Origin of the sequence: Pseudoalteromonas sp. L1, from assembly GCF_021728095.1 — a bacterium.
Lineage (GTDB): Bacteria > Pseudomonadota > Gammaproteobacteria > Enterobacterales > Alteromonadaceae > Pseudoalteromonas.
The window spans coordinates 692,058-807,400 of the sequence record NZ_JAKKCT010000001.1; the positions used below are offsets into that span (position 1 = coordinate 692,058).

The window sequence follows — 115,343 nt, forward strand, 5'->3', positions numbered from 1 at the left end:
TTTTAAGTAGTTATATTCTCTTTTTGTTAAGTTGTGATCAATGATGTCTATTTCATCGCCTGTGTTGGTAAAATCAAATTTTTTGTTTAAAAGGTTAGGTCGCTCTTTCGCCACTTCTGCTAAGATGCGCTTAGTTTCAGATACCATGTCACTAGCATATTTTTGTTGTTCCTTTTCAATAGAGACCAAGTCTATAAGCCCTTCTTTTAATTCAACTATTGTGGGCTTAGTTACTTTCTTAATTGTTGCTGTATTTTGGTGTGGTGATGTTGCTATTGTGTCGTTTGAGGTACCAGCACCGTACTGTTTTTTTGGTGAACTTACTTCCATGCTATTAATTTTTTGCGCTTGTGCAGGCGATGAAGTAAGTATTGATGTTGAAATAATAGCTTTCACGTTCTATTCCCTTTAAACGTTATTTATAAACTAGGTATAACAAGCTATCGGCTATTTTTCTGTTAACTTAAGTTATTTTGAGTGGAAAAAGCGAGCATTGAGGTGTCGATTTTAAAGATACTATGTTAACGGCGAATAGTTACTGCAAACTTTTTTGTACTTTATATGCGTCACAGATAAGTAATTACACTTTAGCGTTAAAGCTAACATTTATGTTACATACTATGTCAAGTACATTAAGGTAGACTTCCTTCCTGAACATTGCTCTTTCATCGTAAGGTTTCATAACAAGGTTTTCTTCAGTTATTTTGATTCTCTCGGCTGACCTTTTTTCAGCTTGTTCGATAATTTCTCTAATGTGAATTCGGCCTACAATATCTTCTTTGCTGTATTTTGTATTACTTCTTGATGTAGAGCTTTTTGAATCAGCTACAGCAGTGTTTAGAAAATCAGTGGCTTGAACTAGTTTATCACTGGCGTTGAGCTTGGCTCTTAAATAGTTATATTCTCTTTTTGTTAAATCATAATTAATAATTTCTATTTCATCGCCTGTGTTGGTAAAGTCAAATTTTTTGTTTAGTATGTTAGGTTGTTCTTTTGCCACCTCTTCAAAGATTCGCTGGGTTTCAGAAACCATATCATTAGCGGAGCTTTTCTTTTTTTTATCAAAATCAGAAAGCCATTTGAGACTTTTTTGTAAGGCTACAGTTTCATCAGCTGAAAGCTGATTTGTTACTATTTTAATTGTTGTCTTATTTTGTTGTGGTGATGTTGTTATTGTGTCGTTTGAAGTACCAGCACTGTCCTGTTTTTTTGGTAAACTTACTTTCATGCTATTAATTTTTTGCGCTTGTGCAGGCGATGAAGTAAGTATTGATGTTGAAATAATAGCTTTCACGTTCGATTCCCTTTAAACGTTATTTATTAACTAGGTATAACAAGCTATCGGCTATTTTTCTGTTAACTTAAGTTATTTGGGTGGAGAAAGTGAGCAGTTATTGCAAGTAACATATTAGCGGAGAATAGTGTTCGTGAATGTTTTATGGCAAATGTGGGTGTATTGTAATTCTCTTTTATCTTGCATCTCTCGAGCTCGCTGAAAAGACTTTACAGATGTGGTAAACAGAATCGTTTTTGTGAAGGTAATCTATACGCTATTTTAGCTAATTCTTTCGCCGCATACATGGGTGAATCAACCAATCCTTGAGGTCTTGGAACAAAGTTCATGGCCTTAGTGCATTTTTTTGATGATGATTGCATTACCCATACTAATTCGATTACTTTGTCATTAATATCAATTTGATTAGCCATTCCTTTGCTAAAAAACTCTAAGATTTTTTTACCTCTTTGTTATTAACATCTTCATATTTGTTAGACATCGTTCATTCCTTTGTTAAACATTATTTTTATCAGTAAATTTTTACTTCCATTAGTTCCAATCCCTATAAACTCATTAGGGTTACCTTTTTTAATGTAAGAAATATAATTTTTATAAGCTGAATCTTTTACTTCTAAATCAAAAAAATAAACCCCATGCTCATCATAGGTGATACCACTATAAGCTGACTTTAAAATGTTCTTTTTCTGAGCTTCTATATATTTGTTCTCAGGTTTACTTTGAGGTGTATATATAGATAAAAATAGCTCTTGCACAGTTAGTTTTTTACCTTTAACTAAGAAATGTTCTTCATGGGTAAAACTTCTATCTTCATATGAGATATCAATATACGCGCTATTTTTTATTAATTTGTAGCCAACTATATCTCCTTTATCATCAACGGTTTTTTGACAATTTTCAAAAGGGAATATTGGTGCTAATAGCTGACTGATTGAACGATCCTCACCCTTAAAATCACAATCTAAAATAGTTGCGTGTGATTGAAGTGAGAATAGAGCTAGAAAAGGGAGGTAAATTATTTTCACTCAGATCCTTTAAACTAAAAATATGTTCCTATTTTTAACTTTATCTGCTTTTTTTATATGCAGCAATACCTTATCAGTGTTTATAGATGCGCAGCTAATGAAGTACTTTTTAGGGTTTTGAATCAGTAAAATTCAACGATTATCTTTTACTGTAACGCTTGCGTGGGTACCTTTATCTTGTCCGATAAATTTCGTGGAAATTAGCGTAAATCTATCAATATGAAACTTAATTAACCTTAAGTTTTGTTTGCTGTCGATGTATGTAGCAAAATGTGACAATTGACCTGCGACATTAGTTTGATTTTAAGGAATTAAACTGAATACGCTTCAATGTATTTAATGAAGAAAACACTTTTAAATCAATTGTTTGTTTGTTTTTATTTCAATGGCATAGTCTTTGCCATCCCTTATGTTCGAAGTACACTTCATAAGGGAAACATAATAATGAAATTAAATAAAATAGCAGTAGCAACGTCGTTGAGTTTAGCCTGTTTTAGCGCTATGAGTGCGGAAAATTGGCTAGACAGAATTGAATTATCTGGTGGCATTATGCAAAGTTGGCAAACTGGAATGGAGGTTGAGGGGGCAGCAGCAGATCCAGGCAATGCTAAAACTGACTCAGGGTTTCATCGTTTACGATTTGGCCTCAATATTAATGCACAAGTCACGGATCAACTTTCTATTTTTGCAGAGCTTGCTGAAGAGCCGAATGATTGGAATGATGGCAGCGCGAGTATTAGTCAAGATTTAGCGTGGATCCAATACCAGATTAATCAAGATGTAGGTGTGAGGCTTGGTAATGTTGTTTCGACCACACAAAACTTTTTGCGTTATTCCGATGGCGCATCAGTGCAAACTAATCCGTTTGTGGGAAATAGCCTTGTTGATATGATCACTGCCGAAGAAGGTATCTGGTTTTATGGTGTACATGCATTAAATAATGGCAGTACAGTAACTTGGGATGGGACTATTTCAGTACCTGATTTTTTTGCGGATTTTTCAGATAATCGGGGGTACAACCTTGGCTTACGTGGTACTTATAATTTAACTAATGGCCTATCGTTTGGCGCAGGTGTTTTCTCCACCAATCACGAAATAAGTGCAGTTACAGGCAAATCTGCGGGGTCGTTAATTGCGGTTGGCGACGGCGATAATTATCAGTTTGCCAGCACAGCGCCTAATGCACGAGCTACACACCCTCTCATTGTCCCTGGGGTGGATGCGTTTATATGGCAAGCTGACATTCAATACATGACTGACACTATTTTACTGCATGCTTTGTATGGTCGAGCCGAGGACGATGTTAGTTGGGCTAATGGGCAGGGGAGTTTTCAGACTAGTTACATTGAGCAAGAGTCAGAAATGCAATTTTGGTCTATTGAGGGGCGATATACTTTTAACAAGCATTTTTATCTAGCCGCTCGCTATGCTGAGTCTGACAACGAAAGTGGCAATATCAACAATAATAATACCGCGACTCGACTCCAAGTTGGAGGGGGCTGGTGGATGAATGATTCCACCTTATTCAAATTAGAGTATGTCAGACAGGAAGAAGAACAATTTTCAGGGGGAGGAACGGCGTTATTTGGGGTTGGCGACGGCACAGAGTGGGATGGTGTTATTGTTGAAGCATCAGTTAGCTTTTAAGCTTAACTGGATGGCTTAAATGATTCAGTATTAGCCGCAACATGTGTTGCGGCTTTATTTTTTGATAAATTAATTTAGATTAGTTCTGCATATACACGACGTGCGTTTGCGTAAATTCATACAAACCGTGTTTGCCATCAGCGCCACCAATTCCTGATTTTCTGGTGCCTGCGTGAAAGCCTTGTATAGCTTCAAAGTTTTCTCTATTTATATAGGTTTCACCATAATTGAGTAATTCTATGGCACGCATAGCTTGGCTAAGACTTTGAGTATAGACAGAAGAAGTGAGTCCGTATTCTAATGAGTTCGCAAGTTCAATGGCTTCTTCTAAACTGCTAACGATTTGAATGGGCAGTACAGGACCAAAAATCTCTTTGCGCATAATTTCCATATCGGCATGGCAGTTAACCAACACAGTGGGTTGGTAATGGTAGCCACTGTCGGTGTCGGCTACCTTTGCGCCAGTTGCCACTTTTGCACCCTCTGCAATAGCTTGTTCAACCATACTAGCTACTTTATTTAAGCAAGATTTATTAACCAGCGGGCCCATTTCGATATCAGGGTCTAGTTGTGGGTCACCATAACGTGTTGATGCCATGGCATCGGATATTTTTCTAATAAACTCATCAGCAACCTTAGCGTGTACATAGACAAGCTCGGCGCAATTACATACTTGTCCTGTGTTGGTTATACGTGATGCTTTGATGGCACTTACTGCAAGATCTATATCAGCATCATCAAGCACAATTGCGGGTGCTTTCCCTCCAAGCTCTAAGTTTACTTTGGTGATATTTTTTGCTGCGGCAGACATAATAACAGAGCCTGTTTCTACACTCCCTGTAAAGCTAATCATGTTTATATCTTCGCTAGAAGAAAGGGCTTGGCCAACATTTCGTCCTGATCCGCATACCACATTAAACACACCTTTAGGTAAACCAACTTCATCGAGGAGTTGGGTGAATTCAAAGCAGTTATTGGGGGTTTCTTCACTCGGTTTGATGACAATGGTATTACCGGTAACTAAAGCGGGGGCCATCTTTCTTGCAATGAGGAAAAAGGGGAAATTCCAAGGTAAGATACCGGCAACAACACCTAGCGGTTTTCTGAATAGAAAAATATTTTCTCCTTTTCTATCACTGGTAATGATCTCGCCTTCGATATGTCTAGCCCAACTCGCCATATAATCGAGGTAGTCGGCAGTGAAGTTAACTTCTACCTTGGCTAAGCTCAACACTTTCCCCTGTTCTTGCGTTATCACAAGTGCGAACCGGTCAATGTTTTGCCGTATTTTCTCAGCAATTTTATGAAGGTATTGCGCACGCTCGATTGCGGGTCTACTTGCCCACTCTGGTTGTGCTTGTTTTGCTGCATGGATGGCTTGTTCTACTTCAACCTTGTCTGCGCTGGGAACTTTAGATAATACGTCTCCGTTAGCAGGGTTCATTACTTCGATATAGTTGGCTGAATGCTGCACAAACTGGCCATTGATATAATTTTGATATACTGGAATATTAGACATAGGTCATTCTCTTAAATTAGATAAAAAAGCTTCTGACACATGGATTTAGCTAAAACAGTTGTGTCGTTGCAAAGGGCATTCAGCAATCTGCGCACCATGTTTAACTATTTTTTGTTGGAGACTTCAACCATATGATTTTTAGAACTTTTTATAATAAACTGGTGAGGGCTTCACCGATTCACAAAGGTATACCTTGCAGCATGTGTAGCACTGCACATGTAGCATTTGTTTCACATTACCTTTGGAAAAATACACAAGGAGCGCAGCCCTAAACATGTACTTCAGGTGCTAAGGTTACATTTGTGCCGAAATTTCCTTTAATAAAATAATTCCATGCATTATTGACTATCCTAGGTATAATGCGCGCACTTCGGCAATTCAGCTGATTTTTTGAATTTGAGAGACACTATGAGTTTTGATGGCTTAGGATTATCACAGTCTTTAGTTAATGCGGTTTTAGAAAAAGGCTATGAAACACCTACGCCTATTCAAACACAGGCAATTCCTGCAATTATTGCTGGCCGTGATGTTATGGCGGCAGCGCAAACAGGAACAGGTAAAACGGCAGGTTTTACATTGCCACTCATTGAGTTATTAGCAAAGGGTAAAAAAGCAGGTGCAAACCGTGCGCGTGCACTTGTTCTGGCTCCAACGCGAGAGCTTGCTTTACAAGTGAGCGAAAACGTCGAGCAATATGCTAAGCATTCAAATGTAAGCTCATTTGTTGTTTACGGTGGTGTTAAAATTAATCCGCAAATGATGCGTCTACGCAAAGGCGTTGATATTCTTGTCGCCACACCTGGTCGCTTGTTGGATTTACATAACCAAAATGCTATTAAATTTGATGATTTAGAAGTGCTTATCCTCGACGAAGCAGACCGTATGCTTGATATGGGGTTTATTCATGATATTAAGCGCATCATTGCTAAATTACCTGCTAAGCGTCAAAACCTGATGTTTTCTGCGACCTTCTCTGATGAAATCCGTGAACTGGCAAAGGGCTTAATTAACGATCCGGTAGAAATTTCAGTTGCAGCAAAAAATACCACTGCAAAAACAGTGACGCAATCAGTTTATGCTGTTGATAAGTCAAGAAAAACAGCTTTGCTAAGCCATTTGATTCGCGTCAATGATTGGCAACAGGTATTGGTGTTTAGTCGCACGAAACACGGTGCTAATCGTTTGGTTAAGCAGCTAGAGCGCGATGATATCAGTGGTGCAGCTATACATGGTAATAAGTCGCAAGGGGCGCGTGTCAAAGCACTTGAAGGTTTCAAAAATGGTGATGTAAGAGTATTAGTTGCCACTGATATAGTGGCACGAGGCTTAGATATTGTTGAGCTACCGCATGTAGTTAATTATGACTTACCAAATGTATATGAAGATTATGTTCATCGTATTGGTCGAACGGGTAGAGCTGGCGCGTCGGGACATGCAATTTCATTTGTAACCGCTGATGATGCAGATGACCTTTATGGGATTGAACGTTTTATTGGGCAATTAATTCCGCGTGCTACAGAGTCAGGTTTTGAGCCAACTAAGCCAGTTGCAGAAAAGCCACTTGATACACGACCAATAAAGCCTAAAAAACCAAAGAAACCAAAAAAGCCGAAAAGTCCAGATCAAGAGCAAACACAAAAGCCAAAACCTAAAACGGCAAAGCGGCCACAGCAAAATAAAGGGCAACAAGGCACAAATAAACCAGCAGGTGGAAAGTCATCTTCGGTTAAAACTCAAAGTAAAAAACCTTTTAACAAGCGAACACGCGTGTCAGGCACTGCACATTCTCGTAAAAAGTCGACTGGCGAGTAATATGACGATGAACCTTGAAGTGAACTTCAACTCACTTCAAGGTATTAATTCAAGCTATTAAAAGGGTTATTAAATTACTTTAATCACCGTATTTTTATCTAATCGTGATTTTGGTAATGCCGCGTTGTAATCTTGTTCAGGTTCATGGTAGCCGATAGCAAGGGCTACTTCACAAATATACCCTTCTAACTCATCAGCGAATAACTCACTCAGCAGTTCTTTATCAACACCTTCCATCGGCGTTGAATCAATACCTAAACGCGCCACTGTGTGCATAGTATTACCCAAAGCGATGTAAGTTTGTGACTTGGTCCATGCAGCATTATTGCCTTGTTCATCGGTATTTAAATCGACAAAGGCAAACGCCCCAAAGGCTTGCTCTTTATTTTCAGCTTTAGTTCGGCCGTTAGCGATATCAGCATCAATTACTTTTTCATAATCTTCACGTTTATAGCTTGGATTATAGGCAAATAAAATGGTGTGTGATGCCGCTTTAGCATGCACCTGATTAAATTGAAACTTGTTAGCAAAACTATCGTGAAGGCGTTGCTTTGCTTGCTCAGACTCAATGACAACAAATTTCCAAGGTTGAGAATTTATTGATGAAGGCGATAAACGTAACGCTTCTAAAATAATGTTTAAATCTTCTTGGCTAACGTGTTTTGATGCATCGTAGCGTTTACTTGTATAACGGCGTTGTAAGTCAGAAATAATAGGGTGTGTCATGTAATTGCTCCCGCATGTATAACATTAGGTGCAGTGTACGCCTTGCATACTTTACGATAAAGCGCATAATCAAATAAACATTATCAAAAAATTTTAGTTAATATGCAGGTTGAAGATCTCAAATTAGTCCTTAAGGTGGCGGAGTTTCGTAGTATAACCCAAGCTTCGGCTAAGTTAGATATGCGCGCTGCGACCGCGAGTGCTGCAATAAAGCGAGTAGAGGCAGCCCTTGGCGCAGAGCTTTTTGTTCGTACCACTCGTCACTTAAGATTATCAACTGCGGGAGAGCGTTTTTTACCGCAATGCCAACAAGCATTAGCGACACTTGAGCAGGCAACACTTGCGCTAAAAGGCGAGCATGATGAAATAGAAGGAGAGCTAAGGGTTGCACTTTCTTCAGATTTGGGGCGCAATATTATTATCCCTTGGTTAGATGAGCTTTTGGATGAGTATCCCAAACTCAGCATGCGACCGCATATCAGTGATAGTAATGTCGACTTTTACCGAGACTCAGTTGATTTTGCACTACGTTATGGCTCGCCATCCGACTCAAACCTATATGGATTTAAAATATGTAATGTGCCAAGGCTGCTATGTGCAACACCAGAGTATATTGCTGAATATGGCGCGCCGACACATCCCGATGAATTAAATCAGCATCAAGGCCTATTTTATCAACTGCAAGATATCATCAATAATGTCTGGGAATTTACCAATGGAGCCGAGCGTTTTAAGGTGAAAATGCAAGGCCGCCGTGCGTCTAATGATGGTGACCTAGTAAGGCGTTGGTGCGTGGCCGGTAAAGGCCTTGCTGTGAAATCATGCATAGATATCAGTGATGATTTATTAACAGGGCGGGTCGTACCTGTTATGCAAAATTACCCGTACCTTTGTGCAGAGCTTTGGTTAATTTGCCCAAGCAGGCAGTCAATCACACCTGCTGTTCGTTTAGTGAGAGATATATGTCGAGAAAAAACGAAGGCGATTCTCAATCAACTGATTGAAAAAGGCATTTTAGATAAGCGAGTACTCGATAACTAATTATTTTAGGTATAGAATGACTGAGCTTATTCGTCTTTATGATTAAGCAACATTCTCAGGGCGGGGTGAAATTCCCCACCGGCGGTATACTTATCGATGTTAAGTGAGCCCGCGAGCGCTTTAACTTTGGTTAAAGGTCAGCAGATCTGGTGAGAGGCCAGAGCCGAGGTCTTATACCCAAACCACCTCAATATTCGAGGTTCAGTTGGAATTAAAAGCGATTTAGGCAAGGCATTGATTGCAAAGAATGGCTATTCCCTTGTTAAAATCAATAACGCTGAATAAATCGCTTTTAAACCAACCCGAAGGGCGCTTCTCAGGAACTTACTCTCTGTGTTGTTACTTTTTAAAAGGGAGTGCCATTCCTACAAAGTAACGCCTTGACATTAAGCCCCTGAGAAACGCTGAATTCTGAATATTGAGGTAGTTTGGGTATATTTGGATGAAAGAGAATATAGTTAATCTATAAAACAGTAATTGGCTGCCCTCGGGCGGTCTTTTTTGCTGTGCCTTTCAATGTCCTGAATCTTTTCATATTTAATTTAATAGGTATTAAAAATGATGATTCAGTCTTCTTTACTAAGCCAGTTTGGCGAACCACTTGAACGCGTTGAGCGTGCTATTGCTGCATTGCAGCAAGGTGAGGGCGTGCTTGTGGTAGATGACGAAAACCGTGAAAACGAAGGTGATTTTGTGTATTCAGCACAGCACCTAACAACCGAACAAATGGCCATGATGATCCGTGAAGGCAGCGGTATTGTGTGTCTTTGCATGGGCGATGAGCGTGTTAAACAACTCGACTTACCGCAAATGGTTGAGCATAACACCAGTCAGAACAAAACTGCGTATACTGTCACTATTGAAGCTAAAACGGGTGTAACAACAGGCGTTTCAGCGGCTGATCGCGTCACCACAATTAAAGCAGCCACAGCAGAAAAAGCAAAACCAGAAGATTTATCTCGCCCTGGCCATGTGTTTGGTTTACGTGCGCAAACAGGCGGGGTGCTTGTTCGTAGAGGTCATACTGAAGCGTCAGTTGATTTAATGCAGTTAGCGGGACTAGCGCCTTTTGGAGTTATTTGTGAATTAACAAACCCAGATGGCTCAATGGCTCGCTTACCAGAGGTAAGCACGTTCGCCATTGAGCACGCTATGCCTGTCGTCTCGATTGAAGACTTAGTAGCCTATATCGAGCTTAATCAAAAACAGGCGTGCTAAAATTAAAAGAAGCCACTTACGGTGGCTTCGTCTTTATTGAAGTTGCTTAATAGCGTTTTTTGCACTTTCACTTTCAGGATCTAACTCAAGGGCTCTTTTATAACTGATGAGTGCTTTTTGCTTTTCCCCAACTGCTAAATAGGCTTCACCTAGGCTGTCATGGGTATTGGCAGAGTCGGGATAATGCTGACTATTGAGTTCAAATACTGCCACCGCTGCATTTAATTTATTCATTTGCATTAATTCATAGCCAAAGTAATTAATCGTTCGTTCACGAGGCGTTTTATGATGAGTGACGAGCTCTGCATATTTTTCTTTTAGTGCAGCAATACCGCCAACCTTAAGTGCTTTGTATAGTATGCTATCAGCATGCTCAGTAGCTACTTCATAAGGCTTTTCGTAATAAATATTGAGAAGCCCATTAGTCATGGGGGTTAATGGTGCACCACCTGTGTTATTTAAAATAACGATTAGGAGTTTATCTTCAATAACTCGGCTAATGAATGCATTAAAGCCATTAATACCACCGCCATGCTGTATTTGAGTCAAAGCTTTACCATATTGATCTTTATCTAACTTTTTAACCTCCCAGCCGAGCGCATAATCTCGTTGGTTAGATACTTGGTACATTTGCTTTTTATATTCAGCAGTCAACAGTTGGTTAGAGTAAAGAGCTTGATCCCATTTTAATAAATCACGTGCGGTTGAGTACATTGCACCTGCAGCATAAGGAATGGACATATCTAGATAGTCAGTGTTGCTATAACCTGCTAGGTTATTAGCATAACCCGATGCACGGTACTTTATTATTTTACTGTGAGAATCGTAGCCTGTATTAGCCATTTTAAGTGGTGTTAGAATATTTTCCTGCAAGACATCTTGGTAGCGTTTTCCTGTTATTTTTTCGATTACTGCCCCTAAAATAAAATAGCCTGAGTTGCTATAGCGAAATTGTGTGCCAGGCTCAAATAATAAATCATCACTACATAACAGGCGGATAAACTGATCAACACTATATGGGTTTCTGCTGTATTTCTCGCCAAAGTCTTTTGTTTGTGTGTAATTACCAAGACCTGATGTATGGTTAAGTATTTGGCGAATAGTTATTTTCTTCGCGGAATCTTGCCTATAATCGGGTAGGTAGGTTGCTAATGGTTCGTCAAGCTTGAGTTTGCCTTGTTGAGCTAGTTGTAGAATTAGCATCGCTGTGAATTGCTTTGTAATTGAGCCAATCCTAAACTTACTATTTTTGCTATGTTTTATATCCCATTCGAAGTTGGCATAACCATAACTTTTTTCAAAAAGTATTTTGCCCTCTTTAGCAACTAAGACGTTACCATTAAACTGTTTATAATTATGAAACTCTTGAATAAAGTCAGCCATTTGCTGTGCTTTTTCTTTACTAAAAGCAAGGTTTGCAAAGAGTAATACAGATATCAGCATTAATGGCTTTAAATAGTTCTCTAATGTTTTCATTTTTTTCCCTTGTTGTGATTATTGTTCTATTTTATTTTTTAGGTTTAACTCCTTGTTTTTCATCTATTGAAAGTGTTTTTTACTATACGATTGATTAACTTTTATACCGTACCTGAGTTTTGGTGCTATGTCGCATTTATTTCTCTTTATATGACAAAACGCTTGGCAAGAAACTTACCAAGCGTTTTAGGTTGGGATGAGATAGATTAGTGACTGCTTGTATGTAACTCAGCTTCAGGAGCAGCCTTTTTACCTTTTAGCTTGCTAATTAAGCGTTTAAAGTCTTCTAGTGCTACGTACTGACATGGAATTAAGATAAGTGTGATCACCGTGGCGAACAGCACACCAAAAGCGAGTGAAACCGCCATAGGGATGACAATTTTCGCTTGTAAGCTTGTTTCCATTATAATCGGTAAGACACCGATAAATGTGGTAATTGAAGTAAGTAGTATTGCTCTAAAACGACGAGCACCTGCTTGCATGACAGCTTCTTTTATCGCAACTCCTTCGGCGCGCGCTTTATTAACAAAATCAACCATAACCAGCGAGTCATTCACCACCACACCAGCAACAGCGATGATACCGAATACCGATAGGCTACTCATGGTCATACCTAAAATCATATGACCGAACATGGCACCTATCACACCAAATGGAATAACCGACATAATAATGAACGGCTGTGAATATGAACGCAGTGGAATGGCTAACAATGCAAAGATAATCAGCATAGATAAAGCAAAATCACGTATTTGCTCTGCCACACTGTCCATTTCTTCTTGAATGCGACCGGCTACATTACTTTCAACTCCAGGGTAGCTTTTCAGTAGGCTAGGTAAGTATTCATCGCGAATTTCTTTCGCAATGGCAAATGGTTCTGCTTGGTCTGTGTTAACTGCAGCCCAAACGTTTACAGTACGTTTTGCATTTTCACGACGAATACGGTTTACACCATCAACAATATTTACTTTTGCGACCTCTGCAAGGGGAACTTCTACACCGGTTGGTGTAATGATCCGTGCATCTGTGATGTCACTTACCGCGTTACGAGATTCACGAGGGTAGCGGATCATCACTTTAATCTCTTCACCGTCACGTAAGATACGTTGTGCTTCAAGACCGTAGTAGCTAAAGCTGACTTGTGATGCAACGTCTGATAATGTTAAACCAAGGCTGTAAGCAAGCGGTTTAAGCTCAAGTTGTACTTCATCGGTAGCTGATTGCAGTGAGTCATTAACATCACCCACACCTTGCATACCATTAAGCTTTTCTTTTAGTTTAGCGGCCACTTCTTTGAGCTTATTGATGTCTTTACCTTCTAAGCGGAAGCTAACATCGCCATCATCACGACCACCGTTCATGATACTGTCTTCAATGTTTAGTGTTTTCACGCCAGGCAGAGGCGGCATTTGCTCACGCCACATTGCACTTAATTGGAAGGTATCAATAGGGCGTAAGTCCGGTTCAACTAAAATAGCCATAATGCGTGCACTTGTACGACCGCGCAGGCTAACCGATAAGTCGCGGATCATCGCTTGTCCATATTGCTCTTCAAGTTGCTTATCAACATCTAAAATTAGTTTTTCAATAGTTTGAGCTGTTTCGAGTGTAGCTTGTTCAGAAGATGACAAGTTCATTTCTATAGAAATACGTGGAAAATCATGTGGGATCTTAGGATTCGCCACAAATTTTACTAATCCACCTGCAAACATGCCGCCGCTGACAATCAATACACATATAAAGCCTACGATCACGGTATAACGGTAGTGTATGCAGTGACCAATAAATGGTGTGTAGTAATTATCAATAAAACTTTTTAAGCCATTATCCATTCCTAAGCGTAAGCGATGTAACGGATTTTTGGGATTCGCTGGTTTATTTTTCATTGCTGCTAAGTGAGCAGGCAGGATCAGTTTTGATTCAATCAAAGAGAAGATTAAGCAAAGGATAATCACACCACCAATAGCTTTAGAGAAGGCTGAGCCTGGGCCAGATGCCAGCGTTTGTGGTAAGAAGGCTGCAATTGTGGTTAACACACCAAAGGTGGCAGGAATGGCAACGCGTTTTACGCCGCGTACTACGTTATCAAGGCTATGGCCGTGTTTTTCAATTTCAGCACTGGCCGATTCACCGACTACAATGGCATCATCAACCACAATCCCCAACACCAGTATGAATGCAAATAAGGAGGCTAAGTTGATGGTGATATCTAAAAAGCCCAAAGGCATCATTAAAAATGCGCCAAGGAATGAAACAGGCAGGCCCATCATGACCCAAAATGCTAAGCGTAATGGTAAGAATAGAGCAAGTACTACCATAACTAAAATACCACCCCAAACCATGTTGTCGATCATCATGTTTAGACGACCTTCAAGGTAGTAAGTTAAATCTACAATAGGCGATAGTTTTACACCTGCAGGTAATTGAGGGGCTTTATCTGCAAGGTATTTTTTAAGAACAGCGGCAACTTTGGTTATATCTTGATCTTTTGATGCATTGACTTCGAACGTCAGTGAGTTTTTGCCATTGTATTTAGAGTACTGTAAACCCTCTTCAAAGCCATCATTAATCGTTGCCACGTCGCCTAGTAATACTTGTGCACCATCTGGTAAGTGTAATAAAGGCAGATTTTCGAACTCTTTACCACGATACGCTTGGTTTTCAACTCGCATCGAAATATAACCATTTTCAGAGCGAATTTGACCAGCTGACATATTTGCAGAGAAGCTGCGAACGGCTGTAGCAATATCACGGAAAGTTAAACCATATTCACGCAGTTTATCTGGGCTAATTTCAATGCCAATTTCGTAGTTTAAACCACTATAAAAGTTGACCAAGTTGATTTGCGGTAAAGCTTGTAACTCGTCTTTTATGTCGTTACCAAGTTCTTTGAGTTGGTAGTTGCTCATATCGCCATACAGCGCAAGGATCATAACTTCTTGTTCAAACTTGTCGCGGCGAACAATAGGGCGTTCCATCTCGGCAGGGAAGGTGTTTATTGAATCCACCTGCATCTTGATTTCATCAAGTACTTCTTGCGGGTCGTATTTTTCTTCTATTTCGACCCATGCTTGTGAAAAGCCACGATTTGAATAAGTGATTAAACGCTTTATGCCTTCGAGCCCTTCTAAAGACTCCTCGACCTTAATGGTAATTCCTTCTTCAACCTCTTGTGGCGCAGCACCTGGGTAAATTGCTTGAATGCTGATCCAATTACTTTCGAATTGTGGAAACATTTGTTTTCGAACTGACATTGCAGTAAGCAAGCCGCCCACTAAGATGAAAATCATCAGCAGGTTTGCCGCAACAGGGTTACGAGCAAACCACGCTATCAGGCCTTTTTCTCTATGTGTGGTCATGGCTTTATTCCTCTTTCAGTGCTAATTGTGTTGTAGGTACACTCAATTCAGCGTTATCGAGTTTTACAGCCATACCTTCTGTGGGATACTCAAGTGCAGAGGTAATTAACTTTTCACCATTAGCCAAGCCATTATCAGCGATCACCATGCCATTTTGCTCACGCACGATATTCAGCGTTTTGAATGTCAGTGTTTCGCCATCTTGTAATACAGCGACTTTTTTATCTTTAACTAAGTGGTGCGGTACGACAATAGCATTATCGAGGGCACGGCCTTCAATCGTCGCATTAATATATGAGCCAAAGCGTAAAGGTTGTTTTTGCTCATAAGGCGTTGCGACTTGAGCAACCAAGTAGTTCATACGGCTACGTTGGTCAACAACGCCTTCGCTGCGAACAATAGTTGCTTGCCATGTTGTTTGTTTACCTGCAAATTCAGCACTGATTGACACATTTGCACCAATGCCCTGGTTGTTTAGGTATTGCAAGTCTTTATCAGCAACTGGAAGACGAACCTCTGCTATAGAGGTTGAGCTTAAGCTACCAAAGCTACTGCCAGGGTTTACCACACTGCCTAAGCTAATTAATCGCTCGTCGATAATGGCATCATATGGTGCTTTAATGTAAGTGCGCTCTAAATTACGTTTTGCACGTTTTACACTCGCTTGTGCAGCGCGGTAGCTTGCTAATTTTTCAGCAAGCTGAGGTTTGCGTAAATATAACTTTGACGGAATAACTTGGTTTGAGTCACCTTTGATGCGATCCCATTCAGCTTGCGCTACAGATACCTGCGCACGTTCAATTTCAAGAGCCGAACTGGCTTGAGCAAGGCCTGCTTCTGCTTCGATTAATGCTGCTTCGTAATCATTTGGATCAATACGTGCTAGAATGTCGCCTTGCTTAACAAATCCACCTTGTACAAATTGCTCAGACAGTGACACAACTTGGCCACTGACTTGTGCGACTAACTCCGTGTGGTTTTTTGGCTTCACGATTCCATGTGATTTTACATCGAGCGTAATAGCATCAAAGTTCAATGGTTTTATTGATACAAGCGGACGGTTGTCTTGTTCTGGTTTTTCGACCGGCGCTTGTTTCATTGAAGCAAACGCAAAAGCCATTCCTAGGCCACCGAGTAATACGGCGATAGGAAGAATGATTTGTTTTTTACTAGCCACGGGATAGTCCCTCACGGTTGACGGTAATTAAAATAAACTTGATAGGCTAAGCATACGCAATAAAGTGTTTACAAGGCGTTTGAAGATGTAACAAAGCATTGCACATATTACAAAGACGCTACAAAGGTTCTATAAGAGGTACCCAATGACAGATAAAATGGCATGTAGATTAGGCTGTGGCGCCTGTTGTATTGCACCTAGTATTAGCTCACCTATTCCAGGGATGCCAAACGGGAAAGCAGCGGGAGAGCGCTGTATTCAACTTGACGATAATAACCTATGTAAATTATTTGGTGATGAATCAAGGCCTAAGGTGTGTAGCGACTTTTCTGCCACTATTGATGTGTGTGGCACCACTAACGAACAAGCACTGTATTTAATTACTGAACTTGAGCAGATGACTTAAAAAAGATTAAACCTTTAACATTTTTTAACGGTTAGTGGGATCAGTTGTGTTTTTTATAACCAAAGTTTTATTTATGGCATTTAATATAATTTTGGTTATGGTTCGTTAGATATCTTAGACGGTAACGCGATAGGAAAATGCCAGTCAAATTGACTGGCATTGTTGTTTTTGCTTACCACGTATAAGTAGCGCTAAGAGTATATTGCTCGCCGCGACCAGGGGTACCTGGAACTTCTTCAAATGATTCATCCCAAATGTTGTCAGCAGCAAAAGTGATAAACACATTCTCAAGCTGAGCTGGCGTGAATTTTAGCGTTAATTGAGTAAAGAAGGCTTCATCGTCAGAGCTACGTAGGCGGTTACTATGTTGCTTACGCCATTCGTTATCAATGCGCAGTTCAAGTACATCCATAGGCTGCCATACTGCACCTAGTGTTACACGGTGGTCAGGGTAGTTAAGCGCATAAAAGCTGGCATCAATATCAGCCGTGCCATAGTCTTCTGACTTTTCTAAATAGGTGTAACTGGCAATTAGCTCTGTGTTTTCAAACGATTTATTCGCTAAAAACTCAACGCCTAAGGTGTCTATGTCAACTGGGTTTGCAAAACGTGCTGAGGTTGCATCAAAGCGATATGTCCAATCCGTTAGGTTTTTATCTTTTCGGAAGAAAATAGCTGAATCTAAACGCCAAGATGACTCTTCAATCAATAAACCTAGCTCAAGGTTATCGGTCGTTTCGCGCTCGAGGTTGTAATTACTTCTAAATAATCCGCCCGTTTCACTACCACCAATAGCGGTGTAACCAGGTACTTGAGAGGCTTCTGCGTATGATGCATACCAAGTATGTTCACTGCCATTTTGATTAATCACTTTCAGGCTCGCATCGGCAATAAAAGAGGTATCTGAGCTATCACGGTTAGTATCGTCAAATGCAGTGCCAACACGAACAGTAAGCTCTTTGTTAGATGCAAGGGCTGTCTTGTACTCAGGCAAGATACTTAGTTTAGTGTAATTGCGTGAGGTAAAGTTGTTTTCAAGAGATGTTGATTCAATTGAATCAGCAATAAACTGTCCTGAGTAGTTAACTGCAAAGCTGTTATTGAGCGAATGACGACCCGACAAACCCAATGATTTAACCGTGGTTTCATGAAACGCTTCAAACATAGCTGGGTTTTCACGAGATAATATGTAATGGTCGTTATGTTTACGATAATAACCTGTTACTTCAAAACTATTGTTCTCACCATACATTTGTTTGTGGTTTAGCATCAATAGCTTGGTTTCAAGATCTTCGGTTTCGTTAAAATTAAATGGTGTGTAAAGGTTCGGCCAACCAAAAAATTTCTCTTGGCGTCCGAACATTAAATCAGTTTGTGATGAGTCACTGGCAAGTTGAATGCGCGCTGAGGCACGTTCAAAGTCGTGATCGCCATTATCAATTGAGCCATCACTTTGCGAGTTTGAGTATTCACCCTCAAACCCTAATCGCCAATCGGGCATACTTTCAAGCTTTTGGCTGTGGGCAGCATGAATGCTTAATAAGTTAAAGTCATTTGTGCCAGTGCCAAGTGAAACACTTCCAGTGCTTGTGATAGGGCGCCAGCTAAATGAAACTGTACCAACAGAGCTGTTCATGCCATACAGTGCGTTATCAGCACCTGTTAAAATGGCAGGGCCGGTAAGCATTTGTGGCGCAATAGGAATTTCAGCGAAGTAGTGCCCCGATTGTGGGTCGAATAAGGTACTACTGCCAACACGAAAGCCGGTATTTTCGAAAATACCTCCACGAATGGTTACATCAGCTTGTGCTTCAGCCATATTACGTGACTGCAAATCTACACGGGGGTCATATTCTAAATTTGATACAGGCGCATCAAAAGTGCCGACAGGCTCCTTATTTGCGGTTGCTGAGACTTCAACGGTGATTTGTTCAATATTGTTTGCGTCTTCTGCTAGCACTGAGCAAATGACGAATAAAGCGGGAAGTGTAAGCTGTACTGCGCGTACCATCTAAAACTCTCTTGAATGTATTTGATTTACCTAGGGCAGTGAACACTATAAGAGCTCACTGCAAAATTGCGGCTATTGTATCTGAATCATCCAGTTATACCACTCCAACCAGATTTCAATAGGTAATAAAAAACCGCTAAGGCGCGGTTGTGCAATTAGAGCAGTGTCTACTTTTTATTTAAAATCTGTTTTTTGTTTCGGTTTGAATTTTTATTGTTTAACCGCGTCATATTTACCAAAGAAAGTGATGATGAGTGCAATAAAAATGCCTATAAAACCAATGATCGAAAAAGCTAGGCTATATTCAGTTTTAATATTAAAAATATTGAGTAAGCTAGTTATTAACAATAAAGAAATACCAACGATTTTTAAAATCGTCTGTGTTTTATTTAAGCAAAACCATGCTTGACAAGAGGGACATTGATTTTCAATAAAGAGGTTGTTTTTGTTAACCTTTTTTATATCTTTAGTCGCTATTTTAGTTTTACAGTTTGGCAAGTTAATTTCATTTTATTCCTTTTTGGATCTTTCTCTAAGACCCCGAATTCCATTTAGAGTTACTTTCGGCATCATAGCAAACTTTAATCATCACAAACAAAAAAGCTCACAATTTGTGAGCTTTTAAACGATGTGTTAACACTTTACTGCTGAGGTTTAGGTGGGAAGTTACTTAGAATATTAGCAACTGTTTCTTTAATTATCTCAGTGCGTTTTTCAGGTGTTTGGTTCTTTTGCAAACGACCTTCTTTTGCACCACGCCAAACTAGTTGGTTAGAAGCGCGGTCTACCACGTCTAAAATCAGTGTGCCTACTTCATATTCGCGAGTAGTTGTTTGCGTGTTGTAACCCATGCCCCAATAGTTCCAGCGTGCGCCGTAACCGACATTAAAGGTATCAACGTCGATTTTTTTATCAACCGATGCATGGTAGTTAATAAGTACATCTGCTTGTGCCATATCAACAAGTTTCATACCGCTTTTTTCAAGCTCAGCATTAACGGCTTCACGTACACGTTTTTCCATTAACGGGCTAATTTGGTAGTTTGCAACATTCTTAGTTAGGCTCGCGTTAGGAACCCAAGAGAAAGTTTGATAGTTGCTAAAGTCTGCTGATTTGTCGTAATCCCAATCAGGGGTTTTGGCACAAGCCGCTAAAAGTAATACAGCCGTGGCGATTAATAAGTTTTTCATACTGTTTGCTCCTTGGCAAAATTTCCACTACTTATTTGATAACATAACACAAAAATAATTCAACTGAATGATTATTTATTTACTATGGCACATTTCAAAAAAAGTACTGTAATTGATTGTAAATACAGTCATCCATGACATGTTGTATTAAGTACTGTGTTCTACTTCGATCCAGTCTTTTTCGTCTACCCAGTTTTGCGCGCCATCTTTTACTGTACGAATAGGTACAATGTAGTCGCAACTTACTTGTGGTTTTACAGAAGCAAAAATCGGCACAAAACCAAAGCTCAGAGCCGTTTCGATAATTGCTTTTTGGTTTTGTGGGTCGATATCCGCTGCTTCATCAATATAAATAGGAATACGATACAGGTTTTGTTCTTGATCACTTAATAGATAGCGAATGAATAGCATGCCGCATAATAGTTTAATAGTGATACGTGTTCCGTTAGAACCTGCTGAATCGATTTTTTCGAAGTGCTCAGTGTCACCCGCACGATTCACCACTTCAAAACGAATATCGAATAAGTCGGTCAGTGTTAGACCGGCTTTTTCTGAAGCAAGCTTAATTAAATGATCTTTTGCTTCGTTTACCGCAGATTCGCTATAAGGCTCTTGGCTTAATAAATCGAGGGTATCGCCTTGCTCAAACTGATTTGAGGTACTGATAATGGTATCAATACTATCAACCAGCATCTTGCGCGGAATAACATTAATTTTGAATGCTTGAAGGTTAGAGATTCGGTGCTGGCTAATCCCTTTATTAAAGCTATTCATTTCGCGGCGTAGGCGGTCTAAGTCTTCGCGCAAGCCTTTAATGGTGGCGGCGACTTCGGTTAACGCAACGCGGCCTTGACGCTCAACGGCATCGCGCTCGTTATCAATGTTATGAAACGCGCTAATCAGCTTTTCGTATTTAGTAAACTCATCGTTTTCGTTATCAAATTTAGTAATACCCGCATTGTAAATATGCATGTAGGTGTTACGTACGTTGATATCAAAGTTTCGTAGCTCTTGGCAGTCCTTGTTAAAGTGATGGATGAGATCGCTTAAGTTATCAAAATCAATACTGATTTCAATCATGTATGGAGTCACTTTGCCAGAGTAAAAATCAAGGGTGTGATCAATACGTTCAGATTTAACTTGACGTAAGCGGTCAGCTTGGCGCGCAAGCAAATCTTTTTTCGATTTGATAATTGAACGATGGTCGCTAATTGAGCCACTGTTCTTTTGAATGTCTTGCAGGTAGTCGTCAACTTGTTCGCGCTCTGCATTTAATTGCTCTTTTAGCAGGGTTTGTGCATCGACAGATTGCTGCATCACTTCAAATTGTTCAAAGCGTTTTAATGCTTCTTCTGAGGCCATTAGCTCATCATATAAGGCATCTTTTTCTTTTTGCTTTTCGGCGACATTAGCTGCGACTTCGCGCTGTTGTTTAAACTCTTTTAGTGAGTTTTCAAGGGCTGCGAGTTGCGCGGTTAATTGCTCTTTATTTTCACCCGTTTGCATTTGCACTGGACTTAGCTTTTTAAGTTTAATCGTCGCACCAGGCAGAGTTAGTACACTGCCTTTCACGTTAGCCGATAACTGCTCTAAGAACTCACCAAAGGCATCTTCGTCTGTGATCTCAACATCACCATTGCTGGTGGTGGCAAACGATAAGATATCTGGGTTCAGAATACGCGAAATCTCTTCAACTTCTTTTAAAGATAAATCTTCACGCATACGGGTGAATAAATTGAACTCAAGGTTCTTCAGCTGTAGTTTTAAGCTCTTAATTTGCTTTTGTGTTTCGCTAATACGGTAATCTAGCGTGTGCAAGCTTTGACCTTGAGCACTGCTTAACGAATGCGATAGCGATTCATAATCTTGCTTAAGCTGCGTAAGGCTTACTTTTAAAGTGGCCTTGTTAACTAGTTCAAACTCAGATTTAAGCGCTCGATAGTCTAAAAACCATTGTTCAATTTGAGTTTGTTTACGCTCAATATCACGCGATTGCTGAATATACAGTTGTTGCTTTTGGTCAAACTCATGCTTTTCGTGCTCGATATCTTCAAGGGCAATATTTAGCTCAGTGAGTTGCTCTTGTTGATAGGTTTCAAAGTCAATCAGTGCTTGGTCAATTTTTGGCGCATAGGCTGCAAGCTTGCCTTTTAAAACCGTTTGGTTTTCAAGCATAGATTCAAGGGCTGCGATTGGCTCTTGCATTGACTCAAGGGCTTTTAGTTCACGTTTGGCGCGATTCACTTTATCAAATGAGCGACGCCACACTTCATAAAAGTCGACCCGTGAGTTTGACATATGACGTTCAAAAACACGTAGCATAAAGCGTTTAACATCACTGGCACCTAACTTATGCAAGTTAAGGATACGGCGAAAAATTTCTTTATAAATCGCTGAATCTTGCACGTTGTTAAGCGGGATCATCTTTAAATTGATATCGCCATCAAACGGGGTCGCGCCACCAGTGAGTAAGGCGTTTAGCTCTTGCGCTTTTAATTCAATTGGATTGAAACCTTGCTCTTTTAAGTGATTAAAAAGCTTGGTGAATTTTACAATGGTTTTGCCTTGGGTGTAGTGCTCAAGGTCTAATTTACCTTGATAGCAAAAAAACTGATGTGCATAACCGGCAATTTTACCAAGGCCAGCAACACCAATCACCACTGGGCCGTTTGGTAAATCGGCTTCGAGTAAAATATAGGATTGATCTGACGAAAAGTAGAATTTTCGGGTTTCGTCTAAATCGTGGCCATCCCATTCTGTTAGGCGTAGATCATTAATCAGTGGAAATTGCAGGGCATTAATCACCGAGCTTTTACCAGTATTGTTGGGTGCACAAATTGAGCTGCTTTTATCCAGAGGGATCACGCATTTTGCATAGCCAGCGGTATTTAAAAGTGCAAGTTTGCTGAGTCCGTAAAGGCTTTGGCTTTGCATTATTCGTCCTCTCCTAGGTAGGTTTCTTCGTTTACTTCCATTAATGCATCGATATAACGATAAATGGGTGCTTGCAGCATAAAGCCGTTTTCTACTTCGCGAGCAAGGCCTAAACGCACCATACGAAGGTACACGTCTTTGCGTAAATCTGAGCCTGAGAAGATTTCTAATTGATCAAACAAGTGCTTGTTGATTTGCACTAAGGTTTGCATGAGTTCAAGGTCGTTTACCTCGTCAAACAAGGCACGCATTGGATCTTTACCGGTATTGGCATAGTGCTCAATCAAGATGTAGATAGTCAGTGCGATAGCACGCGAAATTTTCCCCATGTTTGGGGTGCTTTCATCGCTGCCAAAATAGTAAAAGCCACGGCTATCGTGTTGTAAGTCATGGCCAAGGGCATTAAATAACGCGCGGTAAGCATCAATGTGTTGATCAAGCTCTTGCCACATCAGCGTGTCTTGTTCGCTAATGTGGTAGCCTGATGTGAGCTTTTTATTAATAGCTTGCAGATGCGTTAAATCATCTAAATTAATATCTGTCATGGTTATTGCTCTGTTGCTTTTTGATCGTCAGCAATCGATGAGTTAAATGGATAAAGAGAGAAGTGTTGCTGGGCAATTTTTATTTTTACTTTCTCTTGGCTTTGGCTAATTTCAAGGTCGCCATCGCTAATGAGTTTTTGATACAAGAACAGCATTTCGTCAGCTTCTAAGTCTGGGTAGCTTTCATCTAAGAAACTAAGCAGCGGCTGAGCTTTTTTGCTGGCTTTTTTAAAGCGCTTTTTAAATTGTGTTTTAACATCGTTGTAATCAGGAATATGTGGGCTTTGATAGGCAGGCACATCATCATGTTCTGGTAGTTGATATTCATCGTGCTCAAAGTCAACTAAGCCTGCCATATAGGCCACGATATGACGTTGCTGACCAAGTGAAAAACGCTGTGCGTCTGAGACAAAGTTAGGCTGTACAGCACTTAACATGTTATCGACGCCATTTTTACGCACTAAACCAAGCACTTTGGCCGCTTGGCGAGTAATTAGGTTGTTGCGGCGCAATTCTTCTCGCAGTGGCATCAACATATCGGCGCTTTTGCGTAAACTTTCACGGCCAACTAAATGCATTTCTAAAATACGGGTACGTAATTGCTCTAGCATGCGCTTGTCTTGATATGACTTACCAAGACGGTCAATTTGCTCGATTTGCGCGCTAATTTGCGCTTCGATGGTGTTAAAGCACGCGTGGAAGTCACCACGAATATCAACCATTTCAAGCATAGGTTCTATGTATTCATCAAACGCTTCAATCACTGCTTGATAACGTTTTTGCAAAGATTGCACGGCGTTGTCTGCTTTCGCTTGCTCAACAATGTTTAATATCGCGTTTTCATTGTGGGCAAACAATTTCATTATTTTGCGTACCCGATCATCCATAATCCGGCTGAAACGGCGAAGCTCGTCGTAATCTTCAATTTCACCCGCTTTGGCAAGGCGGTTGCCTAGGCGCGCTAAGTCATCAACTAATACGCTGATTTCTTGGGCAAGACCTAGGTGTTCTTCTTGCAATAAAAAGGTCGCAAAATCAGCGATAGCACGGTTGATTTCTAATTGTGACGACTTCGCAAGAGGAATAATGATATCTTGATTCAATAAACGATTTGTTTCTTTATAAATACGTTCATTTGACCAGCTTGGCTGTTTTTGTTTTATCGCATTTTGTACGTCTTTTAAGCTGAAATCAGCCATCTTAAAACGTTTAAATAATAGTTCTAACACCCCCCAATGCTCTGTAAGGGTATTTAATAACTTTTTAGCTGGGATCATATGGCTCCAGTAAATCAAAATTTTGGTGTTAGCGTTTAGTAGTAATTTATCTAATTGAGAATAGTTTTATGACTTAGATACTGCTAGAATCCGCGCCGAAACACTCGAATTACAATTTTTACATTATTATAAAGGTTGTTCAAACACCATGGTAACCCCACTTATCCTAACCCTGATAGCGGTGGCATTTTTGCTTATCGTTATAGAGGATATTATCCATGTAAACAAGGCCAAAACGACGCTTTTTTTTGGCACTTTATGCTGGATTATCTTGTTTATCTCTCCAATTCATGGGCAAACCCCAGAAACTATCCAACATCAACTTGATCATAATATTTTAGAAATAGCGACGTTGTGGTTATTTCTTATGGCTGCAATGACCTTTGTCGCTTATTTAAACTCGAAAGGGTTTATTCAAAATATTGTTCATAAAATTATGCCAAATCAAATCAGTGAACGGAAGCTGATGTTTTTGATTGGTGGTTTTGCGTTTTTATTTTCATCGATTTCAGACAATATAACCGCGACTTTGATCTCGCTTGCGGTGGTGATGTCACTGAAATTAGACCCTAAAAAATTAATAAAATACGCAACCTTAATTGTATTTAGTGTGAACTCGGGTGGGGTATCGCTTATTACAGGTGATGTAACGACCTTAATGATTTTCCTCGATGAAAAAGTCACTATTGGTAACTTGTTATTACTTATTGTGCCTTCGCTTGCAAGCGTTGCGTTACTGGCTGTGATGTTATCAGCAGGAATGTCGGGTAATGTGGTATTTGAAAAGCAAATGGCTCGTCGTATTGAAAAAACCGACATTACCATTGCGGTTATCTTTTTCTCGACCATTATTGCCACGTTAACTTTGAGCGTGCTTTATAGTGTGCCGCCGTTATTAACCTTTTTATTTGGTTTATCACTGATGTTTTTGGTTGCGCAATTCTTGATGCGCAAAAAAGACGTAAACAAAAAAATCATCGATTATATTCGTGAGATTGAATACGACACACTGTTGTTCTTCGTTGGGGTGTTACTGTTAGTTGGTGCACTGAAAGAAGTGGGTGTGTTATCTCAATTTACACATTTATATGAGCTTATGGCTCCTGAGTATGCGAACTACTTGATGGGCTTGTTGTCGGCTGCGGTTGATAACGTGCCACTAACAGCTGCATTACTGAAAGCTGACATTATTATGAGCCCTCAGCAGTGGTTGTCATTTACCTATGCAACAGGAGTTGGTGGTTCAATGCTCATTATTGGCTCTGCCGCGGGTATTATTGCCATGAGTAAAGTCAAAGCATTAACGTTTATGAGTTACTTAAAAATGTCGCTGTATTTATTAATAGCCTACACAGCGGGTTATTATGGCTCACACCTAGCGGGAAGTTTTATTTAACACTTGACAGCTAGACGTCTAAACGATAACTTTCAAAGCCTGCTTTTAACAGCAGGCTTTGTTATTTTAACCAAGTGTTAACTTAACATTCAGAAGAGGTGCGATACTTAGGTAATTAATGTGAGGTGACGAACGCCAATGACCATTAATGAGGGAAGTACTCGCCGAGAAAAATAGCTGGACGTCACGGTTATTTTTCGGTTTATGGGGCTGAATCCTCAAAACTGTCACCAAACTAGGTGGAGAGCTTCTGGCATGGACTACTCTTTATTTTCAAAGCACCCCCTTGCCGAGTTCTTCTTGAATTACTGTGGATAGTTTTCCACAAAAGGAGACGACATGAATACCCAATTAGCCGCCAACACAAAATCAGATTACGTTGTTGCAAAATTTGGTGGCACCAGTGTAGCTAATTTTGATGCTATGAGTCGCTGTGCGGAAATTGTATGCGCAGATAACCAAGTACGTATTGTTGCTGTGAGTGCCAGTGCGGGCGTTACTAACCATTTAGTTGCATTGTGTAAACGTGATTTGAGCGCTGCTGAGCGCGATGAACACATCACGGGTGTTATTGCTATTCAAGAGAGTATTTTAGCTGAGCTATCGCTTGATGCCGATTTAGCTCATGGCTTTAATGAGACTTTAAGAGCATTTCAGGTGCTTGCGACTGAAGGGGTTAAATCAGCGGCAGAGCAAGACGAGCTGCTCAGTTTTGGTGAGCGCTTATCATCGTATTTATTTACGCAAGTGTTGCGTGGCCAGGGTTTAGATGCTGTGCGATTTGATGTGCGTAAAGTATTAAAAACAGATAGCCAATTCGCTAAAGCCACACCAAACATTGCTGCAACAGCTGCTGCTGCAAAAAAACATTTAGTGCCATTGTTAGCTGAGCAAGTTGTAGTAACACAAGGGTTTATTGGCAGTGATGAATATAACCAAACAACGACTTTAGGCCGTGGCGGCTCAGATTACAGTGCGGCATTACTAGCAGAAGCAATCAACGCAAAGAGTGTGCATATTTGGACGGATGTGGTGGGTATTTTCAGTACTGATCCGCGTTTATGTGTAAAAGCTACACCTATTGCAAGGCTAAGCTTTGATGAAGCTGCTGAAATGGCTACCTTTGGGGCAAAAGTGCTTCACCCAGCTACTATTTTACCAGCAAGCCGTAGTCATATTAGTGTGTTTGTTGGTTCGAGCCGTGAGCCACAATTAGGCGGCACATGGATTGAAAAAGAAAAGTCAGAGCAGCCAGGTATTCGAGCAGTCACACAGCGTAAGAACCAAATTCTTTTAACGGTTAAAAGTCCAGAAATGCTTCTTGCGAGCGGTTTCTTAGCGCGTGTATTTACTATCTTAAGTGAATTTAATATTTCGGTTGATTTGGTTACTACCTCAGAGATCAGTGTGGCAATCACGTTAGATAACGCACCGAATGCATCACGTCCTGAGCTGGATCAAGCCTGTTTAGATAAGCTTTCTGAGTTTTGTCATGTGTCGGTTGAGAATAACTTAACGCTGGTGGCTCTAATTGGTTCTGAGATTCAACTACGACAACAAGAGACCAACTTGATGCAAGTATTGAGTGATTTTAATATTCGTTTAATTTGTCATGGTGCAAGTAAACATAACCTGTGCTTTTTGGTGGAGCAGGGCGAGTCTGACCTTGTTGTTCAAGCTATTCATAGTCGATTATTAGAAAGCCAAGTCGCGGCATAGGTCGTTAAAGTTAATAAAAGAGCACTGCCAGTCAGTGCTTTTTTGTGCCACCACGCTTATGTCAAAATCATTCAGTGTGTTACTTGAGGCCGTGAGGTTATGTTTTTCGATTTCAGTAAACACATTTGGGCTCAAAAGTTTAGCGATAGGTTGTGATGTTGCTTTGGCAAGTGCTTCTTTCAGTGTCCAAATCCTAAAAAAGCATCCAGCTTGCTCATTTATATCGCAAAAGCTACTTATTAAATTAACTTCATTGTGATCGTAAAAATGTTTGGCGAGCTTCACAAAAGGGCGTGTTTTCGAACAGTGTTCTATATCAAAACCAAATTGATTTTGCTCAGGGTTTAGTGCTGCACCAATAAAACCACGGGAATGTGATAAGCAGGCCCAAATTGGTTCACTTACAGGAAAGTGAAGCTTCAATTTGTTGTCTACGTCATCAAATTGGCTCGAAATTGCGCAAAGTGGTGTATTTTTGAGTAAAGGAATGCTGCGTTTTAGTAAATACTTAAGTACTAAGCGCGTGGCAATATACTCTTGCTTAGCGGCTGGCATTTTGCGTTTTGTAAGTACACTGAGTTCGAATTCACTGAGTAACTTTTCAACGGGCAAGGTGCTGATATCGATACGTGAAGCATCCATAAGTACAACTTGTTTATCAGTTGAACTTAGCGCCGAATCAATTTTTAAGGTGTTAGAAAAATAGTGACTGCTCATGGTTTGTGGCTTTTACGAAACCCTACAATTAGATTTGTTTATTTTTACAGCAAATGCTCTTGTATGGGCACGAACAAACGCAAATTGTTTACGCAGTTGACTGTAATTATGGTTTAATGAGGAAAAATAATAACAGAAATGTAGATGTATGGCACAAGTTCGTGATGGCTTCCAAAGTCGTATTGGTTTTGTACTTGCCGCTTCTGGTGCGGCAGTAGGTTTAGGTAATATTTGGGGGTTCCCAACGCAGGCGGCAAACCATGGCGGCGGTGCATTTTTACTTGTTTATTTTATCGTTATTTTCTTGTTAGCACTTCCTGCTTTATATACTGAGCTGTTTTTAGGCCACCAAGCGCAGGCTAACCCAGTTAAAGCGCTATCAAGTGCATGGCAAGACACCGCACCCAAAGTGGGAGCAGCAGCCGGCTACATAGGCCTGTTTGGTGCTGTTGTGATGCTGAGCTTTTATTCAATCGTTGCAGGTTGGATGCTCGCGTACGCACTTGAACCAATTGCCAATTTTTTTGGTCTGACTGAGTTAAGTCATTTTTTACATAGTGATTCAATGGCACGCAACTTTGTGTTTACGCCATTGATGCTTATTCTAACCGCAAGCATTATTTTAAAAGGGGTTAAATCAGGTATCGAAACCTGGTCACGCCGCTTAATGCCATTATTGTTAGTATTGCTAGTGGCTTTAATTGGCTACATAGGCACCCTAGATGGTGCAATGGATGGTTTTGCTGCTTATTTAGTGCCTGACTTTAGCCAAATTCTCGATGCGAACTTAATTATTGCAGCAATGGGGCAGGCGTTCTTTTCATTGTCGTTAGGCGTCGGCTGTATGATGGTTTACGGCTCATATTTAAAGCCTGATGCGAACTTACCAAAACTAACTGGCACCGTTGCATTACTTGACACGGGTGTGGCATTTTTAGCAGGTTTATTGATTATTCCGGCTATTTTTGTTGCCCAGCATAACGGCGTAGAAGTGTTTAGCGGCGGTAAGTTGGTAGGCGAAGGACAGTTAATTTTTGCTATTTTACCTGAGCTATTTAGCACTATGGGGCAAGTAGGCTTAGTGGTTGGTTTATTATTTTTTGTGTTGATGTCGATTGCATCGGTGACCTCAACCATTTCATCAACCGAAATTCCAGTCGCATTTTTAGTTGAAAACCACAGTATTGAGCGTAAACAAGCAACTTTATTTGTTACCTTAGTGGTGTTTATTGCTTCATCGCTGATCATCCTTAACTTTGATTGGTTATTTGGCTTAGTGATTATGGTGCTCACGCAGTACCAATTACCCTTGATGGGACTGTTCTATTTCATTACTGTTGGCTGGTTATGGCAGCGTGGTAATAAATTGCATCAAGTATCGAGTGGCCCACATTATTGGTTTGCTCAGTACATTCGCTTTGTCTGCCCGTTATTGATGACGGCGGTATTTGTGAACGTGGCGTTGTTGCAGTAAAAATTAATACTTACTGTAAGTTATAAGATTATTTTAGTAGAGTCCTTCGCTAGTTACAGAAGAGGATGGCAGTTATTCATACAATCACACACACTTTATAGATGCACTTAAAGAGTTATCGCAAAAACAATAACGCATTATTTGCTAAAAGGGATATAAATTAAAGGAGCTGATAAGGGAGGATAAGCTTTGCAAACATTAATGAGAAAAAGGAAGAGAGTGAGCTTCAAACTGCTAAACAGCCTCCTATATAGGCTATTATTTGGTGGTATGTTTGCTTACTATTTGGCAGAGTTTGCGGAAAAGCCATTTGTGATGCAACTCGGCTTTATCGTTGTGTGTTGTATAATTTCTATGATTGTAGATTATTGGATGCTAAAGCCTAAGAGCTCTGGTGAGGTGGCAATCGATGATGGTGAATTACTGTTATTAGGCGTTAAATTAAACATATCTGAAGTGACAGAAATTCTCTACTCTCAAACCAAAAGGTTCGAACATACGGTAAGGTTTAGTTTTAAAAATCACACTTACCAAGACTTCGAGCTTGCTTCTTCTGATCTAATTGACGATTTGCGTTTCTATGATTTCTTGGTTAAACACCAATTACCAGTAAAAATGCTCGATAATAGCGAAAGACTAAACGAACAATAATTAGTAACAAGGTCTAGTAGTAAACAGCTAGGCCTTTTTTATTTTTAAAACTTAACTCTTTACTTAAAGAACCTCATTCGTTAATGGTAAACCTTGGCTAAGTTCGTTGGCACTTTGTAATGTTGTGCAAGCAATTTCGCTAAGCGCTTCTTGAGTGAAAAAACCTTGATGCCCAGTAACAAGCACGTTTGGAAAACTAACCAAGCGAGAAAAAATGTCATCCTGCATGATTTCTTCGCGGTGATCTTTAAAGAAAAGCTCTGACTCTTGCTCATAAACATCAAGTCCTAAGTGACCGAGTTTTTTGGACTTAAGTGCTTGAATACATGCTTGTGTATCGAGCAGTGCACCACGAGAGGTGTTAATCAGCATGACACCGTCTTTCATTTTTTCAAATGCCTTGGCATCAATTAAGTGATGAGTATGTTCGTTTAGTGGGCAATGCAAGGAGATGACATCACTTTGCGTGAGCAGTGTGTCTAAGTCGCAAAGTGTGTAATCGCCTTTTTTAGCGACAGGATCGCACACTAACACTTTTGCACCGAAACCATTTAAAATATTCACTAATGCTAAGCCGATTTTACCGCAACCTATAATACCGATGGTTTTTTGAAACAGGTTAAAACCCAGCAGGCCATTTAAATCAAAATTTCCTTCGCGTACTCGGTTAAAGGCTTTATGGGTTTTTCGGTTGAGTGTTAGCATAAGTGCTACACAATGCTCAGCAACGGCCTCAGGGCTATAAGCTGGGACACGACAAACCTTGATGTTGTGCTCTTTGGCGGCTGCTAAATCAACATTATTAAAACCCGCACAACGTAATAATATGGCTTTAATACCTAAAGTGGCCATATTGGCTATGACATCTTTATCGACAGTGTCGTTTACAAATACGCACACTGCATCAAAACCATGGCATAGAGGTGTTGTGGCACTGTTGAGAGATTGCTCAAAATAACTGAGCGAAACTGACTCAGCGTATTCCGTTAGATTCCTTTCAAAAAACGGTTGTTCATACTTTTGCGCACTGAATAAGGCCAGTTTCATCATTTAAATTACTCTCTATCACCATTTTGAGGGCTTCAGGTTTAGTGCGCGGGGCATATCGCGCAACAAGTTGACCCTCTGAGTTTATAAGAAATTTGGTGAAATTCCATTTAATTGCGCGGTTTTGCGCAATTCCGCGGGTATGGCATTTTAAATAATTAAATAACGGATGCGCCTCAGGCCCATTGACTAATACTTTATTAAAAATAGGAAAGCTAACATCAAAATGCTGTTGGTAGAAAGTCTGTAGCTCCTGCCCATCTAACGGCTCGTTATGACCAAACTGATTACAGGCGAAAGCAAGCACTGTAAATCCGCGTCCTTGATACTCATTATAGAGTTTTTCAAGGCTGGCCATTTGCATTGAAAAGTTACATTTACTGGCGGTATTTACGATAAGTGCTGTTCTTCCTTTTAACGATTCAAGGCTGAAATTTTCACCGGATGTAAGCTGGGCATTGAAACGATATATACTATCCATGTTTTACCTGTGTGTTTTTAAACGGTTTAAATGAACTTTTTTTCATTCGCTTTTTAGTTATTCGATTGAGATAATGAAATTGTTACTAATTTATCACTCAAATAGGTCAGTTTTATGTCAATGAAAGTCGCCTTCATCGGATTAGGTGTAATGGGTTACCCTATGGCAGGTCACCTTGCCAACGCAGGTCACAACGTGACTGTTTACAACCGCACTACAGCAAAAGCGCAAAAGTGGGCTTCAGAGTATCAAGGTCAATATGCTCAAACACCTAGTGAAGCTGCAAAAGGCGCTGAAATTGTATTTATGTGTGTGGGTAATGATGATGACCTACGGTCAGTTGTTTATGGCGACAAGGGTGTGCTTGCGGGCATGGAGTCTGGGAGCTATTTAGTTGACCATACAACGACTTCGGCCGAGGTAGCCCGCGAAGTGGCGACTCAAGCGAAACTACAAGGTGTTGCATTTTTAGATGCGCCAGTTTCTGGCGGCCAAGCGGGAGCAGAGAATGGTGTATTAACCGTGATGGTCGGTGGCGACGAGACTGATTTTAATGTTGTTCAGCCTGTTATGGCTGCCTTTAGCCGCTTTAGCCAATTATTAGGCGAAGTAGGCTCTGGTCAGCTTTGCAAAATGGTTAATCAAATTTGTATCGCAGGTGTGGTACAAGGTTTAGCGGAAGGTTTGCACTTTGCTAAACAAGCGGGTCTTGATGGTGAAAAAGTGATCGAAACTATTTCAAAAGGTGCTGCAGGCTCATGGCAGATGGAAAACCGCTACAAAACTATGTGGGCGGGTGAGTACGAGTTTGGGTTTGCTGTTGATTGGATGCGTAAAGATTTAGGCATTGCGCTTGATGAGGCAAAGGCAAACGGCGCAACCTTGCCGATGACAGCCACGGTTGATCAATACTATGCTGATGTACAAGCGTTAGGTGGCGGCCGCTACGACACCTCAAGCTTGTTGGCACGTATTGAAGCGTTACATAAAAAGTAACGTGATATTGTTTATAAAAAACGCGACAAAATGTCGCGTTTTTTATTACATGCTTTGTGCGTAATTGTACAACGCTTTTAAAATATGTAGATTTTTTTCGTTATCATCATTTTCATGAGCTAGGTTTTCAAGGGTGATCATGAAATCTTGCGCACTAATTGATGGGCTATCTTCACCGTGCATTAGCTTGTTTTGACAATATTGACGCCATGTAGCCAGCTCATCTTGGCTAAGAGTTTGTGGCCAGTTTCGAGCGCGATATCTAAATAGTAAGGTGGCAAACTTTTTGTCATCGAAATCAAGTTGCATCGAGGCTAGTTGCTCAGGGCTTGCATCGCGAATAATGGCAAACTTGGCTTTATCTGCATTGCTTGTAAAGCCATCATAAAGTTGGTAGTCAGGGTTTTGGTTTTCACTAAAATCACGCTGCCCATTAAAGACCTCGGTTACTTTGTCGCGAAGTTCAGTATTCGCTTTTAAGATAGCCAAGTTTTGTAGGCACTTTTCGCGGTCAATGCCTAAACGCGCTGCGTTTTCAGGTAACAAGGTTTTTGCTGGCGCAAGAATAGGGCATTTATTTAGGTGTACGAGCTTTAAGCCCACCGGTGCTTCGTCTTCACCAAGATCACTGTGTTTGGTATAAAGCCGAGTGCGTAACTCCTCGACCGACAAATCTAATAACACCTGTGGATCTTCAGTTAAGTTAAAGCAAATAATGGCGTTTTTGTTCACCGGATGAAAGCTCATAGGTGCAATCCAGCTAGTGCAGCCTTGGCTTGCAGGAATGCGTGATGAGGTATGCACAAGTGGTGTCATGTTAAATACGTCGACTAAATCAGCGAGCGCTTTTTTAGAACGTAAGCTGAAGAAAAACTGATAAAGCTTAGGCTGTTTTTCTTTTATAAGTTTCGCAAGCGCAATCGTTGCTGTTACATCACTCAATGCATCGTGAGCTGCGGCATGTTCTATGCCATTGGCAACCGTTAGATGTTCAAGTTTAAAACTAGGCGTGCCGTCTTCTTTAAGTGGCCATTCAATACCTTCAGGGCGCAGTGCGTAACATGCACGTACTAAATCAATAATATCCCAGCGGCTGTTATTATTTTTGTACTCTCGCTCGTAAGGGTCATAAAAGTTACGGTATAGACTATAACGTGTTACTTCATCATCAAAGCGAATACTGTTATAACCAGCTACACAGGTATTAGGTTGGCTAAACTCGGTATGAATTTTTGCCATAAACTCAGCTTCGACTAAGCCTTTTTGCATTGCAATTTGTGGCGTGATACCTGTGATCAAACAGGCTTCTGGATGCGGTAAGTAATCGGCAGCAGGCTTGCAATACTCAATTAACGGTTCACCAATAATATTTAAATCTAGATCAGTGCGGATACCTGCAAACTGACTTGGGCGATCTTTTTGTGGGCTAGCCCCAAAAGTCTCGTAGTCGTGCCAGTAGATTGTTGGTTGGTTTTCGTAGTATTTTGGTTCACTCATTCTGTCTCTTAGCCCTTTAAAATCATAGGTTTTGGCTGTTTTGTTCTTTTTTGTTATCTATTCGAATACGTTGCAATATCTACATGGTGTGTATAAATTTTTTGCTAAGTGTGTATAAAGTATTAAATGGCAATCAGCGACACTAAATTAAGAAAGCTGCTATATAAAAACCAAACACCACAAGTATTATCGCATAGAGATAGTTTGAGTGTAAGGGTATCAGCTAAAGGTGTAATTACTTGGCAGTATCGTTGCCGAGTTGATGGAAAACAACTAATTATATCGTTAGGTCGATATCTTGGGCTGAACCTTAAAGAAGCGCAAAAATACATACCTTTATTTCAGAACTGGCTAAGTAAAAAGAAAGCGCTCTGTTTAGCGCTTAAATTAACTTTTAATATTAGTTTGAAGCCATAAGTTAAGCGTCCTTAACTTATGGTGCAGAAATATTTTGTATTTCGTGCATAGCCGCTAACTGTAAAAAGTTTGAGCGACTCTTATAGTGTGGATGTGCTTTTACTAAATCATCAATTTGTTTAGTAAGTAGATTCGGTAGTGTGACATTAATTTTACCAGCCTTGCCTAAGTAAGGTTCAAGATCAATATCAACCAATGCCCACACCCAGCCTGCAAACTCAGGATTATTGATGTGATCATCAATATTACTGGCTTGTGGTGGTAAAATACCGTCTTCGGCTAGAAGCTCTAAATGAGTGTCGAGCGCTTCTTTGGCATTTAGTAATGCTTGCTCAAAAGAATCACCCGCACTATAACAGCCTTGAACGTCTGGAAACACTACGCCAAATGCTTCTGTACTTGTGCCTTTCTCAATTGCGACTGGATATAACATCGCTATTCTCCTAGTGTTACGTCTATCTACAGTGATAAGGAAATAGGATTAAAGCCCTGCATCTTTTAGTATTTTTGCTACTAACCCTTTGCCTAAATCTTTCTTTGGGTGAGGTACAGTGAGCAGGTTGCTATAGTTTGGATGTCTAAAGTGATGATGACTACCTTTCACTCTAACTTCCTGCCAACCCGCTTGTTCTAGCTTTTTGATTAAATCCTTGCTATTCACAGTAGCTCGCTATACGTTTGCAAAGTAGGGTTACTGTAACCCTAGCTGACGATAGTGTCAATTTTTATAACTCCAATAACCCTGTTTGTTTTTTAGATGTATTAAACCAATTAACTTTAAGTGCTGTTCATGAGGTAATTTTTGGGTTGGGTTTGGGAGTGCTTAAATGGCTGTGTAGATTTATTCAACCTAAATTACTTGATTGTATTCTTGTACCCTAAATGGCACTGCTACTATTGGTGAAGGGTTAGGACGGACTGATATTATAGAGTTACTCAGAGATATCGGTGACGAACTCCAAAGTGGTGACTTCCCAATTCATGAAGAATTATCAAATATGATACCAGGATAATAAAATGAATAGCTTTGATAAAGTTTATGCTGTAAGTGTTAACGCAGGCGAATACTTACTATTACAGGAAACAATGCTTGAGCAATCAATGCAGCTTACTAACAATGATATATATACCTTTAACGGTGAAGCTAAAGACAGCGGTTGGCGCCCAGTTGATGTTGATTGGTTAATAGTTGAGGGTGAGACGCCAACTAACAAACCAGATATTGCTGGCTGGGGAGCAATGGCTTTTGCAATACCTGCCTCTCTTAAAGATGAGTTTGAAACTACACTCAAAGAATGCTGTGAGTTTTTACCTTTAAACCTCAATGGTGAAAAATGGTTTGCTTTAAATATTTTAGGTCAACAAGAGGCGATAAATGAAGAGCACACTGAGTACAATATGAAAAATGGGCGCATAAACCGAGTAAGACGCTTTAAAAAGCTAACCTTAAGTAAAGATAAAATTATACAAGGTGGTTTATTCAAAGTGAAAGGAGCTGGTATATATACTTTTTGTACTGATCAAGAAGGTAGTTTGTACGACTTGGTTAAACGCAATAACCTCGAAGGATTAAAGTTTACTGAAGTTGATGCGTTCTAGATGCCTTATTACAGCTATTCAAACTTGTCCTGTTAATCTAAAAATGTTCAAAAATAAACCTCAAGCTTTTTAAAAATTAAGCCGATAAAGGGGAGTGTTCAATTTTAAACGGACTTTTTATGAAAATTAACACCAATTCACCTCCTATACAATTAGAAAGAAAAGTAACCCTTTTTGAAAACATTAATGGCGAAAAACAAGAAGCGCTTTCCTCAGAAGTAAAACAAAATAGCTTAGATGGCAAAGAGATAAGTCTGCAAGATCCTAAAGTTAAAGATGAAAAAGAAACTAAGCCTTTTGACTCATCGTTGAATAAGAGCAGTGCATATGAAGAAATCTTTAAATTAAAAGAGTTAGACTTTTCTAATATGAGTATAAAAGAGCTTTATAACATCGTTAAAAATGTAAATGAGGTAGAAAAAAAATATGCAAGAACATATGGTGATGACGAACCTGTTAGACTTGGTAAATCAGGAAACCCCATAATATCTAGGCATACAGAGGATATGAATAGCTTGGAGGCTAAGCTAAGCATACTTTCCTATGGTAAAGGAAACATAGATCCAGATAAAAAAATTAATGTTATGGAGTACTTTTCTAGTAGTTCAGAGGAGTTAGACAGTCTTACGAAGGAATTTCCTGACAACCCGAATTATCAAGTTAGAGCCTCTTTTATGAAAGAAATTATTAATACATTTGATAAATTTATATCAGATGATTCTTTGGATTTGTATCAAGAAAAAGCGACTTTGTTGTTAGCAGATAAAATTGAAGAAGTAGATATTTTCGTTTAAAAAGGCACACATTGAAAATATTGAAGAATTGGATTGCTAAGCATTAAAATTTAATGCGTGCATGTAAATTAGCTGAACAGTCCATATGTTTTCACAATTAGAGCTTAGATTAATAAAAAGCACACTTAAAGATAGAGCTGAAAAAGAAACAGTGGAGCTTAAACATCTTGATGAAGATAGTGATGAATATATGGAAAAGGCTAATGATTTAATGGTGCTTGATACATTAATTTCTAAAATTGAAAAATCGCAAAATTAAAGTGAATAAGTCTTAACTTGATCTGTCAGGTTTGATTGTTAGAACACAGTCAAATCTGACAGTTGCACTTGTGCTATTTTAGGGCGTTCGGCTTTTACTCTTCTTTGCCCTAAAAAGAGTTAGCCTAATTGCTCAAACGGTCTTCTTTGAACAAATAGTGGACATTGAAAATTTTCTTTTGATACAGTTTTTATATTTAAAATTTACAACTTTCCCCTATATTCAGGAAAATGAGCAATTTGCGCATTCTTGTCATAAGACCACTTTACCAATTTAAATTATTTTGTTAACTAGCAAAAGGTTAGCTAATTTGATAAAAACGTAGTAATCAGAAAAGTGAGCAGTTACGTGGCAGAAATATGCGCGATTTGCGCACTATTAAATTGTTAGGTGTTTCGTGAGAGTCGAGGCGATAAATCAATTCGTTGGATGTATTGAACGTCTGCTAAATGGAGAACAAATAGATCTCTACGGTGAAAGTGTGTCTTCATCATTTGAATACATTGCTGCAGAAATATTAACGGAACAGCTCATAGAAGGGATTTGGTACGATGGTGTATCAAACATGGTCGCTAATGTCGAAAATTCAAATAGAGTTGTGTTTTCTGGCTACATGTATGTTTGCCTAAATCAGGAAAAATTCTGGCAAGAGCCATTCAAAGCCGTTGTTAAAGATGAGAGAGTCTCACACAACGGGGTAAGGGTTTACGTGAAAATAGGAGAGTTAGAAGGTGAAAAGGAACTACTATCAATGGAATGGCACTATAGAAACACCTAACAAACCGCTGTAGACGCACGTGGAGCGTGCTGGGACAAAAACACGTGGGCTGTCCTCGCTTCGCTCGATATTATAGCCCACGTATTTTTGCCCCTAAGCGGGGTGTTAGGTAACCGAGGGGAATATAGGTGCATATTGTCATAACTGAGAAGGAAGTGGTTCTTACTAAACTGGATTACCAATCGTTCCGAGAAATTCAAAACGACTTCTTTGATTACGTCACCTCACTTGGCCCTTGGTCATCGGAGGAAATAGTAGATTACCTTGAAATTGAGTATCCAAACATTACACCTCCTGCTAAAGAACAAGTAGATGCACTTATGAAATCAGAGCATTTTGAAGTTGCCTTAAAAGGGCTTGGTGAATAAGGTTACCTAACAAGTTACTCAAAAGGACGCAAAACGCTTGGCTTGCGCTCCTTCGTCGCTAATTTTAGCCAAGCATTTATGCGCCCATTAGTAAGGCGTTAAATGACAATGTACTATTTAGTATCGCTTAACTAGGATGAGCTATGACAAAATTTAAATGCATACAATTAATTTCATTGCTATTTTTCAGTTCTACTGTCTTTTCTAGCAATATCCATGTAGAGAAAATATCCGATCAAGTTCATATTTTGAGTGGAAAGGAGTACGGAACTAATATTGGATTAATAACTACAGAGAATGGTTTGACCTTAATCGATCCCATGCCAGGGGGTGGGCATTTACTAGAGTTAGATAATATAGTTAAGTCAATTTCCGATAAGTCTATAATTTATATCTTGAATACTCACACACATTCAGATCATACGGGTGGTAATGAGTTTTTCATAGAGCAAGGCGCAAAGCTTGTCGAGAGTATTACTACTTCAGATGATCTTGTTCATATTAAAGTGAAGTCACACTCTTCGAATGACAATATTTATTACCACAAAATTAGCAATACTATCTTTGTTGGTGATGTTTTCGATACCAGTTGGCACCCAACATTTTATGCAGGTGGATTTCAAGGTTTTAATGATGCGATTGATGCAATTATGAAGCTAGGTGACGAAGAGTCTCTCATAGTGCCCGGCCATGGCGCACCAGCAAGAAAGTTGTCTTTACTAGAATTCAGAAAAAATACTTCAGAATGGATAATGAGAGTCCGAGAGCTACACCAAAAAGGGTGGGATGAAGACCGAATAATGAATGATGCTCAAGCTAAGAGTATTGTGGAAAAATTCAATTTAGGCGGTAGGTCACCGTTCCTTTCCCAAGAAGCATTCAAAAGATTTGTAGAAAGAACAATTTCGGTGATAGAAAAAGAGAAAGGCATGTAATAAGGGGTTTAAGGCGGATTCGTAACAGTTGGTTCGATTCCGCTTTGCTTCACAAATTTAGCCCACTTTTACTCTCCGCTTAATGCGTTACCAATGTCTAGCCATTGTACAGATCCGTCTGTCGATTCTAACTCATAAATGTCCAAAAACGTGTTAGAACGAACTTCCGCTGATCGCTCACAACCGCCTGTCAGATGAAATTTAAACCTATTCATTAAAACTGTAAGATAATCAGATATGCGGACTTCCCCTAAACAACTAGACATCTAGGACTCTTGTTAATTTATTTTCATTAAGCAAAATCACAAGGAACTTGATTATGCATCACCAATCCAATTTTATATCACTTTGCTTTTTTAGACTTGGCCGAAAAACAAAAGCTAAGTTTGACTATACTCACACTACACTTATCTTAAATGTCAGAATTATGGCGCTGAGCTTTAAGGGCTAATAGATAAAAGGCTGACCTTCGGATAAAAGGGTAGGTGGAGTGAGTGTTTTTGTTCTCAATAAGCTTGTAAAGCAACCTGTAGGTTACTTTTTATGCTTATATAGGTAGCTGAGCGAATAGTTTTTATTCAAAACTATGTAATGGCTCAAAATTTGCTAGTAAATCGCATCTTTATTTATACCTAAATATGAAGGAACAAAAAAATGACTTTATCTACTTTATTACTATCTACTTTATCTTCAACTGCTTTACCTGCACAGTCTTTTGATACAACTAAACTTCAAGGTACTGGTGGGATCGTAATAATTAGAAAGAAAAAGCAAGAATACCAATTAAATGGTACAGGTGGTATTGTTATCATTAGAAAAAATAAGAAAGAAAATTAAAATAAATAAACCAGCAATTTGCTGGTTTTTTTCTTCATTTCATTTTACCCTTTGAATTCGTTTAGAGGGTGAAAAATGCTTGAATCTATTCAAAATTTGTACAATAACTTGTTAGTTGCAACCGAGGATCATCGAGTTATTTCGCTCCAAGCTATTATAGCGACTATGTATGTCTTAGCACTGGCCTCTTCATTGTATCGAGCACTTAAAAATAGAGAACACTTTAGTGACTTTTTATCAATAGCATCTGTAGTTGTAAAATATGCACTAACTTCACTTTTGATGGAGTACGTTCTAATTTTTATAGCAGAAAATAAAAGTATAGGAAATACGCAACATATTTACCTCGTAGCATCTTTAATTAATGTGCTTAGTATTTATTTTTTGTATTACTTACATACAAAACTCAGTTATAAGTTTGGAAACTTGTTCTTTTGTGTCATTAAGCTAACAACTCTTCTATCCTTTGCTCATCTTATTTTATGGTTCAAACTGGTTGTTTTAAATATACAAGCTGAGCATGCCTATGTTCACTACATTTACAGCTTTATCGTATTATATGTAAGTATCGCACTTGCAATTGTGATGCTTTTTCCTCGTTTGCTTAAAACTAAGCTAAAGGTTTTAGTCAGTCCGAGCTGGCCCTGATAGATAAATATGTATAAATGATAACTTTGTTATATATCAGCTTTCTAGTTTCATTTATAATGCTTTTTACTGATATGTTGAAAGCTAACTTTGGGTGTATAGTAACATTCAGTTTACCGAGGGACCGTAATGCTTGAACTTATATACATAGCCATTGTCGTTTTAGCCATCATGCTGGTTGCCAGTATTTGGTTAATTTCGCGTAAGGGCATTTTTGAAGATCAGATAAGAACAAAGTCTGTTGAAGCTGTTTGGTGTACCATTCAAGCTGAAAATGAAACAGACCTAAACCGTGCTATTAAACTTTTTAATAAAGCTGAGCAACTCAAAGGCGAAATTGCGGGGCTGATTGGTCAGTCGCCAGACTTAGAGCAATTGTCATTGGCGGATAGCTGCTGCAATTTGGCAGATAAAGAGCTGAAAGACATGTCGTTAGGCGAGTTACAACGATATTATGATCAGCAAAATAACATCGCTAATATCTATAACGAGTTATACAAAGGTAGAAATTAAAAGCCAGATTATTTGATCTGGCTTTGTATTTTGATTTCGTTTTCTATTTGCTTAACTTGAATTTTTGCTAATTGGTTAAGCGCTTCTTGTGTTTGATTATCACCTTTTATCAACCCCGCGGTTGATAACTTTTTAATGCTTTTAATAATGCCATTATTAACCGCTTGTAATAAATCACCATCCAGCGTCATCGTATTTTGGTTATGACCATTTAATACAAAATCAAAACTTGTGTCTGTCATTTTACATGCGGTATCAATGACTTCGTAGGGTGGAGTTGCACTGTCAATACAGTGCTCGCAAAACCCAGATTTTAATGATAAGTAGTTTTCCAATTCAGTATTATTTTTCACTTCACATAGCTTACATAAGCGTTGAAAAATCTCACTTATGCGCTGCTGCTCAGTGTTGAGTTTATAATTGAACATGGCAGCTCCTTGCTTATTTTTGCCTATCTTAAACGACTTTTGACTAAATCGCATTGATAAAGCGATGATTGAGCTTACTTTTTTACGAAATAAACAATGCCATTTGATGGTATAACCCTATTCCGACTAGTACATTAAACGGAAACGTAACCCCTAAAGAACTGAGCATTGCTAAGCCGATATCAGCATCTGGGATCGCTGCTTTTATTGCTGCTGGCGCTGCTATGTAAGAAGCACTCGCGACCAGGCTACCTAATATAACAATGGATCCTAGCTCTAACTGCAAAGCGGTGCCGACAAACACACCTATGGCACCTAGTAAGTTAGGGGTTATGATAGCGAATAGCGCTAATCGCCATTGATGCCAAGGGATTGGGCGTAAAGTTTGCGCTGCCATTAACCCCATTTCAAGTAAGAATAGTGCCAGCACTACTTTGAAGCTGTTAGTTAATAAGCTTGTAACTTGGCTTCCTTCTTGGGTGCCGTACATCATACCAATGATCACGCCGCCAACGAGCAATATCACGCTTTTGTTGGTGAGAGTTTCATGCCATAGGGCTTTAAGTGATAAGTTTTGCCCAGAGCCATTACCTAAGCGGCGATAAAGTAATAAACCAACGATGATGGCGGGTAACTCAAGCATCACTAAATAGAGTGTTACTTCTGCACCTACATTTAACGAATTAGACTCGACATAGGCCAATGCAACAGCGAATGTTCCGGCACTCACTGAGCCGTAATGCGCAGCAATACTTGCGCTATTTGCGATTGATAAATTAAGTGCATATTTTAAAACAGGGAAAAGTAGTAACGGAATACAAGCGCCAAGCAGTAGTACAGAGCCCATTTCAGGTAGCAATTGCCAATGTAAATTGCCATGTAATACCATTCCACCTTTTAGGCCTATAGTAAGCATGAGTAATAAACTCAATGTTTCGTAGGTTGCTTGGGGAATTTTTAAATCCGACCTTAATAAGCCAGCGGTGACACCTAAAACAAAAAACATTACAACAATATCAGGCACTTTGTTCTCCTCTTAGTTAAAGCGCCGCTATTCTAGATAAAAATTAATATAGAAAATAATTAAATAGTTGATATCATTATATAGGTAATTATCTATAGGTGATGTATGGATCTAAGGCATATCTCTTTTCGTTTATTAGAAGTGTTTATGTGTGTTGTTAAAACACGCTCGATTAGTGAAACGGCGAGGCAATTATACTTAACGCAACCTACGGTATCGCAGCAAATAAAACGCTTACAAGAAACAGTCAATGAGCCATTAATTGTTGTTAACCAACAGCGTATACATGTGACAGAAGCGGGCTTTGCACTTTTTCAGACATGCCAGCAAGTGTTTGGGCACTTTGATGATTACCGAGACTACTTAGCCGAGCTCAGAGGGGGGGAGCGTGGTCAATGCAAGATTGCTATTGTGAATACTGCGCAATATATTCTACCTAAGCTCTTGGGCCCTTATAGTAATTTACATCCGCACGTTGAATTACCGCTTGAAATTGGTAATCGTGCTGAGGTGTTAGCTCGTTTTGAAAGAGGGGAAGATGATATTTATGTTTTCAGTCATCCACCTTCGTTGGAACACGCAAAAGCTGCGCGTTTTTTACAAAATCCATTGGTTTTTATTGCGCCAAAAAACCATCACCTTGCTTTGCAAAAAAATGTAAATCTGAAAGCATTAGTAACGGAGCGTTTTTTATTACGAGAACCTGGCTCTGCTACGCGTATGTTATTTGAAAGTGAACTACAAAGTAGGGGCTTTGTATTAAGTAACACTGTGCAAATGGCAAGTAATGAAGCTATTCGTGTATCGGTTGGCTCGGGTATGGGGTTGGGGGTTGTTTCTCGGCATGTTTTACCTGCGCATGACACTTCGTTTTGCATCCTCAATGTGGCCGATGTTCAGATTGCAAGTCATTGGTATTTTGTTATTAGAACTGACCGACATTTATCGCACGCTGCAAGGAGCTTTTTAAAGTTTGCAGAGTTAAATCTAGAACAATGCTTAGATAAAGCCTGGATAACAAATGAATTAAGTACGCTCAACGACAGCCTTGGTTATTAATAAAGCTAAAAGGCCATCATGACTACTTGGTTGCGACCATTACTTTTGGCTTTATAAAGCCCTTTGTCTGCTTGGGCGAGTAATTCGTTAATGTTATTGCTGCCAGATTTGTGTGTAATTATTCCAACACTAATCGATAGCTTTATTTCGTGCTGCTGATGTATAAACGTTTCACTATTAATCGCTACTCGTATGCGCTCAGACAGTATTTGGCCTTTTTGTAAACTGGTGTTAGTGAGCAGTACGGCAAATTCTTCGCCTCCAATTCGTGCGATAAGATCGCCTTCCCTAAGTTGCGATTTAATTTTATTGGCGACCCACTTTAATGCTTCATCGCCAGTATCATGACCATATTGGTCGTTCACTTTTTTAAAAAAGTCGATATCGATCATCAGTGCACAGAGTTCGGTTAAGTTATTGTTGGCTTGTTCTAAATAGTTATTGCTAATAGTTAAAAACGCGCGTCTGTTTAGTAAGCCTGTTAGTGGGTCTCTATTGGCCAAGTCACTTAAAATTTGCTCAGACTCTAAAAACATTAATAATGGCCAAATCATTGCCGTTAGTGTGGTTATCACAATGTGACTCAGTAAGATGATGGCGAGTATTTGTGAGAAATCGAAAGTAAATATATTAAGCCCATCTATCACTAATAGCCCTAGCTGTAAGAGCATAATGCAAGCATGCAATACAAAACATAGCTGTAACAGGACCAAGTGAATAATGTGTTCGACATTGAGCTTTCTTAGTGCATAAGCCGCATAACTAAAACATGCAGCAATCACTGCTGTTGTTATAAGTTGATTAATTGAGTTGCTATACAAAGGTAATAATATGATTGCACTAGCGCCCAATAAATAAGCGCACAACTTTAACTTTTGTTTTTCGGATTGCGTATACGCATGTATACCCAAAATAGCTGCTAAGGGAGCTGAAATTATGAGTAAGTCTGCTATGTAATGGGTGATAAATGGCAGGTTTATAAAGAGCCTTAAAGAGGCTGTAATTTGCGCTAACACAAAAATTAGGCACGAGCTCCCCCAGTACAAATAGCTAGACTGCTTTCTTAAAAAATACAAAGACAGTAAAAAAGCACCAATTATCAGATTCAATAAAATTGAGATACTAATAATGGTGGGTAGGTGCACCATATATAATCCTAAACTCACACATCTGTGTTCACATATTAATTATTATGTATTAATAGCGTTATGGCAATACGCATTTAGTTCTTACAATTTTAGACTTTCCAGTGCTGGTTTAAGGGTTGGATAATGAAAACGGTAATTATGTGCGAGCACTTTTTTGGGCAGTACGAATTGCCCATGTAGTAGTAGGTCTGACATTTCACCCATCATCAGCTTTAATACCCAACCAGGCATTCTAAGCATCGCTGGTCGCGACAGTACACTGCCTAAGGTTTGGCTAAACACATTATTACTCACAGGGTCGGGAGCGGTTGCGTTAATAGGGCCATGAATGTCTTCGTGTGTGAGTATAAATAAAATAAGTTGGATCATGTCATCAATGTGTATCCACGACATACCTTGTTGCCCATGACCGAGTGGCCCACCTAAGCCAAACTTGAATGCGGGTAGCATTTTTGACAAGGCACCGCCTTGTTTAGCAAGCACGATGCCGGTTCTTAACAGGCATACTCGTGTTTTTTCTGATTCTGCTTTTGTAGCTGCATGCTCCCAATCACGGCACAGCACATGACTAAACTCAGGGTAGATATCATTAAATTCTTCATCAATATGATTATCATTTTGACGGCCGTAAAAACCAATTGCACTACCAGATATAAAAGTATGAGGAGGTGACTCACAGCGATTAATAGCTTTGCTAATTTGCTGTGTTAGATTGACTCGACTCTCAAAAAGTGTGCGCTTTTGTGATTCACTCCAGCGTTTATTTACAATAGGCTCACCCGCTAAATTTATCACCGCATCTATGTCTTCAAAGTCGACTTCATCGAGTGTCTGTACAGCATGTACCTGATGTGTAAGCAGCACATTTGCTTGAATTGGATTACGACTAAGTACAGTTACTTTATGATGATTAAGTAAAAAAGGGCACAAGTGTTTACCAATCAATCCCGTTCCACCGGTTAACAAAATATGCATAGCGATACCCTTTTTATAAATATGCGTGTATGTTTTTTATACATAGCACGTCTGTTTTTTGCAAATTTATACGTAAAAAGACATATTTACGTTCAGTTTTCATCATTAGATTGGTAGAAAAAATAGGTTTTATTAGCTGTTGTTTTTGCCTTGTACATTGCGGTGTCAGCATTTTTTATTAATTGTAGTGCATCACAACTATGATCTGGAGCGATTGATACTCCAATACTCAAAGAAACTTCAATACGCTGATTTGCGACTTCAAATGGTAATTTAAATTGCGCAATTAAATGAGCGATCATCGCTTCAACATAGGATGTTTTGGCTGTGTTATGCATAATAACGATAAATTCATCTCCGCCGTAGCGGTATATATCATCGTCTGCACGGGTTGATGAACTGATCCGCTTTGCCGTTTCTTTTAAAATATCATCACCCACTGCATGACCGTAATGATCGTTTAATTCTTTAAACTTATTTATATCAATAAAAATAACAGCAACTTTACTATCTTCAGTACATAAATTGATAGCATCAATGAGTTGTGACTCTAATTCTGTTCGATTAAGTAGCCCCGTTAAATGATCGTGATTAGCCTGAAAGGTGAGTTTTGCCGTTTTTTTATGAATGATCTTGCTCATTCGGTAAAACCGCTTAAGTAAATGGCCAATTTCATCATGGGCAGTGTAATGTGTGGTATCTGGTTTTTCTCCTCGCTCTAGCTTCTCAGTATTGGTAATTAATAGATTAAGCGGTTTAAACAACTTATTTCTGATATACACAGCACACAAAACAGAAAGCAAAATAAATAGCGGGATCTGGATAGACACTATAAAGGTGATTACTTTTCTGTTATGTCTAAACTCTTTTCGTTCGATATCGAGGCGCTGTCTTTCGTCATCTTGAAAAGTGCTTATTTTTTCACTTATTTGATCCATTATTATTTTTCCCTGATCACTTTGAACGACGGATATTGCTTTTTTGATTGAGGCATCGGTATTTTGTTGCGCAAGCTCTATTGTTAGTGCAAGTTCAGCGAATTTTTGTTCAACAAGTAAGCGAATATCACTTAGTTGCTGTTGTTGTTTTTTATTACTTACAGTGAGGTTATTAAGTTCAGATAGTCGAGATTGGCTTTCTTTTATTCCAGAATAATAGGGAGCAAGGTAACTTGCATCATGGGTGAGTAAATAGCCTCGCTGGCCTGTCTCAGCACTAATTACATCATTATACAGTAGCTCCGATTCATCAATAATTAAGTGGGTGCGAGTAACAGCGTAAAGTTTTGAGCGGCCTTCTTGATCGAGATAAAACACGATGGAAGTATTTAGTAATAACACTAAAAACAGTGATGTGAGTAACAGAGTTAGCTTTAGTTTTAGTGACATCAATAAGCCATAATAAGATGAAATGAGCTTAGTTAATGATAAAGTATTGATGATGGTAGGGAATAACGCCAATAAAAGTTTAGCTGAAGGATAAAAAGGCACCTAGGTGATGAACAAAAAGAGATTTAGTGACTTTTAATTATAAAAACTAAGTATTTTTGATTGATTTGATGTGTGTTTTTCTATTTATTGGTATGCTGTTATCAAAATAAATCCAGAATTATTACCTAAGGAGTTAGGTTGAACTTTTTACGTCGATTTCATGATATTGTTTCTGATCAGACTCTTTGTTTTGAAGATAAAGTTCAGCACATCTTACGGTTTGGTTTAGATGTTTTTGCCCTCGATTTTGCTATTGTGAGTGAAGTCCGTGAACAGGTTTATACTGTATTACATGTGGTGTCTCCCAATAATGAAATTGCAGTGGGTACTCAATTTGATTTAGAAAATACATACTGCTTACATACACTTAAGGCTAATAAAGCGTTATCATTTTATCATGCGTCAAAAACACATATCGCAGCGCACCCTTGTTATATTAATTTTCAATTAGAGTCTTATATTGGTGCACCTATTTATGTGGGAAGTCAGGTTGTGGGTACGGTTAATTTTTCTGCTCCCCAGCCATCAGCACCTTTTACAAATGAAGCGCATGACTATGTTGAACTTTTTGCTCAATGGCTGGGTAGTGAATTTGCGCGAAATAATAATGCTCAAAAGCTTATCAAAAAGAATTACATGCTGGCTCAAGTTGAAGATGTTGCCAAAATCGGCTCTTGGGAATTTGATTTAACAACCAATCGTATTTATTGGAGTAAACAAACACGCATAATTCATGAAGTAGCAGAAGATTATACGCCAAACATAGAGACAGCGATTAATTTTTATAAGCAAGGTGAAAGCCGACGCGCGATTGAAAAAGCTGTGTCAGATGCGATAGAGCATGGCATTGATTGGCAAAACGAAGTTGAACTTGTAACAGCGAAAGGTAAAACAATTTGGGTGTCGACCTTTGGTGAAGCTGAGTTTAATAATGGGCAATGTATTCGCCTAATTGGTACATTCCAAGATATCACTAAGGAAGTGCTACTACGCGAAGAGCTAAAACAGCAAAAGGCCGACGCTGAACGTACATTAAAAGACCGCAGTATCCTGCTTGCAAAAATAAGTCATGAATTAAGAACCCCTCTTAATGGTATTACAGGGATGCTGACAACCTTACTCTATGAAAAGTCAGAACAAAAGCGTGAAGAAAAGTTAAAAGTAGCATTGCGCAGTGCTGATATTTTATTGAATATTATTAATGAAGTACTGGATTTCACAAAAATAAATCATGGCGAGTTACAGTTAGAGCCAAGTCACTTCTTACTGAAAACCATTTTTATTGATTTAGTGTCGTTATATACCCCGTTGTTTGAACAAAAACAGCTTCGGTTTGATACAGATATTAATATTGATGATGAATGCTGGACGTTTTGCGACAACACGCGAATAACTCAAATAGTTTCAAATCTATTGAGTAACGCACTTAAGTTTACCGATGACGGTCATATTAGCATTAAAGCTACCACAACCTCAGAGCAAGATACTGTTGTACTTCACTTACAGGTAAGTGATACAGGGGTTGGTATGACAGAAACCTTTATGAAATCACTGTTTTCCCCGTTCACTCAGGAAGTAAATAAAGAGCGTAAAAAAGGAGGAACAGGACTTGGGCTTGCTATTATAAAAGAGTTGATTGATTACATGGGTGGCACAATTAATGTGTCGAGTGAATATCAAAAAGGGAGCTGTTTTGATATTCGATTACCTTTGCAAAAAGGCACGCCACAAAATCAAAGTAACCATAGTGGCAGTGACGTTGATTTATCGTCATTAGCTTTATCGATACTGGTTGTTGATGATAACCAAATCAACCGTTTCGTGCTTTCGGCCTTTCTAGAAAAAATGGGTTTATCCGCTGATTTTGCCTGTGACGGCGTCGATGCAATTAATAAATGTAAGCAAAAACACTATAACTTAATTTTTATGGACTGTGTTATGCCATTGTTGGATGGCCTTGAAGCAACGCGCCAATTAAGAAAACTTGCTATATGTCCTACGGATAAAACCTATATTGTAGCCTTAACGGCAAATACCTCTGCTGATGATAAAGCAGCATGTAAACAAGCGGGTATGGACATGTTTATTTCTAAACCCGTTAAAAACATATTCATTGAACAGGCAATACTTGCTGCTAAAGAAAAGTTTGATTTATAAGTAAGTTACAGAATCTTGCTTTTAGGCTTATAAAATTCCACTTTCCTAATTATTTTATCTAACCTATACTGTGTTTATGTACAGTATTTGTGGTTGTGTATGTTTGTTATTCCTATCTATATTGAAGCAGGTATTACGGGTTTTGAGTCGCCTGCGGCAGAGTACAAAGAACTTGGCTTGTCGCTTGATGAGCTGCTTATTAAACATCCCCATGCAACCTTTATAGGTTTAGCATCAGGTCACTCAATGGTAGATGCAAAAATCTTTGATAAAGACTTATTAATCGTTGATAGGAGCGTGGCTATCCAAAATGGCGACATTATTGTTGCCACTTACAACGGCAGCTTTGTGTGCAAGATTATTGATACCAATAAACGGCAATTATTATCAGCCTCAGACTTATATAAGCCCGTATCAATTTATGAAGACGATCAGTTTAAAGTTGAGGGAGTTGTAACTGCTTGCATACGAACATTTAAAAATAACAAAAGCATAAACTCCTTATGTATGCGCTAGTTGATGCTGCCGCTTTTTACGCAAGCGCAGAGAAAGTGTTTGATCCCTCCATCCGCTATAAACCGGTTGTTGTCCTAACGAACAACGATGGCTGTATTTGCGCCGTTTGCCCAATCGCTAGAAAGCTAAATATTCCAAACTTTGCACCTTATTTTAAAGTGAAAAATTTTTTAGCTAAAAATAATGTAGTGGTGCGTTCATCAAACTATGAATTATATGCCGATTTAAGTGAGCGTATGATGACAGTGATAAGCCGGTTTAGCGATACGCACCATGTTTACTCGATAGATGAGTCATTTTTAAAATTTACAGGGTTTAGTAGCCTGATTACTGATTGGCATGCTTATGGTCAGCAAATAAGGCGCACAGTATGGCGTGAAACAAGCTTGCCTGTTGGGGTCGGGTTTGGCACAACGCCAACATTAGCTAAAGCTGCAAATTATGCGGCTAAAAAACTACCTGGTTTTAAAGGTGTGGCTGTTATTAATGACGAGGTTTCACGTAAACACATACTCAGCCAAATGGATGTAAGGCATGTATGGGGAGTCGGCTCTCGTTTAGCAAAAAAATTTAAACTGATGGGAATAGAAACAGCTCAGCAACTTGCAGATCAAAGCCCCAAAAAAATGCGTAGGTTATTTAGTGTTGTTGTTGAGCGAACGGTGAGTGAATTAAATGGTGTGGCTTGTTTAAATTGGGATGAAGTGAAGCAAGGTAAAAAAGAGGTATTTTCTACACGTAGTTTTGGTGAGCGAGTTACAGATATCAACACATTAAGAGCCGCATTAAGTGCGCACGCAGCAATTGTTGGTCGAAAACTAAGAAGGCAGGGCTCTATAACAAAGCGTATTGTGGTATTTGCTGCCAGCTCACCACATGATAATGAGTATTATAAAAAGTCTATAATATTTGATTTTCCTGCTGCTACAGCAGATACACTCGAAATCACAAAAGCAGCTTCATTAATATTAGAAAAAATATACAAAGAGAATGTGCATTTTTATCGCTGTGGAGTCGGGGCAATTGAGTTGGAATGCTCGGCAAATAAGCAGCTAGACTTATTTACTGAAAAGCAGTCTAAGCAAGTACTTATGGACTGTGTTGACTCAATTAATAGTCGGTACGGAACAGGTGCTTTACAATCAGGCAGTGAGTGTTTAACGCAGAAATGGAATATGCGCCGCGCATTTTTATCACCGCACTACACAACTAGGTGGTCTGATATTCCAATAATTGATTGTGGTTAAAACATTAAAGGAATATCAAATCAGCATTTAGAAAGTTAATGACTCGCGCACAGTTGACTAAAAGTAACTGTCGCTTCACAAGCAAGAGGCGTACTCGACTGCCAATGTTGTATGTCTGATTTGGCTGTGCAACCGATATCTTCGATAAGTAGCCGCTTATCTTGGCAAAGCAATAAAGCGGCATCTTGCTCTTGAATAACAACTTTTAACTGATAATTTTTAAATGGCGTAAGCCTGCTTTTATCGCCTCTGATCGCCGTTAATAATAATTTTTGTGGGTCAGTATATGACTCTGAGCTAAACTTTAGTGTTCCATCCACTGCGGCAGAAATATCTTTTAATTGCGATGCAAGATCTGCCATTTCTTCAGGGTTGTAAGTATTTGCTGAACTCGCGCAACCTGCTGATAAAACAATTGCTGTGATGAGAGTTATATATCGCATTTTAAATATTCCACGCTGTTAAGTGTCCGTGTTCATCTTTGCCCGTATCCAAATTCCAGTTGCAAAGTTGAGTGCATTCTTCATCATTAAAAATATCGTTAGCGATGATGGATATAAAGTATTTAATATTTTTAACGGCTAAATCAAACACGTCATTATAGTGCATTGGACCATTAGGGGTTGCGAGGTCTTCTATAAAGCTACTGTCAACTTCGTCGTCACGAGGGTAAAGAAGGCCATTGTCAGCGGCAACATGCCTAGCCCAAGGAAACAGTCTGTATCCTTCCTCTGCGTTATTTACTACTAATTGAAAACCACTATGCCATGCATCAAAGTTAGGTTCTGCTACTTGGGCATATTCAGTGTGTATGCTAGTTAATATGTACTGCCAAATTTGCTTTATATCATCATCAAGACAATTCTCTTGATTGGTGCATGAGCCAATATTTAACTCAACGCGGTCGGCAAAGCCAATTTCGCCTAGATTTAATCGCGACCAAATAAATGAATCTTGATTCATCTCACATTGTCTGTGTTCGGCCTGATTATGCTCGTACGGTCCTACTTTAAGCTCGACTACAGGGTGTATCGTTATATCAGCAGCAACATGCGACATATAGCCACACAGCCATGCAAAGCATTTTTCTTTCGCCCATCCCTCAAGGTTTTTACAATACTTTATGGCTTCCTTAATAACATCACCTGTGTTTTGATAATGCATTAAATCAGCCCACTTGTTTTGTGCAGCATTACCTAAGGCAAGATAAGGATAATCAGGAGACACGCAACCAAGCTCAATATACTTTTGATTTGTACTTAAAATTAACTTGGCTTGATTGGGAATGCTCATCCTTGAAAGAGCATTGTTATCAGTTGCTAAATTAGCCGCCGTAATATGTGCGAATGCACCAGGCATGAGTAAATCCTTCTACTTAATTATTATATTTACAACTTATAGGAGTATAATAATTAGTCAAGTTGTGAAGAGGGGTTGTTTTATAATTTGGTGATTTTATAGGTGAAGTGCGAAGTTGTCAGTATTCTTGGTTGTCTTCTATTAACTGAACTTGAGGTGTAACTCGTTTCTGCCCAAAATGCGTTAGCAGCTAAGGTAGCTGCTTAAAATCAATTAGTTAGCCTGTTTAATTGCTCGGGCTAGCGGCCTCTGTATGCGTAAAAAATATAATTGCTTATTGAGGAAAATTTAGGTGTAATGAATACATAATAAGCGCTGAGCAATGCAGGGAAAGCTTACATAACACTAGCTAAGCTGATTAAATTAGCGAGGAAAGTGAGAGCCTCCAAAAAGCCTACTTTTTATAAGTAAAGCCATAGCATAAACAACACCAACTCTGACACACCGAGCAGGTAGCGGCTCAGTCCAACAAGCAATTATGCAATTTAAACAGCGTGTTGCATAAATACTAAAATGTTATGCTTTTATATAAATTCTCTAACTATGGAGTTGTCTATGAGAAAAATACAATTGAATGTACTTCCTAATGAAGTCGTGAAATTAATAACGGAAGAAAATCCTATATATGAAGATATAGGTATCTTAGGTGATAAAGGAGAATTAAAAGGAGTTGTTATTACTCCTGAAGCATATTCTTATTTTCTAAAAAAAGTAGAAGAAGATGAAGATAAGGAAGACTTAGAGTTTTTAGATAACTTTGATAGTAAAAATGAGTTGGATTCTGCTCAAACTCTTGATGATTTTTTAAAGGATGAGGGTTAATAATGCCTATTAATTATGAACACGATACTGATTATGCAAATAATAGTGAAGAAATGCAGGATGTTACTGATGCTGTTAATGCAAAAGTACAAATAACTAATAAAGAAAATGTCATGGATTTTGACGAATTTTTACTTAAAGAAGGAATTTCAACAAATGGCATTCACAGTAAAGATAGCAAATAAAGCTCAAAAAGAATTAAAAAAAGTATCTCCGCCTTATCAGCAAAAAATAATAAAAGCTGTTAAAGAGTTAGCTTCAAACCCTATGCCTATTGGTGTTAAAAAACTAAAAGGCAGGCTTAATGAGTATAGGGTAAGGGTTGCTGATTACCGTATAATTTATGAGATATACGACTCTGAAATGATCATATTAGTGGTAAAAGTTGGTCACAGAAAGGCTATATATAAATAATAGATCAAGCATAACAAACCATTCAAGTAGGACTAAAGTAGTAGGCTCTTCGCTTTGCTCGATTATAACCTGCTATTTTAGCCTCTTAGAGGAGCGTTAGGCATACAGGAAAATGCAAGCCATCTTTAGACTCACAAATATAGTTTTAGTATTGTCATTATTAATAAGTAGTGTAAGTCATATTATTCTGCTTGCATCAGACAGTTCGCAGTACCGAACGTTTGTATTGGTCCAAATTACTGTTCAGCTATTAGCTTGTGCCGCTGTTTGGGGTATTCAAAAGTTTAAATTATCAGCTTTTATAGTTTTCTTTTTACTGTCTTTAGTATTTTTGGCTATAAATAGCTTTTATATTAATTACGGTGATTTTGCTGTGCACTTTGTTGTTTTTGTTATATTTTGGCTTTGTTATGGTAGCCTTATTTATAAATTTAAAACCAGTTTTGTGGCAAAGTATGCCTAACAAGGCAATTATGCGTGGGGCGTTATGTTTTAAGTGAGTATGGACGCAGAATTAAAGAAAAGAATTGATATCATAGTTGGACTTAGCAGGCTTGCTGGGGGGATGCTTATACCAATAGGGTGCCTACTAATATTCTTCTTTGTACAAGCCGTACTCGATCCGAATGCCGTAATTGAAGTGAACGGAATTTCGACTAATGACAAAAGTATGAAAATATCGGCTGTGCTATTTACCTGTTTATTTCCAATAATAGGCCTATTTTTAGCGTTTGCACCTAGCAAATTAATGGATAAATTGACCGCAAAAATAATTACCCGTTTAAGTTAATTTAAACATAACAAATTAATTAAAAAGTGGATGCAAAACAGCAGGCTTGCGCTCATTTTTTGCTTAGTTTAGTCTGCTATTTTTCGCCGTTTCTTAAGGCGCTATGTGTCACTAGTATGAAAGTAATTGATTCTGAAAATTGGGCTTGGTTTCTGTTCGAGCATGAAGGTGGTTTGTACTTGGATGCAAACTGCAATATGAGCGCGTTTGGCTATACGTACATGATTCGGCTAAATGAAAAGGAACAGGCGCAGTATACAGATGGGGGTCGGGAATACCTAAATAAACTAGCTCACGATATTCATTATTCAGTTCCAATTGCCAAAGATACATCGTCAATCTACAAAGGCCGTGATGTATCAAATGAGTTAACAGAGTTAGCAATTGAAGCTGTTAAATTGTGGCGTGAGGGCAGCAATGAAAGTTAAACACATAACAAACAAATGCTGCATCGACCTTCGGGCTGGACGCGCTAACGCGTCGCTGCTTTGGGTGTTATGCAAATAAGGATGAAAACCATTGAAAAGAGTATACCTGCCGATATTGATTCTTTTTGTAGTAATCATCTTTGGAGCTTGGAATATAAGTAAATCAAGAACTTTTCAGGTGTTTGGAGAGATAGTCGCAAAGGCCGAAACAAATGAAAAGATTATCGCATTGACATTTGATGATGGTCCTTGGGGGGCGAAATATACCACTCAAGTGTTGAATATCCTTGAAGAGCATGATGTGAAGGGTACGTTCTTCCTCAATGGGTCGGGAATTCAACAAAACAAGCAGCCGGCTATAGATCTGGTTAACGCAGGTCATCAGATAGGCAATCATTCGTACAGCCATAAAAGAATGATGTTAATGGGGCTTGATGAAGTGAGGGAAGAAATCGACTCCACCACAGCTTTAATCCGCCAAGTTGGATTTAAGGGTGAGATATACTTTAGGCCTCCATATGGTAAAAAGCTTTTTGTTCTGCCTTATTATTTGAAGTCGGAGGGAGTAAAAACAATCACATGGAATGTTGAGCCTGAAATCTATCCTGAAATTGCGAAAAGTTCTGCGTCTATCGCAGAGTATGTTGTTAAATCCTCTACTCCAGGTTCAATTATTCTTTTACACGTTTTGGGATCTAAAAACAAAGAATCGCGAGACGCTATAGGGCCAATAATTAAGGGACTGAGAGCAAAGGGCTACAAATTTGTTACGGTCTCACAGTTGTTAGGGAAAAATGCATAACAAACGCAAGCAGCCGACTCGCTTCGCTCCTAGCTGTTGCAGGCGTTACCGAATAAATACTTTATTTGTCGAAAAACGCACTGAAGTGGTCGTCTGCTCCTCGCTCAAACTTATCTGTTGGGCAAAATTCCAACCTCATTGTTAAAAGCATAAGGTTGTATATGAGCTGCCACAATCCATTACATGTCTCTTGCAAATTATTTATCCGAGAAGCTTTTATGAAATTCTATTGTGGGTAAGGTAACAAAGGTGGCATTAGCTGTCTTCCTATATCCACCAATCAACACCTAATCTAACTTTAAAAAGAAAAATAAATTTAGTTAAGTATGGTGCGATAGATGTGCGATATAAATAAAAGAATGTAGAGTTAAGGTGCGATAAAGTAAATAGGTAAGTTAATTAACTTATTGAATAGAGTGTAGAAAAGCTGGTCGGCATAGCAGGATTTGAACCTGCGACCCCTGACACCCCATGACAGTGCGCTACCAAGCTGCGCTATATGCCGACGTTGCGAGCTATAGTACGGCTTTTTTTATAAAAATCAATACACCTTAGGTTTGTTTGCCTGTTTATTGTTCATTATTGCACGTGGTTTATATGAGGGGGCATTGGCTAGAGGTTAATCTAGCCATTGGTTGATCTCTTTATACATTATATCGCGTATAAGGGGTTGAGCTTCAGCGTTAGGGTGCAGGTTGTCATTTTGCATGAGCTCAGGGCGAGCAGCTATTTCAAGCATGAAAAATGGTAACAACTCAGAGTTCGTTTCATCTGCAATAGTTTCAAAGCTGCCAGTAAATAGTTTGGTATAACGTGGCCCATAATTGGGTGGAATATGCACTTCCATAATGGCTGTAGTAGCACCTGCTTGTTGGCTTTTGCTGACTAAATCGCGTAAGTTAGCTTGTAAGCGCCTGATTGGAAAGCCACGCAGTCCGTCATTTCCGCCAAGCTCAATAAGTACATGGGTGGGTTCGAACTCGTCGAGTAGGGCATCGAGTCGTCTAAGAGCGCCACCTGTGGTTTCACCACTAATACTGGCGTTTACAAGATACACAGATTGATCTTTTTCATCGTATTTATCTTGTAACAATTTAACCCAGCCTTGCTCTTGTTTAAGGCCATATGCGGCGCTTAAACTGTCACCTAAAATTAAAATTGTGTTGTCAGCTGCTGCCGTAAGTGGTTTGATTACTAACAGTAAAACGAATATAAAACGTAGGATTGGATACATCATATGTCAGCGCTTTCTCAATTAAACATTATTCAAGTTAAAGGACTTTCTAAAACGGTCACCACGGTAGAAGGCGACCTAACCATCCTCAGTGACATCAGCTTTAATGTCAAGTCAGGTAACTCAGTCGCAGTGGTGGGTACGTCAGGTTCGGGTAAGTCAACATTACTAAGCTTACTTGCAGGGCTTGATCAGTCAACGCAGGGGAGTATCCACCTTGATGGCTTAGCGCTACATGAATTAGATGAAGAAGCCCGTGCGGCATTACGGGCAGAAAAAGTAGGCTTTGTATTTCAGTCATTCATGTTAGTACAAAGCTTAACTGCGCTTGAAAATGTTATGTTACCTGCCGAGCTTGCGGGTAGCTCAAATGCAAAAGAGCAAGCGCTTGCGCTACTTGAAAAAGTGGGGCTGAGCCATCGAGTGGGGCATTACCCATCACAATTATCAGGTGGTGAGCAACAACGTGTAGCTATTGCGCGTGCGTTTATCGGAACACCTAAAATTTTGTTTGCTGATGAGCCATCAGCCAATCTTGATAGTAAAAATGGTAAGTTAATCGAATCACTTTTATTTGAGTTAAATAAAGAACATGGAACAACGTTAATTCTGGTCACACACGACGAGCAGTTAGCTGAAAAGTGCCAACAAATTTTACACATTGAAGCGGGAAAATTGGTAACAGTAAAAGAGTCAGAGGGAGTGCAAGCGAATGTGGGCTAAACTAGCACTTAAACTGTTTTCACGTGAATTTAAACGCGGTGAATTAACGGTCATTAGTGCAGCTATTGCCTTGGCCGTACTGACCGTTTTAACGCTGTCTATGGTTACCGACCGAATAGGACAGAGTATTGCACAAAAAAGCAGTGCTTTTATCGCGGCAGATCGCGTCCTTGCCAGTAATCATGAATTACCTGTTGAGTTTTTAGAGAAAGCGCAAGCAGAAAACCTGCGCACCGCGAAAATCACTTATTTTGATACCATGCTGTTTGCCAATGATGAAATGCAATTAGGCTCAGTTAAGGCTGTATCAACCACCTATCCCCTTAAAGGGCAACTCAAAGTAAAAACTAGCTTGTTAGGAGAGGCATTTATTACCGATAAAGTACCAAACCGCGGTGAGGTTTGGCTTAGCGAGTCGGTATTTTATGCATTAAACATACAGGTTGGCGACAAGGTCGAGTTAGGTGCGGCTACTTTTGTGGCAAGTCATGTAGTAGCTGAAGAGCCAGATGCGCCATTTAATGTCTTTTCCAGTAGTCAGCGTATTTTAATTAATCAGCATGATATTGCCAGCACTCAAGTTATTCAACCTGGGAGTCGTGTTTTTTATCGCCAGCTTTATGCCGGTGATGAAGATAGCATAAACACGTTCTATGATTGGTTAAAACCACAAATGAAAGAAAACCAGCAATGGTATGGGGTAAAAGATAGACAATCGCCTATTGCGAATAGCCTAAACCGTGCTGAGAGCTTTTTATTATTAGCCGGTTTACTAGGGATAATATTAGCGGCGGTGGCTATTGCTGTATCTGCAAAACGCTATTGCGAGCGTCAATATGACCCTGTGGCGATGATGAAAACGTTGGGGGGCAGTCGTGCCACAATCCGTAAAATTTACTTGCTACATTTGAGCTTAGTCTGCTTTATGTCTGTGGTTGTTGGGCTGGTTGTTGGTTTTGCGCTGCAAAGTATTGCCAGTGATTATTTAGCACAGTCGATGGGTACAGCACTACCTGCTTCAAGTATGAAACCTTGGTTGATTGCTATTGGTACAGGGGTTATTTGCGCGGTAATGTTCTCGATTAAGCCCTTGCTAGATTTGTTTGATATTCCGCCACTTCGCGTACTACGCCGTAATTTGGGGGATCGTTTGCTTGTCAGCAAGGTTCACTTGGCAATGTCGGCATTAACTGTGTTTTTATTAATGTGGTTATTTAGTAATAATATTAAGATCACAGCTATCTTATTTACCTCGACAACGGTACTGATTGCGCTTTTATTTGGTTTATCCAAACTCATTTTTGGAGGCGGTCGTAAACTAGGACTAAGCCCTGGTAATAGTTGGTCGCTTGCGATTGCTTCAATTCAAAAACGTGCTAATGCTAATGCAGTACAGCTGATAAGTTTTGCCCTTGCTATTAAGTTATTGTTGTTTTTAATTGTGCTTAAAAATGACATGATTTCAGATTGGCAGTCGCAGCTTCCGGTCGATGCGCCAAACTCGTTTTTAGTGAATATAACAGAGCAAGAGCTTGAACCCATTACCTCTTTTTTAGCAGAGCGCGATATGCCCACCTCTGATTTTTACCCGATAGTACGAGGTCGTGTTAATGCAGTGAATGGTGAGCTAGTTGCGCGTGAAGTATCACAGCAAGATAACGAGAAAAAAGATGAAGAGGCACGCTCAGGTATCGGCCGTGAATTAAACCTTACTTGGCGAGAAGACTTACCTGCTCAAAATGAGTTAATAGAGGGTCAGTGGTTTACACAAAGCTCAGTCGCAGAGGCCTCGGTTGAGGAGTCTATGCTTGAACGCCTTGATGTAAAACTAGGTGATACATTAACGTTTTTGATTGGTGCGCAATCGTTCGATGCAAAAATTACCAGTGTACGCAAAGTTAACTGGACCACATTAAAACCAAACTTCTTTATTATTTTAAGCCCAGATGTACTTGAGAGCTTTCCGGCAACGTATATTTCGTCGGTGAGTGTTAAAGCGCATCAAAAGCGTGAATTTAATGAGCTGATGCGCCAATATCCAACGGTTAATGTGATTGATGTTGAAAGCTTTATTAAGCAGATCCGTTCAACCATAGAGCAGGTATCTCTTGCGATTGGTTTTGTATTGTCTATTGTGGTGGTGTGTGGTGCTTTAGTACTTATATCTCAGGTGCAAGCGAGCTTGGGTGAACGAATGCAAGAGATTGTTATATTAAGAACACTGGGTGCAAAAGGACGGCTTATTAAAAATGCCACCTTGTATGAGTTTTTATTACTAGGCTTAACCGCGGGTGGGGTAGCTGCCGTTGTGAGTGATATTGCTTTATTAATAGTACAACAGCAAATGTTTGACCTTGCTGGTAAATTACACCCTCATATTTGGTTAATTGGCCCTGTTGTTGGTGGTGTCTTTGTAGCTAGTTTAGGCTATTTGATGATTGCGCGAACAATGCGTAAAAATACGCAAGGGTTACTGCGTGCACTAGGGTGATATAAAGCTCAATAATGTTTATAAAATGCCCGTGTATACGGGCTTTTTTTATGTTTTGCAATTGGTTACTGGTAATTTATACAGTGCTCTGGCATTATTAAGGCTATTGAATAAAGAAAATAAATGGGTCAGTTAGTTGGCAATTATTTTAGGAATTGATCCTGGTTCACGTTTAACAGGTTATGGCGTAATAGCACACCAAGGCGCTAAATTTACTTATTTAGGGAGTGGTTGTATTAAGCTAGCTGAACATGATTTTCCTGTGCGATTAAAAATGATTTATCAAGGGATCAGTCAGTTAGTTGAGCAATTTTCGCCCGATAGTTTTGCTATCGAAAAAGTATTTATGGCTCACAATCCAGATTCAGCTCTTAAATTAGGCCAAGCTCGTGGTGCGGCTATTGTTGGTGCATCTATGGCTGAACTTCCGGTATTTGAATATTCGGCACGACAAATAAAGCAAGCGGTGGTTGGCAATGGCGGTGCCGACAAATCACAAGTACAGCACATGGTTAAAAATATTTTAAAATTACCAGGCACACCACAAGCCGATGCGGCTGATGCATTGGCTATTGCTATTTGTCATGCTCACTCAGAACAAAATTTAATAAAACTTGCGGGCAGTGCGAGCAAGACCGTAAGAGGACGACTAAGGAAGTAATATGATAGGCCGATTGAATGGTTTGCTAGTTGAAAAGCAGCCGCCTGAAATTTTAATTGAAGTAAGCGGCGTAGGTTATGAAGTACAGATGCCGATGACCTGCTTTTATGACCTCCCAGCGGTTGGTGAGCAAGCTATTATATACACTCACTTTGTGGTGCGTGAAGATGCGCAGTTGTTATTTGGTTTCAATAACAAAACAGAGCGTGCGTTATTTCGAGAGCTTCTAAAAGCCAATGGTGTGGGTCCAAAGTTGGGTCTTGCTATTTTGTCGGGTATGTCTGCACAGCAGTTTGTGACATGTGTAAATAACGAAGATGCAACAACGCTTGTTAAACTCCCTGGTGTGGGTAAAAAAACAGCAGAGCGTTTAGTGCTTGAAATGAAAGATAGGCTAAAAGATTGGGGTAATGACTTATTCACGCCATTTAGCGATAATGCCATTATTGAGCCTACAAGTAATGATACGCTTGTAGCCAACAACGCAGCAGATGATGCTGTGTCAGCACTTATTGCCCTTGGTTATAAACTGCCGCAAGCGCAAAAAGCAGTAAAAGCGGTAAATAAACCAGATATGACGACTGAGGTTCTTATAAAAGAAGCTCTAAAATCGATGTTGTGAGTAAACCATGATTGAAGCAGATCGCTTAATAGATGCCAGTGAGCAAAGTAATGAAGACAGTGTTGATCGAGCCATACGACCAAAACTATTAAACGATTACACAGGTCAGCCACATGTTAAGCAACAAATGGAAATTTTCATCGAAGCTGCTCGTCATCGTGGTGAGGCGCTCGATCATTTATTGATTTTTGGCCCGCCAGGTCTAGGTAAAACCACACTTGCAAATATTGTTGCCAATGAATTGAACGTTAATATCAAAACGACATCTGGTCCTGTACTTGAAAAAGCAGGTGATTTAGCTGCATTGTTAACGAACCTTGAAGAAGGTGACGTACTCTTTATTGACGAAATACATCGTTTAAGCCCACAAGTCGAAGAAATCCTTTATCCTGCGATGGAAGATTATCAACTCGATATTATGATTGGGGAAGGTCCAGCAGCACGTTCAATCAAACTCGACTTGCCGCCATTTACTTTAATTGGTGCAACAACACGTGCAGGGTCTTTAACGTCACCACTTCGAGACCGTTTCGGTATTGTGCAGCGTTTAGAGTTTTATTCAGTTGAAGATTTATCAAAAATTGTAGCGCGTTCAGCACACTTTTTAGATTTAACCATGTGCGATGAAGGCGCAGCAGAAATCGCTAAACGTTCACGTGGTACACCACGTATTGCAAATAGGTTGTTACGTCGTGTACGAGATTACACTCAAGTGAAATCTGACGGCAAGGTTAACGCCAATGTGGCAGAACAAGCGCTCGATATGATTGATGTAGATAAAAGCGGGTTTGATTATATGGACCGTAAATACTTGCTTGCTATCATCGAAAAATTTATGGGTGGCCCAGTTGGGCTTGATAATTTAGCGGCGGCCATTGGCGAAGAAAAAGAAACCATAGAAGATGTGATTGAGCCGTTTCTAATTCAGCAAGGTTTTATACAACGTACTCCTCGTGGAAGATTGGTGTCCGATATAGCCTATCTTCATTTTGGACTGACCCCAGACAAATAAAAACTCAGCCTCGCATATGCGGGGTTTTTTAATCTTGAAACAAATCTAAAAAGGGGCAGTGAACATTATACCAATCCGCAATAATACTTAATCATTTTGAGGGATTAAACCTGTCGCTACCGGCGTTAAAAATTTCTGATTTAGAACAACTAAATAACGAAATTTTTGCCTTGCTATCAACGAGGTTTTATTGCCTCAAAATAGACTACTTAATTAGGCAAATTGGTATTAGCCCTCTATATTGCTAACGCAAATTATTTTAGATGCATAATCTAACAAGCATCATACCTTCCTGCTATTTAATTCACATACAGTTAAGCTAATTTTCGGTAATGTCTTTTCGTTTTGTGTAGGCAAAAAAAAGCCCGCATAATGATGCGGGCAAACAACAAGTTGAAGGAAGTAATTCAGGGAACTACAGCCAGCTTAAAAAGGTTTTATCCAAGTTAAGCTAACTAGGCAATACGAAATAATCATATTGCAAAAAACGGAGCTTAATGAAAGAAGCTTTCAAAGGTTGTTAGCTCGGTATGTGGGTATAATACGTAACAGTGAGTTTTTCTTCAAACTAGAAAAATTTTATTTTCAGATAAAAAAAACTAATAGCAGCATTATTTTCTATTGTTTTCTTTTTGTTCGCTTGTTCATTGTTGGTTTTGTAAGTTTATGAATAAAAAGATTTTTATAATTAACGCTCATTTTGTTCAGGATTAGTTTAAGTATTCTGTGCTAGCTTGGTGAATAGTGTTTTGGGTGTTTATGCGCATTATGTGAATAAACGCCGTATTTTACCAAGTTTAGCTATATTTTTAAGCACCGTGTAGATGCATTTTAGTTTTAAAAGGGAAGCCCTGCTTTTGGAGTAGTGAACAAAATGGTTAAAAAATAACTAAAGCATTTGCTTTTCACCGTTATTTGTAGCTATTTCACAGCAAGGGCGTTGTCAGTTCATAACTGACTAGATACACTAGATGTAACTTTTGACCATTATGATGGTCAACTAACACAAGTGTAATAAGTATAACAAATTATATAGAAATCTATTTTAGGAGTTTAACGTGGGATCAGGGCTTAATTTTTTAGATCTTATTCTAGAAGCCAGTGTACTTGTCCAATTAGTTATGTTGGCATTAGTCGGTATGTCGGTCATGTCATGGGCAATTATTTTTCAACGTAAAAAAGCGATTTCTGATGCACAAAATGGTGCTAAGCGTTTTGAGCAAAAATTTTGGTCTGGCGTTGATTTAAGTAAACTATATAACGAAGTTTCAGCAAGACCTGGCGGCACAACTGGTGTTGAATCATTATTTGTTGCTGGCTTCAAAGAATTTGCACGCCATAAAAAAACAACATTCCAAAGTGCTGGCATCGTTATGGAAGGTACGCATCGTTCTATGCGTGTCGCTTTATCTCGTGAAATAGAAAAATTAGAATCAAGCTTATCGTTTTTAGCAACGGTAGGTTCTATTAGTCCATACATTGGTCTGTTTGGTACTGTATGGGGTATTATGAATGCATTTATTGCATTAGGCGAAGTTAAGCAAGCTACGTTACAAATGGTTGCACCTGGTATCGCAGAAGCACTGATTGCAACGGCAATGGGTTTATTTGCGGCAATCCCAGCGGTTATCGCTTATAACCGTTTTGCAAATAAAGTTGAAAAGCTTGAGGGTAATTACATTAACTTCATGGAAGAGTTTGCCAATATTTTACACCGCCAAGCAGCTGCGCAAATAGAGGCTAAAGCGAATGTATCAGCGTAAAAAACGTCGCCCAGTAGGTGAGATAAACGTAGTACCTTACATTGACGTGATGTTAGTACTGCTTATTATATTCATGGCAACTGCGCCGCTTATTACTCATGGCGTGAAAGTTGATTTGCCGAAAATGGAAGAGTCTGATCTTGTTGATACAAAAGACACTCCGCCTATCATTGCGTCAATTGACGCTGAAGGTGAGTATTATGTAAGTATCGGCACAGATCCAGAAGCTCCTATGGAAGCGTTGGATGTTGCAGCAGTAATTAAATTACAACTGCAAAAAAATCCTGATACGCCAGTGATGATAAAAGGTTCAGGCCGTGTTTCTTACCAAGAAGTATTGCTGCTTATGGACTTTTTGAAAAACGCCGGTGTGCCGTCGGTGGGTTTAATGACTGAATCGTTTGAGGGTTAGTATGCGTGCATCAGTAATTAAATCACTTCTTTTGCACCTTGCTATTATCGTTTTTTTAGTTGCGTCAGCTAATTTCCACATGCCAGCACCTAAGGTGATGGAAGTGACACTGAACACTGCTTTGCCTGAACCAGAAAAAGCAGTATCGGCGGTGACTGTTGATCAACAAAAGGTTGAACAAAAGATTGCCGAGCTTAAAAAGCAAGAAGAAGCCAAAAAGCAAGCGGAAGCAAAACGACTTCGTGATCTTGAGCGTCGTGCTAATGATGCTCGAAAACAACGAGAGGCTGAAGACCGTCGTCTTAAAAAGCTAGAACAGCAACGCCGTGCTAAAGAAAAGGAAAAAGCAGAGGCCGAAGCACAAGCTAAAAAAGCGCGCGAAATTCAAGAAAAAGAGCGAGCGAAAGCTAAGCAAGCTGAAAAGCAAAAGCAAGAAGCTGAAGCCGCAGCAAAAGCAGCTGCAGACAAGCGTAAAGCTGAAGAAGAAGCGCTGAAAAAAGCGGAAGAAGAGCGTAAGCGTAAAGCAGCAGAAGCAGAAGCTGAGCGTAAACGTAAAGAAGCTGAAGCCGAGCGTAAACGTCAGCAGGCGCTGCAAGAGCAAATGCTTCAAGAGCAGTTAGCCGCAGAGCAAGCTGCACGAAATAAAATTCGTCAGCAACAAGTTGTTAGTGAAGTTGATAAATACAAAGCGTTGATTATGGCGCGTATTCAGCAAACTTTACTTATCGATGAAAAGATGAAGAATAAGCAATGTCGCGTTAATATTCGACTTGGCTTTAATGGGCTTGTAACACAAGTTACGTCTCTTGGTGGCGATAAGTTGGTATGTGAGGCCGCGTTACGTGCTGTACGTATGGCTGATACATTACCAGTTTCACCAGATAAAGATGTGTTTGAGCAACTGAAAAATATTAACTTAACAATTAAGCCTGAATTCTAAAGGAATGATATGTTTAACCAGATAAAAACTGTATGTTTTATTGTATTACTGGGCTTTCATGGCATTGCCAGTGCTGCACTTGAAATAGTGATTACTGAAGGTATTGACGGCGCGCGTCCAATTGCAGTCGTACCATTCAAATATCAAGGTGTAGGTCCTATCCCTGAAAAATTAAGCGCTGTTATTTCTGCGGATTTAATGCGCAGCGGCAAATTTAAACCTATTGATGTATCAACCATGCCACAGTTACCTGGTAAAGATGCTGATGTAGATTATGGCGCATGGGTAAATAAAGGTGTTGAAGCTGTACTGGTTGGTCAAGTAGAGCAGCAACCGGGTGGACGTTACTTAGTAAAGTATGAATTAATTGATGTAATTCGCGGCCAAATTACTGGCGGTCAGACAAAAATGATGGCTAACGGCAAGTTAATGCAAAGCCAAGATCATGTTCTAGATGCGCGTGAGAGTGTTATTTCTGAAAGTGGTTTTCGCCGTTATGCACATCGTATCAGCGATGTCGTTTATGAAGCACTCACAGGCGAAAAAGGTGCGTTTTTAACTAAAATTGCCTATGTTATCGTTCGTGAGGATGATGCAAAACCATATCAATTAGTTGTTGCTGACTACGACGGTTTTAATGAACAAGTATTGCTGCGTTCTAAAGAACCATTAATGTCGCCAGCATGGTCACCAGATGGAACTAAGCTTGCTTATGTAACATTTGAAAACCGCCAAAGCCAAATTTATATTCAGGATTTATACTCAGGTAAGCGTGAGTTGATTACAAGCCACCAAGGTATTAACGGTGCACCTCAATTTTCGCCTGACGGTAAAAAGCTGTTATTAGTGCTTTCTAAAGACCGCACAGGTGCCACAGAAGTCTATTTACTTGACTTAGCAACTCGCCAAGAAAGACGTTTAACAAACCATCGTAGTATAGATACTGAGCCATCTTGGTTCCCAAATGGACAAGATATTGTCTTTACGTCTGAAAGGGGTGGTAATGCTCAGATTTATAAGTTAAATTTAAAAACAGGCAGGGCTAAACGAATGACGTTTGATGGTGATATGAATTTAGCAGGTTCGATTTCACCTGACGGAAAAGAACTGGTGATGGTAAATCGTACTAATGGACAATACCATCTTGCTAAGAAAGAGCTAGCTACAGGTGCGTTCCAGGTACTAACAAGAACACGTCTGGATGAATCACCGAGTATCGCACCAAACGGCTCGATGATTATTTATAGTACGCTACATAACAATAAGCAGGTTCTGGCTTTAGTCTCTATGGATGGTCGCTTTAAGGCACGTTTACCTGTGCTTGACGGACAAGTGAAGGCACCAGCTTGGTCGCCTTACTTACAGTAATTTTACTGGTTTACTCAATATAGGAATCAATTCAATGCAACTTAATAAAACACTAAAAGGCCTGCTAATTGCTGTGCCAGTGATGACATTAGCAGCGTGTAGCTCTTCTTCTGATCTTGACGAAGGTGCTGCAAACCAATCTAACCAAGGTGCGGTTGAGCAAACAACCAACAATGATACAGTTGAAGTTGCAACGCTTACTCCTGAGCAACAAGCTGAAGAAGCACTTCGTGAGAAGTATGAAGCTTTACGTCAAGAGCAAATCATTTACTTTGGTTTTGATAACGCAAAAATCCAAAGCAAATACGCTGAGCTTTTACAAGCACACGCTGAATTCTTAGTACAAAACCCTTCTGTTAAAGTATTAATTGAAGGTCACGCGGACGAGCGTGGTACACCAGAATATAATATTGCTCTAGGTGAGCACCGTGGCCAAGCAGTTGAAAAATACCTACAAAGCCTAGGTGTATCTGCTAGCCAAATGTCGGTAGTGAGCTACGGTGAAGAGAAGCCTATGGTTAAATCTCGCACTGAAGAAGCGTTCGCTAAGAACCGTCGTGCAGTATTAGTTTACTAAGAAAGAGACATTATGAAGCCGAAAATTATTTTGGCAGCAATGATCTTAAGCGGGAGCACTCAGTTATGGGCTGCTCCCGCTCCTGTTTCAGAAGCTGCAAGCTCGCAATCGAGTATAGAGAAACGTTTATCTGCATTAGAGAATATGATGAAGTCTCGCAATTTATTACAAGCTGAACTTCAACAACAGCTTAATATTTTGCAAGACGAAGTAAGTCAGGTACGTGGTATTACAGAAGAGCAAAGCTATAAACTCGAGAAAGTTTTACAGCGTCAGCGTGAGTTGTATCAAGAAATTGAAAACCGTGTCAGTCAGGCATACTCTCAACCGGCTGTGACTCAAGCTCCATCTACTGATGTTAATGCTTCTCAAGCAATCAGTTCAGATTTATCTGAAAACGAAGCTTATGAGCGTGCTGTAGCGCTAATAATGAAAGATAAGCGTTATGAACAAGCGATCCCTGAATTTCAAAACTTCTTAACGACATACCCTAATTCAGTCTACGCTTCGAACGCACACTATTGGTTAGGTCAGCTTTTAACTATTCAAAATAATCCGACAGGTGCAACTGAGCACTTTAAAGTGGTTGTCAATGAATACCCAAATTCTAATAAGCGTCCTGATGCAATGTTAAAATTAGGAAATCTGTTAGCAGATCAAGGTTTAGCTGAACAAGCAATAAAAACCTTTAATGATTTAATTAACCAGTACCCAAGTACGACTGCTGCAAAATTAGCCACAGAACGTTTGTCGCAAATGTAGATTTGACCTGATTAGACTGCTTTTTGATATAAGCGGTCTAAAATTAGGCAACTAGACATAAAAACTTAAAAAAAGAGATATTTTCTGTTGCACTCAGCATTTAAATAAGTATTATAAGCGCCCGCAGCAGGCGATTGGTAACAACAGCCAAAGTGCGGCAAAAAGAGCGGGTCATTAGCTCAGTTGGTAGAGCAGTGGACTTTTAATCCATTGGTCGATGGTTCAAGTCCATCATGACCCACCATTTTTTTAAATGGTAATCTTTAATCGGCGGATTTACGTATTGCTTTTATAAAGCAGCAGAGCGGGTCATTAGCTCAGTTGGTAGAGCAGTGGACTTTTAATCCATTGGTCGATGGTTCAAGTCCATCATGACCCACCATTCTTTTGAATGGCTATATCGGCGGATTTACGCAGCTTAACAAGCATCAGAGCGGGTCATTAGCTCAGTTGGTAGAGCAGTGGACTTTTAATCCATTGGTCGATGGTTCAAGTCCATCATGACCCACCATTCTTTGAATGGTTATATCGGCGGATTTACGCAGCTTAACAAGCATCAGAGCGGGTCATTAGCTCAGTTGGTAGAGCAGTGGACTTTTAATCCATTGGTCGATGGTTCAAGTCCATCATGACCCACCATTCTTTTGAATGGCTATATCGGCGGATTTACGCATCTTAATATCCAGAGCGGGTCATTAGCTCAGTTGGTAGAGCAGTGGACTTTTAATCCATTGGTCGATGGTTCAAGTCCATCATGACCCACCATTCTTTGAATGGTTATATCGGCGGATTTACGCATCTTAATATCCAGAGCGGGTCATTAGCTCAGTTGGTAGAGCAGTGGACTTTTAATCCATTGGTCGATGGTTCAAGTCCATCATGACCCACCATTCTTTATTTATCTTTTCTATCTAAGTTATCCTTTATTTATCTTAACAGCTTACAGCAATACTGTTCTTTAGCGTAAGATTCTCGTATAATTCGCGCCATGAATGCACTGTGGACTAAGTGGTCGAGAAATGAGTCTAGCTGAACAAATTATGCCTGAAGATTATATCTTCCCTCCAAAGCCTGCGCCGTTATCAAAAGACGAGCAAGCTGAGTATAAGGCACGTATCAAACAATTATTAAAAGATAAGAACGCCGTTCTTGTTGCCCATTATTACACTGATCCTGAAATTCAAGCGCTTGCTGAAGAAACCGGTGGTTGTGTTGCTGACTCATTAGAGATGGCACGTTTTGGTGCAAAGCATGACGCTGATGTTATTGTGGTGGCAGGTGTTCGTTTCATGGGTGAAACGGCTAAAATCCTAACGCCCAATAAAACAGTAGTGATGCCTACATTGGCTGCAACCTGTTCGTTAGACGTAGGCTGCCCAATTGATGAGTTCTCAGCGTTTTGTGATCAGCACCCCGATCGCAAAGTCGTTGTATACGCGAATACGTCAACAGCTGTTAAAGCGCGTGCAGATTGGATTGTTACCTCATCATGTGCTCTTGAAATTGTTGAGCACCTTGATGAGCAAGGCGAAAAAATCATTTGGGGCCCTGATAAACACCTAGGTTCTTACATTCAAAAGAACACAGGTGCCGATATGATCATGTGGAATGGCGCCTGTATCGTTCATGATGAGTTTAAAACCAAAGCACTTAAGGATATGAAAGCCTTACACCCAGATGCGGCTGTATTGGTTCACCCAGAGTCTCCTGCGGAGATTGTTGACCTTGCTGATGCGGTTGGCTCAACAAGTCAGCTTATTAAAGCTGCGCAAACCATGGACAATAAAAAGTTTATCGTAGCGACTGACCGTGGCATTTTCTACAAAATGCAGCAGTTATGCCCAGAGAAAGAATTCTTTGAAGCACCAACAGCCGGTGAAGGCGCAACATGTAAAAGCTGTGCACATTGCCCGTGGATGGCAATGAATGGCTTAAAAGCAATTGAAGAAGCACTGACAGACCCAGAGGGTAAAGAAGTGTTTGTTGATATGGACTTACGCGAAGGCGCCTTAAAGTCGCTTAACCGTATGTTGGACTTCTCTGCATCATTACAGCGTTAATAACACGTGCAGTGAATATGAAAGGCAAGGTATTTTATTTACCTTGCCTTTTTTGTTTAATTACTAATCGCTTAATCACAGTATTTTAAAAAGCCCTTGCGTCTGTAGGGTTGTTTTCATACTATAACGCCGCGCTTAACTCAAAGCGCCTTAGGTGACGTGTCCGAGTGGCTGAAGGAGCACGCCTGGAAAGTGTGTATACGGCAACGTATCGAGAGTTCGAATCTCTCCGTCACCGCCATTTCTTAAATTTACCCCACCATAGCAAAGTGCTTTTCGAGATTACATTTAGCACGCATGGCAATATTGCTACTGACTTTTCTAGCAAGTTCTATCACTAACAATTCAAGTTGTTCACGGCTATAACCAAGTAATACACAGCGCTTAAGTTGCTCACTTACTAAACTGCTGGCATCGTCCAGCGCAAATAGTGCGCCTAAAGAAGCAAGCTCAAATACGGTGTTGTTTTGCTGCTCGATGCCAAAAGGTAGCTGACCAAATGTGAGTGCGGTTTTTAGTTGCTGCTCTGTGCGCTTGATAAGTAACGTATTTGAACCTTGAATATCATCAAGCGACTTTAAAATCTCTAGCGCCATCAGTGATTTTGGCACCCCAGAATACACACTAATATGCGGTAAAATATCACATAACTCTTGCATTGATACGCCATCATTCAATGCGTGCTGACATGCTCGTTTTAACAAAGGCTTGTCATGAACGGTGACCAAAGCAGCGATCGCGACAAACACAAATAAATCCGTGTTGTTTAGGCTCATAATTTCTCTTTTGATTTTTAGGTATTGAATATATTGAGGTTTTGTAGCAGTGGTTGATTGCAAAGACTATGCAATCGAAAATGTGAAAATATATTATGGTCGATAACAGATGTTTATGCTTGCTATAAATGATTTAATTTTTGCCTAAAATAACGAACCATCATCATAAACACTCCTAAGCTTAAATTACGGTGATACACTTAAATGAGTAATTAAAAGAGGTAGGCTAGATGCGTCAGGCATTAATTGAAGCAGTAAAAGCGATTGCACTTGAAGATGGTAATTTTGAAACAACGATTCCTGAGTTACTCGTTTACAGACGAAGTGAAGTGTCGTTACCCATGGCCTGCGTATATCAATTAGGTTTGGGCATTAGCTTACAAGGCTCAAAACGTGTTGTGCTTAGCGAGCACAGTTATGATTATACGGATGGCCAATCATTGGTGACATCGGTTGATGTGCCTGTTACGTCACATATTACTCGTGCCAGTAAAGAGCAGCCATTTTATGGCTTGTACCTACGCTTAGATGTCCATGAAATAAGTCACATTGTTGCTGAAATGGAATTCGCAGGGCAAGACAAGTTTCCTAAACACCAAGCTATGTCGGTGGTTGATACTGATAACGGCTTGCTTGATGCTTTGCTGAGACTTATCAAACTCGACAATGAGCCATTGCTAAAAGCTAATTTAGCGCCACTGATCAAAAAAGAAATTATATTGCGCTTGTTAAATAGCCCGCATAGCCCTTATTTAAGGCAAATTGTGATGTCTGGTTCAGCTCATCAAAAAATAGCCAAGACCTTATGTTGGTTGAAAGAAAACTTCAGTAGCCAATTTTCGATTGATGATTTAGCCCGTGATGCGCACATGAGTCCTTCAACATTTAGGCTGCACTTTCGGGATGTTGTTAAAATGAGCCCGTTACAGTATGTAAAAAACTTACGACTGCAGGCGGCAAGGCAAATTATGCTCAATGAACGCATTGATGTAGGTTCTGCGGCGCTTAAAGTAGGTTATGAAAGCGCATCGCAATTTAGTCGCGAGTACACACGCTTTTTTGGCAAACCACCCATAAAAGATATTTCGGCACTGCGTTTACAGCAAACTGCATAAATAAGGGAGCTTAAAGCTCCCATAATTTAAAATCGTCTTTTTGGCATTCTCAGTTGTGAGTCAAACTCATCGGGGAATAAAATTGTGCCGTCATCTTCATCAGTTGGAAACACGGCAATTAATAAGTCGTCTTGTTCAAGGCCAGGTGTCCAGCGGCTTAACCAGTCTTTTATTGGTATGGCTTTTGGCGTGCAATCTTGCCATTCACCGGTTGCCCAGCTTTGTGCAAATTCGCGGCTAGGCCATACAGGTACGCAGTCGTCGTCTTCATTTGAGAGCATGACGCAGCCATGTTCATCATTGAGGATCCACACTTGTTTGAACTCTTGAACCGTTTCAAACATATAAGCGAGTCGTTTTTTAGCGCCTAAAGCGAGAATAGTATCAAACTCAGTTTCAACACGTTTAGCAGTTGCATTATTCATGACAGGCTCACTCTTTTAGTTATACACAGCTACACCTTAATCATAAGGTGATAAATAAATATGACAAGTAAAGTTATTAGGTAAATTAATTTATTAATGCAACGAATAGATCATCAGCAAGTTGCTGCAGAGCCTTAGAATCTTGATTTGTTAGCGCATAGGTACGAATGCCGTATATGCCCATTACTAAAAAGCGCGCTAGTTGCTGTGGCGTTTTACTCGTTGTAAATTCGTTATTATCCAGCGCCTTTTGCAGTTGCTCGGCAAGAGTATTTTCGTAAGCATTTAAGTTACCACGCAGTACACTGCAAATTTGTGGATCGTTGCCTTCAACTTCAGAAATACTCTTGGTAAGCAAACACACTTTAGCAACTTCACCTTCAATACATTCATCAACAATCACAGTTAAGTAATGTTTGAGGGTCGATAAAATAGATTGTTGCTTATTGAAAAGCGCTGTAAATTGCTGGTTTCTATCTTTTTGATATTGCTCGGTGGCGGCTAAAAACAAGCCTTTTTTATTGCCATAAGCCGCGTAAATAGAACCCGGATGAAGATGAGTCACTTCCTTTAACTTTTGCATACTTGTCTTGGCATAACCATGTTGCATAAAGGCATGCATGGCTTGGCGTAGTACAAATTCAGTATCAAATTCAGCAGTTCTCATTTGGGTTCCTCGGTGCTTATTGGGTGAAGTTTACGTAATCTTGAACGATTATTCAAAATAAACCTTGAAGTATGTTTGTTTCGCCCTTATCTTGAATGTATGTTCAAGATAAGGATAAAACCATGACAACCAATTTACTTTCTCCATTTAAACTAAATGACAGCATTGAGCTGCAAAACCGTGTACTAATGGCACCCCTTACGCGTTGTATGAGCGACGATAATCTCGTACCTACCCAAGCGATGGTTGATTATTATGCCCGCCGTGCTGATGTTGGTTTAATTATTAGTGAAGCAACCATTATCCGCCCAGATGCACAGGGCTACCCAAATACACCGGGGTTGTTTACCAGCGAACAGATTCAGGGCTGGAAAAAAGTCACCGATGCGGTGCACGCGAAAGGCGGCAAGATGTTTGCTCAGCTTTGGCATGTAGGCCGTGTTGCTCATCCACACTTTTTTGGTGGGGATGTACTGGCACCCTCAGCAATCGGTGTTGAAGGGACTGTTCCTCGTATGCGCGAACTTACTTATGTTACGCCAAAGGCTGCAACCATTGAAGATATCCAAGGTTTAATTACTGATTACGCAAAAGCGGCCGAAAACGCTATTGAAGCAGGTTTTGATGGGGTGGAAATTCATGGTGCAAATGGTTACTTGATTGATCAATTTTTACATTTTGCTGCCAACCAACGTGAAGACCAATACGGTCAAACACCAGAAAACATGTCACGTTTTGCTCTTGAAGTCGTCGATGCTGTAATTGCTGCAATTGGTGCAGATAAAACAGCGTTACGCTTATCACCTGGTGCATACTTTAATATGGATGAAGACAACCGTGATAAAGCCGTGTTCGATTATTTATTAGCGGCTCTTGAAAGTCGCCATCTAGCTTATCTTCATGGCGGTATTTTTGACGACAGTATGCGTTTTGCAAGCTTAGAAGACAAAACGACGTCTGAATACTTACGTAGTGCGTACAAAGGCACCTTAGTGGGAGTGGGTAGTTACACGTTTGAATCAGCAAAAGAGTCAATTGAGAATGATCAATTTGATTTAATTGCGATTGGTCGCCCATTCATTGCGAACTCAGATTACATTAGTAAAGTTAAAAATGGTGAAGCGTTAACACCATACAGCGACGAAATGCTGGCAGAACTAATTTAATTTCATAGGCAGCTTAAATTGTCACCTAAGTATTCGCTTAGGTGACGCTTATACCTATCCCATCTAATTAAAATATCTTACACTGTGTCAATTAGTTAGTTTCAGGCAAGGACAGTGTAAAGTGCTGAATATAATTCAATCAAATCGCATGGAAGCACTGCAAGCGCGGTTTCACGCGCTGCTTAAAGTTAATCCGTTAACAAGTCCCTTTAAAAAAGAAATTGTGCTTGTGCAGTCACCGGGTATGTCGCAGTGGCTAAAAATAGGTTTAAGTGAACACTTAGGGATTGCCGCTCAGGTCGATTTTCCGCTGCCTTCGAGTTTTATTTGGCAGCTTTACCAACAATTATTGCCTGATGTACCCAGTGAATCTCCGTATAACAAAACTAACCTTGCTTGGAAGCTGTTTGCGATTTTACCAAACTGCATTGATGAGCCGCTGTATTTACCACTCAAAACCTATTTAGATGGTGACAGTGAAGGGCAAAAAACGTTTGCCTTGTGCGAGAAAATTGCCGACGTTTATGACCAATACTTAATGTATCGCCCCAATTGGATTGCCACTTGGGAGCAGGGCATCGATGAGCTTGATGATGTTGATGTAGGCATTGCGCCATGGCAACCAGATCTTTGGCGTAAGCTGGTGGCGCACAGTAAAGAGCTTGGGCAAAGCCAATATCACCGCGCCAATATGCAAGACAAACTCCTTGCAGCCCTTGAAAAAATGGACGCAAGCCAATTACCTGAGCGTATTAGCTTATTTGGTATTTCTGCAATTGCGAGCAGCCAGCTTGAAGTATTTCAAGCCATTGCGAAAAAAACGCAGGTATTTTTGTTTTTCTTCAACCCGAGTGAACATTACTGGGGCGACACACTCGATGAAAAAACAGCAGCCAAGATTGCTGCTAAATATGCCAAACGCCCGCAGTTGCAAGCGCTTGAAGACAGCGTTAAAAACCCTGATCACGAGTACTTTTTTATTGGTAACCCGTTACTCTCGTCGTGGGGTAAATTAGGCCGAGACTATTTTGAGCAGTTACTACAACTTGACGCGCAGTGGCTTGACGGATTCGATAACGAGTTTGATCAAAGCTTGCTATCGCAAATTCAGTCTGAAATTTACCAATTAGCTTTTAAAGGTGAATCACTAACGCCTGATAAAGAATGGTTTATTAATGACGAAGGCAAATTGCCGATTCAGACTGATGACACCAGTATTGTGCTGAGCGATTGTCACACGCCACTTCGTGAAGTCGAACGACTACACGATTACTTGCTTAACTTATTCAATGAAAATAAAGCGCTAACACCGAAAGATATTATTGTAATGATGCCAGATGTTGGCACATACAGCCCGTATATTGAGGCGGTGTTTGGTGGTGCAGAGGGGCGACGCTTTATCCCTTATGCGTTAGCCGATTTAGCCATAGAGCAAGAAAAACCTGTGCTGAGTTCGTTTGCTAGTTTAGCTGATTTACCATACTCACGCTTTGGTGTGTCTGACATTCTTGATTTACTGCAAGTCACGCAAATTGCCGAAAAATTTAACCTCGAAGCACATGAGTATGAGCAAATAGGTTTTTGGCTTGAACGCGTTGGCGTTAAATGGGGCTTAGATGCCGCTCACAAAGACAGTTTTGGCTTACCCGCAATAGATTTAAATACCTGGCAACATGGCTTAAACCGCTTGTTATTAGGAGTTGCACAACGTGATGAACAACTGCCTTTCTCGGGGATTTACAGTGCCGATGAAGTTGAAGGCATGGCACTGAATACCTTAAATAAACTCATTGAATTTATTGATGTACTGGCCCGTTATAAAGCCAAGCTGCAAGCTGATGCACCACTTAACGAAAAAGCTGAAATTCTAAAAGAGTTATTAAGCGATATATACAGTGATGAAGGTGAACAAAGCTGGGATTTATTAGTGCTGCAAAAAGTGCTCGATACACTGATTAAGCATTATGACAATGGCGATTACCAACAAGCTGTTTCGCAGCGTATTGTGAGTTACTTGGTTAAACAAGGTATTCAAGAAAAAGGTGTAGGGCAGCGCTTTTTAGTGGGGCAAGTTAACTTTTGTACGCTGATGCCAATGCGTGCAGTGCCATTTAAAGTGGTGTGCATGCTAGGTTTAAATGATGCAGATTACCCACGTACAGTTCAGCCAATTGGTTTTGACTTAGTGCCTTTCTCAAAACGCCAAAAAGGCGACCGCTCTCGCAAACTTGATGACCGATACCTGTTTTTAGAAGCGATTTTAAGTGCCCGTGAGAATCTATACATCAGTTATATTGGCCGTTCTTGCTTTGATAACCAACCAAGAATGCCCTCAACTTTAGTAAGCGAGCTTTTGGAATACATAGCCCGTAGTTTTGAATTTGCTGATAAAGACACTCACTTAAAGCTACCAGAGGCGCTAATTAATTATCAGCACTTACAGCCATTTAACCCAGCTTATTATCTAACAGAGAAAACCGATGACGAGCAAAAAGCAAATAAACCGCTAGCCACACAATTACACAGCTATAACCCCGTGTGGATGCCAGCTCAACCTGTTAATCCTGAGCCACAGCAAGCGCTTAGTGTTCAGCCAGAAAGCAGTGTTGAGTTAACTCAGTTTATTCGCAGTATTTGCCAGCCGCACGAGAGCTTTTATCAGCAAAGTTTGGGGTTACGCTTACCGCAATTTAACGATATTGCTAAAGATGAAGAGCCATTTAGTTTAGACGCATTACGCCGCTACTTTTACCTCGATGAAATTCTCGAAGCGAGCATTCAAGAGCTACCGCTTAACAAAGCACAAATAATGCAGCGTGGTGAGTTACCCCAAGCCCATGTTGGCGACCTTGTGTTTGAAAGTATGCAGCACCGAGTTGATGCGCTTGCAGGGCAAGTGAAAGCGCATATTCAAGGTGATGAAGCATTACCCGTTGAAGTAAATATTAAAATAGCCAATACCACACTAGAGGGTTGGTTAAATCATATTTATGGTCAAAAACAGGTGTTTTATCGCACCGCCAGTATTAAAGCAAAAGATGTAATTCGTGGCTTTGTGCATCATTTAGCGGCGCAAATAATGGGTCAACCTGTTGAAACCCTTATTCTTGGGTTAGACAAGCAAATTAGTTTTTCACCCTTGTCAGAAGACGATGCCCGCAAGTATTTAAACGATTGGTTCTCGCTTTATGAAACGCTTTTAACTCGCCCAGTGGCGTTCTTTCCGGTCAGTGGTTACGAGTACATAAAAACAGATAAAGACATGGTCAAAGCAAACAATAAATTCGCGCCGCAATACATAGGCATGGGTGAGGGTGAAAATCCGTATATTCGGTTAACCATAAAGAGTCTTAAAGACTGTGAAGAAGAGTTTATAAAATGGAGCGAGCTGCTGTTATCGCCAGTTGTTGAATTAGCACAGGAGGCAGATCATGCAAACGCTTAATCCAATGAGTATGGCGCTGTGTGGGCAAAGCCTTATTGAAGCCAGTGCCGGTACAGGTAAAACCTATACCATCACAGGTTTGTATTTACGGTATTTGTTGGGCTTACAAAAAGCGACCGGTGAAGATGAAGCATTGAATACGCCGCTTAGTGTTGAGCAAATACTGGTGGTGACCTTCACTGAAGCTGCAACCCAAGAAATTAAAGACCGTGTGCGGGCGCGTATAATCAATGCCAGAGATGCACTGCTTGGCAAAAAGCCCGATGATGAGCTGATTGAGCAAGTAATAAATGAGGTGAGCGATAAACACGCCGCATTTGATTTATTAGACGCTGCGGCAAAGTCGATGGATGAAGCCGCTATATTCACCATTCATGGCTTTTGTCAGCGAATGCTGAAACAACATGCTTTTGAATCCGGCGTGGCGTTTAACTTAGAGTTTATTTTAGATGAGCGAGAGCTTATTCAAGAAACCCTTAATGACTTTTGGCGTGCCTTTGTTTATCCACAATCAAAAGAGCGCACGCAAGCAATTACCGATATTTTCCCAGTGCCGGCGTCACTGTATTCACAGGTGGTGAGTTTACTTAATAAACAAGGGGCAACAATTACCCCAGAGTACGACCTTGATGTAATATGGCAAGCGCGCGATAACTTTGTGGCAAAAGTACCGGCATTTAAAAAAGCGTGCCGTGAGAGTGAGTTTATTAATGCTGTAAAAGCATCTGATTTAAGTGGTTCAAAAACCCCAGGTCGAAAAAACAGCCTTGCAGCGCTTGAAGAATACTTAAGCAATGACGAGTTGTTTTTTGTATTTGGTACCAGTAAATACTCGTTTGAAGTATGGGGCACAGAGAGTTTAAGCGACCCTGCAAATTACAAGAAAAACGGCAGCTTACTTAGTCATGCAATGCTGGCTCAGTTTGATGAAATGGCCACACTCAGTAGCCTTATCAACAATGGATTGAAAATTGCGATAGTGCAATACGCAGCTAAATGGGTGGCAAATGCATTAGTTAAACGTAAGCAAGAACAAGGCGTTATTACTCCAGATGATTTACTGAGTAACTTGCATCATGCACTTTTAAGTGAGCAAGGCCACGCATTAAGTGAAAAAATTGCCGCTTTGTTTCCAGTTGCCATGATTGACGAATTCCAAGATACCGACCCAGTTCAATATGGCATTTTTAGCCGCATTTATGGCATTAAAAACACCACGCTTGCCATGATAGGTGACCCAAAACAGGCAATTTATGGTTTCCGTGGTGCAGATATTTTTACTTATATTGGCGCAAAACAAGCCGTTTCAGATGACAAGCAATACACCCTAGATACCAACTACCGCTCAAGTGAAGGGGTTGTTGATAGCGTAAATCGCTTATTTGCTAAAAATGACAATAGCTTTATTTATAACGATGCAATCCCATTTCAAAAGGTCAATGCTAAAGGAAAACAGCAAGACAAAGCGTTTTTAATAAACGGTGAGATGCCCAGTGCGTTTGAATTTTCGGTGTTTGTTGATGAATACGGCGAAGCTAACAACAAGCCAACCAGCAAAGGGGTGGCTCAACAGGCATTGGCTTTGCAATATACGAAAAAAATTACTGAGCTACTCAAGCAAGCTAATGCAGGGCATGCAACCATTGCAGGAAAGCCTCTCACGGCCGCTGATATCTGTGTGTTAGTGCGTGACCGCAACGAAGCACAGTTGATGAAAACTGCACTAGCAGAAGCCGCCATTGCCAGCGTGTATTTATCCCGTGATAGTGTTTTTAACCAAGAGCTTAGTCATCATTTACTTAACTTTTTAACGGCATTGCATGGTCAGTATGATGAGTCATTACTGCGTGGTGTACTAGCAGGGCCATTGTTTTGCTTAAGCTACAACCGCATTTATGAGCTTCACGAAAATGAAAGCGCATGGCAAGAGCATTTAAACTTTTTTGCTCAGCTTGCTCACATTTGGCATAAACAGGGCGCTATGGCGATGCTCGAGCGTTTATTAAGCCATAATCAGCTTGCAGCGCGTTGGCAAGGCTTAGGCTACAACGTTGAGCGCTGGCTCACCGATTTCCGCCATTTAGGGGAAATATTACAGCAAAAGCAAATTGAGCTTGAGGGAACCCATCGATTGCTGCGTTGGTTTGCGCAAAAAGTCAGTCAACAAGATGGTGAAGCGGTGCAAGTACGCCTAGAAAGCGATGCTAATTTGGTGAAAATTGTCACCATGCACGCCTCAAAAGGCTTAGAGTACCCGATTGTATTCATGCCGTTTGCCTGTGGTTATCGCGAAAGCAAAGAAGCCCTTTACCATAAAGACGGTAAGCTGATTTATGACCTTGTTAAAAGTGACGACGCAATGCAAAAAGCAGAGCAAGAGCGCTTGGCTGAAGACTTACGCTTGCTTTATGTTGCACTGACTCGTGCCGTGCATTTTTGTTCTGTGGGTATGTATAACATTTCGCAAGGTCGCAGTGCTCGCCCAGGCATTCAAAGTACTAGCATTGGTCACGTATTATTTGCAGGTTTAGAGATCAAATCGGGCGATGAATGGCGCGCATTGTTACAACAATTTTGTGAAGGCTCTGCGCACATGCACTATGAGGCGTTTAGCCAAGCAGATGAGCTTGAAAAGTTAACATTTGCTGGCGCTGACAGTGAGCAAGCCTATCAAGTTAATACTGTTAAAGCAGACATTCAGCGTGATTGGCGCTCAACCAGCTTTAGTAGCTTAACGCTGAAAAAGCATACTGATCATATCGAGCTTGGTCGCAGTGATGAAGACCACGAAAAAGATGAATTTTTGGCCCAAAATGCCAATGCTTTAACACCTTACAGTTTCCCTAAAGGGGCAAAACCAGGTAGTTGTTTGCATGAAATATTTGAGCAATTAGACTTTACCGACCCTTATGCGTTAACGCGTCCAGCGAGTGAGCAAGGCGACCACGCACTTGATAAAGTGATCAAAACGTTATTCGAAAAATACCATATTGACGATAGCTGGCAGGAAATGACGGAGCAGTGGATCCTTGCTGCACTGAATTGCCCATTAAACGATAAAGGGCTTAGTTTATCAGTACTTGAGCCTGATACCTGTTTGGTCGAAATGGAATTTAACTTACCGCTGTTATCACTCTCAAGCGATAAGCTTAACCAAGTGTTAGTAAAACATTTTAACTTACTTGGGCAGCTTGATTTTAGTGAGGTGCAAGGCTTACTAAAAGGCTTTATAGATTTAATATTTTGCTGGCAGGGTAAGTATTATATTCTTGATTATAAATCGAACTTTTTAGGCAATAGTGCGGCTGACTACCAACATGAGCAACTAGAGCAAGCCATGACGAGTCACCAGTATCATTTGCAGTATTTAATTTATACCGTAGCACTGCACCGTTTATTAAAACAACGTATTCAAGATTACGATAGCGACACGCATTTAGGCGGTGTTTACTACACCTTCTTACGTGGTATGAGCGAAGGACAAGGGGTGTATTTTAATCAGCTAACAAAACAGCAGATAACTGAGCTTGATAGCTTATTCGCACAAGGAGCCATGCTATGAGTCAACTGACATTCGGCTTTGATGACCATGAGCCAAACGAGCCAATGAATAAGCTGCCAGAACAACATTCCCAAAGCGATTTAGTGTTGCCTGCCACAGAACTTAAAACACAGCCGTTACTGAGTTATTTACTTGAGGCAAAACGTATTCGCTTAGTTGATGTGAAACTCGCAGAGCTATTGACTGGCACAGAGACTGTAACCGGTTCACAAACACTGATAGAGAATAACAAAGCAGCACATAGTGAGGTTTTTTACCTGATTTTATTGCTTGCGGCAGCGCAGCAAAGTCAGCACAGCTGCTTGGAGCTCGTGAATATAAACTGGCAAAATCCGTTTGAAATTAAACAGCAAAGCTTAGCTGATGCCAGCATCGCAGCCCCTGAGGTTTTAACACCGTTTGATATTGAATTTGGCCTTGCTGAAGCCGTTGATACGCTAATGAATGCTGAGTGTGTAGGGGACGACAAACCACTGCTATTGTTTGCGAATAAACTTTATTTTGCCCGTTTAGCAGAATACGAAACCACACTGGCTTCGCGTTTACATCATTTGGCAACGAAAGAACTCACCCTTGATGAAGCCGCATTAACAGCACTACTTGAGGTGTATTTTCCTAGCAGTGAACATACACCCAACCCAAGCGATCCTATTAAAACATTAAACTGGCAAAAAGTAGCCTGTGCAATTGCTGCAACAAAAGGCTTTAGTGTGATCACTGGCGGCCCGGGTACCGGTAAAACCACCACGGTAACTAAGCTACTAGCCATATTACAATCTTTGTATGCCAGTGCACCGCTAACAATAAAACTGGTTGCACCGACAGGCAAAGCAGCAGCTCGTTTAACCGAGTCGATTTTAGGGGCAAAGCAAAAGCTCAGTATGATCCCTGATAATATCGCGCCACTTATACCTGACAGTGCGCAAACGATTCACCGTTTACTGGGCGTTATTCCGCATACCAATAAGTTTCGCCATAACAAGCGTAACCCGCTGCATTTAGATGTACTGATCATTGATGAAGCATCGATGGTTGATTTATCGCTTATGGCAAAACTCATTGAGGCACTACCGAGCCATGCAAGGCTTATTTTACTCGGTGATAAAGACCAATTAGCCTCGGTTGATACGGGCAGTATTCTTAGCGACCTATGCCAAGGGTTAGAGCTTGACAAAATGCCTGATTACAGCAGTGAGAGAGCAGCGCAGCTTAATCGCGTTTGTTTTAATAATCAGAGCGAGATACCCGCGGCCAGCAGTCATTTTGTACTTAACGATTGTATTGCGTTTTTACAGCAAAGTTATCGTTTTGATGGCAGCAGCGGCATTGGTCAATTAGCACAAGCTGTAAATACCAATAACAGTGGCTTACTGGGCTACGTTGAGCAAACGATTAATCAAGGTGGCTTTAAAGACCTTAAACTTAATTACAGCGTAATCAGTAAACCGATTGAGCAATTTGTGCAACAAGCGGCGTTGCAATATCACGATTATTTGCATCTTATCCAGCAAGGGGCAAGTATTGCCAGTGTGCATAAAGCATTTGCGCATTATCAGTTACTGGCTGCCGTTAGAGAGGGAGATTATGGTGTAAATAGCCTTAATCAGCGTATTGAAAAAGCACTGGCTCAACAAGGTTTAATTTCGCCATATCAAAGGCATTACGTGGGTATGCCAATTATGATCAGCCAAAACGACTACCAGTTAAAACTGTTTAATGGCGACATCGGTATTTTAATGCACGATGATCAAGGCCAGTTAAAAGCCATGTTTGTTGATGAACAAGAAAATATTCGTGCCTTTTCGCCCGCACGTTTACCTGCTCACGATAAAGTGTATGCGATGACCATTCATAAGTCGCAAGGCTCAGAGTTTGCTTACACCGCAATGATTTTACCGCCAATAACGCAGGCTAATCAGGGCATTAACAGGCAATTGGTTTACACGGGGATCACCCGCGCGAAAACCACATTTGAGCTGGTGGCCGATAAAAATGTATTGCTAATGGCAATGAATAAATCAGTTACTCGTGCATCGGGGTTATACGATAGGTTAAAACATGAAGCTTATATAGGTCTTTAAGTATTTGTCTCAAAAGTAACTTTAATGTAATGTTTATTTAATTAATTTTCAGTTAAAAGGGAAAAAATGGAAAATCAAATTGCACTTCCGCTGGTTCCAATTAAGCATCAGTCAGAAGAAAATGGCTTTGAGATGGGGGTTATGAGTGATGGAACACCATATCTTACTGCAAGTGGTTTAGCTTTTGTGTGTGGTACAGCAAGAAGTAATATTATCACATTAGTGAATGATTGGCAGAAGCAAAGGTACCATCCTCGAGGAAAGTCTATTAGTGCAATTATTGATAGAAATGGTGGTGACTCTTCAAAAGATTTACATAAGCCGATAAAAGTTCGAGGTAATACGCATCACGCAATCTCTGCTGATAATTGTATGGCTATTCTTGAATATTACGCATTTGAAAGTCGTTCAGATGCTCAAATTGCAAGAGATAATTATCGGAATTTAGCTACTCAATCATTAAAAGAGTTTATATATAAGCGAACTGGCTATAAAGCTACTGGGGCACTACCTGCTCATCTTAATAGATATTTGAAAAACAGAGCAAAGATCCCTTATACCCACTTTTCGATGTTGAATGAGATAACTTTGAACTTGATTGCTCCTTTAGAGGAGGCTGGATATACATTACCAGAAAAATTAGTGCCAGATATTTCCGAGGGTCGTTTATTTTGTAAGTGGTTGAGGGAGAATAGAAATGTTGAGCCAAATAGCTTTCCTGTTTACGACCACGAATATCCAGATGGAAGAGTTGTTCAGGCAAAGTTGTATCCAACAGAATATCTAGATGATTTCCGTAGGCATTTTCATGAGGTTTGGATAACAGAAAAGGCAGGTAAATACTTTGCTGATAGAGATACTGTCGCTTTAGAGTTTGTTGAAAATTTAGCATTACCAGCACCGCAATAATAAATTAATATTACTTTGGTTTTGTGTAGCTGCTTTTACGAAATAGATTAGGTTGCCAGCCAAAATGAAGAGCGCCTAATCTTAAAAAAACGGTGACAACTAAACCACCAACAATACACCAGATATAGTCCACCTCTAAAGTAAATAATGCAGCATAAGTAAGCCCGCCAGATAGGCAAGCGGTTGAATAAAGCTCTTCCCCCATTACCAGTGGGACTTCTCGACAGATTACATCGCGCATCAATCCACCAAAAATACCTGTTGTCATACCCATGGTGATGGCAACAACCATATCAGCCCCTTCAATAAGTGCTTTTTCAATACCGATAATATTGAAAATTGCCATTCCTACAGCATCCATTAATAGCATGGTGGTGTTACTTAAATCGGGGAGGTGACGAATTGATAAAATAGACGCGAATATGGCTATGTAAGTTGCGTATAAATAATCGGGTTGGGCTATCCAAAATACCGGTTTGTTAAGCAATATGTCTCGAAGTGTCCCACCACCTATGGCTGTTACCGTGGCAACCACCACTACACCAAAACCACCGACACTTTTTTCATGACCTAGCAAGGTGCCAGAAATAGCAAAAAATGCCACCCCAATAATGCTTAAAAAGTGAAAGTATTCTGATGTCATGCGGCCTCCTTACCTGTTAGTAAGTTAACCCTAGCAAAATGAACTTTATTGGCGCTGAACAGATAAGAAAGTCGGGCGGGTAATGATGTCACCCGCCGATATGGAAATGTTTATTATTTAAGGTAATCAACCACTAATTGCGTCATTGCATTTACGCCAAGCTGTAAAGCTTTTTCGTCTGCAAAAAAGTGCGGTGAATGGTTACTTGGTGCTGTAACTGCATCTTGACCTTTTGGTGTGACACCTAAGAAAAAGAACATGCCTGGTGTTTCTAAGGCGTAGTAACTAAAGTCTTCGGCGCCTGTGATAAGTGGCGTTGTGATCAGGTTTTCTTTACCAACCACACCAGCAAGTGTTGGTGTCATTTTCTTGGTTAATTCAACATCATTCACGGTTACTGGGTAACCATGGTCAATGTGAACATGCGCTTGTGCGCCACCTGATTCAGCTACCATCTCAGCAGTTTTAGCTAAACGTTTTTTAATGTCAGCACGCATTTCTTGGTCAAAGGTACGAATTGTGCCCACCATTTCAACTTGATCTGGGATGATGTTGTTACGCACACCGCCATTAATGGCACCAAATGAAACCACCGAAGGTGCTTTGGTTACATCAACTTGGCGGGAAGCGATGGTTTGTGTTGCCATAATAATTTGTGATGACGCCACAATTGGGTCAACCCCATTCCAAGGGCGAGAGCCGTGAGTTTGACGACCTTTTACTGTGATAGTAAATTTATCGGCGCTGGCCATTAGCGGCCCTTCACGAAAACCAATTTGTCCGGTATTTAGCGAGCTGGTTACGTGTAAACCAAATACGGCTTCTGGCTTTTCTTTGAATAAGCCTTCTTTAAGCATAAGCTCCGCACCGCCTTCTTCACCATCTGGTGCACCTTCTTCAGCAGGTTGGAAAATAAACAGAATATCTCCCGCGAGCTCTTCTTTTATTTTGACTAAAGACTCAGCGGCCGCCATTAAAATAGCCACATGATTATCATGACCACAGGCATGCATTACGCCAACGGAATTGCCTTTGTACTCAGTTGTTTGGGTTGACGCGAAGGGTAAGTCTACTTGCTCTTTAACAGGTAGTGCATCCATATCAGCGCGCAGCGCAATAAGCGGACCTTTTTTGCCCCCTTTCAGTTTGGCAACCACACCGGTATGAGCCACACCTGTTTGAACCTCAAGGCCTAAAGAACGTAAATGCTTCGCTACATATTTGGCTGTTTCAAACTCACGGTTACTAAGCTCTGGATATTGGTGTAAATGACGGCGCCATTTAATGACTTTTTCACTGACGCTTTTATTTGCAGATTTAAGCTCAGTATTAATATCACTAGCTAATGCAGGGGTCGAAATCGCACTGAGTAGTAGGCTGGTCGAAAGTAATTTGTTTAACATCCCGTATCCTTTTATTATTAATTTATTAAACCAATGTAAAGTATAAAGCTTTGGATGAACAGGAACAGGCGCTAATAAATCAAGATAATTGGTTTGGGCAGCGCACACAGAACTTTAAAGATAGCCTACTTAAAAATGCTAAATTAATCACCTTAAATGCAGGTGATGCATTGTTTTTGCGTGGCGATGAAAATACCGGTCTGTATTGTGTTATTAATGGCGTGCTTAGAGTTTCTGGGGTTAATAGCCAAGGCAAAGAAGCGGTGCTCAGTTTCGTAAGCAGTGCTATGTGGTTTGGTGAGGTTGCTTTGTTTGATGGGGGTAGACGCACTCACGATGTGTATGCGCAAACTGCGGTACGGCTTTTACACGTTCCTGAGCGGGCATTAAGCCAGTTATTGCAAGAGCATCCCGCTTATTGGCATGATTTTGGGCTGCTGCTTACCAATAAAGTGCGCAACTTGTTTGACTCATTAGAAGATCACGCACTCCTCACGGCAAAGCAAAAGGTGAGTAAGCGGTTATATATGCTTTATCAGTCATCAATGCAAAACTCTTTGCCGCTCACCCAGCAGCAACTTGCCGATATGACCTATTTAACACGGCAAACCATTAATCAAATTTTACAATCCCTGCAAGCTGATTCAATTATTAATCTTAAATATCAATCGATTGAAATTGTTGATATCGATAAATTGCAATCTCAATGCTAGTTTGGAACTAAAATTGCTACAAAGTTGTAATCAAGCTTAAATGGAAGACAACTTGTGGCAATTACATTTCATAATCAATATAACCCTTATCATTACTCTGGCACTAAAAATAGTGAGACGTCGCTCACTTCATCACAAGCAAAACCCATGGCTCAATCTTCTTCAGATGCACAACAGTTGTTAAGAAAACATACAGAGCCAAGCTCATTTTTGGACACAGCAAAGGAAGCGCTTGTTTATCAGCGTTTAGGTGTGGACAAAGAGAAAATTGATGAAATTAAAGCGCAAATAGAAAAACTTGCTGAACAAATGCAACAACAAGGCGCGGATATGAAAGCCCTGCAAGAAAAAATGGAAGAGTTACAATCTATGCTAGAAGAGGAGTATCAAAAAGGACGCGATCGAATGGACATGCAACCAGACGCTGAAAAGGGCAAGGTTATCGATGCACTGGTTTGATGTGTAAGTTAATGCCGATTCGTCAAATGTCGGCTAGTTGACATTCTTGGCGGTGAATTATCTGCTAATCTGAACTTTGAACACAGTTTTGGCAGGAAAAATAATGAAAACATTAAAACAACAATTAACAAATTACGCCCTCTACCACCGCTCAAAACGCAATATTTACACTCACTTTATTGGTATCCCATTAATTGTGTTTGCAATTATTTGTTTATTGCAACGCGTCACGCTTACCTCTGAACCTGCTGTTATCTCCTTGGCAACCGTGGTGATTGCACTTACTTGTCTTTATTACTTATTACTTAGCTTATCTATGGGGTTAATTATGGCTGTATGCTTGAGTTTGTTGAGCATTGCTGCTGATCCTGTGGTGTCGCTTTCAACAGAGTTATGGCTAGCTGTGAGTATTGGTAGTTTCGTTGTTGGTTGGGTATTTCAGTTTATTGGTCATTATTTTGAAGGTAAAAAGCCAGCTTTTGTTGACGATTTAATTGGTTTGGTAATAGGGCCTTTATTTGTATTAGCAGAGTTCTTGATTATGCTTGGTTTTTATAAAGACATTGCTGATCATATCGAACAACATGCTGGGCCTAACAAAGCATAACAACAATAATAAGGAACACACATGCAATTAAATGGTAAAACAGTTTGGGTAACAGGGGCATCTTCTGGAATTGGTGAAGCACTTTGTGAGCAACTGGCGGCAAAAGGTGCAACGCTAATACTGTCTGCCCGTAATGAGGAAAAACTCAACGCTCTTAATGCAAGGCTCGGCGGTAATCATCATGTGATCGCCCTTGATTTGGCAAAGCCTGAAGCCTTACTTGAGGATATGCCTGCGGTGATTGAGCAAATTGGCCGCATTGATGTGCTAATCAATAACGGTGGAGTGTCGCAGCGTAGTTTATTTTTAGAAAATGAATTTACGGTTTATCGCCAACTGATGGAAGTAAACTACTTTGGTTTAATTGCCTTAACCAAAGCCGTTGTACCACAGATGGTGAAGCAAGGTATGGGCATGGTGGTATCAATTAGCAGCGTGGCGGGTAAAGTCGGTTCAAAGTTCAGAACTGGCTATTCGGGTTCTAAATATGCGGTTGTTGGCTTTATGGATTGCTTAAGAGCAGAATTAGCAGATAAAAATGTGAATTGCCTGACTATTTGCCCGGGTTCAATTAAAACAGCTATTGCGCATAATTCGTTAGATGGCCAAGGTAAGCCGCAAAATAAACCAGAACAATCAATCGAAAACGGCATGGATGTGGCAAAAGCCGCTGCAAAAATGATCAAAGCCATTGAAGCCGAGAAAGATGAGGTCGTTATTGGTGAAGGTATTAGTGGTTTAGCACCGACTATAAAGCGTTTTTTCCCGGGCTTTTTTAATCGCCTTACAGCAAAAATGAATTACCGATAATCCATTGTTATTTGCCAGTGAATGATTTTCAGTAAACAATGCGCAGCTTGAGTTGCGCATTTTTTGTACCGAACGGTCGAATTATTATCATTTTAATCGATAAAAGGCACTAGTTTGCTATGGTTAAACGGGGATGGATTAGCATACAATGGGGTAAAAGTAGTCCAAACAAGAGAGAACAACAATGGCCGCATTTGGTACTGTATTTATGCCACAAATGATCCAAGCACGTTTTGCTGATAACTCATGGAGTGAAAGCGCGCTGGTCCCATCTGATAAAATCAAATTACATGCGGGTGCTCACGTATTACATTACTCAAGCACCTGTTTTGAAGGATTAAAAGCTTTTCGTCACGAAGATGGCTCGGTCTATATCTTTCGTATGGATGCTAACATTGCGCGTATGAAACAAAGCTCTAAGTTACTTAACTTACCTGACTTTGACGAAAGCATGCTTGAGCAAATGATCAAAGACATTGTTAAAGAGTACGCTGACGAAACACCAGCACCACCGGGGTCTATGTATATTCGTCCTACGCACATTGGTACAGAAGCGGCTATTGGTAAAGCGGCTGCACCGTCAATGAGTTCATTGCTTTATGTATTACTTTCGCCAGTGGGTGATTACTTTGCTGGTGGGGCAACGGCACTACGTGTATTACTTGAAGAAGACGGCATGCGCTGTGCACCTCACATGGGTATGGTTAAAAGTGGTGGTAACTACGCAAGTGCATTAGGTCCAATCTTACAGGCTCGCTCTGAGCACCAAGCAGACCAAATTTTATTCTGCCCAGGTGGCGATGTACAAGAAACTGGTGCTGCAAACTTCATTCTAATTGATGGGGATGAAATCATCACAAAAGCACTTGATAGCACATTCTTACACGGTGTAACGCGCAATAGTATTTTAACAATTGCGAAAGATTTAGGTATGACCGTATCTGAGCGTAATTTTACCGTGTCTGAGCTGCTTGAAAGAGCCGCTAAACCAGGCACTGAAGCTGCATTATCGGGTACTGCTGCGGTACTGACGTCGGTTGGCACGCTTATTCATAATGACCAAGAGTTTAAAGTGGGTTCGGGCGAACCAGGCGAAAAAGTCGCAAAATTACGCCAAGCATTGAATGATATTCAATGGGGTAAATCAGCGGATAAACACGGCTGGTTAACAAAGGTATAATTGAGCTGTAAATATGGAAAGCCACGTAAATTGCGTGGCTTTTTTGTTTTTACATTGGTTTACAGCTCTACCCGTGTTTAGGCGCAAATTACTAGACATTAATGGGTATTAACTTTATTTTCATTTTGTTAATAATGACCAACAAGTAAACCTATTATGATCAAGAAAACGCTTGCATGTGCGATAGTTGTTGCACTGGCGGGGTGTGGTGAATCAACCCCAAAAAATACAGAACAAACTGTAAAAACTGCAGAGGTAAAAGCTGCTGTGAATTATCCAGAAACTAAAAAAGGCACTGTTGTCGATGAGTACTTCGGTGCAAAAGTGGCTGATCCGTATCGTTGGTTAGAAGACGATATGAGTGACGAAACAGCCCAGTGGGTGAAAGCCGAAAATGACGTTACGTCTTCATATCTAAAAAATATTCCTTATCGCGATGAGCTTAAAACCACGCTTGAAAAGCTGATGAACTATGAAAAAGTCACAGCACCATTTGAAGAGGGTGAGTATACCTACTTTTATAAAAACGATGGTCTGCAAAATCAATATGTGGTGTATCGCAAAAAAGGCGACTCAGAAGCTGAGGTGTTCTTAGACCCAAATACTTTTAGTAGCGACGGCACAACCTCAATGTCGGGCTTAACCTTCACAGAAGACGGTACGTTAGCAGCTTATCAAATCTCTGAAGGCGGCAGTGACTGGCGTAAAATTATCATTATTGATACAGCGACAAAACAGCCAATTGAAGAAGCATTAGTCGATGTGAAATTTAGTGGTATTGCTTGGCTTGGTAACGAAGGTTTCTATTACTCGAGCTACGATAAGCCAAAAGGAAGTGAGCTGTCTGCGAAAACAGATCAACATAAAGTTTATTATCACAAATTAGGCACAGCGCAAGCTGATGACCAATTAATTTATGGTGGCACAGAGGCACAAAAGCACCGTTATATTGGCGCAGAGGTAACTCGTGATAATCGTTATTTAATTATCGCTGCTAGTACTTCAACTTCAGGTAATAAATTGTTTTTCAAAGATTTAACTCAGCCTGACAGCAAGCTAGTGACGATTTTAGATAACACAGACTCAGATACCTCAATTATTGATAATGACGGCTCGAAACTCTATTTAGTTACTAACTTAAACGCACCAAATATGCGTGTAGTGACAGTCGATGCCGCTGATCCTAGCCCTGAAAATTGGCAAGATTTAATCCCTGAAACTGACAATGTACTTAGTATTTCAAAAGGCGGTGACTACTTCTTTGCTAAGTATATGGTTGATGCGATTTCGCAAGTAAAACAATACGATAAATCAGGTAAACTGGTGCGCGATATCAGCCTACCAGGTGTGGGCACTGCATATGGCTTTAGTGGTAAGCACGATGCAGAAACTCTGTATTACTCATTCACAAATTACACCACGCCAGGTAATACCTATTCGTTTGATGTTGAATCAGGCAAGTCTGATGTGTATCGCAAGTCGGGCGCTAAGTTTAATAGCGAAGACTATATTTCTGAACAAGTATTCTATACATCAAAAGATGGCACTAAAGTGCCGATGATTATCTCATACAAAAAAGGCACGGAACTAAACGGTAAAAATCCAACTATTTTATATGGTTATGGTGGCTTTAACGTGAGCCTAACACCAAGCTACAGCCCTACGGTTGCAGCATGGCTTGAGCACGGTGGTGTGTATGCGGTAGCGAATATTCGTGGTGGTGGTGAATACGGCAAAGAATGGCATGTGAATGGTACACAGCTTAAAAAGCAAAATGTATTTGATGACTTTATTGCTGCTGCTGAGTACTTAAACGAAAAGCAATACAGCTCACCTGATTACTTAGCGGTACGTGGTGGTTCTAATGGTGGCTTATTAGTCGGTGCGGTTATGACACAGCGTCCTGAGCTATTTAAAGTAGCGCTTCCTGCTGTAGGTGTTTTAGATATGCTGCGTTACCACACCTTTACAGCGGGTGCTGGTTGGGCTTATGACTACGGTACTAGTGAGCAAAGTAAAGAAATGTTCGATTACTTAAAAGGCTACTCGCCTGTTCACAATGTTAAAGCGGGTGTAAGTTATCCTGCGACTTTAGTGACAACAGGGGACCACGATGACCGTGTTGTGCCTGCGCATTCATTTAAGTTTGCTGCTGAATTACAAGAAAAAGGTGCAAAACAAAACCCGTACCTGATTCGTATTGAGACAAATGCAGGGCATGGAGCGGGTACTCCTACTAGTAAGGTTATTGATATGTACGCTGATATTTATGGCTTTACACTTTATAATATGGGTGTAAAAAGCCTTTAGTAAACAGGTAATATGGCTAAACAATCACACCGAGCAATTACTCGGCGTGATTGTTTGAGTTAAGACACTTACAAATCGATACCCAACGCGAATATCATTTTATAATCTTCTTTTTCTGGCACGAGTCCGTTTTCATCAGCAATTGGCTCAGCTAGATAGTCCCATACGAGTGACACATCAAAATCGATATCTTCGGTGATTTCAGTTTCAAAGCTAGCCATAGCATACTGGGAATCTCCGCCTGAATCGGCATCAGCGAATAAGTAACGATAGTTAAATGTAAAATCTATTTTTTTCGTTATTTCATGCTCAAAATTAGTGCCAAAAAAATACGACATGGATGAATTACTTTCGTCTTCATCAACCGCCACAGTATCAAATTGAGTTTTCTGAAATGCTGGACCTGTAGAAAAGTCCCACTCAGTTTTATCTGTATCCATGACATAATAACCAACACCCGCACCTATAGTGTATTTATTGGCAATATTTTGAAATGGGTCACGGTAATACTCAAAGAAAATAGGGCGAAAATACATTTTTTGTGTGTAAAACCAGTCGAATGTCCCATTGGCCCGAATGTTGTTTTTAGTGACTTCATTGTCATTGGTTGTACGATAACCTAAAAACTCAGCGAGGAAACGGCTCGAAGCAGTGCGGCGTTTTATATCAGCTTGCGCAGAGTATTCTGTTTGGTCAGTATTACCGCGTGATAAATTAGCGCCGAGCGATATTTTAACTGTCCATGCACTTAACTCACTGTCAATCGATGGAGCAATCGACACAAGATCGTTATAGCGGTATTTGGCAGGAGAATCACCAACACGTACATAACCACCTGAAATATTTAAACTACCGCTAAGTTCATAACCATCATTAAAACGTACCGTGTGGTGGCGTTCAGATATAATCATGTAGACATCTTCGCGGTCTATAATTTGTGTATCGAGTATGTCACTATCAAACTCAAGTTCTTTGTCATACATTGATATGAGTTCACCCTTGAGCCACTCGCCTGAATTTAAGCGGATCCAATCAAACTTTGAGGCATCTTTAATAATAATCTCGCGTTCTTTAAGTAATGGGTCGGGAAGGGTGTCAGTGCTATAGCTCATTGGGGAGTGAGCTAGTATTGCACTAAGTAGTATGTATCGTTGAAGCATTATTGCAATCCATGTTCATTTAATGCGTGAAAAATTTGTTATTTAGTTCTAATTACTTAAGACTAGACCAACTTTTAGACACACACAAAAAATGATTAACTAACTGGAAGAAATAATCGTTGATAGGTCTTATATGCGTATTCATCACTCATTCCTGATAAATAATCACAAATAATGCGCATTGAGTTTTCTTGCTTATCATGAGCATTCAACCACATTTCTTGGGTTGTTTCGGGTAGCAAACGCATAGGATCACTGGCAAAAGCACTGAACAGCTCAATCAATAGGTTTTGTCCTTTAAATTCAACTTGCTGCATTTTGGGTTCACGAATTAAGCGTTTAAATACAAAATGCTTTAGGACATTGAGAATGGCTGCAAATTCATCAGGTAAGCTGACTGTGTATTGCAATATTTCCGATTCAAAATCAGCGTTTTGAACTACTAACTGAGCATTAATAATAAAGGTGTTAACCAGCTCTCCGATGGCATCTTTGCGCTCATACTCGTATTCTGAAAATAGCCGTTTGGTTATTGAATTTAAGTGCTCGTTTAACCAAGGTGAATTAAGGGCTTCTAATTGTAGTTGAGCGTGATTGAGCCAATCTGAAAGGGTAAGCACTTCTGTCGCTATGGCATCTTCGAGATCGTGCACGGCATAGGCAATGTCATCAGCCAACTCCATAATTGCAGCGTCGAGTGATTTATAATGGGTTCTAGCTCTAAATTCATCGGCTTGGTAATGACTAGACAAAAGCTTTTTATCATCGCCTGACAGAGGGGCGATTATCCAGTTAAATACATCTTGATCATCTTTATATAACCCTTTAGCAGGGCGCCAATGATCTGCTTTTATAAAGCTTCTTTTTTCATTTAAAGGTGGAAATGTATGCCATAAATCATCAATAAACGCTGGGTATTTGATAAACCCAAGTAAAGTGCGGCGTGTTAAGTTCATACCAAAACCATTACTATATGGTTCCAGTTTAGAGACGATTCTTAATGTTTGCGCATTGCCTTCAAATCCACCATTTTCACGCATCATAAAGTTAAGTGCTATTTCCCCACCATGTCCAAAAGGGGGATGGCCTATATCATGAGCTAAACATAGAGTTTCAAGTAAACTTGCACTGGGAAAATGTTTAAAATTAGCGTGTTGCGTTTTTAAATGTCGAAGTAGGCCACTGCCAATTTGCGCAACTTCAAGAGAATGTGTAAGGCGAGTTCGGTAAAAATCATTAAGGCCAATGCCCATTATTTGCGTTTTTGCCTGTAAACGCCTAAATGCGGCTGCGTGTATGATACGCGATCTGTCTACTTGCCACGCAGAACGGTTATCATTTGGGCGATATTTTTGTTGATCAATGATACGGGCTTGCCAATATTGGCACATAAAAAGAACCTTGTAATTACTCGCTCAGGTGCCTTTTAGTATACGCAAGCACTTGAAAAATGCGAGCTAATTACTTGAAGCTCTAAATAAATTGTAAGGCTATTAAGTAACCTTTTTAGTGAAATTCGCCAAAAAAAATACCCTTTGATATAATTCGCTTTTATGTGTGCGTGACGTTGCCGCACAGAGTTGTTGTTTACTTGAGAGAATACATGCTTAAATACCTTTTTCGAGGCTTAATTACCGCTTTCTTTACTTGGGCATTACTTTATCCATTTATAAATACAGACCATGTTGTTGAAGGCGTAGAACAATCAGACAGCACAAAAAAAGGAACACAACGTGTACAAAAAAAAGAGAAACCTTTACATAATGTAAAGCTGCCTGACTTTTCGAGCTTTACAGATGTAAAAGAAAAAAAGCATGCATTTTTTGATTTTATTCGTCCACACATTGAAGCTGAAAATAAAAAGATTTTACAGCAACGTGCAACGTTAGAAATTGCCCGCATGATGCTTGAGTTTAATGAGCCTTTATCTAACAAGCAAAAACAAGATATTAAAAAAATCTTAGCTAGCTACAAGTTATCTAACTCACTGGATGTTTTATCACTTACACGAGCATTACGGCGTGTCGATATCATACCAAAAGAACTTGCACTCATGCAGGCTGCAAATGAGTCAGCTTGGGGAACATCTCGCTTTGCAAGAATTGGCTTAAACTTTTTTGGCCAGTGGTGCTACAAAAAGGGCTGTGGCATGGTTCCTCGACGCCGTGCAAATGAAGCCGCACACGAAGTTACTGCATTTAAGTCTGTGCGTGCAGCAGTCAGTTCTTATTTTAAAAATATTAATACCCACGCAGCATATTCAGATTTACGCTCAATTCGCGAAGACTTGCGACGTCAGCAAAAACCTATTGAAGCGACGAAGCTAACACACGGGTTGATGTCATACTCTGAGCGTGGTGAAGCGTACATAGAAGAATTAAACACAATGATTAATCAAAACAGAGCATACTTTGATGAATAAAACGTTTTCATGGTTGAAAGTAATTGGCACTGTTGCGGCTTTAAGCTTTTCAAGCTTCAAGGTCGCGGCGAGTGAGTTTGTTGTAGCTTATGATGGTTTTTATGACCGCTTAAAAGTGGTCAATAAAGGTGAATTTCAATATGCACAAGTGAATTTCTATTTAACGGATATTGCTAGCAATGAAGTATGTACAATTAAATCAGGAAAAATCATAACTGAACAGCAGGAGTTTGATCTAACTTATACTGAGCAAGCGCAGCTTTTACTGCCTTTTGATAAACAGTTAGATACTGACAAAGCTGTGATTGTGGTACAGCCTATGAATCCTAAACATGATTGTCAGCTTAAGTTACAGATTGAGGCAACACAACTGGATGAGTTTACATTAACAAAAGCGAATCTATTTGCTCTTGACCAAGAATTTGATGAACTACTCTCCGACCTTTCAGGTTTTTTTGTGAGCAAACTAATGTGGTTCCTGTTACCTGAACAAAAAGGCGTTGTGTTGAAGTTTGATAGCACAGATGCAATGTCGGCAGATGGAGTAAGCTGTAAAGAAAACCGCTGTTTTATTAATGTTACTGACGACTGGGAGGAGGATGAAACTCGTCTAAGTAATAATGGAGCGTTATTAAGTGCAACTCCTTGGATTGCGAAATAATATTTGGCAGTGCACATTTGCCAGCATAGTTAACTTTTCAAAAAAGGATCTTAACAGGTCCTTTTTTATTGATTTTAAACCACTCTTTAAGTATTTAATATGGCAGTTGTTAATAGCTAACACGCTCAAATAAATACAATAAAGCGTGTTATATAAATTGATTTGATGAATAAGGAAGTTCGAATGTATATCAATGAGGCGTCAAAACTCACAGGGGCAACACAAAGAGCTATAAGACTCTATGAATCAGTCGGGCTACTGACTGTTTCTCGCCGAGGGAAGTATCGAGTTTATAGCCAAGAGAATATTCATCTAATCAAACTAATAAAAGAGGCTCAAACTCTGGGTGTAGCCTTGTCAGATATGGTTGCTTTAAAGGGAGAAAATGAGGATTTTGATTGGCAGGCAGTCAGCCATTACCTCATTCAAAAGCAAGCTCTAGTTGAAGAAAATATAAAGCAGCTTGAACTCCAAAGAGAGCGTATTAAAAATTACCGAATTTCAATTGATAAGTGTATTCAAGAACTTGACTCTCACCCTTAGGTGAGAGTTTACACTGTATCCTTACTGTAAATGGATATATAAGTGTATGAAAAGAATATTAGTAATTAATGCAAACCCTAAATCAACGAGCTTGTGTAAATCTTTAGCAGAGCAATATGCCGCTGTTGCCATAAAAAAACACGATGTGAAACAAGTTCATATCGGGGATTTGAATTTTGCAATAAATTTAGCAGAAGGCTACGATGAAGTGATAGAGTTAGAGCCTTGTTTAGCTGATCTGCAAAAGAAAATCCTTTGGGCCGAGCATATTGTGATAGTTAGCCCTGTTTGGTGGGGGACCATGCCTGCTAAGTTTAAAGGGGCGATTGACCGAGTTTTTTTACCAGGCTTTTCGTTTAAATATGTTGAGGGTAAATCAATACCGCAAAAATTATTAAAAGGCCGTACATCAGAGTTGTTAGTAACCTTGGATACCCCCGTTTTTTGGTACAAATACATACAAGGGAATGTCATCTATAAAAACTTTAAACATTGTATTTTGGACTTTTCAGGAATAAAAAATAAAGCCACCACATACTTTGGGCCCGTTATAAACTCTAGTAATGATAAAAGAAAAGCGTGGCTTAACAAAGCAGCTCAATTAGGAGCGAAAGTGAATTAGACGATTTGTGTTTTCTAAAATTAAAAAGGAGAGCGAATGGCTCTCCTTTTTAGCATAATGAATAGAGTTGCTTAGCTTAAGTTAATTGTTACTACGTTATTTTCCTGTTCTTGTTCAAGTGCAGGCTGTTTTGGGATATCAGGCTTATCTAGAGCGATATCACCGCCATCAATTACTTCACCGGTTTGAAGGTCTTTAAAGTTAAATAACGCATTGTCAGCTAGGTGTGACGGTACAACGTTTTGCATTGCTGTAAAAATACTTTCAATGCGGCCTGGGTGTTGTTTATTCCACTCTGCAAGCATTGCTTTAGTGTGTTTACGTTGTAAATTTTCTTGTGAACCACACAGGTTACAAGGAATGATAGGAAACGCCATACGGTCTGCATATTTTTCAATATCAGTTTCTTTACAATAAGCAAGTGGGCGAATAACCATGTGCTCGCCATTATCACTCATTAACTTAGCAGGCATACTCTTTAATTTACCGCCATAGAACATGTTTAAGAAAAGCGTTTCAATCATGTCATCACGATGATGCCCAAGGGCTATTTTGGTTGCACCCATCTCTTTTGCTGTACGATATAAAATACCACGACGAAGTCGCGAGCAAAGCGAGCAAGTTGTTTTACCTTCAGGAATAATATCGGTGACAATACTGTAGGTGTCTTCTTCAACTATTTTGTATTCAATACCAAGCTTGTCTAGGTATTCGGGTAACACATGCTCAGGAAAGCCTGGTTGCTTCTGATCAAGATTGACTGCAAATAAGTCAAACTTAATTGGCGCAACGCGTTGCAAATGTTGCAGCGTATCCAATAGAGTGTAGCTGTCTTTACCACCTGATAAACATACCATGATACGATCGCCTTCTTCGATCATGTTAAAGTCCATCACGGCTTGGCCGGTTAATCGACGTAAGCGTTTTTGTAACTTATTAAAGTTATATTGCGCTTTAGCTTCTACTGAGTGAGACACTACGCCCCCTTAAAAATACATGGGTAAAATAAAGGGGCGTATTATATTGGAAGCGCGGGAAAACAACAATTGTTAGTTACCCTTTGCACGGTTAATTATTTTGCAAGAGGACTAATGTAGCCATCAGGTTTAAGTGCTAATACATCGCAATCAAGACTATCAATTACATGCTCAGCTGTGTTGCCAACGAGGGCGGCGCTCAAACCTGTGCGTCCTACCGTGCCAATAACAACTAATTCGCTGTTTAGCTTAGCGGCAACATCAGGAATAACGTCTTCAGGTAAACCTTCTTCAATATGACAGTGTTCTTCACTAATTGAAAAGCTCTTTGCAAGCGCTAAGGTTGATTCAAAATGATGTTTCTTTACTGATTCGTTATAAACGCCTGGGTTGAACTCGGGGATTTCAATGGCAATGTTTACCGGCGTTGCTGGGTAAGCATTTACAAGATTAAGCTGCGCATTTGCGAGGTCACAAATAAAGCGGGCGTCATTTATGATACGTTTATTTAGCTCTAGATGTTGTTCATTTTCAGTTACGGCATTAACGGCAGCTAAAATATTGCCCTGAGCCGGCCACTCTTTTTCTTTAACGAGTAATACAGGGGCAGGGCACTTACGAATAAGGTGCCAATCAGTGGGAGTGAAAATAACCGATTTTAGAGTGTCATGTTCATGTGTGCCTTTGACGACAAGATCAAATCCATCATTAATAACAGTATTAATAATCGCTTCGTAAGGGCGATTATGCCAAACAACACACGACTCTATGCTAAGTTCAGGGTAGAGTGCAATTTGCTCATCTAACCAGACTTGCCTATCTTTGATAACAGCTTCGCGCATGGCTTCTCGCTCATCACTAGAAAGCATTGTGGTCATTTCATAAGAAAAATCATAGATACTGAGGAATGCGGTGATGGTGGCGCCAGATTTTTTGGCTAAATCAATTGAACGGCTTAAGCCATGTTGATGTTCTTTAGTTGGGTCTATAACTGCTAAGATTCGTTTAATTGCGTCCATGTGCTGCTCCTTAACTGTTCCGCAAAAAGTATACGTTGAGTGTAACCTATATTCAGAACAGTTAAAGGGGCAAGCCAGATAAAGTTGCGCTAAATCAAACTCTATTTACATTTGATAGCAGCAGTTGTAGCCAGCGCTTGTTGATCTAAAATTGTAATAAACTTGCCTTCAACCTTGATAAGCCCTGCTTTTTGGAAGCGACTAAGTAAGCGACTAATCGTTTCAACGGTTAAGCCTAAGTAATTACCAATTTCTCCGCGTGTCATGGTTAAACGAAACTCTTTACGTGAAAAGCCGCGTTCGCCAAAACGTTCAGCAAGATTAAAAATAAAGCTGGCTAAACGTTCTTCGGCAGATTTTTTATTGAGTAGTAACAGCATTTCTTGGTCATAGTTAATTTCGTTACTCATCAAGCGCATAATTTGCTGACGTAGTTTAGGGAGCTTACCTGCTAACTCATCAAGAGTATCAAATGGAATTTCACATACCATTGAAGTTTCAAGTGCTTGTGAGAAGCTTTGATGTGCCATTTTATTTATAGCATCAAAACCAACGAGATCACCGGCTAAGTGGAACCCCGTTATTTGTTCATCACCCTGCTCAGAGAGTGTATAAGATTTGAATGATCCTGAGCGTACCGCATAGATTGCATTAAGGCTTGCTCCAGACTCGAAAAGGTAATCGCCTTTGTGGAGTGGCTTTTTACGTTCAATAATTTCATCAAGTCGATCCATCTCTTGACCATTGAGTGAAAATGGCAAACATAGCTGACTGATACTGCAATTATTGCAGCTAATCGTACATAAGCTTTTTGACTTGTTTTGAGAAAAGTCCATACATCCAATCCATTCAAATAAGTTAACAACACGAATACTAATGAACGAGTTTATCGGTTGCTATAATTAATAAGTATATACCGTACCATATTATTACACTTCCTAGAATAACCCTAGTCCAAACATGGTTTAAAAAAGTGTTTATTTTATGACTAACTAGTCCAATACTGACCATTGCAGGGAAGGTACCTAGTGCAAAAAAGAGCATAACACCGGCACCATGTGCTGCTGATGGGCTTGTTAATGCCCATGTTAACGCTGAATAAACCAAGCCACAAGGAAGCCAGCCCCATAATGCACCATATAATAATGCTTTTGGTAGGGAGTCAACCGGCAGAAGATGGCGATTTAGTTTGACTAAATGCTGCCATATAAAAGTTTTTCCTAGTTTCTCAAGCCATTGTAAAGTGGCAGCCAAGCGCATAATGTAAATTCCAACGAGTAACATGAATATGCCGCTGAGGAAGGATAAGACAATGGCTAATTGAGAATTTTGAGCGGCAAATTTGCTACTTATCCCAGCGACCAGTGCGCCAGCAAGCATATAACTTAGTGCTCTGCCAATATTGTAAGCAACAGAATAACTTACAGCTTGTTGCTTTTTTGCAGCAAGCTGTAAACTGCTTGCTATGCCACCGCACATAGCAAGACAATGCCCACTGCCGAGCAAACCCATAACAAAAGCGCTGATGAATAGGGGGTCAATCATTACTATTTTTATGTTGCTCTTTATCGTCTTCAAACAAGATGCTGTGACCTTGCTTGTTTAAATCAGAAAATTGTTCGCTTTTTACAGCCCAAAAGAAAACGCCAATTGCAATAATCACAAATAATATAGCAATAGGGATTAGCATATAGATAATACTCATAGTTTTAATAACCTTAATGAGTTAGTAATAACCAGAATGGAGCTTGCAGACATACCAATTACAGCCATCCAAGGCGCAACGAGGCCAAGTGCAGCTAGTGGTAAAATCGAACCATTATAAATGAGTGACAATGCCAAGTTTTGCTTCACTATTCGACGTGTTTTTTTCGATACAGTTAGCAAGTGTTCGATTGCATTTAAGTCACTGTTGAGTAATACCACATCAGCAGTATTTTTGGAAATATCAGCGCCTGTTTCCATGGCAATAGACAAATGCGCGCTGGCAAATACAGGGCTGTCATTGACACCATCACCCACCATAGCAACAATGGCACCTTTATCTGCAAGTGCTTCAACATGGGTTTGTTTGTCGCGAGGGCTGCATGCTGCATGCACGGTATCAAGATTTAGCTGTTTTGCGAGTCGCTCACCACTGTTTGACGCATCGCCCGTTAACATATGGCACTTGAGCTGTTGTGAATGAAGGTTGGAAATCAATTTTTCTGCGTTATCACGTAAGCTGTCAGCCAAATAAAAACGAGCAATTACTTGTTTGTTGATATATAAGGTTGCTTGTGCATCCGCTTTGTCAGTATCAAACCAGCCACTTTTACCTATCGCAAGGTGTTGATCATTAAGCTCAGCTGTAATGCCTTTGCCAGGCTCGATGGTAACATTTTCGATTTGATTTACTGTGTCGTTAAAACCAGCGAATGCATTAGCAATCGGGTGCTCAGAGAAGCTCTCAAGTTGGGCTGCTAAGCGTAATGCATCAGCTTCACTGTACTGAGTGTTGACTAGCTCAACTCGCTCTATAGTGAAACGACCTTGCGTTAAGGTGCCTGTTTTATCAAAGGCGATATCTGTTAATTGTGGTAGCGTTTCTAACACATGAGCTTGTTTAATCAAGATACCGCGTTTGGTTAGACTGGCAACCGCACAAGTTAGCGCAGTTGGAATAGCTAAACTAAGCGCACAAGGGCAGGTTGCAACAAGTACAGAAATAGTAACCCAAAAAGCATGCTCAGGGTCTATTTGATACCAACCAATTGCTGTCATTGAGGCAAACAGTAATAAACAAGCAACAAACCACTGTGCTACTTTATCAGTGATTTCAACTAATCTTGGTCGCTTGGTTAGTGCTGTGTGTTGTAGCCTAATAATTTGATTAAGCAGTGTGTTTTGACCAATTTTGTTAATTTCAATACTGATCACACCATCATGGTTAATGGTGCCAGCGAAAACTTGATGGGTGACAAATTTATTAACAGGTTGGTGCTCGCCTGTCATCATGGCTTCATCTACGGTTGTTTTACCTTTGACCACGACACCATCGGCAGGGATGGTTTCACCCGCCTTGATCAAAACAATATCACCTAGTTTTAGCTTTTTAGCGGCAATAATCGATTCTTGATTGTTTTTATCGATAATGCGGGCGGTAAGAGGCAGTAGTTTTTGTAGGTTAGCTGTAAACTCACTGGCTTTTAAACGAGCTCTAAACTCTAAATATTTACCCAGTAACAATAAGAAGGTAAACATACAGATAGATTCAAAATAAACTTCGCCAACAGACATTAAAGTGGCATAACAGCTTGCCCCGTAAGCACCAAAAATAGCTAAAGATACGGGTAAGTCCATGTTCAACTGTTTGGCTTTTAACCCATTAATGGCATTGGTTAAAAATGGTAGGGCACTGTATAGAATAACCGGTGATGCGAGTACTAGGCTTATCCAGCGAAAGTATTGCTCAAAGTCTTCTTCCATGCCCGAGAACATGCCAAAATACATGGCAAAAGCGAACATCATGACCTGCATGGTCATTAGACCCGCAACACCTAAACGGCGAATGTACGCTTTGGCAGCTTGTTGTTTTTGACTGGCTTCAAGGTCAGCCTGAAATGGATAAGCTTTATAGCCGATTTCATGTAATGAGGTGATAATTTGGCTAAGTGGAGTAACCGATTTATCCCATTGGATCATGGCACGATTAGTTGATGTATTTACGTCAACACGTTTAATCGCCTTTAAATTAAGTAACTGTTTTTCAATTAACCAAGCACATGCCGCACACGTTATACCTTCAACGGTGAGAAGCACCTCAGATAAGTCGTTGGCGGCTGAAATAAATTCGTCTTGAATATCTTCGTTATCGTAGCTTTTAATTAATTCCAGTTGCTCTGGTACAAGTTGTTCTACCTTGCCAGAGCGTACAGTTCTAAATTTATAGTAATCGGTCATGCCTTGGGCGACGATATTCTCAGCAACCGTTTGGCAGCCAATACAACACATAGGTTGTGCCTTACCATCTATTTCGACAGTCGCATTAAAGCCTTTTGGCACACTTTCAAGACAATGAAAGCAATTATCAGACATCAGAGTTTACTACTTATATTCAGGGCTAATCGAAATTGTTTCTTCAGTTGGTAGAATAATATCTTCTTTTAGTTTCCAACTACCATCAATAGGTTCAATAAACACTGTGTAAGCACCATTTACATGCGCATCTAATAGGGCTGTGAAATCGCCATGGGCGTTTTTCATCAGGCTAACATCAAAATCGTTTGCTTTAATGGTGCGGTGATAAAATGACATTTTTAAAGAATGCACATTACTTGCATCGCCTTTGGTAAAAGTGAAGGTTACTTTGTCGCCGGTCACATTTAAGTCACCATGTAAATAGAGCGCCTTTGCTTTGTTAAATTTACTGAGTTCAAGGTTGATAGCTTTGCCTTTTTTATAATAGTCATCAACAACCATGTCGGGTCCGTTGCCTATAGCCATATAAATAAGGCCAGCACAACCAATAATAGCGGCAAGTGGAAAAGAGATTAAAAACCAAGGCCAAAAATTTTTATACCAAGGAGTGGGGTTCATAGTACTTACTACCTTTAAAAACGTTGTACGCATTTTATCGGATCTAAAAGCAAAAGACTAAAAAAAAGCCTCCAGATGGAGGCTTTTTTGATCTTAATTAATCTATTGAATTAAAAGATTAATTGAATATACATTTTATTAACCGCGTGGTTATTTTTCTTGTGACAAGCTGTAAACGTACGCTGTTAACAGGTGTACTTTGTCTTCACCTAAAATGTCTTTCCATGCTGGCATTACACCTGCACGGCCATTGATAAGTGTTTCTTCAACGGCACGTTTAGAACCACCATATAACCAAATGTTATCAGTTAGGTTAGGTGCACCAAATGGTAAGTTATGAGCTACTGAACCTTTACCGTCAGCACCGTGACACGCAGCACACATTGCAAACTTAGCTGCACCTGCTTCAGCGTCTTTCTGGTTAACAGTACGGCCAGATAGGCTTAGTACGTGAGCTGTCATTTCTTTAATGCCTTGCTCACCTAATGCATCACCCCAAGGTGGCATCGCAGCAACACGACCATGAAGAAGTGTTTCTTTGATTTTATCTGGTGTGCCGCCATATAACCAATCGTTATCTGTTAGGTTAGGGAAGCCTTGACCACCACGTGCATCTGAACCATGACATTGCGCACAGTTTTGAGAGAATAAACGTTGACCAATTTCAAGCGCTTTTTCATCTTTAACAAGTGTCTCAATATCTTGTTTAGCAAATGCTTCAAAGATAGGGCCGAAACGCTCATCAGCTGCGATAAACTCTTGGTCTAATTGAACGTTTTCACCATTAGCTAATGCTTGTTCAGTTGCCTTTTTAGACTCTTCTAAAGAGGTGATACCTTGGTTAGAACTTGTCCACTTACCTAAACCTTCCCAGTTACCTAAACCTGGGTAAGCTGCAAGGTAGTACACAGACCAAATAAATGTCGCGAAGAACATGTAAGTCCACCACTTTGGTAGTGGATTGTTTAGCTCTTCAATGCCATCAAACTCGTGACCACAGCTCTCACCTTCTTTAACACCTGTGTAGTTTTTTAAGTTCCACAGAAGTAGGCCGAAGATGATAGCAAGACACGCAAGGGTTAAAACGATAACCCATATACTCCAAAAGCTAGTCATTTCTCAGACTCCTTTTCCTCGTTAGAGATTGTGTTGTTGTGTTTTTTTTCATCTTCAAATATGGCATTGGCAGCGTCATCAAAACGACTTTTGCTACGCTTGCTGTATGCCCATACAACAATCACAATAAACAGTACTAAAATTACCAGAGTCAAAATGCCTCTGTATGTTCCGTAATCCATAATAATTACTTCAAGTGTGTGCCAAGCTGTTGTAAGTAAGCAATTAGAGCTTGCATTTCAGTTGCGCCTTCACCATTGTTCATGGCTTCGATTTTCGCAATGTCAGCTTGTAGCTCTTCGTCGCTTCCATAACCTTTACCGTCGTAACGGCTACTCGCTTTGTCGATCCCGAAACTATCACGGAATATTTGAAGCTTTTTAAGAGTATGGGTCGTATCGACTCTGTTTTCGTCTAACCAAGGAAACGCTGGCATATTTGACTCTGGAACCACAGCACGTGGATCCATTAAGTGAGCATGATGCCAATCGTCTGAATAACGTTCACCAACACGAGCTAGGTCCGGACCAGTACGCTTAGAACCCCATTGGAATGGGTGATCCCATACTGATTCACCAGCTACAGAGTAGTGACCGTAACGCTCAACTTCGTCACGGAATGGACGAATCATTTGTGAGTGACAGTTGTAACAACCCTCACGTACATAAATGTCGCGACCTTCCATTTCTAAAGCTGTAAGAGGGCGTAGGCCATCAACAGGTTTAGTTGTATCGTCTTGGAACATTAGTGGAGTAATTTCAACAAGTGCACCAAAGCTGATTGCGAAGACAGTCAAGATAGCCATTAGGCCAACATTTTTTTCGACTATTTCGTGTTTGTTTTGTGAATTATTATTGCTCATCGTTCTACTCCGTTATGCCAATTGTGCGTCAGCGTCTAATTGCAGCGAGTCTTTTTTCGCAGCAACAGTACGATAAACGTTGTAAGCCATAATTAGCATACCTGTTACGATGAATACACCGCCTAGGAAACGCATGATATAGAACGGGTATGAAGCTTCTAAAGACTGTACGAAGCTGTACATTAACGTACCGTCTGAGTTTACTGCACGCCACATTAGACCTTGCATAACACCTGAGATCCACATTGCTACGATGTATAGAACAACACCCACAGTATGTAACCAGAAGTGCGTGTTAACTAATTTAACACTGTACATACGGCCTTGTGAGAATAGTGCAGGGATTAGGTGATAGATAGCACCAATAGAAATCATTGCAACCCAACCTAGCGCACCTGAGTGTACGTGACCTACAGTCCAGTCAGTGTAGTGAGAAAGCGCGTTAACTGACTTGATAGCCATCATCGGGCCTTCAAACGTAGACATACCGTAGAAAGATAGAGAAACAACTAAGAAACGTAATACTGGGTCAGTACGTAGTTTATGCCAAGCACCTGATAACGTCATGATACCGTTGATCATACCACCCCAAGATGGAACGAATAGGATAACTGACATAACCATACCTAAGCTTTGTGTCCAGTCAGGTAGAGCCGTGTAGTGAAGGTGGTGAGGACCAGCCCAAATATATAAAGAGATAAGTGCCCAGAAGTGAACTACCGATAGGCGGTATGAATAAACAGGGCGACCTGCTTGTTTAGGTACGAAGTAGTACATCATACCTAGGAAACCTGCAGTTAATAAGAAACCAACAGCGTTATGACCGTACCACCACTGAACCATCGCATCTACCGCACCTGCGTAGATAGAGTATGATTTAGTGAGTGAAACTGGAATTGCCATGCTGTTTACAATGTGTAATACAGCGACAGTAATAATGAAACCAGCGTAGAACCAGTTCGCAACATAAATGTGCGACACTTTGCGTTTGATTAGCGTACCAAAGAATACAACCGCATAGGTAACCCAAACAACCGCGATAAGAATATCGATTGGCCATTCTAGTTCTGCGTATTCTTTTGAGCTTGTGATACCTAAAGGTAAGGTAATCGCTGCTAGTACGATAACAAGTTGCCATCCCCAGAAGGTAAAGGCTGCTAGTTTATCTGAGAAAAGTCGCGTTTGACACGTACGTTGTACGACGTAATAAGACGTCGCAAAAAGTGCACTCGTACCAAATGCGAAAATTACTGCGTTCGTATGTAACGGACGTAGTCGAGAGTATGTTAACCATGGTGTATCAAAGTTAAGTGCTGGCCAAGCTAATTGGGCAGCAATCAGAACCCCAACACTCATGCCAACGATGCCCCAAATCACTGTCATAATAGCGAATTGGCGTACAACTTTATAGTTGTACTCAGTTTGTGATGCTACTGTTTGGCTCATTTTCTGGCTTCCGCTGCAATTAATGCGTTTAGAAATGAATTACCCACCTACTGTAAAATAAGCGGGCCCTACTATTACTTCACAAGCGTGTTACCCAAAGCTAGCCAAAGACGTTAACTTCAGAAAACAAACTCGAGAAACCCTTATTTTTGCGATGGAAATGATAAAATTTTTGACCTTAAAAAGATAGGTCAATTGCATAAAATTATGACATCAATCAAATTTTAACGTTTTGTTGGTTATTTTTTGTCAGCCATTGTGTTTTTTTAAGTCATTCGATTTAACATAGTTGTTTTTTACAGCACAGCTGACTAGTATCCGTTTTATTTTTACAGGCTAATAAAAATGAAAAACATCCCGCTTCTTTTAACGTTGTGCCTTTTAGCGACTGCTTGTGATAGGGAAAGTATAGAAGAGGCAAGTGTATCTGCAACCTGTAAAAATAATGACCATTGCTTATTTGCTGATAAAACTGAAATTTGGCTATCAGTACCTAACATTTCTCCTGAAACCCCATTTACAATTAATTTAAAGCTTCCTGAAGGGGCAAGTATCAATTCAGCAAAACTTGAAGGCGTGACTATGTACATGGGTTACATACCTTTGCAGTTTAAAAAGGGCGCCAATTACTGGCATGCAGATACCATGGTTGGTTTATGCTCAGAAAAAGTAATGACTTGGAAAATGACTGTATCTTATACAGGGGCGGATGATCAAACACACAGCTTATTATATTACTTTGACTCTCGTTATTAATAAGAACTCCTTTAAAAGCTAGCACTTAGAAATTTCTTTCCACTGTCTATAGCCGCACTTAAAAGTTTCATCAGTCTTTTTCAACAAAAAACGTTAAAAGTTGGAACTTATTACAATATTCATCCCCTAATAATGCATTCGTAAGCTAACTTTATCTATTTAGTTAGTTTTTGTGAATAACTATGGTTAGCAGATTTATTGACCTATTACGGTTTTTATAATGATGTGTGATCAACTTGTAAAAATTTCATATATAGGAATATTTGCTGAGCAATTACATTTGATTACAAAGTGAATACAAATAGTATCATTGGTGTTTTTTTTGTATCGTACCTTTTTTATCTTTATGTAATGTAAGTGTTTTTTATTGTTAACATTGATACATCGTGAAACCTTATTACCCCCATCAGGTACTTAAAAATTAAACTGTATTTTATTTGATCTCTCATTCAGTTTTCGTTCAGTTAAACCCGCCTAAGTTGCCCTCCGCTGACTCGTGATTCTAATAATAACGAGCGCTACCTAAATAAAGGTAAATTTCCAACAAGTAGGGTTTTCACATGAAAAAATCAATTCTTGGTTTAGCTGTTGTTTCAGCTATCCCAATGTTCTCAAGCATGCAAGCTTTAGCTGCTGATGATGCAGCTGAGTCAATCGAAAAGATTCAAGTTACTGGTTCACGCATCAAGCGTTCTGATATGGAAAACGCTAGCCCAGTAACAATTATTGGCGCTGATGACATTAAAGCAATGGGTGCAACAAGCATCGATAGCGTATTACAAAAAATGACTGCCACTGGCGGCGCGATGACTAACCCTGGTATCAATAATGGTTCAGGCGGTAACGCACGTATCGATTTACGTGGTCTAGGTTCTAGTCGTACATTAGTACTTGTAAACGGTCGTCGTATGATCGCTTCTGGTACAGGCGCAGCATCGACTGTTGACTTAAATACTATCCCAGTTTCAATGATCCGTTCTGTTGAAGTACTTAAAGATGGCGCATCAGCTGTATACGGTACTGACGCAGTAGCAGGTGTTGTAAATATTATCCTTAAAGATGATTTCGAAGGCCTAGACATGAACGCAAATACTGCGATCACTGGCGAAGGCGATGCTACAGAAAACTCAATTGACTTCACTGTAGGTACATCTTTCGACAAAGGTAATATCGTAATCGGTATGCAGTACACTGACCGTGGTAAAGCTTCTCAAGCAGACCGCGACTTCTCTGAGTGTCCTCTAGCTGAAGGTAGTAATGGCCTATACTGTACTGGTTCTTCATACAACGAAGGCGGTCACATTTGGAATGGTAATGGTGAAAAAGGTACAACGGTTAACGCTGAGGGTGAGGACATTCAAGTTTCTCTAATCAACGACAGCGGTGTAACAGGTCGTGGTGGTGATTATCATCGTTATGGCAATGCTGATGCCTACAACTACTCACCAGCTAGCTACCTTTACACGCCAATGGAGCGTTTAAACCTTACAGGTATCGCGACATACGAATTATCTGACGATACGTCGTTATTCACTGAATTCACATACACTAAGCGTTGGTCAGAGCAACAAATGGCTCCACAACCAGTATGGTTCGATTTCGAATACACTGAAAACATGGGTAACGCACTTCTTAGCCAAAGCTATGATGAGCGTGTTGATCTTGATGGTGACGGCTACCTAGATAAAAATGCTGATGGCAGCTACGTGACTCAAGAAAGAAACTACCAGTACGGTGATATGATTTCTTACGGCCGTCGTATGTCTGACACAGGTGCTCGTTACTTCGAACAATCTGTTGATACTGTACGTGCTGTTGTTGGTGCACAAGGTTTCATCGGCGATTACTCTTGGGACGTTTCAGCTAACTTCGGTCGTAACGACTCAGTAGATAAGCTAAGCAACCTTCACAACATGGGTGCTATCCAAGACCAAATTCTTGAAGGTACTTTCAACCCATTAGACCAATCTGCATGGGTATCTGATGACTTCCGTAAGAATGTTTACACTGAAGTAAACAACGGTGGTAGCCAGTTATTCATCCTAGCTGCATCTGTTTCAGGCGAAATGTTTGAAATGCCAGCTGGTTATGCTGCATTCGCAGCAGGTGTTGAGCGTCGTCAAGAGAAAGCATGGTACACACCAGATTCTCTAACAGCACAAGGCCTTGCAAACGATCCAATGGTTGAACCAACTGCAGGTGGCTTTGACGTAAACGAAGCATACGTTGAGTTTGCATTACCACTATTAGCAGATGCACCATTTGCTCAAAATGTTGAACTAAGCGCTGCTATCCGTGCGTTTGATTACAGCACATTTGGTTCTGACGAAACGTGGAAACTAGGTTTAACATGGAAAGCAAACGATGAATTAATGCTACGTAGCGTTGTTTCAACAGCATTCCGTGCGCCGACAGTTGATGAGCTTTACTCAGGTAACTCACCATCTTTCGAGCAAATCACATTCCCAGGTGCTCAAGACCAAGCTGAAGTAACTGTTGGTGGTAACTCACTACTTACTCCAGAAGAAGCTGACACGCTAACAGCTGGTATCGTATATGACCCAGAGTGGCTAGACGGTTTCAGCATGACACTTGATTACTACAAAATTGAAATCGAGAATGCAATTGCATCAGTAAACGAGCAATACATTGTTGACCAATGTTTAGCTACGTCTAACAACGCAAATACGACACTTTGTCAATCTGCTAACATCAGCATGGACAGCACAGGTCGTGTTAAATTCAACAACCAATTACAAAACATTGGTTCTGAAGAAACGTCTGGTTTTGACCTTAACTTAACATACAGCTTTGAAGCTGCGGGTCTTAACTGGAGAGCAACGCTTGATACAACATACCTAGACGAGTACGTTGTAACGGTTCTTGATGACACAGTTGATTACGCTGGCCTTATCACTTCTGGTTCAGGTGGTTATGCTGACCTTAAGTCTAACTTCACGTTATCAGCACGCGGCGAAAGCTGGGATGCAACATATAAAGCACGTTACATCGCTGGTATGGATAGCTACCTATGTATCGATGATTCAAGCTGTTTAGCGCCTACAACACCATCTGTTGTTTATCATGACATCAGCGGTTCATACATTGTATCTGACCGTGTGACGTTATCTGCAGGTGTTAACAACTTGTTTGATAAAGAGCCACCTTACTACTCAGGTAACAATGACTCAAACACTGACCCGTACACATACGATGTACTAGGTCGTCGTTTCCACGCTGGTATTAACGTTAAGTTCTAATCTAGCTTGAAATGAATACTAAGGCCCAGTTTTTACTGGGCCTTTTTTATTGTCTGAAAGTCTATCAACGCGTAAACTATAGAGGTATTTTTAACAAACGAGGTAATATTGCTTAAACAAGACGAAAACTTATCTTTTATTATTGAGCCTGAGCTTAACCCACGTTCAGAGCAGCGTCTCGACCTGTATTTCTCTATTCCCAATGAAATGAGTGTGAACCCGCAAACACTCAGTGAAGAATCCTATTTTAATAATCATTTTAAATCGCACTTAGCTTATAATGCTAACAACATTCACTTACCTTTAGTACGCAGTCGCTTTGTCAGTAAAAATAAAGGTGAGCAGCAAGATTATCGCCAAAACTTAAACTTGTATTGCTACCAAGTAAGGCTTGCATTGAATGCCGATGTGAAAGACACCTTGCAATATAAAGAAGCAGAATTATTTTACCCCGCAGCAATAGAGCTATGTGAACAAACTCAAGGTCTTCTGAAAAAGTTAAGACGCTATACCCCAGATGATGAAAAGCTTTTACCATTTTATAAGAACGCAGATAATTATTTAAGTTGGCACGTTGAACAATCATTTTTAAAGCTATTAGACGAGGGGCCGCGAAGTAGTGACTATGCAAAAGAGCGAGGTGATTTACTGCAATTTTGTAAAGCGGAAAATAACTACAGAGAAGAGCAAGAATATAACTCGCAATCAACCATAGAGGATGCCAATCGCATTACGAATAAAATGCGGTTATTGCAGCGCTTAATTGAGCATGGCGTCATTTTAAGCCGACATACGCGTTACTTGAATAGTTACCTAAAACGTATGGTTAAAGGCACAGTCACAGCAGTTATCATGGCTTTTGTGATGCTTGTTGTGCTTAATGCGCGTTCTAACTTTACTGAAGTCACAGCCACATTGATTTTGATTTTAGGAGTCATTTATGGTCTACGTGAGATATTTAAAGAAGATATCACGCGGGTGATTTGGCGTGCTATTGTTAGAGGGCGTCCAAAGTGGCGTTTTCAGTTTAGAAATAGTATTACAAAGGATAAAATTGCCAGTCAGTATATTTGGCTTGAGTATACCTCTTTTAAGCGTATTCCTCTTAAGGTAAGGAAAATCTTTTCAAAACGTCGCCACCAAAATAAGCAGGCTGCACAGTGGTTACATTTTGCTAGTGAAACGCAAGTTAATGCGAAAAAGTTCTTGCCTGGTTATGATAGCTTGCAGCAAACAATTAACTTTAGTTTAGCGCCGTTTGCTCGTTACTTAAAACGTGGTGAAGGAAAGCTGTATCATTTAGAGAGTAATAAAATATCAAAACAGTCTGTTGAAAGACGGTATCAATTGAATTTGGTGCTTGTGTTTAGTGAAAGTGGGCAAGAAACGTTGTATCAACGCTATAAAATCACGTTAAATCGCAGCAAAATAGTGAATATAGAACAAATTTACAGCCAAGTTGAAGAAAAGGAGTAGGGTAGCTTGAGCCACCCTACGAGGAAGTTATTTACCGTCTAAACCTGTTTTGCTATATAGCGAAACTTTGTCAGAAACGAGTGTTATTTCGATATTTTTATCTTTGTTACCCCAAATACAGTTAGTGTGTAGTGTTTTTTCTTCACACTTATCAGCAGAGCCCAAAATAGCCTCTACTTCTGTTTTATCCATACCGATTTTGATCTTTTCGTAATTTTCTAAACTTACTTTTGAACAGCCAGCTAATGCAAGCGCTGTTGCAGCAATTACCATATATTTTTTCATAGTCATTTCCATTAATGGTTGTAGCGTCGTATTTGTACAATCATCCCCATTCTAGGATGATCGAAATAGTGTATTTCATTACTTATCACACGTTTAAATTGTGAGAAGCGAGCTTTCTCGTAGTCACCAGTCTCTAAACGTTTGCTAATATCAAAGTCGGCATTAATGAAAAGGTAATGGCGTACATAGATTTTCATTAAACCATCTAACTCCCACTTAGGAGCACTTTGTATTGTGTCAGGTATATATTGCTGTGTAGGTGAGACCAAGCTTATAAAGTCGTTATCAACATTTGGAGTAGTTGATTGTTCAGCTTGTAAATGCTCTCCAGCAAATAGGCGTATACTGGGCGCTCTTGATTGGCTCATTTCAGGGAAACGCCAACCGGTATGTAAAATAGGGGTCAACCCTTTTCTATCCAGCTGGTTTTTTTGTTCAGTAAATTGTAAATCTGATGAAGCGATAAGATATATTTCATTAGTATCTTCACGAGACTTAACTGAAGGTGTAACAGGTAATTGCGTATAGCTAGATAAAAAGTCAACACTATCATCACACACATTAGAGTGTGGTGAGTTGCTAACTAGACTGTCTGTAAATGAGTTTGATTTAAAACGACTGTCACCCTCTATACAGGCTTGCCTTGCTTGTTCTTCAAGGGCTGGCGTGAGCAAATCCAGTTTGTTTTTTGCATTGATTTCATCGTGTTTTAAACTGAAATCTTCTTGTAAGTAAGGGGCAGGGCGCTGTTTATAAATAAGAACTTCAATTTCGAACCAGCGAGTTGCAAAGGCTGAGCTCGTAAATAAGCAGCAAAGCAAA

At 40.0% G+C, this 115,343-nt stretch carries 108 protein-coding genes, 8 tRNA genes, 1 pseudogene and 2 riboswitches (2 of these 119 cut by a window edge); of the genes and pseudogenes, 69 read left to right on the top strand and 48 right to left on the bottom strand.

Features of this window, described 5'->3' with window-relative positions; all coding sequences use genetic code 11:
* The 3 genes from L3V38_RS03235 to L3V38_RS03245 form a co-directional block, all read right to left on the bottom strand.
* Positions 1-396, bottom strand: the 5' portion of a protein-coding gene (locus tag L3V38_RS03235) for a hypothetical protein (RefSeq protein ID WP_237118330.1). 306 nt of this gene lie to the left of the window's left edge; 396 of the gene's 702 nt are visible here — the first part of the coding sequence; the start codon lies at positions 394-396; the stop codon falls past the left edge of the window.
* Between the two features lie 184 nt (positions 397-580).
* Positions 581-1,294, bottom strand: a complete 714-nt coding sequence (locus tag L3V38_RS03240; RefSeq protein ID WP_237118331.1) for a hypothetical protein — start codon at positions 1,292-1,294, stop codon at positions 581-583.
* Between the two features lie 473 nt (positions 1,295-1,767).
* Positions 1,768-2,319 carry a hypothetical protein gene (locus tag L3V38_RS03245; RefSeq protein ID WP_237118332.1) on the bottom strand — a complete coding sequence of 184 codons (552 nt, stop codon included), beginning with the start codon at positions 2,317-2,319 and terminating at the stop codon, positions 1,768-1,770.
* Positions 2,320-2,763: 444 nt separating this feature from the next.
* Here L3V38_RS03245 and L3V38_RS03250 point away from each other — a divergent pair, with 444 nt between their 5' ends.
* Complete coding sequence (locus L3V38_RS03250; protein ID WP_237118333.1) at positions 2,764-3,966, top strand: hypothetical protein; 1,203 nt, start codon at positions 2,764-2,766, stop codon at positions 3,964-3,966.
* Between the two features lie 79 nt (positions 3,967-4,045).
* On the opposite strand, the gene aldA is transcribed toward L3V38_RS03250, so the two are convergent.
* The gene (gene aldA, locus L3V38_RS03255) at positions 4,046-5,485 is read right to left on the bottom strand and encodes an aldehyde dehydrogenase (RefSeq protein ID WP_237118334.1); all 1,440 of its coding nucleotides are present in this window, start codon (positions 5,483-5,485) and stop codon (positions 4,046-4,048) included.
* 408 nt (positions 5,486-5,893) lie between these two features.
* Between aldA and L3V38_RS03260 the strand changes: the two genes are divergently transcribed.
* Positions 5,894-7,297 carry a DEAD/DEAH box helicase gene (locus L3V38_RS03260; RefSeq protein ID WP_237118335.1) on the top strand — a complete coding sequence of 468 codons (1,404 nt, stop codon included), beginning with the start codon at positions 5,894-5,896 and terminating at the stop codon, positions 7,295-7,297.
* Between the two features lie 69 nt (positions 7,298-7,366).
* Here L3V38_RS03260 and L3V38_RS03265 read toward each other — a convergent pair whose 3' ends face one another.
* The gene (locus L3V38_RS03265) at positions 7,367-8,023 is read right to left on the bottom strand and encodes a nitroreductase family protein (protein WP_130150143.1); all 657 of its coding nucleotides are present in this window, start codon (positions 8,021-8,023) and stop codon (positions 7,367-7,369) included.
* Between the two features lie 102 nt (positions 8,024-8,125).
* Here L3V38_RS03265 and L3V38_RS03270 point away from each other — a divergent pair, with 102 nt between their 5' ends.
* The gene (locus tag L3V38_RS03270; protein ID WP_237118336.1) at positions 8,126-9,064 is read left to right on the top strand and encodes a LysR family transcriptional regulator; all 939 of its coding nucleotides are present in this window, start codon (positions 8,126-8,128) and stop codon (positions 9,062-9,064) included.
* Positions 9,065-9,111: 47 nt separating this feature from the next.
* Positions 9,112-9,270, top strand: a riboswitch (FMN riboswitch).
* A 358-nt stretch (positions 9,271-9,628) separates the two neighbouring features.
* Positions 9,629-10,282, top strand: coding sequence for a 3,4-dihydroxy-2-butanone-4-phosphate synthase (ribB, locus tag L3V38_RS03275; RefSeq protein WP_167346342.1), 654 nt, complete (start codon positions 9,629-9,631; stop codon positions 10,280-10,282).
* Between the two features lie 33 nt (positions 10,283-10,315).
* On the opposite strand, the gene L3V38_RS03280 is transcribed toward ribB, so the two are convergent.
* From L3V38_RS03280 to L3V38_RS03290, 3 genes are all read right to left on the bottom strand, one after another.
* Positions 10,316-11,758, bottom strand: a complete 1,443-nt coding sequence (locus tag L3V38_RS03280; RefSeq protein WP_237118337.1) for a serine hydrolase domain-containing protein — start codon at positions 11,756-11,758, stop codon at positions 10,316-10,318.
* A gap of 206 nt (positions 11,759-11,964) precedes the next feature.
* A complete protein-coding gene (locus L3V38_RS03285; RefSeq protein WP_237118338.1) occupies positions 11,965-15,117 on the bottom strand; it encodes an efflux RND transporter permease subunit in 3,153 nt (1,050 codons plus the stop codon).
* 4 nt (positions 15,118-15,121) lie between these two features.
* Complete coding sequence (locus tag L3V38_RS03290; protein ID WP_237118339.1) at positions 15,122-16,294, bottom strand: efflux RND transporter periplasmic adaptor subunit; 1,173 nt, start codon at positions 16,292-16,294, stop codon at positions 15,122-15,124.
* 157 nt (positions 16,295-16,451) lie between these two features.
* Here L3V38_RS03290 and L3V38_RS03295 point away from each other — a divergent pair, with 157 nt between their 5' ends.
* Positions 16,452-16,700 carry a YkgJ family cysteine cluster protein gene (locus tag L3V38_RS03295; protein ID WP_054562006.1) on the top strand — a complete coding sequence of 83 codons (249 nt, stop codon included), beginning with the start codon at positions 16,452-16,454 and terminating at the stop codon, positions 16,698-16,700.
* Positions 16,701-16,872: 172 nt separating this feature from the next.
* On the opposite strand, the gene L3V38_RS03300 is transcribed toward L3V38_RS03295, so the two are convergent.
* From L3V38_RS03300 to L3V38_RS03320, 5 genes are all read right to left on the bottom strand, one after another.
* Positions 16,873-18,711 (bottom strand): TonB-dependent receptor, encoded by a 1,839-nt coding sequence (locus tag L3V38_RS03300; RefSeq protein ID WP_237118340.1) that lies wholly within the window; start codon positions 18,709-18,711, stop codon positions 16,873-16,875.
* A 641-nt stretch (positions 18,712-19,352) separates the two neighbouring features.
* On the bottom strand, positions 19,353-19,901 hold the full coding sequence (locus tag L3V38_RS03305) for a DUF4136 domain-containing protein (RefSeq protein ID WP_062569349.1): 549 nt from the start codon (positions 19,899-19,901) through the stop codon (positions 19,353-19,355).
* 147 nt (positions 19,902-20,048) lie between these two features.
* Positions 20,049-22,835, bottom strand: coding sequence for an ATPase (locus tag L3V38_RS03310; RefSeq protein ID WP_237118341.1), 2,787 nt, complete (start codon positions 22,833-22,835; stop codon positions 20,049-20,051).
* A complete protein-coding gene (locus tag L3V38_RS03315; RefSeq protein ID WP_062569347.1) occupies positions 22,835-23,380 on the bottom strand; it encodes a hypothetical protein in 546 nt (181 codons plus the stop codon). Before L3V38_RS03315 ends, L3V38_RS03310 begins: the two co-directional genes overlap by 1 nt.
* Before the next feature lie 2 nt (positions 23,381-23,382).
* Positions 23,383-24,657 (bottom strand): hypothetical protein, encoded by a 1,275-nt coding sequence (locus L3V38_RS03320; protein ID WP_130150135.1) that lies wholly within the window; start codon positions 24,655-24,657, stop codon positions 23,383-23,385.
* Between the two features lie 148 nt (positions 24,658-24,805).
* On the opposite strand from L3V38_RS03320, the gene nhaD reads away from it, so the two are divergent.
* Both nhaD and lysC read left to right on the top strand, forming a co-directional pair.
* Entirely contained in the window at positions 24,806-26,053 is a 1,248-nt protein-coding gene (gene nhaD / locus L3V38_RS03325; protein ID WP_237118342.1) for a sodium:proton antiporter NhaD, read from the top strand.
* 85 nt (positions 26,054-26,138) lie between these two features.
* Positions 26,139-26,311, top strand: a riboswitch (Lysine riboswitch).
* A gap of 81 nt (positions 26,312-26,392) precedes the next feature.
* A complete protein-coding gene (lysC, locus tag L3V38_RS03330) occupies positions 26,393-27,772 on the top strand; it encodes a lysine-sensitive aspartokinase 3 (RefSeq protein WP_237118343.1) in 1,380 nt (459 codons plus the stop codon).
* On the opposite strand, the gene L3V38_RS03335 is transcribed toward lysC, so the two are convergent.
* A complete protein-coding gene (locus L3V38_RS03335) occupies positions 27,749-28,489 on the bottom strand; it encodes a 4'-phosphopantetheinyl transferase superfamily protein (protein ID WP_237118345.1) in 741 nt (246 codons plus the stop codon). The two genes, lysC and L3V38_RS03335, sit on opposite strands and share 24 nt — an antisense overlap.
* 148 nt (positions 28,490-28,637) lie before the next feature.
* Between L3V38_RS03335 and L3V38_RS03340 the strand changes: the two genes are divergently transcribed.
* Together L3V38_RS03340 and L3V38_RS03345 are read left to right on the top strand one after the other, a co-directional pair.
* Positions 28,638-29,963 carry a sodium-dependent transporter gene (locus L3V38_RS03340; protein WP_237118346.1) on the top strand — a complete coding sequence of 442 codons (1,326 nt, stop codon included), beginning with the start codon at positions 28,638-28,640 and terminating at the stop codon, positions 29,961-29,963.
* Between the two features lie 219 nt (positions 29,964-30,182).
* The gene (locus L3V38_RS03345; RefSeq protein WP_237118347.1) at positions 30,183-30,614 is read left to right on the top strand and encodes a hypothetical protein; all 432 of its coding nucleotides are present in this window, start codon (positions 30,183-30,185) and stop codon (positions 30,612-30,614) included.
* 63 nt (positions 30,615-30,677) lie between these two features.
* On the opposite strand, the gene L3V38_RS03350 is transcribed toward L3V38_RS03345, so the two are convergent.
* On the bottom strand, positions 30,678-31,661 hold the full coding sequence (locus L3V38_RS03350) for a 2-hydroxyacid dehydrogenase (RefSeq protein WP_130150175.1): 984 nt from the start codon (positions 31,659-31,661) through the stop codon (positions 30,678-30,680).
* The gene (locus tag L3V38_RS03355) at positions 31,627-32,142 is read right to left on the bottom strand and encodes a redoxin domain-containing protein (protein ID WP_062569340.1); all 516 of its coding nucleotides are present in this window, start codon (positions 32,140-32,142) and stop codon (positions 31,627-31,629) included. The genes L3V38_RS03350 and L3V38_RS03355 overlap by 35 nt, the downstream gene beginning before the upstream one ends.
* Positions 32,143-32,256: 114 nt before the next feature.
* Here L3V38_RS03355 and L3V38_RS03360 point away from each other — a divergent pair, with 114 nt between their 5' ends.
* A complete protein-coding gene (locus L3V38_RS03360) occupies positions 32,257-33,138 on the top strand; it encodes an NAD(P)-dependent oxidoreductase (protein ID WP_062569339.1) in 882 nt (293 codons plus the stop codon).
* A 45-nt stretch (positions 33,139-33,183) separates the two neighbouring features.
* Here the strand turns inward: L3V38_RS03360 and sbcB are convergent, their stop codons facing one another.
* Positions 33,184-34,635 (bottom strand): exodeoxyribonuclease I, encoded by a 1,452-nt coding sequence (sbcB, locus tag L3V38_RS03365; RefSeq protein WP_237118348.1) that lies wholly within the window; start codon positions 34,633-34,635, stop codon positions 33,184-33,186.
* 126 nt (positions 34,636-34,761) lie between these two features.
* Here sbcB and L3V38_RS03370 point away from each other — a divergent pair, with 126 nt between their 5' ends.
* A complete protein-coding gene (locus L3V38_RS03370; RefSeq protein ID WP_237118349.1) occupies positions 34,762-35,052 on the top strand; it encodes an Arm DNA-binding domain-containing protein in 291 nt (96 codons plus the stop codon).
* Positions 35,053-35,068: 16 nt separating this feature from the next.
* Here L3V38_RS03370 and L3V38_RS03375 read toward each other — a convergent pair whose 3' ends face one another.
* Entirely contained in the window at positions 35,069-35,485 is a 417-nt protein-coding gene (locus L3V38_RS03375) for a type II toxin-antitoxin system HicB family antitoxin (protein WP_237118350.1), read from the bottom strand.
* A 48-nt stretch (positions 35,486-35,533) separates the two neighbouring features.
* Positions 35,534-35,713: a type II toxin-antitoxin system HicA family toxin gene (locus L3V38_RS03380; RefSeq protein ID WP_237118351.1), complete on the bottom strand. Its 180-nt coding sequence runs from the start codon at positions 35,711-35,713 to the stop codon at positions 35,534-35,536.
* 356 nt (positions 35,714-36,069) lie between these two features.
* Here L3V38_RS03380 and L3V38_RS03385 point away from each other — a divergent pair, with 356 nt between their 5' ends.
* From L3V38_RS03385 to L3V38_RS03425, 9 genes are all read left to right on the top strand, one after another.
* Positions 36,070-36,651, top strand: a complete 582-nt coding sequence (locus tag L3V38_RS03385; RefSeq protein ID WP_237118353.1) for a hypothetical protein — start codon at positions 36,070-36,072, stop codon at positions 36,649-36,651.
* A 119-nt stretch (positions 36,652-36,770) separates the two neighbouring features.
* Entirely contained in the window at positions 36,771-37,445 is a 675-nt protein-coding gene (locus L3V38_RS03390; protein WP_237118354.1) for a hypothetical protein, read from the top strand.
* Between the two features lie 85 nt (positions 37,446-37,530).
* Positions 37,531-37,704: a hypothetical protein gene (locus L3V38_RS03395; protein WP_237118356.1), complete on the top strand. Its 174-nt coding sequence runs from the start codon at positions 37,531-37,533 to the stop codon at positions 37,702-37,704.
* A 397-nt stretch (positions 37,705-38,101) separates the two neighbouring features.
* Entirely contained in the window at positions 38,102-38,482 is a 381-nt protein-coding gene (locus L3V38_RS03400; RefSeq protein WP_054552631.1) for a hypothetical protein, read from the top strand.
* A 128-nt stretch (positions 38,483-38,610) separates the two neighbouring features.
* Positions 38,611-38,850, top strand: a complete 240-nt coding sequence (locus L3V38_RS03405; protein WP_237118358.1) for a hypothetical protein — start codon at positions 38,611-38,613, stop codon at positions 38,848-38,850.
* A 143-nt stretch (positions 38,851-38,993) separates the two neighbouring features.
* Positions 38,994-39,785, top strand: a complete 792-nt coding sequence (locus L3V38_RS03410) for an MBL fold metallo-hydrolase (RefSeq protein ID WP_237118359.1) — start codon at positions 38,994-38,996, stop codon at positions 39,783-39,785.
* A gap of 654 nt (positions 39,786-40,439) precedes the next feature.
* Entirely contained in the window at positions 40,440-40,622 is a 183-nt protein-coding gene (locus L3V38_RS03415) for a hypothetical protein (RefSeq protein WP_237114178.1), read from the top strand.
* A 75-nt stretch (positions 40,623-40,697) separates the two neighbouring features.
* Positions 40,698-41,270 carry a hypothetical protein gene (locus tag L3V38_RS03420; protein WP_237118361.1) on the top strand — a complete coding sequence of 191 codons (573 nt, stop codon included), beginning with the start codon at positions 40,698-40,700 and terminating at the stop codon, positions 41,268-41,270.
* Positions 41,271-41,399: 129 nt separating this feature from the next.
* Positions 41,400-41,783, top strand: a complete 384-nt coding sequence (locus tag L3V38_RS03425; protein WP_130150125.1) for a hypothetical protein — start codon at positions 41,400-41,402, stop codon at positions 41,781-41,783.
* A gap of 8 nt (positions 41,784-41,791) precedes the next feature.
* Here the strand turns inward: L3V38_RS03425 and L3V38_RS03430 are convergent, their stop codons facing one another.
* Both L3V38_RS03430 and L3V38_RS03435 read right to left on the bottom strand, forming a co-directional pair.
* Positions 41,792-42,211 (bottom strand): hypothetical protein, encoded by a 420-nt coding sequence (locus L3V38_RS03430; RefSeq protein WP_130150124.1) that lies wholly within the window; start codon positions 42,209-42,211, stop codon positions 41,792-41,794.
* 82 nt (positions 42,212-42,293) lie between these two features.
* Positions 42,294-43,235: a sodium-dependent bicarbonate transport family permease gene (locus L3V38_RS03435; protein WP_237118363.1), complete on the bottom strand. Its 942-nt coding sequence runs from the start codon at positions 43,233-43,235 to the stop codon at positions 42,294-42,296.
* 105 nt (positions 43,236-43,340) lie between these two features.
* Here L3V38_RS03435 and L3V38_RS03440 point away from each other — a divergent pair, with 105 nt between their 5' ends.
* A complete protein-coding gene (locus L3V38_RS03440) occupies positions 43,341-44,294 on the top strand; it encodes a LysR family transcriptional regulator (protein WP_237118365.1) in 954 nt (317 codons plus the stop codon).
* Between the two features lie 5 nt (positions 44,295-44,299).
* Here the strand turns inward: L3V38_RS03440 and L3V38_RS03445 are convergent, their stop codons facing one another.
* From L3V38_RS03445 to L3V38_RS03455, 3 genes are all read right to left on the bottom strand, one after another.
* Positions 44,300-44,965 (bottom strand): GGDEF domain-containing protein, encoded by a 666-nt coding sequence (locus L3V38_RS03445; protein ID WP_165381461.1) that lies wholly within the window; start codon positions 44,963-44,965, stop codon positions 44,300-44,302.
* A gap of 558 nt (positions 44,966-45,523) precedes the next feature.
* Positions 45,524-46,417, bottom strand: a complete 894-nt coding sequence (locus L3V38_RS03450; protein ID WP_237118366.1) for a TIGR01777 family oxidoreductase — start codon at positions 46,415-46,417, stop codon at positions 45,524-45,526.
* 92 nt (positions 46,418-46,509) lie between these two features.
* Positions 46,510-47,805: a diguanylate cyclase gene (locus L3V38_RS03455; RefSeq protein WP_237118367.1), complete on the bottom strand. Its 1,296-nt coding sequence runs from the start codon at positions 47,803-47,805 to the stop codon at positions 46,510-46,512.
* 240 nt (positions 47,806-48,045) lie between these two features.
* On the opposite strand from L3V38_RS03455, the gene L3V38_RS03460 reads away from it, so the two are divergent.
* From L3V38_RS03460 to L3V38_RS03470, 3 genes are all read left to right on the top strand, one after another.
* Positions 48,046-50,064: an ATP-binding protein gene (locus tag L3V38_RS03460; RefSeq protein WP_237118368.1), complete on the top strand. Its 2,019-nt coding sequence runs from the start codon at positions 48,046-48,048 to the stop codon at positions 50,062-50,064.
* Between the two features lie 99 nt (positions 50,065-50,163).
* Positions 50,164-50,580, top strand: a complete 417-nt coding sequence (gene umuD, locus L3V38_RS03465) for a translesion error-prone DNA polymerase V autoproteolytic subunit (protein ID WP_237118370.1) — start codon at positions 50,164-50,166, stop codon at positions 50,578-50,580.
* Positions 50,568-51,827: a Y-family DNA polymerase gene (locus tag L3V38_RS03470; RefSeq protein WP_237118371.1), complete on the top strand. Its 1,260-nt coding sequence runs from the start codon at positions 50,568-50,570 to the stop codon at positions 51,825-51,827. Before umuD ends, L3V38_RS03470 begins: the two co-directional genes overlap by 13 nt.
* Positions 51,828-51,862: 35 nt before the next feature.
* On the opposite strand, the gene L3V38_RS03475 is transcribed toward L3V38_RS03470, so the two are convergent.
* Together L3V38_RS03475 and L3V38_RS03480 are read right to left on the bottom strand one after the other, a co-directional pair.
* Positions 51,863-52,270 (bottom strand): hypothetical protein, encoded by a 408-nt coding sequence (locus L3V38_RS03475; RefSeq protein ID WP_237118372.1) that lies wholly within the window; start codon positions 52,268-52,270, stop codon positions 51,863-51,865.
* Position 52,271: 1 nt separating this feature from the next.
* On the bottom strand, positions 52,272-53,186 hold the full coding sequence (locus L3V38_RS03480) for a zinc dependent phospholipase C family protein (RefSeq protein ID WP_237118373.1): 915 nt from the start codon (positions 53,184-53,186) through the stop codon (positions 52,272-52,274).
* A 555-nt stretch (positions 53,187-53,741) separates the two neighbouring features.
* On the opposite strand from L3V38_RS03480, the gene L3V38_RS03485 reads away from it, so the two are divergent.
* The 7 genes from L3V38_RS03485 to L3V38_RS03515 all read left to right on the top strand — a co-directional run bounded on the left by L3V38_RS03485 (position 53,742) and on the right by L3V38_RS03515 (position 56,442).
* Positions 53,742-54,008: a hypothetical protein gene (locus L3V38_RS03485; protein ID WP_237118374.1), complete on the top strand. Its 267-nt coding sequence runs from the start codon at positions 53,742-53,744 to the stop codon at positions 54,006-54,008.
* Between the two features lie 2 nt (positions 54,009-54,010).
* Positions 54,011-54,193, top strand: a complete 183-nt coding sequence (locus L3V38_RS03490; protein ID WP_237118375.1) for a hypothetical protein — start codon at positions 54,011-54,013, stop codon at positions 54,191-54,193.
* Positions 54,165-54,422 (top strand): type II toxin-antitoxin system RelE/ParE family toxin, encoded by a 258-nt coding sequence (locus L3V38_RS03495; RefSeq protein WP_237118376.1) that lies wholly within the window; start codon positions 54,165-54,167, stop codon positions 54,420-54,422. Before L3V38_RS03490 ends, L3V38_RS03495 begins: the two co-directional genes overlap by 29 nt.
* A 112-nt stretch (positions 54,423-54,534) precedes the next feature.
* The gene (locus L3V38_RS03500) at positions 54,535-54,885 is read left to right on the top strand and encodes a hypothetical protein (RefSeq protein WP_237118377.1); all 351 of its coding nucleotides are present in this window, start codon (positions 54,535-54,537) and stop codon (positions 54,883-54,885) included.
* A 39-nt stretch (positions 54,886-54,924) separates the two neighbouring features.
* A complete protein-coding gene (locus tag L3V38_RS03505) occupies positions 54,925-55,212 on the top strand; it encodes a hypothetical protein (protein WP_237118378.1) in 288 nt (95 codons plus the stop codon).
* A gap of 116 nt (positions 55,213-55,328) precedes the next feature.
* Positions 55,329-55,640, top strand: a complete 312-nt coding sequence (locus L3V38_RS03510; protein WP_237118379.1) for a hypothetical protein — start codon at positions 55,329-55,331, stop codon at positions 55,638-55,640.
* A 91-nt stretch (positions 55,641-55,731) separates the two neighbouring features.
* The gene (locus L3V38_RS03515; protein ID WP_237118380.1) at positions 55,732-56,442 is read left to right on the top strand and encodes a polysaccharide deacetylase family protein; all 711 of its coding nucleotides are present in this window, start codon (positions 55,732-55,734) and stop codon (positions 56,440-56,442) included.
* A gap of 428 nt (positions 56,443-56,870) precedes the next feature.
* Here the strand turns inward: L3V38_RS03515 and L3V38_RS03520 are convergent.
* Positions 56,871-56,947: transfer RNA gene (locus L3V38_RS03520), tRNA-Pro, on the bottom strand.
* Between the two features lie 114 nt (positions 56,948-57,061).
* Entirely contained in the window at positions 57,062-57,679 is a 618-nt protein-coding gene (locus tag L3V38_RS03525) for an arylesterase (protein WP_237118381.1), read from the bottom strand.
* Between L3V38_RS03525 and L3V38_RS03530 the strand changes: the two genes are divergently transcribed.
* The 19 genes from L3V38_RS03530 (at position 57,680) to L3V38_RS03620 (ending at position 71,308) form a co-directional block, all read left to right on the top strand.
* Positions 57,680-58,399, top strand: coding sequence for an ABC transporter ATP-binding protein (locus L3V38_RS03530; RefSeq protein WP_062569310.1), 720 nt, complete (start codon positions 57,680-57,682; stop codon positions 58,397-58,399).
* Positions 58,389-60,890, top strand: coding sequence for an FtsX-like permease family protein (locus tag L3V38_RS03535; protein ID WP_237118383.1), 2,502 nt, complete (start codon positions 58,389-58,391; stop codon positions 60,888-60,890). Before L3V38_RS03530 ends, L3V38_RS03535 begins: the two co-directional genes overlap by 11 nt.
* Before the next feature lie 136 nt (positions 60,891-61,026).
* Positions 61,027-61,551: a crossover junction endodeoxyribonuclease RuvC gene (ruvC, locus tag L3V38_RS03540; protein ID WP_062569308.1), complete on the top strand. Its 525-nt coding sequence runs from the start codon at positions 61,027-61,029 to the stop codon at positions 61,549-61,551.
* 1 nt (position 61,552) lies between these two features.
* The gene (gene ruvA / locus L3V38_RS03545) at positions 61,553-62,173 is read left to right on the top strand and encodes a Holliday junction branch migration protein RuvA (RefSeq protein WP_130150107.1); all 621 of its coding nucleotides are present in this window, start codon (positions 61,553-61,555) and stop codon (positions 62,171-62,173) included.
* A gap of 7 nt (positions 62,174-62,180) precedes the next feature.
* Positions 62,181-63,185, top strand: a complete 1,005-nt coding sequence (gene ruvB, locus L3V38_RS03550; protein WP_062569306.1) for a Holliday junction branch migration DNA helicase RuvB — start codon at positions 62,181-62,183, stop codon at positions 63,183-63,185.
* Between the two features lie 1,058 nt (positions 63,186-64,243).
* Entirely contained in the window at positions 64,244-64,948 is a 705-nt protein-coding gene (tolQ, locus tag L3V38_RS03555) for a protein TolQ (protein ID WP_062569305.1), read from the top strand.
* On the top strand, positions 64,935-65,360 hold the full coding sequence (gene tolR / locus L3V38_RS03560) for a protein TolR (protein ID WP_237118385.1): 426 nt from the start codon (positions 64,935-64,937) through the stop codon (positions 65,358-65,360). The genes tolQ and tolR overlap by 14 nt, the downstream gene beginning before the upstream one ends.
* Position 65,361: 1 nt before the next feature.
* On the top strand, positions 65,362-66,300 hold the full coding sequence (gene tolA / locus L3V38_RS03565; protein WP_062569303.1) for a cell envelope integrity protein TolA: 939 nt from the start codon (positions 65,362-65,364) through the stop codon (positions 66,298-66,300).
* A gap of 9 nt (positions 66,301-66,309) precedes the next feature.
* The gene (gene tolB / locus L3V38_RS03570) at positions 66,310-67,668 is read left to right on the top strand and encodes a Tol-Pal system beta propeller repeat protein TolB (RefSeq protein WP_237118387.1); all 1,359 of its coding nucleotides are present in this window, start codon (positions 66,310-66,312) and stop codon (positions 67,666-67,668) included.
* A gap of 34 nt (positions 67,669-67,702) precedes the next feature.
* A complete protein-coding gene (gene pal, locus L3V38_RS03575) occupies positions 67,703-68,245 on the top strand; it encodes a peptidoglycan-associated lipoprotein Pal (protein WP_062569301.1) in 543 nt (180 codons plus the stop codon).
* 12 nt (positions 68,246-68,257) lie between these two features.
* Positions 68,258-69,007: a tol-pal system protein YbgF gene (gene ybgF, locus L3V38_RS03580; RefSeq protein ID WP_237118388.1), complete on the top strand. Its 750-nt coding sequence runs from the start codon at positions 68,258-68,260 to the stop codon at positions 69,005-69,007.
* A gap of 168 nt (positions 69,008-69,175) precedes the next feature.
* A tRNA-Lys gene (locus tag L3V38_RS03585) sits at positions 69,176-69,251 on the top strand.
* Positions 69,252-69,313: 62 nt separating this feature from the next.
* Positions 69,314-69,389: transfer RNA gene (locus L3V38_RS03590), tRNA-Lys, on the top strand.
* A 53-nt stretch (positions 69,390-69,442) separates the two neighbouring features.
* Positions 69,443-69,518, top strand: a tRNA-Lys gene (locus L3V38_RS03595).
* A gap of 52 nt (positions 69,519-69,570) precedes the next feature.
* Positions 69,571-69,646: transfer RNA gene (locus tag L3V38_RS03600), tRNA-Lys, on the top strand.
* A 50-nt stretch (positions 69,647-69,696) separates the two neighbouring features.
* Positions 69,697-69,772, top strand: a tRNA-Lys gene (locus L3V38_RS03605).
* A gap of 49 nt (positions 69,773-69,821) precedes the next feature.
* Positions 69,822-69,897: transfer RNA gene (locus tag L3V38_RS03610), tRNA-Lys, on the top strand.
* Positions 69,898-70,026: 129 nt separating this feature from the next.
* Positions 70,027-71,067, top strand: coding sequence for a quinolinate synthase NadA (nadA, locus tag L3V38_RS03615; RefSeq protein ID WP_237118390.1), 1,041 nt, complete (start codon positions 70,027-70,029; stop codon positions 71,065-71,067).
* 153 nt (positions 71,068-71,220) lie between these two features.
* A tRNA-Ser gene (locus L3V38_RS03620) sits at positions 71,221-71,308 on the top strand.
* Positions 71,309-71,318: 10 nt separating this feature from the next.
* Here the strand turns inward: L3V38_RS03620 and L3V38_RS03625 are convergent.
* The gene (locus L3V38_RS03625) at positions 71,319-71,843 is read right to left on the bottom strand and encodes a hypothetical protein (RefSeq protein ID WP_237118391.1); all 525 of its coding nucleotides are present in this window, start codon (positions 71,841-71,843) and stop codon (positions 71,319-71,321) included.
* A 230-nt stretch (positions 71,844-72,073) separates the two neighbouring features.
* On the opposite strand from L3V38_RS03625, the gene L3V38_RS03630 reads away from it, so the two are divergent.
* The gene (locus L3V38_RS03630; RefSeq protein ID WP_237118393.1) at positions 72,074-72,958 is read left to right on the top strand and encodes an AraC family transcriptional regulator; all 885 of its coding nucleotides are present in this window, start codon (positions 72,074-72,076) and stop codon (positions 72,956-72,958) included.
* 26 nt (positions 72,959-72,984) lie between these two features.
* Here the strand turns inward: L3V38_RS03630 and L3V38_RS03635 are convergent, their stop codons facing one another.
* Complete coding sequence (locus tag L3V38_RS03635) at positions 72,985-73,383, bottom strand: DUF2750 domain-containing protein (protein ID WP_237114174.1); 399 nt, start codon at positions 73,381-73,383, stop codon at positions 72,985-72,987.
* 85 nt (positions 73,384-73,468) lie between these two features.
* Entirely contained in the window at positions 73,469-74,050 is a 582-nt protein-coding gene (locus L3V38_RS03640) for a TetR/AcrR family transcriptional regulator (RefSeq protein ID WP_237118396.1), read from the bottom strand.
* Positions 74,051-74,172: 122 nt separating this feature from the next.
* Here L3V38_RS03640 and L3V38_RS03645 point away from each other — a divergent pair, with 122 nt between their 5' ends.
* From L3V38_RS03645 to L3V38_RS03665, 5 genes are all read left to right on the top strand, one after another.
* Positions 74,173-75,216 (top strand): alkene reductase, encoded by a 1,044-nt coding sequence (locus L3V38_RS03645; protein ID WP_237118398.1) that lies wholly within the window; start codon positions 74,173-74,175, stop codon positions 75,214-75,216.
* Between the two features lie 121 nt (positions 75,217-75,337).
* A complete protein-coding gene (recC, locus tag L3V38_RS03650) occupies positions 75,338-78,661 on the top strand; it encodes an exodeoxyribonuclease V subunit gamma (protein WP_237118399.1) in 3,324 nt (1,107 codons plus the stop codon).
* The gene (gene recB / locus L3V38_RS03655; RefSeq protein ID WP_237118400.1) at positions 78,648-82,223 is read left to right on the top strand and encodes an exodeoxyribonuclease V subunit beta; all 3,576 of its coding nucleotides are present in this window, start codon (positions 78,648-78,650) and stop codon (positions 82,221-82,223) included. Before recC ends, recB begins: the two co-directional genes overlap by 14 nt.
* Positions 82,224-82,267: 44 nt before the next feature.
* Positions 82,268-84,304 (top strand): exodeoxyribonuclease V subunit alpha, encoded by a 2,037-nt coding sequence (recD, locus tag L3V38_RS03660; protein WP_237118761.1) that lies wholly within the window; start codon positions 82,268-82,270, stop codon positions 84,302-84,304.
* Between the two features lie 66 nt (positions 84,305-84,370).
* Complete coding sequence (locus tag L3V38_RS03665) at positions 84,371-85,213, top strand: hypothetical protein (protein ID WP_237118401.1); 843 nt, start codon at positions 84,371-84,373, stop codon at positions 85,211-85,213.
* Between the two features lie 10 nt (positions 85,214-85,223).
* Here the strand turns inward: L3V38_RS03665 and L3V38_RS03670 are convergent, their stop codons facing one another.
* Complete coding sequence (locus L3V38_RS03670; RefSeq protein WP_237118402.1) at positions 85,224-85,856, bottom strand: trimeric intracellular cation channel family protein; 633 nt, start codon at positions 85,854-85,856, stop codon at positions 85,224-85,226.
* Between the two features lie 113 nt (positions 85,857-85,969).
* Complete coding sequence (locus tag L3V38_RS03675; protein ID WP_237118404.1) at positions 85,970-87,259, bottom strand: amidohydrolase; 1,290 nt, start codon at positions 87,257-87,259, stop codon at positions 85,970-85,972.
* A gap of 50 nt (positions 87,260-87,309) precedes the next feature.
* Here L3V38_RS03675 and L3V38_RS03680 point away from each other — a divergent pair, with 50 nt between their 5' ends.
* The 6 genes and pseudogenes from L3V38_RS03680 (at position 87,310) to L3V38_RS03705 (ending at position 93,338) form a co-directional block, all read left to right on the top strand.
* Positions 87,310-87,972: a Crp/Fnr family transcriptional regulator gene (locus L3V38_RS03680; RefSeq protein WP_237118405.1), complete on the top strand. Its 663-nt coding sequence runs from the start codon at positions 87,310-87,312 to the stop codon at positions 87,970-87,972.
* 54 nt (positions 87,973-88,026) lie between these two features.
* Positions 88,027-88,431, top strand: coding sequence for a hypothetical protein (locus L3V38_RS20265; RefSeq protein ID WP_237118406.1), 405 nt, complete (start codon positions 88,027-88,029; stop codon positions 88,429-88,431).
* 103 nt (positions 88,432-88,534) lie between these two features.
* Positions 88,535-89,038 (top strand): Mpo1-like protein, encoded by a 504-nt coding sequence (locus L3V38_RS03690; RefSeq protein WP_130150069.1) that lies wholly within the window; start codon positions 88,535-88,537, stop codon positions 89,036-89,038.
* A 21-nt stretch (positions 89,039-89,059) separates the two neighbouring features.
* Positions 89,060-89,848, top strand: coding sequence for an SDR family oxidoreductase (locus tag L3V38_RS03695; RefSeq protein ID WP_237118407.1), 789 nt, complete (start codon positions 89,060-89,062; stop codon positions 89,846-89,848).
* A gap of 178 nt (positions 89,849-90,026) precedes the next feature.
* Positions 90,027-91,028, top strand: a pseudogene (locus tag L3V38_RS03700) (branched-chain amino acid aminotransferase); the annotation flags it as partial.
* A 156-nt stretch (positions 91,029-91,184) separates the two neighbouring features.
* Positions 91,185-93,338 (top strand): prolyl oligopeptidase family serine peptidase, encoded by a 2,154-nt coding sequence (locus tag L3V38_RS03705; RefSeq protein ID WP_237118409.1) that lies wholly within the window; start codon positions 91,185-91,187, stop codon positions 93,336-93,338.
* A gap of 68 nt (positions 93,339-93,406) precedes the next feature.
* On the opposite strand, the gene L3V38_RS03710 is transcribed toward L3V38_RS03705, so the two are convergent.
* Both L3V38_RS03710 and L3V38_RS03715 read right to left on the bottom strand, forming a co-directional pair.
* On the bottom strand, positions 93,407-94,498 hold the full coding sequence (locus tag L3V38_RS03710) for a DUF481 domain-containing protein (RefSeq protein WP_237118410.1): 1,092 nt from the start codon (positions 94,496-94,498) through the stop codon (positions 93,407-93,409).
* 95 nt (positions 94,499-94,593) lie between these two features.
* Positions 94,594-95,889: an anti-phage deoxyguanosine triphosphatase gene (locus tag L3V38_RS03715; RefSeq protein ID WP_237118411.1), complete on the bottom strand. Its 1,296-nt coding sequence runs from the start codon at positions 95,887-95,889 to the stop codon at positions 94,594-94,596.
* A gap of 212 nt (positions 95,890-96,101) precedes the next feature.
* On the opposite strand from L3V38_RS03715, the gene L3V38_RS03720 reads away from it, so the two are divergent.
* The 4 genes from L3V38_RS03720 to L3V38_RS03735 all read left to right on the top strand — a co-directional run bounded on the left by L3V38_RS03720 (position 96,102) and on the right by L3V38_RS03735 (position 98,746).
* Positions 96,102-96,920, top strand: a complete 819-nt coding sequence (locus L3V38_RS03720; protein WP_237118413.1) for a glucosaminidase domain-containing protein — start codon at positions 96,102-96,104, stop codon at positions 96,918-96,920.
* Positions 96,913-97,581: a DUF2987 domain-containing protein gene (locus L3V38_RS03725; RefSeq protein WP_237118414.1), complete on the top strand. Its 669-nt coding sequence runs from the start codon at positions 96,913-96,915 to the stop codon at positions 97,579-97,581. Before L3V38_RS03720 ends, L3V38_RS03725 begins: the two co-directional genes overlap by 8 nt.
* A 183-nt stretch (positions 97,582-97,764) precedes the next feature.
* Complete coding sequence (locus tag L3V38_RS03730) at positions 97,765-98,124, top strand: MerR family transcriptional regulator (RefSeq protein ID WP_130150062.1); 360 nt, start codon at positions 97,765-97,767, stop codon at positions 98,122-98,124.
* Positions 98,125-98,170: 46 nt separating this feature from the next.
* Positions 98,171-98,746: an NAD(P)H-dependent oxidoreductase gene (locus L3V38_RS03735; RefSeq protein ID WP_237118415.1), complete on the top strand. Its 576-nt coding sequence runs from the start codon at positions 98,171-98,173 to the stop codon at positions 98,744-98,746.
* Positions 98,747-98,817: 71 nt separating this feature from the next.
* On the opposite strand, the gene ttcA is transcribed toward L3V38_RS03735, so the two are convergent.
* From ttcA to ccoN, 11 genes are all read right to left on the bottom strand, one after another.
* Positions 98,818-99,723 carry a tRNA 2-thiocytidine(32) synthetase TtcA gene (ttcA, locus tag L3V38_RS03740; RefSeq protein ID WP_130150060.1) on the bottom strand — a complete coding sequence of 302 codons (906 nt, stop codon included), beginning with the start codon at positions 99,721-99,723 and terminating at the stop codon, positions 98,818-98,820.
* 95 nt (positions 99,724-99,818) lie between these two features.
* Positions 99,819-100,742, bottom strand: a complete 924-nt coding sequence (uspE, locus tag L3V38_RS03745) for a universal stress protein UspE (RefSeq protein ID WP_130150059.1) — start codon at positions 100,740-100,742, stop codon at positions 99,819-99,821.
* A 101-nt stretch (positions 100,743-100,843) separates the two neighbouring features.
* Positions 100,844-101,578, bottom strand: a complete 735-nt coding sequence (locus L3V38_RS03750) for an FNR family transcription factor (RefSeq protein WP_062569274.1) — start codon at positions 101,576-101,578, stop codon at positions 100,844-100,846.
* Positions 101,579-101,615: 37 nt separating this feature from the next.
* The gene (locus L3V38_RS03755) at positions 101,616-102,287 is read right to left on the bottom strand and encodes a sulfite exporter TauE/SafE family protein (protein WP_237118416.1); all 672 of its coding nucleotides are present in this window, start codon (positions 102,285-102,287) and stop codon (positions 101,616-101,618) included.
* Positions 102,280-102,447 carry a cbb3-type cytochrome oxidase assembly protein CcoS gene (gene ccoS / locus L3V38_RS03760; RefSeq protein WP_130150058.1) on the bottom strand — a complete coding sequence of 56 codons (168 nt, stop codon included), beginning with the start codon at positions 102,445-102,447 and terminating at the stop codon, positions 102,280-102,282. Before ccoS ends, L3V38_RS03755 begins: the two co-directional genes overlap by 8 nt.
* Complete coding sequence (locus L3V38_RS03765; protein WP_237118417.1) at positions 102,444-104,819, bottom strand: heavy metal translocating P-type ATPase; 2,376 nt, start codon at positions 104,817-104,819, stop codon at positions 102,444-102,446. The genes ccoS and L3V38_RS03765 overlap by 4 nt, the downstream gene beginning before the upstream one ends.
* A 9-nt stretch (positions 104,820-104,828) precedes the next feature.
* Positions 104,829-105,320, bottom strand: a complete 492-nt coding sequence (locus L3V38_RS03770) for a FixH family protein (RefSeq protein WP_237118418.1) — start codon at positions 105,318-105,320, stop codon at positions 104,829-104,831.
* Between the two features lie 150 nt (positions 105,321-105,470).
* A complete protein-coding gene (gene ccoP, locus L3V38_RS03775; protein ID WP_062569270.1) occupies positions 105,471-106,436 on the bottom strand; it encodes a cytochrome-c oxidase, cbb3-type subunit III in 966 nt (321 codons plus the stop codon).
* Positions 106,433-106,618, bottom strand: a complete 186-nt coding sequence (locus L3V38_RS03780; RefSeq protein ID WP_062569269.1) for a cbb3-type cytochrome c oxidase subunit 3 — start codon at positions 106,616-106,618, stop codon at positions 106,433-106,435. Before L3V38_RS03780 ends, ccoP begins: the two co-directional genes overlap by 4 nt.
* Positions 106,619-106,623: 5 nt before the next feature.
* Positions 106,624-107,298: a cytochrome-c oxidase, cbb3-type subunit II gene (gene ccoO, locus L3V38_RS03785; RefSeq protein WP_062569268.1), complete on the bottom strand. Its 675-nt coding sequence runs from the start codon at positions 107,296-107,298 to the stop codon at positions 106,624-106,626.
* Between the two features lie 12 nt (positions 107,299-107,310).
* A complete protein-coding gene (gene ccoN / locus L3V38_RS03790; protein ID WP_062569267.1) occupies positions 107,311-108,744 on the bottom strand; it encodes a cytochrome-c oxidase, cbb3-type subunit I in 1,434 nt (477 codons plus the stop codon).
* A 345-nt stretch (positions 108,745-109,089) separates the two neighbouring features.
* Here ccoN and L3V38_RS03795 point away from each other — a divergent pair, with 345 nt between their 5' ends.
* The 3 genes from L3V38_RS03795 (at position 109,090) to L3V38_RS03805 (ending at position 114,236) form a co-directional block, all read left to right on the top strand.
* Entirely contained in the window at positions 109,090-109,500 is a 411-nt protein-coding gene (locus tag L3V38_RS03795) for a hypothetical protein (RefSeq protein ID WP_237118419.1), read from the top strand.
* Positions 109,501-110,060: 560 nt separating this feature from the next.
* Positions 110,061-112,760, top strand: a complete 2,700-nt coding sequence (locus tag L3V38_RS03800) for a TonB-dependent receptor (protein WP_237118420.1) — start codon at positions 110,061-110,063, stop codon at positions 112,758-112,760.
* A 108-nt stretch (positions 112,761-112,868) separates the two neighbouring features.
* Positions 112,869-114,236, top strand: a complete 1,368-nt coding sequence (locus L3V38_RS03805) for a hypothetical protein (RefSeq protein WP_237118422.1) — start codon at positions 112,869-112,871, stop codon at positions 114,234-114,236.
* A 27-nt stretch (positions 114,237-114,263) separates the two neighbouring features.
* Here the strand turns inward: L3V38_RS03805 and L3V38_RS03810 are convergent, their stop codons facing one another.
* Together L3V38_RS03810 and L3V38_RS03815 are read right to left on the bottom strand one after the other, a co-directional pair.
* The gene (locus L3V38_RS03810; protein ID WP_237118423.1) at positions 114,264-114,521 is read right to left on the bottom strand and encodes an outer membrane protein assembly factor BamE; all 258 of its coding nucleotides are present in this window, start codon (positions 114,519-114,521) and stop codon (positions 114,264-114,266) included.
* An 11-nt stretch (positions 114,522-114,532) separates the two neighbouring features.
* Positions 114,533-115,343 carry the 3' portion of a peptidoglycan binding protein CsiV gene (locus tag L3V38_RS03815; protein ID WP_237118424.1) on the bottom strand. Its footprint extends 23 nt past the window's final position, so only the last 811 of its 834 coding nucleotides appear in the window; the start codon falls outside the window, past its right edge — the gene reads right to left on this strand; its stop codon occupies positions 114,533-114,535.

Bases quoted from the DNA above. Each gene is read 5' to 3' on its own strand.
- L3V38_RS03250 (WP_237118333.1), top strand. From the start codon at position 2,764: ATGAAATTAAATAAAATAGCAGTAGCAACGTCGTTGAGTTTAGCCTGT.
- aldA (WP_237118334.1), bottom strand. From the start codon at position 5,485: ATGTCTAATATTCCAGTATATCAAAATTATATCAATGGCCAGTTTGTG.
- L3V38_RS03260 (WP_237118335.1), top strand. From the start codon at position 5,894: ATGAGTTTTGATGGCTTAGGATTATCACAGTCTTTAGTTAATGCGGTT.
- L3V38_RS03265 (WP_130150143.1), bottom strand. From the start codon at position 8,023: ATGACACACCCTATTATTTCTGACTTACAACGCCGTTATACAAGTAAA.
- L3V38_RS03270 (WP_237118336.1), top strand. From the start codon at position 8,126: ATGCAGGTTGAAGATCTCAAATTAGTCCTTAAGGTGGCGGAGTTTCGT.
- L3V38_RS03280 (WP_237118337.1), bottom strand. From the start codon at position 11,758: ATGAAAACATTAGAGAACTATTTAAAGCCATTAATGCTGATATCTGTA.
- L3V38_RS03285 (WP_237118338.1), bottom strand. From the start codon at position 15,117: ATGACCACACATAGAGAAAAAGGCCTGATAGCGTGGTTTGCTCGTAAC.
- L3V38_RS03295 (WP_054562006.1), top strand. From the start codon at position 16,452: ATGGCATGTAGATTAGGCTGTGGCGCCTGTTGTATTGCACCTAGTATT.
- L3V38_RS03300 (WP_237118340.1), bottom strand. From the start codon at position 18,711: ATGGTACGCGCAGTACAGCTTACACTTCCCGCTTTATTCGTCATTTGC.
- L3V38_RS03305 (WP_062569349.1), bottom strand. From the start codon at position 19,901: ATGAAAAACTTATTAATCGCCACGGCTGTATTACTTTTAGCGGCTTGT.
- L3V38_RS03310 (WP_237118341.1), bottom strand. From the start codon at position 22,835: ATGCAAAGCCAAAGCCTTTACGGACTCAGCAAACTTGCACTTTTAAAT.
- L3V38_RS03315 (WP_062569347.1), bottom strand. From the start codon at position 23,380: ATGACAGATATTAATTTAGATGATTTAACGCATCTGCAAGCTATTAAT.
- L3V38_RS03320 (WP_130150135.1), bottom strand. From the start codon at position 24,657: ATGATCCCAGCTAAAAAGTTATTAAATACCCTTACAGAGCATTGGGGG.
- nhaD (WP_237118342.1), top strand. From the start codon at position 24,806: ATGGTAACCCCACTTATCCTAACCCTGATAGCGGTGGCATTTTTGCTT.
- lysC (WP_237118343.1), top strand. From the start codon at position 26,393: ATGAATACCCAATTAGCCGCCAACACAAAATCAGATTACGTTGTTGCA.
- L3V38_RS03335 (WP_237118345.1), bottom strand. From the start codon at position 28,489: ATGAGCAGTCACTATTTTTCTAACACCTTAAAAATTGATTCGGCGCTA.
- L3V38_RS03340 (WP_237118346.1), top strand. From the start codon at position 28,638: ATGGCACAAGTTCGTGATGGCTTCCAAAGTCGTATTGGTTTTGTACTT.
- L3V38_RS03350 (WP_130150175.1), bottom strand. From the start codon at position 31,661: ATGAAACTGGCCTTATTCAGTGCGCAAAAGTATGAACAACCGTTTTTT.
- L3V38_RS03355 (WP_062569340.1), bottom strand. From the start codon at position 32,142: ATGGATAGTATATATCGTTTCAATGCCCAGCTTACATCCGGTGAAAAT.
- L3V38_RS03360 (WP_062569339.1), top strand. From the start codon at position 32,257: ATGTCAATGAAAGTCGCCTTCATCGGATTAGGTGTAATGGGTTACCCT.
- sbcB (WP_237118348.1), bottom strand. From the start codon at position 34,635: ATGAGTGAACCAAAATACTACGAAAACCAACCAACAATCTACTGGCAC.
- L3V38_RS03370 (WP_237118349.1), top strand. From the start codon at position 34,762: ATGGCAATCAGCGACACTAAATTAAGAAAGCTGCTATATAAAAACCAA.
- L3V38_RS03375 (WP_237118350.1), bottom strand. From the start codon at position 35,485: ATGTTATATCCAGTCGCAATTGAGAAAGGCACAAGTACAGAAGCATTT.
- L3V38_RS03385 (WP_237118353.1), top strand. From the start codon at position 36,070: ATGAATAGCTTTGATAAAGTTTATGCTGTAAGTGTTAACGCAGGCGAA.
- L3V38_RS03390 (WP_237118354.1), top strand. From the start codon at position 36,771: ATGAAAATTAACACCAATTCACCTCCTATACAATTAGAAAGAAAAGTA.
- L3V38_RS03395 (WP_237118356.1), top strand. From the start codon at position 37,531: ATGTTTTCACAATTAGAGCTTAGATTAATAAAAAGCACACTTAAAGAT.
- L3V38_RS03410 (WP_237118359.1), top strand. From the start codon at position 38,994: ATGACAAAATTTAAATGCATACAATTAATTTCATTGCTATTTTTCAGT.
- L3V38_RS03415 (WP_237114178.1), top strand. From the start codon at position 40,440: ATGACTTTATCTACTTTATTACTATCTACTTTATCTTCAACTGCTTTA.
- L3V38_RS03420 (WP_237118361.1), top strand. From the start codon at position 40,698: ATGCTTGAATCTATTCAAAATTTGTACAATAACTTGTTAGTTGCAACC.
- L3V38_RS03425 (WP_130150125.1), top strand. From the start codon at position 41,400: ATGCTTGAACTTATATACATAGCCATTGTCGTTTTAGCCATCATGCTG.
- L3V38_RS03430 (WP_130150124.1), bottom strand. From the start codon at position 42,211: ATGTTCAATTATAAACTCAACACTGAGCAGCAGCGCATAAGTGAGATT.
- L3V38_RS03440 (WP_237118365.1), top strand. From the start codon at position 43,341: ATGGATCTAAGGCATATCTCTTTTCGTTTATTAGAAGTGTTTATGTGT.
- L3V38_RS03445 (WP_165381461.1), bottom strand. From the start codon at position 44,965: ATGCTCTTACAGCTAGGGCTATTAGTGATAGATGGGCTTAATATATTT.
- L3V38_RS03450 (WP_237118366.1), bottom strand. From the start codon at position 46,417: ATGCATATTTTGTTAACCGGTGGAACGGGATTGATTGGTAAACACTTG.
- L3V38_RS03455 (WP_237118367.1), bottom strand. From the start codon at position 47,805: ATGTCACTAAAACTAAAGCTAACTCTGTTACTCACATCACTGTTTTTA.
- umuD (WP_237118370.1), top strand. From the start codon at position 50,164: ATGTTTGTTATTCCTATCTATATTGAAGCAGGTATTACGGGTTTTGAG.
- L3V38_RS03470 (WP_237118371.1), top strand. From the start codon at position 50,568: ATGTATGCGCTAGTTGATGCTGCCGCTTTTTACGCAAGCGCAGAGAAA.
- L3V38_RS03475 (WP_237118372.1), bottom strand. From the start codon at position 52,270: ATGCGATATATAACTCTCATCACAGCAATTGTTTTATCAGCAGGTTGC.
- L3V38_RS03480 (WP_237118373.1), bottom strand. From the start codon at position 53,186: ATGCCTGGTGCATTCGCACATATTACGGCGGCTAATTTAGCAACTGAT.
- L3V38_RS03485 (WP_237118374.1), top strand. From the start codon at position 53,742: ATGAGAAAAATACAATTGAATGTACTTCCTAATGAAGTCGTGAAATTA.
- L3V38_RS03490 (WP_237118375.1), top strand. From the start codon at position 54,011: ATGCCTATTAATTATGAACACGATACTGATTATGCAAATAATAGTGAA.
- L3V38_RS03495 (WP_237118376.1), top strand. From the start codon at position 54,165: ATGGCATTCACAGTAAAGATAGCAAATAAAGCTCAAAAAGAATTAAAA.
- L3V38_RS03500 (WP_237118377.1), top strand. From the start codon at position 54,535: ATGCAAGCCATCTTTAGACTCACAAATATAGTTTTAGTATTGTCATTA.
- L3V38_RS03505 (WP_237118378.1), top strand. From the start codon at position 54,925: ATGGACGCAGAATTAAAGAAAAGAATTGATATCATAGTTGGACTTAGC.
- L3V38_RS03510 (WP_237118379.1), top strand. From the start codon at position 55,329: ATGAAAGTAATTGATTCTGAAAATTGGGCTTGGTTTCTGTTCGAGCAT.
- L3V38_RS03525 (WP_237118381.1), bottom strand. From the start codon at position 57,679: ATGATGTATCCAATCCTACGTTTTATATTCGTTTTACTGTTAGTAATC.
- L3V38_RS03530 (WP_062569310.1), top strand. From the start codon at position 57,680: ATGTCAGCGCTTTCTCAATTAAACATTATTCAAGTTAAAGGACTTTCT.
- L3V38_RS03535 (WP_237118383.1), top strand. From the start codon at position 58,389: ATGTGGGCTAAACTAGCACTTAAACTGTTTTCACGTGAATTTAAACGC.
- ruvA (WP_130150107.1), top strand. From the start codon at position 61,553: ATGATAGGCCGATTGAATGGTTTGCTAGTTGAAAAGCAGCCGCCTGAA.
- ruvB (WP_062569306.1), top strand. From the start codon at position 62,181: ATGATTGAAGCAGATCGCTTAATAGATGCCAGTGAGCAAAGTAATGAA.
- tolR (WP_237118385.1), top strand. From the start codon at position 64,935: ATGTATCAGCGTAAAAAACGTCGCCCAGTAGGTGAGATAAACGTAGTA.
- tolA (WP_062569303.1), top strand. From the start codon at position 65,362: ATGCGTGCATCAGTAATTAAATCACTTCTTTTGCACCTTGCTATTATC.
- tolB (WP_237118387.1), top strand. From the start codon at position 66,310: ATGTTTAACCAGATAAAAACTGTATGTTTTATTGTATTACTGGGCTTT.
- pal (WP_062569301.1), top strand. From the start codon at position 67,703: ATGCAACTTAATAAAACACTAAAAGGCCTGCTAATTGCTGTGCCAGTG.
- ybgF (WP_237118388.1), top strand. From the start codon at position 68,258: ATGAAGCCGAAAATTATTTTGGCAGCAATGATCTTAAGCGGGAGCACT.
- nadA (WP_237118390.1), top strand. From the start codon at position 70,027: ATGAGTCTAGCTGAACAAATTATGCCTGAAGATTATATCTTCCCTCCA.
- L3V38_RS03625 (WP_237118391.1), bottom strand. From the start codon at position 71,843: ATGAGCCTAAACAACACGGATTTATTTGTGTTTGTCGCGATCGCTGCT.
- L3V38_RS03630 (WP_237118393.1), top strand. From the start codon at position 72,074: ATGCGTCAGGCATTAATTGAAGCAGTAAAAGCGATTGCACTTGAAGAT.
- L3V38_RS03635 (WP_237114174.1), bottom strand. From the start codon at position 73,383: ATGAATAATGCAACTGCTAAACGTGTTGAAACTGAGTTTGATACTATT.
- L3V38_RS03640 (WP_237118396.1), bottom strand. From the start codon at position 74,050: ATGAGAACTGCTGAATTTGATACTGAATTTGTACTACGCCAAGCCATG.
- L3V38_RS03645 (WP_237118398.1), top strand. From the start codon at position 74,173: ATGACAACCAATTTACTTTCTCCATTTAAACTAAATGACAGCATTGAG.
- recB (WP_237118400.1), top strand. From the start codon at position 78,648: ATGCAAACGCTTAATCCAATGAGTATGGCGCTGTGTGGGCAAAGCCTT.
- recD (WP_237118761.1), top strand. From the start codon at position 82,268: ATGAATAAGCTGCCAGAACAACATTCCCAAAGCGATTTAGTGTTGCCT.
- L3V38_RS03665 (WP_237118401.1), top strand. From the start codon at position 84,371: ATGGAAAATCAAATTGCACTTCCGCTGGTTCCAATTAAGCATCAGTCA.
- L3V38_RS03670 (WP_237118402.1), bottom strand. From the start codon at position 85,856: ATGACATCAGAATACTTTCACTTTTTAAGCATTATTGGGGTGGCATTT.
- L3V38_RS03675 (WP_237118404.1), bottom strand. From the start codon at position 87,259: ATGTTAAACAAATTACTTTCGACCAGCCTACTACTCAGTGCGATTTCG.
- L3V38_RS03690 (WP_130150069.1), top strand. From the start codon at position 88,535: ATGAAAACATTAAAACAACAATTAACAAATTACGCCCTCTACCACCGC.
- L3V38_RS03695 (WP_237118407.1), top strand. From the start codon at position 89,060: ATGCAATTAAATGGTAAAACAGTTTGGGTAACAGGGGCATCTTCTGGA.
- L3V38_RS03705 (WP_237118409.1), top strand. From the start codon at position 91,185: ATGATCAAGAAAACGCTTGCATGTGCGATAGTTGTTGCACTGGCGGGG.
- L3V38_RS03710 (WP_237118410.1), bottom strand. From the start codon at position 94,498: ATGCTTCAACGATACATACTACTTAGTGCAATACTAGCTCACTCCCCA.
- L3V38_RS03715 (WP_237118411.1), bottom strand. From the start codon at position 95,889: ATGTGCCAATATTGGCAAGCCCGTATCATTGATCAACAAAAATATCGC.
- L3V38_RS03720 (WP_237118413.1), top strand. From the start codon at position 96,102: ATGCTTAAATACCTTTTTCGAGGCTTAATTACCGCTTTCTTTACTTGG.
- L3V38_RS03725 (WP_237118414.1), top strand. From the start codon at position 96,913: ATGAATAAAACGTTTTCATGGTTGAAAGTAATTGGCACTGTTGCGGCT.
- L3V38_RS03730 (WP_130150062.1), top strand. From the start codon at position 97,765: ATGTATATCAATGAGGCGTCAAAACTCACAGGGGCAACACAAAGAGCT.
- L3V38_RS03735 (WP_237118415.1), top strand. From the start codon at position 98,171: ATGAAAAGAATATTAGTAATTAATGCAAACCCTAAATCAACGAGCTTG.
- uspE (WP_130150059.1), bottom strand. From the start codon at position 100,742: ATGGACGCAATTAAACGAATCTTAGCAGTTATAGACCCAACTAAAGAA.
- L3V38_RS03750 (WP_062569274.1), bottom strand. From the start codon at position 101,578: ATGGACTTTTCTCAAAACAAGTCAAAAAGCTTATGTACGATTAGCTGC.
- L3V38_RS03755 (WP_237118416.1), bottom strand. From the start codon at position 102,287: ATGATTGACCCCCTATTCATCAGCGCTTTTGTTATGGGTTTGCTCGGC.
- ccoS (WP_130150058.1), bottom strand. From the start codon at position 102,447: ATGAGTATTATCTATATGCTAATCCCTATTGCTATATTATTTGTGATT.
- L3V38_RS03765 (WP_237118417.1), bottom strand. From the start codon at position 104,819: ATGTCTGATAATTGCTTTCATTGTCTTGAAAGTGTGCCAAAAGGCTTT.
- L3V38_RS03770 (WP_237118418.1), bottom strand. From the start codon at position 105,320: ATGAACCCCACTCCTTGGTATAAAAATTTTTGGCCTTGGTTTTTAATC.
- ccoP (WP_062569270.1), bottom strand. From the start codon at position 106,436: ATGACTAGCTTTTGGAGTATATGGGTTATCGTTTTAACCCTTGCGTGT.
- L3V38_RS03780 (WP_062569269.1), bottom strand. From the start codon at position 106,618: ATGGATTACGGAACATACAGAGGCATTTTGACTCTGGTAATTTTAGTA.
- ccoO (WP_062569268.1), bottom strand. From the start codon at position 107,298: ATGAGCAATAATAATTCACAAAACAAACACGAAATAGTCGAAAAAAAT.
- ccoN (WP_062569267.1), bottom strand. From the start codon at position 108,744: ATGAGCCAAACAGTAGCATCACAAACTGAGTACAACTATAAAGTTGTA.
- L3V38_RS03795 (WP_237118419.1), top strand. From the start codon at position 109,090: ATGAAAAACATCCCGCTTCTTTTAACGTTGTGCCTTTTAGCGACTGCT.
- L3V38_RS03800 (WP_237118420.1), top strand. From the start codon at position 110,061: ATGAAAAAATCAATTCTTGGTTTAGCTGTTGTTTCAGCTATCCCAATG.
- L3V38_RS03810 (WP_237118423.1), bottom strand. From the start codon at position 114,521: ATGAAAAAATATATGGTAATTGCTGCAACAGCGCTTGCATTAGCTGGC.